The 114,667-nt window shown below is 59.4% G+C and carries 104 protein-coding genes and 2 pseudogenes (2 of these 106 only partly in view); 55 read left to right on the top strand and 51 right to left on the bottom strand.

The features are described from left to right. The 6 genes from LOY68_RS20805 to LOY68_RS20780 all read left to right on the top strand — a co-directional run. Positions 1-385, top strand: the 3' end of a protein-coding gene (locus LOY68_RS20805; RefSeq protein WP_265039504.1) for a phosphodiesterase. 449 nt of this gene lie to the left of the window's left edge; the window shows 385 of its 834 coding nt (coding positions 450-834); its start codon lies beyond the left edge, outside the window; its stop codon occupies positions 383-385. Positions 386-577: 192 nt separating this feature from the next. Beyond that, positions 578-1,897, top strand: coding sequence for an OprD family porin (locus tag LOY68_RS20800; protein WP_265045818.1), 1,320 nt, complete (start codon positions 578-580; stop codon positions 1,895-1,897). Positions 1,898-2,095: 198 nt separating this feature from the next. Beyond that, positions 2,096-2,569, top strand: coding sequence for a MarR family winged helix-turn-helix transcriptional regulator (locus tag LOY68_RS20795; RefSeq protein WP_265039502.1), 474 nt, complete (start codon positions 2,096-2,098; stop codon positions 2,567-2,569). Next, the gene (locus tag LOY68_RS20790; RefSeq protein WP_265039501.1) at positions 2,566-4,035 is read left to right on the top strand and encodes an efflux transporter outer membrane subunit; all 1,470 of its coding nucleotides are present in this window, start codon (positions 2,566-2,568) and stop codon (positions 4,033-4,035) included. Before LOY68_RS20795 ends, LOY68_RS20790 begins: the two co-directional genes overlap by 4 nt. A gap of 15 nt (positions 4,036-4,050) precedes the next feature. After that, the gene (locus tag LOY68_RS20785; RefSeq protein WP_265039499.1) at positions 4,051-5,265 is read left to right on the top strand and encodes an efflux RND transporter periplasmic adaptor subunit; all 1,215 of its coding nucleotides are present in this window, start codon (positions 4,051-4,053) and stop codon (positions 5,263-5,265) included. A gap of 148 nt (positions 5,266-5,413) precedes the next feature. Then, positions 5,414-6,943: a DHA2 family efflux MFS transporter permease subunit gene (locus LOY68_RS20780; RefSeq protein WP_265039498.1), complete on the top strand. Its 1,530-nt coding sequence runs from the start codon at positions 5,414-5,416 to the stop codon at positions 6,941-6,943. A gap of 155 nt (positions 6,944-7,098) precedes the next feature. Here the strand turns inward: LOY68_RS20780 and lpxH are convergent, their stop codons facing one another. Together lpxH and LOY68_RS20770 are read right to left on the bottom strand one after the other, a co-directional pair. Beyond that, on the bottom strand, positions 7,099-7,851 hold the full coding sequence (gene lpxH / locus LOY68_RS20775; protein ID WP_265039497.1) for a UDP-2,3-diacylglucosamine diphosphatase: 753 nt from the start codon (positions 7,849-7,851) through the stop codon (positions 7,099-7,101). After that, on the bottom strand, positions 7,848-8,351 hold the full coding sequence (locus LOY68_RS20770; protein ID WP_054053931.1) for a peptidylprolyl isomerase: 504 nt from the start codon (positions 8,349-8,351) through the stop codon (positions 7,848-7,850). The genes lpxH and LOY68_RS20770 overlap by 4 nt, the downstream gene beginning before the upstream one ends. Before the next feature lie 251 nt (positions 8,352-8,602). Between LOY68_RS20770 and LOY68_RS20765 the strand changes: the two genes are divergently transcribed. Together LOY68_RS20765 and cysS are read left to right on the top strand one after the other, a co-directional pair. Next, on the top strand, positions 8,603-10,303 hold the full coding sequence (locus tag LOY68_RS20765) for a glutamine--tRNA ligase/YqeY domain fusion protein (protein WP_054614113.1): 1,701 nt from the start codon (positions 8,603-8,605) through the stop codon (positions 10,301-10,303). 18 nt (positions 10,304-10,321) lie between these two features. Further along, positions 10,322-11,704, top strand: a complete 1,383-nt coding sequence (gene cysS / locus LOY68_RS20760) for a cysteine--tRNA ligase (protein WP_054053706.1) — start codon at positions 10,322-10,324, stop codon at positions 11,702-11,704. Positions 11,705-11,875: 171 nt separating this feature from the next. Here the strand turns inward: cysS and LOY68_RS20755 are convergent, their stop codons facing one another. Beyond that, positions 11,876-13,714, bottom strand: a complete 1,839-nt coding sequence (locus LOY68_RS20755; RefSeq protein ID WP_265039496.1) for a sigma-54-dependent Fis family transcriptional regulator — start codon at positions 13,712-13,714, stop codon at positions 11,876-11,878. 383 nt (positions 13,715-14,097) lie between these two features. Between LOY68_RS20755 and LOY68_RS20750 the strand changes: the two genes are divergently transcribed. From LOY68_RS20750 to LOY68_RS20725, 6 genes are read left to right on the top strand one after another with little or no spacing between them, the layout of a single operon-like run. Beyond that, positions 14,098-15,192 carry an ABC transporter ATP-binding protein gene (locus tag LOY68_RS20750; RefSeq protein WP_054053702.1) on the top strand — a complete coding sequence of 365 codons (1,095 nt, stop codon included), beginning with the start codon at positions 14,098-14,100 and terminating at the stop codon, positions 15,190-15,192. Continuing rightward, entirely contained in the window at positions 15,192-16,289 is a 1,098-nt protein-coding gene (locus LOY68_RS20745) for an ABC transporter ATP-binding protein (RefSeq protein WP_265039495.1), read from the top strand. Before LOY68_RS20750 ends, LOY68_RS20745 begins: the two co-directional genes overlap by 1 nt. After that, entirely contained in the window at positions 16,286-17,152 is an 867-nt protein-coding gene (locus LOY68_RS20740) for a carbohydrate ABC transporter permease (RefSeq protein WP_163913756.1), read from the top strand. The genes LOY68_RS20745 and LOY68_RS20740 overlap by 4 nt, the downstream gene beginning before the upstream one ends. Positions 17,153-17,160: 8 nt before the next feature. Then, on the top strand, positions 17,161-17,961 hold the full coding sequence (locus LOY68_RS20735; RefSeq protein WP_046047472.1) for a carbohydrate ABC transporter permease: 801 nt from the start codon (positions 17,161-17,163) through the stop codon (positions 17,959-17,961). Positions 17,962-17,971: 10 nt separating this feature from the next. Next, positions 17,972-18,244 carry a DUF2160 domain-containing protein gene (locus LOY68_RS20730; RefSeq protein ID WP_054053694.1) on the top strand — a complete coding sequence of 91 codons (273 nt, stop codon included), beginning with the start codon at positions 17,972-17,974 and terminating at the stop codon, positions 18,242-18,244. A gap of 46 nt (positions 18,245-18,290) precedes the next feature. Next, positions 18,291-20,033 carry an extracellular solute-binding protein gene (locus LOY68_RS20725; protein WP_265039494.1) on the top strand — a complete coding sequence of 581 codons (1,743 nt, stop codon included), beginning with the start codon at positions 18,291-18,293 and terminating at the stop codon, positions 20,031-20,033. Between the two features lie 734 nt (positions 20,034-20,767). Here the strand turns inward: LOY68_RS20725 and LOY68_RS20720 are convergent. From LOY68_RS20720 to LOY68_RS20610, 23 genes are all read right to left on the bottom strand, one after another. Continuing rightward, positions 20,768-20,956: a hypothetical protein gene (locus LOY68_RS20720; RefSeq protein WP_265039493.1), complete on the bottom strand. Its 189-nt coding sequence runs from the start codon at positions 20,954-20,956 to the stop codon at positions 20,768-20,770. 293 nt (positions 20,957-21,249) lie between these two features. Continuing rightward, a complete protein-coding gene (gene nuoN, locus LOY68_RS20715) occupies positions 21,250-22,713 on the bottom strand; it encodes an NADH-quinone oxidoreductase subunit NuoN (RefSeq protein ID WP_054053690.1) in 1,464 nt (487 codons plus the stop codon). A gap of 7 nt (positions 22,714-22,720) precedes the next feature. Continuing rightward, a complete protein-coding gene (gene nuoM / locus LOY68_RS20710; protein WP_163913764.1) occupies positions 22,721-24,253 on the bottom strand; it encodes an NADH-quinone oxidoreductase subunit M in 1,533 nt (510 codons plus the stop codon). 40 nt (positions 24,254-24,293) lie between these two features. After that, a complete protein-coding gene (gene nuoL, locus LOY68_RS20705; protein WP_054053686.1) occupies positions 24,294-26,147 on the bottom strand; it encodes an NADH-quinone oxidoreductase subunit L in 1,854 nt (617 codons plus the stop codon). Beyond that, positions 26,144-26,452: an NADH-quinone oxidoreductase subunit NuoK gene (gene nuoK, locus LOY68_RS20700; protein ID WP_007905077.1), complete on the bottom strand. Its 309-nt coding sequence runs from the start codon at positions 26,450-26,452 to the stop codon at positions 26,144-26,146. Before nuoK ends, nuoL begins: the two co-directional genes overlap by 4 nt. A gap of 2 nt (positions 26,453-26,454) precedes the next feature. Then, a complete protein-coding gene (gene nuoJ / locus LOY68_RS20695; protein ID WP_133838687.1) occupies positions 26,455-26,958 on the bottom strand; it encodes an NADH-quinone oxidoreductase subunit J in 504 nt (167 codons plus the stop codon). A gap of 9 nt (positions 26,959-26,967) precedes the next feature. After that, a complete protein-coding gene (gene nuoI, locus LOY68_RS20690) occupies positions 26,968-27,513 on the bottom strand; it encodes an NADH-quinone oxidoreductase subunit NuoI (RefSeq protein ID WP_007946418.1) in 546 nt (181 codons plus the stop codon). A 12-nt stretch (positions 27,514-27,525) separates the two neighbouring features. Beyond that, positions 27,526-28,533, bottom strand: a complete 1,008-nt coding sequence (nuoH, locus tag LOY68_RS20685; RefSeq protein WP_028623953.1) for an NADH-quinone oxidoreductase subunit NuoH — start codon at positions 28,531-28,533, stop codon at positions 27,526-27,528. Continuing rightward, positions 28,530-31,244 carry an NADH-quinone oxidoreductase subunit NuoG gene (nuoG, locus tag LOY68_RS20680; RefSeq protein WP_265039492.1) on the bottom strand — a complete coding sequence of 905 codons (2,715 nt, stop codon included), beginning with the start codon at positions 31,242-31,244 and terminating at the stop codon, positions 28,530-28,532. The genes nuoH and nuoG overlap by 4 nt, the downstream gene beginning before the upstream one ends. A gap of 137 nt (positions 31,245-31,381) precedes the next feature. Continuing rightward, positions 31,382-32,737, bottom strand: coding sequence for an NADH-quinone oxidoreductase subunit NuoF (gene nuoF, locus LOY68_RS20675; protein WP_054053675.1), 1,356 nt, complete (start codon positions 32,735-32,737; stop codon positions 31,382-31,384). Further along, positions 32,734-33,231, bottom strand: coding sequence for an NADH-quinone oxidoreductase subunit NuoE (nuoE, locus tag LOY68_RS20670; RefSeq protein WP_054053673.1), 498 nt, complete (start codon positions 33,229-33,231; stop codon positions 32,734-32,736). The genes nuoF and nuoE overlap by 4 nt, the downstream gene beginning before the upstream one ends. A 2-nt stretch (positions 33,232-33,233) precedes the next feature. Continuing rightward, the gene (gene nuoC / locus LOY68_RS20665) at positions 33,234-35,018 is read right to left on the bottom strand and encodes an NADH-quinone oxidoreductase subunit C/D (protein WP_054053672.1); all 1,785 of its coding nucleotides are present in this window, start codon (positions 35,016-35,018) and stop codon (positions 33,234-33,236) included. Positions 35,019-35,090: 72 nt separating this feature from the next. Beyond that, entirely contained in the window at positions 35,091-35,765 is a 675-nt protein-coding gene (locus tag LOY68_RS20660) for a NuoB/complex I 20 kDa subunit family protein (RefSeq protein WP_008146035.1), read from the bottom strand. A gap of 10 nt (positions 35,766-35,775) precedes the next feature. Further along, positions 35,776-36,189 (bottom strand): NADH-quinone oxidoreductase subunit A, encoded by a 414-nt coding sequence (locus LOY68_RS20655; RefSeq protein WP_003223812.1) that lies wholly within the window; start codon positions 36,187-36,189, stop codon positions 35,776-35,778. Positions 36,190-36,820: 631 nt separating this feature from the next. After that, positions 36,821-38,146 carry an isocitrate lyase gene (gene aceA / locus LOY68_RS20650; protein WP_008032724.1) on the bottom strand — a complete coding sequence of 442 codons (1,326 nt, stop codon included), beginning with the start codon at positions 38,144-38,146 and terminating at the stop codon, positions 36,821-36,823. A 500-nt stretch (positions 38,147-38,646) separates the two neighbouring features. Beyond that, entirely contained in the window at positions 38,647-39,408 is a 762-nt protein-coding gene (locus LOY68_RS20645) for a secretin N-terminal domain-containing protein (RefSeq protein ID WP_265039491.1), read from the bottom strand. Positions 39,409-39,621: 213 nt separating this feature from the next. Then, a complete protein-coding gene (locus tag LOY68_RS20640; protein WP_265039490.1) occupies positions 39,622-40,047 on the bottom strand; it encodes a GNAT family N-acetyltransferase in 426 nt (141 codons plus the stop codon). After that, positions 40,040-41,209, bottom strand: coding sequence for a cupin domain-containing protein (locus tag LOY68_RS20635; protein WP_163913771.1), 1,170 nt, complete (start codon positions 41,207-41,209; stop codon positions 40,040-40,042). Before LOY68_RS20635 ends, LOY68_RS20640 begins: the two co-directional genes overlap by 8 nt. A gap of 86 nt (positions 41,210-41,295) precedes the next feature. Next, on the bottom strand, positions 41,296-42,666 hold the full coding sequence (gene purB, locus LOY68_RS20630; protein ID WP_265039489.1) for an adenylosuccinate lyase: 1,371 nt from the start codon (positions 42,664-42,666) through the stop codon (positions 41,296-41,298). 126 nt (positions 42,667-42,792) lie between these two features. Then, a complete protein-coding gene (gene hflD, locus LOY68_RS20625; RefSeq protein WP_054053662.1) occupies positions 42,793-43,416 on the bottom strand; it encodes a high frequency lysogenization protein HflD in 624 nt (207 codons plus the stop codon). After that, the gene (gene mnmA, locus LOY68_RS20620) at positions 43,413-44,558 is read right to left on the bottom strand and encodes a tRNA 2-thiouridine(34) synthase MnmA (protein WP_265039488.1); all 1,146 of its coding nucleotides are present in this window, start codon (positions 44,556-44,558) and stop codon (positions 43,413-43,415) included. Before mnmA ends, hflD begins: the two co-directional genes overlap by 4 nt. A gap of 59 nt (positions 44,559-44,617) precedes the next feature. After that, complete coding sequence (locus LOY68_RS20615; RefSeq protein WP_265039487.1) at positions 44,618-45,064, bottom strand: NUDIX hydrolase; 447 nt, start codon at positions 45,062-45,064, stop codon at positions 44,618-44,620. Positions 45,065-45,262: 198 nt separating this feature from the next. Then, positions 45,263-47,488, bottom strand: a complete 2,226-nt coding sequence (locus LOY68_RS20610) for an NADP-dependent isocitrate dehydrogenase (protein WP_265039486.1) — start codon at positions 47,486-47,488, stop codon at positions 45,263-45,265. A gap of 494 nt (positions 47,489-47,982) precedes the next feature. On the opposite strand from LOY68_RS20610, the gene icd reads away from it, so the two are divergent. Continuing rightward, the gene (gene icd, locus LOY68_RS20605; RefSeq protein WP_017339594.1) at positions 47,983-49,239 is read left to right on the top strand and encodes an NADP-dependent isocitrate dehydrogenase; all 1,257 of its coding nucleotides are present in this window, start codon (positions 47,983-47,985) and stop codon (positions 49,237-49,239) included. Between the two features lie 62 nt (positions 49,240-49,301). On the opposite strand, the gene LOY68_RS20600 is transcribed toward icd, so the two are convergent. After that, positions 49,302-49,583: a cold shock domain-containing protein gene (locus LOY68_RS20600; RefSeq protein ID WP_265039485.1), complete on the bottom strand. Its 282-nt coding sequence runs from the start codon at positions 49,581-49,583 to the stop codon at positions 49,302-49,304. A 225-nt stretch (positions 49,584-49,808) separates the two neighbouring features. On the opposite strand from LOY68_RS20600, the gene clpS reads away from it, so the two are divergent. The 3 genes from clpS to LOY68_RS20585 all read left to right on the top strand — a co-directional run bounded on the left by clpS (position 49,809) and on the right by LOY68_RS20585 (position 53,224). Then, a complete protein-coding gene (gene clpS, locus LOY68_RS20595) occupies positions 49,809-50,192 on the top strand; it encodes an ATP-dependent Clp protease adapter ClpS (RefSeq protein WP_054053655.1) in 384 nt (127 codons plus the stop codon). A gap of 30 nt (positions 50,193-50,222) precedes the next feature. Beyond that, a complete protein-coding gene (gene clpA, locus LOY68_RS20590; RefSeq protein ID WP_054053653.1) occupies positions 50,223-52,493 on the top strand; it encodes an ATP-dependent Clp protease ATP-binding subunit ClpA in 2,271 nt (756 codons plus the stop codon). Between the two features lie 302 nt (positions 52,494-52,795). After that, positions 52,796-53,224, top strand: coding sequence for a hypothetical protein (locus tag LOY68_RS20585; protein ID WP_265039484.1), 429 nt, complete (start codon positions 52,796-52,798; stop codon positions 53,222-53,224). A 339-nt stretch (positions 53,225-53,563) separates the two neighbouring features. Here the strand turns inward: LOY68_RS20585 and infA are convergent, their stop codons facing one another. From infA to trxB, 4 genes are all read right to left on the bottom strand, one after another. Next, positions 53,564-53,782 (bottom strand): translation initiation factor IF-1, encoded by a 219-nt coding sequence (gene infA, locus LOY68_RS20580; RefSeq protein ID WP_002553999.1) that lies wholly within the window; start codon positions 53,780-53,782, stop codon positions 53,564-53,566. Positions 53,783-53,893: 111 nt separating this feature from the next. Then, positions 53,894-54,601, bottom strand: coding sequence for an arginyltransferase (locus tag LOY68_RS20575; protein ID WP_265039483.1), 708 nt, complete (start codon positions 54,599-54,601; stop codon positions 53,894-53,896). 55 nt (positions 54,602-54,656) lie between these two features. Beyond that, positions 54,657-55,337 (bottom strand): leucyl/phenylalanyl-tRNA--protein transferase, encoded by a 681-nt coding sequence (gene aat, locus LOY68_RS20570; protein ID WP_265039482.1) that lies wholly within the window; start codon positions 55,335-55,337, stop codon positions 54,657-54,659. A 64-nt stretch (positions 55,338-55,401) separates the two neighbouring features. After that, entirely contained in the window at positions 55,402-56,361 is a 960-nt protein-coding gene (gene trxB, locus LOY68_RS20565) for a thioredoxin-disulfide reductase (RefSeq protein ID WP_265039481.1), read from the bottom strand. A gap of 306 nt (positions 56,362-56,667) precedes the next feature. Here trxB and LOY68_RS20560 point away from each other — a divergent pair, with 306 nt between their 5' ends. From LOY68_RS20560 to cysG, 6 genes are all read left to right on the top strand, one after another. Beyond that, a complete protein-coding gene (locus LOY68_RS20560; RefSeq protein ID WP_083471288.1) occupies positions 56,668-59,073 on the top strand; it encodes a DNA translocase FtsK in 2,406 nt (801 codons plus the stop codon). Between the two features lie 65 nt (positions 59,074-59,138). Further along, positions 59,139-59,762 (top strand): outer membrane lipoprotein chaperone LolA, encoded by a 624-nt coding sequence (gene lolA / locus LOY68_RS20555; RefSeq protein ID WP_054053642.1) that lies wholly within the window; start codon positions 59,139-59,141, stop codon positions 59,760-59,762. 142 nt (positions 59,763-59,904) lie between these two features. Further along, positions 59,905-61,227, top strand: coding sequence for a replication-associated recombination protein A (locus tag LOY68_RS20545; RefSeq protein WP_054053640.1), 1,323 nt, complete (start codon positions 59,905-59,907; stop codon positions 61,225-61,227). Then, positions 61,227-61,601 carry a fluoride efflux transporter CrcB gene (gene crcB, locus LOY68_RS20540; protein ID WP_027614675.1) on the top strand — a complete coding sequence of 125 codons (375 nt, stop codon included), beginning with the start codon at positions 61,227-61,229 and terminating at the stop codon, positions 61,599-61,601. The genes LOY68_RS20545 and crcB overlap by 1 nt, the downstream gene beginning before the upstream one ends. Positions 61,602-61,617: 16 nt before the next feature. Further along, entirely contained in the window at positions 61,618-62,898 is a 1,281-nt protein-coding gene (gene serS, locus LOY68_RS20535) for a serine--tRNA ligase (protein ID WP_265039480.1), read from the top strand. Then, positions 62,899-64,293 carry a siroheme synthase CysG gene (gene cysG / locus LOY68_RS20530; RefSeq protein WP_265039479.1) on the top strand — a complete coding sequence of 465 codons (1,395 nt, stop codon included), beginning with the start codon at positions 62,899-62,901 and terminating at the stop codon, positions 64,291-64,293. Between the two features lie 100 nt (positions 64,294-64,393). Here cysG and LOY68_RS20525 read toward each other — a convergent pair whose 3' ends face one another. From LOY68_RS20525 to LOY68_RS20480, 9 genes are all read right to left on the bottom strand, one after another. After that, positions 64,394-65,395 (bottom strand): glutathione S-transferase family protein, encoded by a 1,002-nt coding sequence (locus LOY68_RS20525; protein ID WP_265039478.1) that lies wholly within the window; start codon positions 65,393-65,395, stop codon positions 64,394-64,396. An 89-nt stretch (positions 65,396-65,484) separates the two neighbouring features. Beyond that, positions 65,485-66,486 carry a glycosyl transferase family protein gene (locus LOY68_RS20520; RefSeq protein ID WP_265039477.1) on the bottom strand — a complete coding sequence of 334 codons (1,002 nt, stop codon included), beginning with the start codon at positions 66,484-66,486 and terminating at the stop codon, positions 65,485-65,487. Next, a complete protein-coding gene (locus LOY68_RS20515; protein ID WP_265039476.1) occupies positions 66,483-66,818 on the bottom strand; it encodes a TusE/DsrC/DsvC family sulfur relay protein in 336 nt (111 codons plus the stop codon). Before LOY68_RS20515 ends, LOY68_RS20520 begins: the two co-directional genes overlap by 4 nt. Next, positions 66,815-67,108 (bottom strand): sulfurtransferase complex subunit TusB, encoded by a 294-nt coding sequence (tusB, locus tag LOY68_RS20510; RefSeq protein WP_265039475.1) that lies wholly within the window; start codon positions 67,106-67,108, stop codon positions 66,815-66,817. The genes LOY68_RS20515 and tusB overlap by 4 nt, the downstream gene beginning before the upstream one ends. After that, entirely contained in the window at positions 67,108-67,470 is a 363-nt protein-coding gene (gene tusC / locus LOY68_RS20505; RefSeq protein WP_054614131.1) for a sulfurtransferase complex subunit TusC, read from the bottom strand. The genes tusB and tusC overlap by 1 nt, the downstream gene beginning before the upstream one ends. A 1-nt stretch (position 67,471) precedes the next feature. Then, entirely contained in the window at positions 67,472-67,864 is a 393-nt protein-coding gene (tusD, locus tag LOY68_RS20500; RefSeq protein WP_054614132.1) for a sulfurtransferase complex subunit TusD, read from the bottom strand. A gap of 230 nt (positions 67,865-68,094) precedes the next feature. Then, positions 68,095-68,799: a YoaK family protein gene (locus LOY68_RS20490; RefSeq protein ID WP_163913797.1), complete on the bottom strand. Its 705-nt coding sequence runs from the start codon at positions 68,797-68,799 to the stop codon at positions 68,095-68,097. 35 nt (positions 68,800-68,834) lie between these two features. Next, positions 68,835-69,164, bottom strand: a complete 330-nt coding sequence (locus LOY68_RS20485) for a DUF6388 family protein (protein ID WP_054053622.1) — start codon at positions 69,162-69,164, stop codon at positions 68,835-68,837. Between the two features lie 21 nt (positions 69,165-69,185). After that, the gene (locus tag LOY68_RS20480) at positions 69,186-69,431 is read right to left on the bottom strand and encodes a hypothetical protein (RefSeq protein WP_054053620.1); all 246 of its coding nucleotides are present in this window, start codon (positions 69,429-69,431) and stop codon (positions 69,186-69,188) included. A 149-nt stretch (positions 69,432-69,580) separates the two neighbouring features. Here LOY68_RS20480 and LOY68_RS20475 point away from each other — a divergent pair, with 149 nt between their 5' ends. Continuing rightward, the gene (locus LOY68_RS20475) at positions 69,581-69,931 is read left to right on the top strand and encodes a hypothetical protein (protein ID WP_054614135.1); all 351 of its coding nucleotides are present in this window, start codon (positions 69,581-69,583) and stop codon (positions 69,929-69,931) included. Between the two features lie 125 nt (positions 69,932-70,056). Here the strand turns inward: LOY68_RS20475 and LOY68_RS20470 are convergent, their stop codons facing one another. Beyond that, entirely contained in the window at positions 70,057-70,488 is a 432-nt protein-coding gene (locus LOY68_RS20470) for a GNAT family N-acetyltransferase (protein ID WP_265039474.1), read from the bottom strand. 143 nt (positions 70,489-70,631) lie between these two features. Here LOY68_RS20470 and LOY68_RS20465 point away from each other — a divergent pair, with 143 nt between their 5' ends. From LOY68_RS20465 to LOY68_RS20450, 4 genes and pseudogenes are all read left to right on the top strand, one after another. Beyond that, positions 70,632-71,069 carry a hemerythrin domain-containing protein gene (locus tag LOY68_RS20465; RefSeq protein ID WP_054614137.1) on the top strand — a complete coding sequence of 146 codons (438 nt, stop codon included), beginning with the start codon at positions 70,632-70,634 and terminating at the stop codon, positions 71,067-71,069. 222 nt (positions 71,070-71,291) lie between these two features. Beyond that, positions 71,292-71,927, top strand: a complete 636-nt coding sequence (locus LOY68_RS20460) for a lytic polysaccharide monooxygenase auxiliary activity family 9 protein (RefSeq protein ID WP_163913803.1) — start codon at positions 71,292-71,294, stop codon at positions 71,925-71,927. 41 nt (positions 71,928-71,968) lie between these two features. Then, positions 71,969-72,970 (top strand): annotated as a pseudogene (locus tag LOY68_RS20455) (chitinase); the annotation flags it as partial. Between the two features lie 144 nt (positions 72,971-73,114). Beyond that, complete coding sequence (locus LOY68_RS20450) at positions 73,115-73,708, top strand: NUDIX domain-containing protein (RefSeq protein ID WP_265039473.1); 594 nt, start codon at positions 73,115-73,117, stop codon at positions 73,706-73,708. 109 nt (positions 73,709-73,817) lie between these two features. Here the strand turns inward: LOY68_RS20450 and LOY68_RS20445 are convergent, their stop codons facing one another. After that, entirely contained in the window at positions 73,818-74,333 is a 516-nt protein-coding gene (locus tag LOY68_RS20445) for a methylated-DNA--[protein]-cysteine S-methyltransferase (protein WP_265045817.1), read from the bottom strand. Positions 74,334-74,481: 148 nt separating this feature from the next. Here LOY68_RS20445 and ggt point away from each other — a divergent pair, with 148 nt between their 5' ends. The 5 genes from ggt (at position 74,482) to LOY68_RS20420 (ending at position 79,468) form a co-directional block, all read left to right on the top strand. Next, positions 74,482-76,209, top strand: a complete 1,728-nt coding sequence (ggt, locus tag LOY68_RS20440) for a gamma-glutamyltransferase (RefSeq protein ID WP_163913808.1) — start codon at positions 74,482-74,484, stop codon at positions 76,207-76,209. A gap of 71 nt (positions 76,210-76,280) precedes the next feature. Continuing rightward, entirely contained in the window at positions 76,281-76,814 is a 534-nt protein-coding gene (locus tag LOY68_RS20435) for a cysteine hydrolase family protein (RefSeq protein WP_265039472.1), read from the top strand. 141 nt (positions 76,815-76,955) lie between these two features. Further along, positions 76,956-77,576, top strand: a complete 621-nt coding sequence (locus tag LOY68_RS20430; RefSeq protein WP_054614143.1) for a hypothetical protein — start codon at positions 76,956-76,958, stop codon at positions 77,574-77,576. Between the two features lie 81 nt (positions 77,577-77,657). Further along, complete coding sequence (locus LOY68_RS20425; RefSeq protein ID WP_265039471.1) at positions 77,658-78,677, top strand: lysozyme inhibitor LprI family protein; 1,020 nt, start codon at positions 77,658-77,660, stop codon at positions 78,675-78,677. Between the two features lie 422 nt (positions 78,678-79,099). Then, the gene (locus LOY68_RS20420; protein ID WP_054053597.1) at positions 79,100-79,468 is read left to right on the top strand and encodes a DUF6124 family protein; all 369 of its coding nucleotides are present in this window, start codon (positions 79,100-79,102) and stop codon (positions 79,466-79,468) included. 183 nt (positions 79,469-79,651) lie between these two features. On the opposite strand, the gene LOY68_RS20415 is transcribed toward LOY68_RS20420, so the two are convergent. Further along, positions 79,652-80,293 (bottom strand): TetR/AcrR family transcriptional regulator, encoded by a 642-nt coding sequence (locus tag LOY68_RS20415; protein WP_265039470.1) that lies wholly within the window; start codon positions 80,291-80,293, stop codon positions 79,652-79,654. A 219-nt stretch (positions 80,294-80,512) separates the two neighbouring features. On the opposite strand from LOY68_RS20415, the gene LOY68_RS20410 reads away from it, so the two are divergent. Then, positions 80,513-81,256: an SDR family oxidoreductase gene (locus tag LOY68_RS20410; protein WP_265039469.1), complete on the top strand. Its 744-nt coding sequence runs from the start codon at positions 80,513-80,515 to the stop codon at positions 81,254-81,256. A 75-nt stretch (positions 81,257-81,331) separates the two neighbouring features. Continuing rightward, positions 81,332-81,727 carry a cupin domain-containing protein gene (locus tag LOY68_RS20405; RefSeq protein ID WP_265039468.1) on the top strand — a complete coding sequence of 132 codons (396 nt, stop codon included), beginning with the start codon at positions 81,332-81,334 and terminating at the stop codon, positions 81,725-81,727. 17 nt (positions 81,728-81,744) lie between these two features. Here LOY68_RS20405 and LOY68_RS20400 read toward each other — a convergent pair whose 3' ends face one another. After that, a complete protein-coding gene (locus tag LOY68_RS20400) occupies positions 81,745-82,044 on the bottom strand; it encodes a hypothetical protein (protein ID WP_265039467.1) in 300 nt (99 codons plus the stop codon). A gap of 167 nt (positions 82,045-82,211) precedes the next feature. Between LOY68_RS20400 and LOY68_RS20395 the strand changes: the two genes are divergently transcribed. From LOY68_RS20395 to LOY68_RS20365, 7 genes and pseudogenes are all read left to right on the top strand, one after another. Continuing rightward, a complete protein-coding gene (locus LOY68_RS20395; protein ID WP_265039466.1) occupies positions 82,212-83,222 on the top strand; it encodes a helix-turn-helix transcriptional regulator in 1,011 nt (336 codons plus the stop codon). A gap of 129 nt (positions 83,223-83,351) precedes the next feature. Then, positions 83,352-85,187 carry an amidohydrolase gene (locus tag LOY68_RS20390; protein WP_265039465.1) on the top strand — a complete coding sequence of 612 codons (1,836 nt, stop codon included), beginning with the start codon at positions 83,352-83,354 and terminating at the stop codon, positions 85,185-85,187. A 258-nt stretch (positions 85,188-85,445) separates the two neighbouring features. Further along, positions 85,446-86,843, top strand: coding sequence for a purine-cytosine permease family protein (locus LOY68_RS20385; protein ID WP_265039464.1), 1,398 nt, complete (start codon positions 85,446-85,448; stop codon positions 86,841-86,843). A 264-nt stretch (positions 86,844-87,107) separates the two neighbouring features. After that, positions 87,108-87,566 (top strand): GNAT family N-acetyltransferase, encoded by a 459-nt coding sequence (locus tag LOY68_RS20380; RefSeq protein ID WP_265039463.1) that lies wholly within the window; start codon positions 87,108-87,110, stop codon positions 87,564-87,566. A 115-nt stretch (positions 87,567-87,681) separates the two neighbouring features. Then, entirely contained in the window at positions 87,682-88,326 is a 645-nt protein-coding gene (locus tag LOY68_RS20375) for a hypothetical protein (RefSeq protein ID WP_265039462.1), read from the top strand. A 60-nt stretch (positions 88,327-88,386) separates the two neighbouring features. After that, a pseudogene (locus tag LOY68_RS20370) lies at positions 88,387-88,558 on the top strand (diaminopimelate epimerase); the annotation flags it as partial. Between the two features lie 178 nt (positions 88,559-88,736). Further along, the gene (locus LOY68_RS20365) at positions 88,737-90,182 is read left to right on the top strand and encodes a SulP family inorganic anion transporter (RefSeq protein ID WP_265039461.1); all 1,446 of its coding nucleotides are present in this window, start codon (positions 88,737-88,739) and stop codon (positions 90,180-90,182) included. 6 nt (positions 90,183-90,188) lie between these two features. Here the strand turns inward: LOY68_RS20365 and LOY68_RS20360 are convergent, their stop codons facing one another. Next, positions 90,189-91,088, bottom strand: a complete 900-nt coding sequence (locus LOY68_RS20360; protein WP_265039460.1) for a LysR family transcriptional regulator — start codon at positions 91,086-91,088, stop codon at positions 90,189-90,191. Positions 91,089-91,183: 95 nt separating this feature from the next. Here LOY68_RS20360 and LOY68_RS20355 point away from each other — a divergent pair, with 95 nt between their 5' ends. From LOY68_RS20355 to aepX, 7 genes are all read left to right on the top strand, one after another. Then, a complete protein-coding gene (locus tag LOY68_RS20355; protein ID WP_265039459.1) occupies positions 91,184-92,380 on the top strand; it encodes an MFS transporter in 1,197 nt (398 codons plus the stop codon). Between the two features lie 34 nt (positions 92,381-92,414). Beyond that, complete coding sequence (locus LOY68_RS20350) at positions 92,415-93,239, top strand: hypothetical protein (protein WP_265039458.1); 825 nt, start codon at positions 92,415-92,417, stop codon at positions 93,237-93,239. Positions 93,240-93,318: 79 nt separating this feature from the next. Then, positions 93,319-94,557, top strand: coding sequence for an MFS transporter (locus LOY68_RS20345; RefSeq protein ID WP_265039457.1), 1,239 nt, complete (start codon positions 93,319-93,321; stop codon positions 94,555-94,557). A 319-nt stretch (positions 94,558-94,876) separates the two neighbouring features. Next, a complete protein-coding gene (locus LOY68_RS20340; protein WP_265039456.1) occupies positions 94,877-96,106 on the top strand; it encodes a pyridoxal phosphate-dependent aminotransferase in 1,230 nt (409 codons plus the stop codon). Between the two features lie 54 nt (positions 96,107-96,160). Continuing rightward, entirely contained in the window at positions 96,161-97,006 is an 846-nt protein-coding gene (locus LOY68_RS20335) for a hypothetical protein (protein WP_163913842.1), read from the top strand. 88 nt (positions 97,007-97,094) lie between these two features. Then, on the top strand, positions 97,095-98,480 hold the full coding sequence (fumC, locus tag LOY68_RS20330) for a class II fumarate hydratase (RefSeq protein ID WP_265039455.1): 1,386 nt from the start codon (positions 97,095-97,097) through the stop codon (positions 98,478-98,480). Positions 98,481-98,528: 48 nt separating this feature from the next. Further along, complete coding sequence (aepX, locus tag LOY68_RS20325; RefSeq protein WP_265039454.1) at positions 98,529-99,416, top strand: phosphoenolpyruvate mutase; 888 nt, start codon at positions 98,529-98,531, stop codon at positions 99,414-99,416. Between the two features lie 75 nt (positions 99,417-99,491). Here aepX and LOY68_RS20320 read toward each other — a convergent pair whose 3' ends face one another. Beyond that, positions 99,492-100,898, bottom strand: coding sequence for a M15 family metallopeptidase (locus tag LOY68_RS20320; RefSeq protein ID WP_265039453.1), 1,407 nt, complete (start codon positions 100,896-100,898; stop codon positions 99,492-99,494). 17 nt (positions 100,899-100,915) lie between these two features. Next, positions 100,916-101,431 (bottom strand): GNAT family N-acetyltransferase, encoded by a 516-nt coding sequence (locus LOY68_RS20315; protein WP_265039452.1) that lies wholly within the window; start codon positions 101,429-101,431, stop codon positions 100,916-100,918. 333 nt (positions 101,432-101,764) lie between these two features. Between LOY68_RS20315 and LOY68_RS20310 the strand changes: the two genes are divergently transcribed. Together LOY68_RS20310 and LOY68_RS20305 are read left to right on the top strand one after the other, a co-directional pair. After that, positions 101,765-102,805 (top strand): ABC transporter substrate-binding protein, encoded by a 1,041-nt coding sequence (locus tag LOY68_RS20310; RefSeq protein ID WP_265039451.1) that lies wholly within the window; start codon positions 101,765-101,767, stop codon positions 102,803-102,805. A gap of 531 nt (positions 102,806-103,336) precedes the next feature. Further along, positions 103,337-108,103: a DUF3320 domain-containing protein gene (locus tag LOY68_RS20305; protein WP_265039450.1), complete on the top strand. Its 4,767-nt coding sequence runs from the start codon at positions 103,337-103,339 to the stop codon at positions 108,101-108,103. 122 nt (positions 108,104-108,225) lie between these two features. Here LOY68_RS20305 and LOY68_RS20300 read toward each other — a convergent pair whose 3' ends face one another. The 4 genes from LOY68_RS20300 to LOY68_RS20285 all read right to left on the bottom strand — a co-directional run bounded on the left by LOY68_RS20300 (position 108,226) and on the right by LOY68_RS20285 (position 113,312). Continuing rightward, the gene (locus LOY68_RS20300) at positions 108,226-109,539 is read right to left on the bottom strand and encodes an MFS transporter (RefSeq protein ID WP_265045816.1); all 1,314 of its coding nucleotides are present in this window, start codon (positions 109,537-109,539) and stop codon (positions 108,226-108,228) included. A 184-nt stretch (positions 109,540-109,723) separates the two neighbouring features. Continuing rightward, the gene (locus LOY68_RS20295; protein ID WP_265039449.1) at positions 109,724-110,584 is read right to left on the bottom strand and encodes a CAP domain-containing protein; all 861 of its coding nucleotides are present in this window, start codon (positions 110,582-110,584) and stop codon (positions 109,724-109,726) included. Between the two features lie 686 nt (positions 110,585-111,270). Then, positions 111,271-112,575, bottom strand: coding sequence for an ATP-binding protein (locus LOY68_RS20290; protein ID WP_265039447.1), 1,305 nt, complete (start codon positions 112,573-112,575; stop codon positions 111,271-111,273). After that, positions 112,572-113,312 carry a response regulator gene (locus tag LOY68_RS20285; RefSeq protein WP_054055184.1) on the bottom strand — a complete coding sequence of 247 codons (741 nt, stop codon included), beginning with the start codon at positions 113,310-113,312 and terminating at the stop codon, positions 112,572-112,574. Before LOY68_RS20285 ends, LOY68_RS20290 begins: the two co-directional genes overlap by 4 nt. A gap of 297 nt (positions 113,313-113,609) precedes the next feature. Here LOY68_RS20285 and LOY68_RS20280 point away from each other — a divergent pair, with 297 nt between their 5' ends. The 3 genes from LOY68_RS20280 to LOY68_RS20270 all read left to right on the top strand — a co-directional run. Then, the gene (locus LOY68_RS20280; RefSeq protein ID WP_054055186.1) at positions 113,610-113,873 is read left to right on the top strand and encodes a DUF2790 domain-containing protein; all 264 of its coding nucleotides are present in this window, start codon (positions 113,610-113,612) and stop codon (positions 113,871-113,873) included. Positions 113,874-113,912: 39 nt separating this feature from the next. Further along, on the top strand, positions 113,913-114,167 hold the full coding sequence (locus tag LOY68_RS20275) for a hypothetical protein (protein WP_265039445.1): 255 nt from the start codon (positions 113,913-113,915) through the stop codon (positions 114,165-114,167). A 172-nt stretch (positions 114,168-114,339) separates the two neighbouring features. Continuing rightward, positions 114,340-114,667 carry the start of a cytochrome c biogenesis protein DipZ gene (locus LOY68_RS20270; protein WP_265039443.1) on the top strand. 884 nt of this gene lie beyond the right edge of the window, so only the first 328 of its 1,212 coding nucleotides appear in the window; the start codon lies at positions 114,340-114,342; the stop codon falls past the right edge of the window.

The following is a 114,667-nucleotide window of genomic DNA, read 5'->3' as shown; positions in this document are numbered from 1 at the left end:
GCCCAATGTACCGACGCTGTTGATTCTGCATCATCCGCCGTTTATCACCGGTATCGGCCACATGGACCGAGAGTCGTTTATTAATGCCGCCGCGCTGGAAGCGCTCGTCGCTCGCCATCCGCAGATAGAGCGCTTGCTCTGCGGGCATCTGCATCGGCCGATGCAGCGTCGCTTCGGCGGCTCACTGAGTTGTGTGTGCCCCGGCACTTCCCACCAGATCGTGCTGGATCTGGAGGCCTCCGCGCCGGCACATTTCAATCTGGAGCCGGCGGGGTACCTGGTGCATCGCTGGCATCCGCAACATGGTCTGGTTACCCACAACGCCGTGTTCGGTGAATACGCCGGGCCTTATCCGTTTTATGACGTTCATGGATTGATCGACTGATAACACCAGGACGATGACGATGCTGTCCTTATTGAACTTGGGGAGGTGTTAACGACGGCCACTTAAGTACGGTTACACGACGTTTATCTCAATGATGACTTAATGCACGGGCTGACCCCTTGGTGGGCCCGGCGCTTCCTGCTGTCTTTTTACTGCGCACAGAACATGGCTTCTGCGCTGGAGTTCGCCCTGATGAAAGCCTCGTTTCAAGTATTAAGTTTTTTGACCGGCGGTTTGGGCATGGCCCTGAGTCCCTTGGCGTCTGCTGATTTCATTAATGACAGTAAAGCCAACTTGAACTTGCGTAACTTCTATTTCAATAACGATAACCGCGACGGTGCCGCCGCGCCGTCGAAAACCGAAGAGAGGGGCCAAGGCTTCATGCTCAACTATCAGTCGGGGTTTACCGACGGTACGGTGGGCTTCGGTCTGGATGCGATCGGTTTGCTTGGGATCAAGCTCGATAGCGGTGAAGGACGGCATGTCGGCAGTTCAATGATCCCCAGCGATGGCGCCAAGGCCGCGGATCAGTGGAGCCGTGTCGGCGCGACGGCAAAGATGCGCTTCTCCAAGACCGAGTTGCGCTACGGCACCTTGCAGCCGAAGTTGCCGATCCTGGTGGCGAACGATGGCCGACTGCTGCCGCAAACCTTTGAAGGCGGCCAGATCACCAGTAATGAACTCGATAACCTGACCTTTACCGCCGGCCAACTTGAACATGCTACTGGCCGTGGTTCCAGCGACAGCGCCGGCCTTGCGGTGGCGGGTGCCACTCAGGAAAGCAATAAGTTCACCTTTGCCGGCGGTGATTACAAACTGACTAAAGACCTGACGGCCCAGTATTACTACGCCAATCTCGAAGACTATTACCAACAGCACTTTGCCGGTTTATTGCATGTGCTGCCGTTGGGTGAATACGGTTCGCTGAAAACCGACCTGCGTTATTTCAAGACCACCTCCGATGGCAAGAACAGCAGTGCCGCCGGTCGCGCCAATGGCTACAAGTTTGGTGGTTACACCAAGGGCGGGACGGGTGAAATCGACAACGATACCTGGAGTGCTGCGTTCATTTACTCGTTAGGCGGCCATGCCATCACCGCGGGTTATCAAAGCGTTTCCGATGACAGCAACTTTGCGCAACTCAATCAGGGTGGATTGGTGGGCAAAGGCGAGGGCGGCGCCAGTCTTTATCTGTACACCGACCGCACCATTCAGACCTTCATTCAGGCCGGCGAACGAACCGCCTTCACGCAATACGCCTACGACTTCGCTGCGCTGGGCGTTCCGGGCCTGAAGGCGTCAGTCATGTACCTCAAGGGCGACAACATTCAGACGGCCAGCGGTAAGGACGCAAGCGAATGGGAGCGAGATATCTCCCTGGATTATGTGATTCAAAGTGGCGCGTTGAAGAACGTCGGTTTCGGCTGGCGCAATGCGATGTCACGCAGCGATATCGCCCGCGACCAGGATCAGAATCGCCTGATCGTGAGCTATTCCATTCCTCTGATGTAAGCCCCCGGCTCAAAGCCTATCGGCGGACAGGTTCACTATGGCGTGCGTGAACCTGATCCAGTCGACGATTTGCCTCCCCGTTCTCCCCGCCATTTATCCGCTAAATACAAAGCATCCTAACTATTACGTTGACATTCTCTGCCTAGGCAGTAACATCTCGACATACATTCTCTGCCTAGGCAGCTAATTGGTGTTCAGATGAAGCATTTCACCCCGGAACAATTCAAGCATTGCCATCTCGGCCTTTTGCTCGGCCGTGCCGCGCTGCTCAAGGACCGGATCATCGACACGCACATGGAACCCCACGGCATCACCGCCGCGCAGTTCAAAGTGCTGATCATCATGGCCCAGTTCGGCGTCGACACTCCGGCTGAACTGTGCCGCCACTTGTCCCTGGACAGCGGTTCGATGACGCGCATGCTCGATCGTCTGGAACAGAAAGGTTTCCTCGCCCGCCAACGCTCCGAGGCCGACCGCCGACAGGTGCAACTGGTGCTGACCGAACAAGGCCAGCAGTTGACTGACCGTCTGCCGGAGATCGGCGCCGATGCCATGAATGAACTGGCCGGCGCCATCACGCCGGACGAGTTGAGCACCCTGGAACAGATCCTGAAGAAAATCTTGGTGGCAGCCGGTGACTCGATCACCCTGCTGCGGGTAGGTGACAAATGAGCAGTAAAACCTTGCGTACCAGCCTGAGCCTGGTGCTGTCGGCCATGATCCTGGCCGGTTGCGCCAGCTACAGTGGCTTGCACACCGAAGGCAAAAGTGTCGATGCGAAAAGCCTCAAGGCCGGGCAATCCCTCACTGGCGTGACCCTGTCGCCGGCCGCCTGGCCGAAAAGCGACTGGTGGAAAAGCCTCGGCGACCCACAACTCGACGGCCTGATCCGCGAAGCCCTGCACGACAGCCCCGACATGCAGATCGCCGAAGCCCGCGCCCATCAGGCCAGCGCCGCCGCGTATGCCGCCGACGCCGATCGGATGCCGACCCTCGATGCCAGCGCCGGCATCAGCCGTTCGCGCCTGGCCAAGGATCAGGACCCACGCGGGCAGGGCGATGCCTACGCGACCGTGCGTAATATCAGCGCCAGCTTCAATTACAACTTCGACCTCTGGGGCGGTCAGCGTGACGCCTGGGAAGCCGCGTTGGGCCAGGCCCGCGCCGCCGAAGTCGATCAGCAAGCCGCGCAACTGACCTTGTCCGCCGACGTCGCCCGCGCCTACAGCGATTTGGGGCAGGCGCACATCGTCTATGACCTGGCCAATGAAGACCTCAAGCGCACCAAGCAAATGCTTGATCTGAGCCAGCGTCGCTTGAGCTCCGGGATCGACAGCCAGTACCAGTTCCAGCAAACCGAAAGCCTGGAAGCCAGTTCCGAAGCCAGCCTGATCGATGCGGAAAAACGCCTGAACAGCGCGAAAATTGCCTTGGCCGTACTGCTCGGCAAAGGCCCGGATCGCGGCAACGAAATCGCCCGACCGAAGATTCTCCAGGCCAGCGCCGTGGCGTTGCCGTCGGTGTTGCCGGCGGAATTGCTCGGTCGTCGCCCGGATCTGGTGGCTGCGCGCTGGCGGGTTGAAGCCGCGAGCAAGGACATCGCCGCGAGCAAGACCCAGTTCTATCCCAACTTGAACCTGACGGCTGCCGCCGGTGCTGAATCCTTGTTGGGTGACGCGATGTTCGGTTCGGCCAGTCGCTTCTTCAATATCGCCCCGACCATTTCGGTGCCGATTTTCGACGGCGGCCGCTTGCGCGCCAACCTCGATGCCCGCGACGCCGACTATGACCTCGCAGTGGCGCAGTACAACAAGAGCCTGGTCAAGGCGCTGGGGGATGTCAGCGACACCATCAACCAGTTGCGCGATATCGGCCGGCAGATTGGTGCGCAACAGCACGCCACCGAGATTGCCCAGGATTCTTACAACACCGTGGTCCAGCGCTACGGTTCCGGCATCGGCAATTACCTGGACGTGCTCAGCATCGAACAGCAATTGCTCCAGGCCCAGCGTCAGTTGGCCAACCTGAATGCCGAGCAGATCGATCTGTCGATCCAATTGATGCAGGCGCTCGGCGGCGGCTTCCAGGCCGAAACCATCGCCTCGGCCAATCCAGCTCCAGCCAAGCTGAACAACTAATTCAAGGTAACTGTCATGGCCACCGAAACTACTTCTGCTCCAACCCAACAAGCGCCTGAAAACGCCCAAGACACCAGCAACCCGCGCAAACGCAAAATCATGCTGGTGCTGCTGGCGATTCTGGTGATCCTCGCCGGTGCCGGCGTCTGGGCTTATCACGAATTCTACGGTCGCTGGAACGAAAGCACCGACGACGCCTATGTGAACGGCAACGTGGTGGAAATCACGCCGCTGGTCACCGGCACTGTCGTCAGCATTGGCGCCGATGATGGCGATCTGGTCCATGAAGGCCAGGTGCTGGTCAACTTCGACCCGAACGACGCCGAAGTCGGGCTGCAAAGTGCCCAGGCCAACCTCGCTCGTACCGTGCGTCAGGTTCGCGGTTTGTACAGCAACGTCGATGGCATGCGCGCCCAGGTCAATGCCCAGCAGGCTAACGTGCAAAAAGCCCAGGACAACTTCAACCGCCGGAAAAACCTCGCCGCTGGCGGCGCGATTTCCCAGGAAGAACTGTCCCACGCTCGCGACGACCTGACCTCGGCGCAAAACGCCTTGGCCAATGCGCAACAACAGCTGAAAACCACCAGCGCGCTGGTGGATGACACCGTGGTGTCGTCGCACCCGGACGTGATGTCCGCCGCCGCGCAACTGCGTCAGGCTTATCTGAACAACTCCCGCAGCACCCTGATTGCGCCGGTTACCGGTTATGTGGCCAAACGCTCGGTGCAACTGGGCCAGCGGGTTCAGCCGGGTACCGCGCTGATGGCAGTGATTCCACTGGATCAGCTGTGGATCGACGCCAACTTCAAGGAAACCCAGCTGCGTGACATGCGCATCGGGCAACCGGTGGACATCGAGGCCGACCTGTACGGCAGCGACGTGAAATTCAGCGGCACCATCGACAGCCTCGGCGCCGGTACGGGCAGCGCGTTCGCCTTGCTGCCCGCACAGAACGCTACCGGTAACTGGATCAAGATTGTTCAGCGTGTGCCGGTACGGATTCACGTGAATGCCGAAGAACTGGCCAAGCACCCGTTGCGCGTCGGCCTGTCGACCCAGGTCGATGTGAACCTGCACGACCAGAGTGGCCCGGTGCTGGCGCAACAGCCGCCACAAAAGGCTTCGTTCAGCACCAACGTCTATGACCGTCAGTTGGCCGAGGCCGACGCGATGATCGCGCAGTTGATCCATGACAACAGCGCTGCGGTCAGCAAGACCGCGCAACGCTGACCCTGTGGGAGCGAGCCTGCTCGCGAAGGCGTCAGACCCGTCGGCATCACTGTTGAATGTGCCGGCCTCTTCGCGAGCAGGCTCGCTCCCACAAGGCTTGCTGCGTCTGTAACAGGCGTGGCGCCAATCAGGTTCCATAGGATTCGCGATGAGCAATAACGCCTCTTTCACGCCGCCCAGCCTGGTGCTCAGCACTATCGGCCTGTCGCTGGCGACCTTCATGCAAGTGCTCGACACCACCATCGCCAACGTGGCCTTGCCGACGATTTCCGGCAACCTGGGCGTGAGTTCGGAGCAGGGCACCTGGGTGATCACTTCGTTTGCCGTGAGCAACGCGATTGCGCTGCCGCTGACCGGCTGGCTGAGCCGGCGTTTCGGTGAAGTGAAGCTGTTTCTCTGGGCCACCATCCTGTTTGTGTTGGCCTCGTTTCTTTGCGGTATCTCGACCTCGATGCCGGAACTGATCGGCTTCCGTGTGCTGCAAGGTCTGGTGGCCGGGCCGTTGTACCCGATGACCCAAACGCTGCTGATTGCGGTGTATCCCCCGGCCAGGCGCGGCATGGCCCTGGCGTTGCTGGCGATGGTCACGGTGGTGGCGCCGATTGCCGGCCCGATCCTCGGTGGCTGGATTACCGATAGCTACAGCTGGCCGTGGATCTTCTTCATCAACGTGCCGATCGGGATTTTCGCGGTGATGGTGGTGCGCTCGCAGCTCAAGGCGCGTCCGGTGGAAACCAGCCGTCAGCCGATGGATTACGTCGGTTTGATCATGCTGATCATTGGCGTTGGCGCGTTGCAGATAATCCTCGATAAAGGCAACGACCTGGACTGGTTCGAATCGAACTTCATCATCATCGGCGCGGCGATTTCGGTGATTGCCCTGGCGGTGTTCGTGATCTGGGAAATGACCGACAAGCATCCGGTGGTCAACTTGCGGTTGTTCGCTTACCGCAACTTCCGCATCGGCACCATTGTGTTGGTGCTGGGTTATGCCGGTTTCTTCGGTATCAACCTGATCCTGCCGCAATGGCTGCAAACCCAAATGGGCTACACCGCCACTTGGGCCGGTCTGGCGGTGGCACCGATCGGGATTCTGCCGGTGCTGATGTCACCGTTTGTCGGCAAGTACGCGCACAAGTTCGACCTGCGCCTGCTGGCCGGGCTGGCGTTCCTGGCGATTGGCCTGAGCTGCTTCATGCGCGCCGGGTTCACCAACGAGGTCGACTTCCAGCACATCGCCCTGGTGCAACTGTTCATGGGCATCGGCGTGGCGCTGTTCTTTATGCCGACCCTGAGCATCCTGATGTCGGACCTGCCGCCGAGCCAAATCGCCGACGGCGCAGGCCTGGCGACCTTCTTGCGAACCTTGGGCGGTAGTTTCGCGGCGTCGTTGACGACGTGGATCTGGATTCGCCGGGCGGATCAACATCATGCGTACCTGAGCGAAAGCATCACCACGTACGACCAACCGACCCGGGATGCCTTGCACGCCTTGGGCGGGGCGGGTACCCCGGCGTATGCGCAACTCGACCAAGTACTGACCAGCCAGGCGTACATGCTCTCCACCGTGGATTACTTCACGTTGCTGGGGTGGGGGTTCATGGGGTTGATGCTGATCGTGTGGCTGGCCAAGCCGCCGTTTGCGGCAAAGGCGGGGCCGGCTGCTTCGGGCCACTAAGCCATACACAGTCCCCTGTGGGAGCGAGCCTGCACCGAAGATCCCCTTGTAGGAGCGAGGCTTGCCCGCGAAGGCGGTGTGTCAGTTGATGGAGATATTGACTGACACGACGCCTTCGCGGGCAAGCCTCGCTCCTACAGGGATTGCGCAAGTCTTTAGTGGGTTGGGGCGGCCAGTTGCGGCGGCGGGGCGAAGTCGAACGGGGCGAGGGCAAACCCTTGCTCATCCACTTGCAACGCCCAGCCCTGGCGATCCCAATCCCCCAGCACAATGCGCCGGGCGGCTTGCTCGCCAATCTGCAACTTGTGAATCGCCGGTCGATGGGTATGCCCATGGATCAGCGTCTTCACGCCATATTCCTGCATGATCCGCGGGACTTCTTCCGGCGTCACATCGACGATGTCATTGGCCTTCATCCGCGTCTGCGCACGGCTTTCGCTGCGCAGTTTGCGCGCCAGGTTATGGCGGGTGCGCAGGGGCAGGTGGCGCAGGATGAACAGGGTGATCGGGTTGCGCAGGTAACGACGCAGCTTCATATAGCCGACATCGCGGGTGCAGAGGCTGTCGCCGTGCATCAATAGCACCGGCTCGCCATAAAACTGCACGACACTCGGGTCTTTCAACAACGTGCAGCCGGCCTGTTTACAGAAGGCCTTGCCGAGCATGAAGTCGCGATTGCCGTGCATCAGAAAAATCGCCGTGCCGCTGTCGCTGAGATTGCGCAGGGCCTGGCAGATGGAACGCTGGAACGGCGTCATGGCATCGTCGCCAATCCACGCCTCGAAAAAGTCGCCCAAGATGTACAACGCACTCGCCGAACGGGCGCGTCCGGCGAGCAAATCCAGAAACGCCCGGGTAATGTCCGGGCGCTCCTCTTCCAGATGCAAGTCTGAAATCAGCAGTATCACTCAATGATCTCGGCTTTCTCGATGATCACATCTTCTGCAGGTACGTCCTGGTGGCCGGACTTGGAAGTGGTGCTCACGCCTTTGATCTTGTCGACGACTTCAGTGCCGGCAACCACTTTGGCGAATACTGCGTAGCCCCAGCCCTGGGTGGTCTTGGCGCTGTGGTTCAGGAAGCTGTTGTCAGCCACGTTGATGAAGAACTGGGCGGAAGCCGAATGCGGCTCCATGGTGCGAGCCATGGCCACGGTGTACTTCTCGTTCGGCAGGCCGTTGTCGGCTTCGTTCTGGATGCTTGGGCGCTTGTCTTTCTTTTCTTTCATGCCTGGCTCGAAACCGCCGCCCTGGATCATGAAGTTACCGATGACACGGTGGAAAACAGTGTTTTCGTAGTGGCCGGCTTTGACGTATTCGATGAAGTTGGCAACGGTAACCGGTGCTTTTTCAGCGTTCAGTTCCAGGACGATGTCGCCGTGGTTGGTGGTCAGTTTGACTTGGGTCATGATCGGCACTCTTTCAAGAAATTCGTGGGTTTCGGGGCGTTTCGGCCCGCAACCGGTCTGGTCTGTCTCGACCAAGGTGCGCAGTTTAGCGCGACAGGCGCGAATTTCGAGGCTGTTTTTCATTTGCAGGCGATTAAATGCCACCGTTTGCAGGCCCGCTCTGTCAGCGGCTTGACAGCATCGGCTATGATAGCGGCTTTGTTTTGTCAGGCCTTTCGTTCCGGCCACGCACTTGTACGTTCAAGGATCCTATGAGCAAGCCCACTGTCGACCCTACCTCGAATGCCAAGACCGGCCCTGCCGTGCCGGTCAATTTCCTGCGCCCGATCATCCAGGCGGACCTGGACTCGGGTAAGCACACGCAGATCGTCACCCGTTTCCCGCCTGAGCCCAACGGCTACCTGCACATTGGTCACGCCAAGTCGATTTGCGTGAACTTCGGCCTGGCCCAGGAATTTGGCGGCGTCACGCACCTGCGTTTCGACGACACCAACCCGGCCAAGGAAGACCAGGAATACATCGACGCGATCGAAAGCGACATCAAATGGCTGGGCTTCGAATGGTCCGGTGAAGTGCGCTATGCCTCGCAGTATTTCGACCAGTTGCACGACTGGGCCGTCGAGCTGATCAAGGCCGGCAAGGCCTACGTCGATGACTTGAGCCCGGAACAAGCCAAGGAATACCGTGGCACCCTGACCGAGCCGGGCAAGAACAGCCCGTTCCGTGACCGCTCCGTGGAAGAAAACCTCGACTGGTTCGCCCGCATGAAGGCCGGCGAATTCCAGGACGGCGCACGCGTGCTGCGGGCCAAGATCGACATGGCCTCGCCGAACATGAACCTGCGCGACCCGATCATGTATCGCATCCGTCACGCGCACCACCACCAGACCGGTGACAAGTGGTGCATCTACCCGAACTACGACTTCACCCACGGTCAGTCGGACGCCATCGAAGGCATCACCCACTCGATCTGCACCCTGGAGTTCGAAAGCCATCGTCCGCTGTACGACTGGTTCCTGGACGCGCTGCCAGTGCCGGCGCACCCGCGTCAGTACGAATTCAGCCGCCTGAACCTGAACTACACCATCACCAGCAAGCGCAAACTCAAGCAACTGGTCGATGAAAAGCACGTGTTTGGCTGGGACGACCCGCGCATGTCCACGCTGTCGGGCTTCCGCCGTCGTGGCTATACGCCAGCGTCGATCCGTAACTTCTGCGACATGGTCGGTACCAACCGTTCCGACGGCGTGGTGGATTTCGGCATGCTCGAGTTCAGCATCCGTCAGGACCTGGACCAGAACGCTCCGCGCGCCATGTGCGTGCTGCGTCCGCTGAAAGTTGTGATTACCAATTACCCGGAAGACAAGGTCGATCACCTCGAACTGCCACGTCATCCGCAGAAAGAAGAGCTGGGCGTGCGCAAGCTGCCGTTCTCCCGTGAAATCTACATCGACCACGATGACTTCATGGAAGAGCCGCCAAAAGGCTACAAGCGCCTGGAGCCGAACGGCGAAGTGCGTCTGCGCGGCAGCTACGTGATCCGCGCCGACGAAGCGATCAAGGACGCCGATGGCAACATCGTCGAACTGCGTTGCTCCTACGACCCGGAAACCCTCGGCAAGAACCCTGAAGGCCGCAAGGTCAAAGGCGTGGTGCACTGGGTGCCGGCAGCGGAAAGCGTCGAGTGCGAAGTGCGCCTGTACGATCGTCTGTTCCGTTCGCCGAACCCTGAAAAGGCTGAAGACAGCGCCAGTTTCCTGGACAACATCAACCCTGACTCGCTGCAAGTTCTCACTGGTTGTCGTGCTGAGCCTTCGCTGGGCAATGCACAGCCGGAAGACCGTTTCCAGTTCGAGCGCGAAGGTTACTTCTGCGCGGATATCAAGGACTCGAAACCGGGCGCTCCGGTATTCAACCGTACCGTGACCTTGCGTGATTCGTGGGGCCAGTGATTCAAGGAAACAATTAAAGTGTTAACGATCTACAACACGCTCACCAAGAGCAAAGAAGTCTTCAAGCCTCTGGATGGCAACAATGTGCGCATGTACGTCTGCGGGATGACCGTGTACGACTACTGCCACATTGGCCACGGCCGCAGCATGGTCGCGTTCGACCTGGTGACCCGCTGGTTGCGGTTCAGCGGTTATAACCTGACCTATGTGCGCAACATCACCGACATTGAAGACAAGATCATCAATCGGGCCAAGGAGAACGGCGAGCCGTTCGACGTGCTGACCGAGCGCATGATCACTGCGATGCACGAGGACGAGGCGCGCCTCAATATTCTCAAGCCGGACATGGAACCGCGGGCCACCGATCACATCGCGGGCATGCAGAGCATGATCCAGACCCTGATCGACAAGGGTTATGCCTACGCCCCGGGCAATGGCGACGTGTACTACCGCGTCGCCAAGTTCATGGGCTATGGCAAGCTGTCGCGCAAGAAAATCGAAGACCTGCGCATCGGCGCGCGGATCGAAGTCGACGAGTCGAAACAGGACCCGCTGGACTTCGTGCTGTGGAAAGGCGCCAAGCCGGGCGAGCCGAGCTGGCCTTCGCCGTGGGGCGACGGTCGTCCGGGCTGGCACATCGAGTGCTCGGTGATGTCGACCTGCTGCCTGGGCGAGACCTTCGACATTCATGGCGGCGGCAGTGACCTTGAGTTCCCGCACCATGAAAACGAAATCGCCCAGAGCGAAGCGGCCACCGGCAAGACCTACGCCAACGCGTGGATGCATTGCGGCATGATTCGCATCAATGGCGAGAAGATGTCCAAGTCCTTGAATAACTTCTTCACCATTCGCGACGTGCTGGAAAAGTACCACCCGGAAGTCGTGCGTTACCTACTGGTGTCGAGCCACTACCGCAGCGCGATCAACTATTCGGAAGACAACCTCAAGGACGCCAAGGGCGCACTCGAGCGTTTCTACCACGCGTTGAAAGGCCTGCCGAGCGTGGCGCCGGCTGGCGGCGAAGCGTTTGTCGAGCGTTTCACCCAGGTGATGAACGACGACTTCGGCACGCCGGAAGCTTGCGCGGTGCTGTTCGAGATGGTTCGTGAGATCAACCGTCTGCGCGAGAGCGATCTCGATGCAGCGGCGGGTCTGGCAGCGCGCTTGAAAGAACTGGCGAGTGTGCTGGGTGTGTTGCAGCTCGAAGCCGATGATTTCTTGCAGGCTGGCGCTGAAGGCCGGGTTGATGCGGCTGAAGTGGATGCGCTGATTGCTGCGCGTCTGGCAGCTCGTGCCAACAAGGACTGGGCCGAATCCGACCGCATCCGCGACCAGCTCACCGCCATGGGCGTAGTGCTGGAAGACGGCAAGGGCGGTACGACCTGGCGTTTGGCTGACTGATAGCTGCGCTTGTTACAAACAAAACCCGCCTAGTGCGGGTTTTTGTTTGCCTTAAGATCAAAAGATCGCAGCCTTCGGCAGCTCCTACAGGATTGGGTTCGTCCACAATTACACGGCGGGCACAAACCTGTGTAGGAGCTGCCGAAGGCTGCGATCTTTTGATCTTCGCCGTTAACCTTCCAACTGCCGCAACCGCTTGTAAAGGGTATTCCGGCTAACCCCCAACCGCCGCGCCAGATGCGAAATATTCCCCCCCGCCGCCTGCAACAGCCGATTCAAATCCTGCGCATCATTCAAATCCACCGCCAACGGCTCTGCGGGTTCCACCGGTTCCATCTCCAGATCGACAAAAAAATCATCCGGCAAATGCTCAGGCTTGACCGGTTGTTCCTCGGCCATGGCCAGCGCCACCTGCATCACGCTGCTGACCTGCCTTAGATTCCCCGGCCATGGATGTCGGCTGAACAACTCCATCACTTCACGGCTCAACCAGGCCCATTGCGACGGCTCGCGATGTTGCTCCCACAAACGCTTGAACAGCGCCTGTTTGTCGCTGCGTTCCCTTAACGGTGGCAGTTCCAGGGTCAAGCCGCCGATCCGGTAATACAAGTCTTCACGAAACCGCCCCAGTTGCACCTGTTCGCGCAACGAGCGGTTGGTCGCCGAAATAATGCGGATGTCCACCGGGAACAACTCGCTGCTGCCCACCGGTTGCACGCAGCGCTCCTGCAACACCCGCAACAGCCGTGCCTGGGTCGGCAGCGGCATGTCGCCGATTTCATCGAGGAAGAGCGTGCCTTTGTCAGCCTTGCGGATCAGCCCGATGCTGCCTTTCTGGTTGGCGCCGGTGAACGCGCCTTTCTCGTAGCCAAACAGCTCGGACTCGACCAGTTCGGCGGGGATCGCTGCACAGTTGACGGCGATAAACGGTTGTTTGCTGCGGGAGCTGGCCTGGTGCAGGGCTTTGACGAAGACTTCCTTGCCGACCCCGGTTTCGCCGTGGATCAGCAGCGGAATGTCTTTCTCCAGCAAGCGCTCGGCCTGACGCACGGCTTTTTCCACGCGGCTGTCGCCGAAATGCAGGGTGTTCAGGCTGATAGCGGTTGGCGGTGTTGCAACACTTGGCTCAGTAAACACTCTAGCCTGAATCGGCGCCTGTTTCGGCCGCTTCAACAGGCACTGGAAACGGTTGCGCCCGGACGCTTGCAGGGCAAACGGCAAACCATCCGGCTGGTTCAACAACTCCAGCAACGACACCTTGAACAGACTTTCCACGCTGACCCGCGACAAGCTGATGCCCAGCAGATTGTCAGCCCGGCGATTGGCCGACAGCACTTGCCCGGTCTCGTCGAAAATCAGCAACCCGGCCCATTGGCTGTCGAGGTTGTTCAATCCGGTGTTGAAGGTCAGTTGAAAATGCTGGCCATGGAACAGGTTGAGGATCAGCCGGTTCTCCACGGTCTGGCTCATCATCTTGACCATGCCCAGGGTGTGGGACGGCGGCAGGTAGCTGTCGCTGGACACGTCGAGCACCGCAATCACCTTGCGCTCGGCATCGAAAATCGGTGCGGCGGAGCCGGTCATGAAGCGGTTGGCTTTCAGGAAGTGTTCATCGTGCTCGATATGCACCGCTTGCTCGCAGGCCAAGGCAGTGCCGATCGCGTTGGTGCCGCTGCAACGTTCCATCCAGCTCGCCCCGACGCTGAAACCCCGGGTCAGGCTTGGCTCGATAAACCGTTGGGTGCCCCAGGACGTGAGCACTTGGCCTTGGTTGTCGGCGAGCATGATCAGGCAATTGGAGTTACTCAGGATGTTCTCGTAATACGGCAGGACTTCCTGATGGGTGGTCTGCACCAGGGAATGCTGGCTCTCCAGCAACTGCGCGATGCCGTCGGCCGGCAACTGATCGAAGGTCGGCACGCTGTGGTGATTGAGACCGAACGCGCGGCAGCGGGACCAGGAGTCCTGAATGATGGCGTCATGGGAGAGCGGCGAGGCGGGTACGGCCATGGCAGTCGATCTCTGAGCAGAGCTTTTATTGTTTTTATGGTTACTTCTGTTGCCCACGATCCCCCGTAGGAGCTGCCGAAGGCTGCGATCTTTTGATCTTGATCTTTGCAATCCTCACGGACGCCAGGATCAAAAGATCGCAGCCTTCGGCAGCTCCTACGGGGACCGTAAACGGTCTGTAGAGTGTTGTTCACTATTGTTCATTGTCAACCGCCGAAGTGTTCAGTTGTTCAGCCGCAACTGTTCATTTCTGTTCAGCAACGAACGCGGTTTTCCGCTATTTCCAAGGATTTTCAAACCAGATCAATCACTTGTGATTTCTGGCACGAATGTCGCTCTATCGCTACGGTCGCTTGACTCCAAATAATAAAAAAGGCCGAGCCATGTCATTAACCCTGGAGCACGTCAGCCGTACCGTCGAGGGCCAGATCTGGATCGACGATGCGTGCCTTGTTTTCGAACCTGGATCCTTCAACGTTTTGCTCGGGCGCACGCTGTCCGGCAAAACCAGCCTCATGCGCCTGATGGCCGGCCTGGACAAGCCCGACAGCGGGCGCATCCTGATGAACGGCGTCGACGTCACCCAGCGCCCAGTGCGTCTGCGCAATGTGTCGATGGTCTATCAGCAGTTCATCAACTACCCGACCATGACGGTGTTCGAGAATATCGCCTCGCCGTTGCGCCAGGGCGGTGTGTCGAACGAGGTGATCCAGAGCAAAGTGCTGGAAACCGCGAAGATGCTGCGCATCGAGAAATTCCTCCAGCGCCATCCGCTTGAATTGTCCGGCGGTCAGCAACAACGCACGGCGATGGCCCGGGCGCTGGTCAAGGATGCCGAGCTGATCCTGTTCGACGAACCGCTGGTCAACCTCGACTACAAACTGCGCGAAGAACTGCGTCAGGAAATGCGCGAGTTGTTCAAGGCGCGGCACACCATCGCTATCTACGCCACCACCGAACCCAACGAAGCCCTCGCGCTCGGCGGCACCACCACGATTCTGCATGAAGGTCGGGTGATCCAGAGTGGCAAGTCCTCCGAGGTCTATCACCAGCCGCAAACGGTGCTGGCGGCAGAGTTGTTCTCCGAGCCGCCGATCAACCTGATGCCGGGGCGCATTGCCGGCAACGAAGTCAGTTTCGCGAATTTCGTGCACTTCCCGCTGAACGTTGATCTGCGCCCGGTGGGCGAGGGCGAGTTCCGCTTCGGCGTACGTCCGAGCCACATCTCGCTGGTGCCGAGTAACGACGATGACCTGGAACTCGCGGTGACCGTTGAGGTGGCCGAGATCAGCGGTTCGGAAACTTTCCTGCATGTGCGCAACGAGCATTTCCTGTTGGTCCTGCACTTGCCGGGCGTCCACGAATACGACGTTGATGCGCCGATCCGCATCTATATCCCGACCCATAAACTGTTCGTCTTCGATATGCAGGGGCGGCTGGTCCAGGCGCCCGGTCGCCGTATCGCGAGGGTTGCCTGATGGCCGAAATTCGTTTGCAGAACCTCGCCCACAGCTACACCCGCACCCCGAGTGGGCCTGAGGACTACGCGATTCGCGAGATGGACCACATCTGGGAGCAGGGCGGTGCTTATGCGTTGCTCGGGCCGTCGGGATGCGGGAAGTCGACCTTGCTCAACATCATTTCCGGGTTGCTCAGCCCGTCCCAGGGGCAGGTGCTGTTCGACAGCAAAGTCGTCAACGACCTGACTCCGGAGAAACGCAACATCGCCCAGGTTTTCCAGTTTCCGGTGGTCTACGACACCATGACGGTGTTCGACAACCTGGCTTTCCCGCTGCGAAATCAGGGCATGGGCGAGGCGAAAATTCACAGCAAGGTGCAGGAAATTGCCGAGGTCCTCGACCTCCAGGCACTGCTGAGCAAAAAGGCGCGCAACCTCACCGCCGATGAAAAACAGAAAGTCTCTATGGGCCGCGGACTGGTGCGCGATGACGTCTCGGCGATCCTCTTCGATGAGCCGCTGACGGTGATCGACCCGCACCTGAAGTGGAAGCTGCGGCGCAAGCTCAAGCAGATCCATGAGCAGTTCAACATCACCATGGTCTACGTCACCCATGATCAGCTCGAAGCCTCGACCTTCGCCGACAAGATCGCAGTGATGTACGGCGGGCAGATCGTGCAGTTCGGCACGCCACGGGAATTGTTCGAACGGCCGAGCCACACCTTTGTCGGCTATTTCATCGGCAGCCCGGGGATGAACCTGATCGACGTGCAGCCGCAGCCCGGTGGTGTCGGTTTCGCCTCGACGCACTTGCCGCTGTCCGACGCGATGCAGAAACAAATCGCCGAGTCCGAGTGGAAAAGCCTGAAGGTCGGTATCCGTCCGGAATTCGTTCACGTGTGGGACGAACCGTTTGATGACGCGATGCAGGCACAGGTCGTACACATCGAAGACCTTGGCACCTACAAGATCATGACCCTGAACCTCGATGGCGTGCCGCTGAAAGTGCGCCTGGCGGAAGACAAACCGGTGCCCGAAGGCACGGCCTACATCAGCTTCCCGGCGCAATGGTTGATGGTGTATGCGGACGACTATCTGGTGGAGGTGCAGCCATGAACAAGGTGCAAAACAACAAGGCCTGGTGGCTGGTCCTGCCGGTGTTCCTGCTGGTGGCGTTCAGTGCGGTGATCCCGATGATGACCGTGGTCAACTACTCGGTGCAGGACATTTTCGACCAGTCCAGCCGCTACTTCGTCGGCGCCGACTGGTACAAGCAGGTGTTGCTCGATCCACGCTTGCATGACTCATTGCTGCGCCAGTTCATCTACTCCGGCTGCGTGTTGCTGATCGAAATCCCGCTGGGCATCGCCATCGCCCTGACCATGCCGACCAAGGGCCGCTGGTCGTCGCTGGTGTTGATCATCCTGGCGATTCCGCTGCTGATCCCGTGGAACGTGGTCGGCACCATCTGGCAGATTTTCGGTCGGGCGGACATCGGTTTGCTCGGTTCCAGCCTGAATGCCATGGGCATGAACTACAACTACGCGTCGAACACCATGGACGCCTGGGTCACGGTGCTGGTGATGGACGTCTGGCACTGGACTTCGTTGGTGGCGCTGTTGTGCTTCTCTGGGTTGCGGGCGATTCCGGACGTGTACTACCAGGCGGCGCGGATTGATCGGGCGTCGTCCTGGGCGGTCTTCCGACATATCCAGTTGCCCAAGCTCAAGAGCGTGCTGTTGATCGCGGTGATGTTGCGCTTCATGGACAGTTTCATGATCTACACCGAGCCGTTTGTGCTGACCGGCGGTGGACCGGGGAATGCCACGACCTTTCTGAGTCAGACCTTGACCCAGATGGCCGTAGGGCAATTCGATCTTGGCCCGGCGGCGGCTTTCTCGCTGGTGTACTTCCTGATCATCCTGTTGGTGTCCTGGCTGTTCTATACCGCCATGACTCACTCTGACGCCAACCGCTGAGGCCCATCATGAGCAAGAGAAAGCTGATTCCGTTGCTGATCTACATCCTGTTCCTGCTGGTGCCGATCTACTGGCTGCTGAACATGTCCTTCAAGAGCAACACCGAAATCCTCAGCGGCCTGACGCTGTTTCCGCAGGATTTCACCTTCGCCAACTACAAGGTGATCTTCACCGACCCGAGCTGGTACACCGGTTACCTCAACTCGTTGTACTACGTGAGCCTGAACACGGTGATTTCCCTGAGCGTGGCGCTACCGGCGGCCTATGCGTTCTCGCGGTATCGCTTCCTCGGCGACAAGCACCTGTTCTTCTGGCTGCTGACCAACCGCATGGCGCCACCGGCGGTGTTCCTGCTGCCGTTCTTCCAGCTGTATTCCTCGATCGGCTTGTTCGACACCCACATTGCGGTGGCGCTGGCGCACTGCCTGTTTAACGTGCCGTTGGCGGTGTGGATCCTCGAAGGCTTCATGTCCGGGGTGCCCAAGGAAATCGACGAAACCGCCTACATTGATGGCTACAGTTTTCCGAAGTTCTTCGTGAAGATCTTTGTGCCGTTGATTGGCTCGGGGATCGGGGTGACGGCGTTCTTCTGCTTCATGTTTTCCTGGGTCGAGTTGCTGCTGGCGCGGACGCTGACGTCGGTCAATGCCAAGCCCATCGCGGCGGTGATGACCCGCACGGTCTCGGCGTCCGGTATCGACTGGGGCGTGTTGGCAGCGGCGGGGGTGTTGACCATCCTGCCGGGCATGCTGGTGATCTGGTTTGTTCGCAACCACGTGGCCAAGGGCTTTGCCCTGGGTCGGGTCTGAGGAGCTGATGATGGAATGGATGAGTTGGACCACCCCCACCGCGGCGTTCTTCATCGCCATTGGCCTGATCCTGGTGGGCATGACCACCTGGGAATTGCGTTCGCCAAGCATTCTTCGCCGTGGTTTGTTACCGATTGCCACCACCCGTGGCGATCGCTTGTTTATCGGTCTTCTCGGCAGCGCCTACCTGCATTTGCTGGTAATCGGCGTCACCGACTGGAGCATCTGGGTCGCGTCCGCGTTGTCCCTGGTGTGGCTGTTGGCTGTGATGCGTTGGGGCTAGTCGAATCGCTCGGCAATGTTGCTCCGAAACTTTAACAGGAGGTCTTATGTTCGATAAAAACAATAAGCTGCGACATAGCATTTCATTGGCGGCCATGCTGGCACTCAGCGGTTTGAGCGCATCTGCCTGGGCCGATGCGTACGAAGACGCGGCGAAAAAGTGGATCGGCAGCGAATTCAAACCGTCCACCCTGACGGCCGATCAGCAGCTCGAGGAATTGAAGTGGTTCATCAAGGCTGCCCAACCGTTTCGCGGGATGGACATCAAGGTCGTTTCGGAAACCCTGACCACTCACGAATATGAGTCCAAGGTGCTGGCCAAGGCCTTTACCGAAATCACCGGGATCAAGGTAACCCACGATTTGCTGCAAGAAGGCGACGTGGTGGAAAAGCTGCAGACCGTGATGCAGTCGGACAAGAGCATTTATGACGGCTGGGTTAACGACTCGGACCTGATCGGTACGCACTTCCGTTACGGCAAGACCGAATCGATCACCGACCTGATGGCCAACGAAGGCAAGAACTTCACTTCGCCGACCCTGGACATCAAGGACTTCATCGGCATTTCCTTCACCACTGCGCCGGACGGCAAGATCTATCAACTGCCTGACCAGCAGTTCGCCAACCTCTACTGGTTCCGCGCCGACTGGTTTGAACGGCCGGAGCTGAAAGCCAAGTTCAAGGAAAAGTACGGTTACGAATTGGGCGTGCCGGTGAACTGGTCGGCCTATGAAGACATCGCCAAGTTCTTCAGCGAAGACGTCAAGGAAATCGACGGCAAGCGCATCTACGGGCACATGGACTACGGCAAGAAAGACCCGTCCCTGGGCTGGCGCTTCACCGATGCCTGGTTCTCCATGGCCGGTGCCGGTGACAAAGGCTTGCCTAACGGCTTGCCGGTGGACGAGTGGGGGATTCGCGTCGAGGACTGCCACCCGGTCGGTTCCAGTATCACCCGTGGCGGCGACACCAATGGCCCGGCGGCGGTCTATGCAACGCAGAAATACGTCGACTGGCTCAAGGCTTACGCGCCACCAGAAGCGGCGGGCATGACCTTCTCCGAATCCGGCCCGGTGCCGTCCCAAGGCAACATCGCGCAACAGATCTTCTGGTACACCGCGTTCACTGCCGACATGACCAAACCGGGCCTGCCGGTGGTGAATGCCGATGGCACGCCGAAATGGCGCATGGCGCCGTCCCCGCGCGGCCCGTATTGGGAGGAGGGCATGAAACTGGGGTATCAGGACGTGGGTTCCTGGACGTTCATGAAGTCCACGCCTGAGAAACAAAAACTCGCGGCTTGGTTGTACGCGCAGTTCGTGACCTCGAAAACTGTGTCGCTGAAGAAAACCATCGTTGGCCTGACACCGATTCGTGAGTCGGACATCAACTCGCAAGCCATGACCGACCTCGCACCGAAACTCGGTGGCCTGGTGGAGTTCTACCGCAGCCCGGCCCGCGTGCAATGGACCCCGACCGGGACCAACGTGCCGGACTACCCACGTTTGGCGCAACTGTGGTGGAGCCACATCGCCGAAGCGGCCAGCGGCGAGAAAACCCCGCAACAAGCGCTCGATGGTCTGGCCAAGGATCAGGATGCCATCATGACGCGGCTTGAACGCTCCAAGGTGCAACCGGTGTGCGGGCCGAAAATGAACCCGGAACGGGATGCGCAGTACTGGTTTGATCAGCCAGGTGCACCGAAGCCGAAACTGGCGAACGAGAAGCCTAAAGGTGAAACCGTGAGCTACACCGAACTGCTGAAATCGTGGGCGGATGCGCGTAAGTAAGCGGCTGTAATGTGAAAGGCGAACGGCACCGGAAGGTGCCGTTTTTATTGGTGTCTGATAGACCGCCATCGCGAGCAAGCCCGCTCCCACAGGGGATCTGTGGTGGACACGTTATGTGTGAACAACCCCGAACCCCCTGTGGGAGCGGGCTTGCTCGCGAAGAGGCCCTGGGAGTCGACAATGTTTTTGCAGTTGGAGTACATATCCATTCCTGCGGTAACGGCGACTTAGGGTTTCGCCCTTATGGCGACTCACTTTTTTTTCAAGCGCCAAAAAAAAGTAAGCAAAAAAAGGCTCGCCCCGAGCGTCCGGCCCCTCGCTTAGGCTCGGCGTTCCATCGTTCCGGTATTCATCTGGGGGCATCGCCTACGGTCGGCTTCGCTTCGACCTCCTCTCGATGTGTTCGACTGCGTCGAACGGCGCTGCGCGCCCCCCCCCAGATGAACACCTCCACTCAGCCTCCCGAAGGGGCGGGTAGAGCAAGATCAAGGGCAGGCGAGCTAACGCTCGGCCTTGAGTGGTGAGGTGCGGTGCGGTGCATGCTGCTCTGCTTTTGATTTTGTAGGAGCAAAGCTTGCTCGCGATGGCGGTCTGACAGCTGCCCGGTCTTTCGCAGATGTACATTGTCCGATTTTGGGAGGGCTTACTCGTGGGAAGGCGCTCTAGGCACCCGGTTTTTCCGCTGATGAACCTTGTGATATAGGCGCTGGATAGCTGGGTCTGGAGCAGGGGACTCATCCTTGAGTGCCTTCAAAAGCATTGAGTGTGTCGTCCGGCAGCGGTGCATCCAGGTCTTCAGGAAGAATCAGTTTGTCTTTCATTGCACCAATACGCGGACAACAAGGTTTACTCAAAGGTATCAGGCGCTTGGTAGCCCAAGCTTCTACGGCCTCTACCGATTCGGAGAAAATCTCACGCTTCATTTTTTGATCTCTCTCGATATTCAATCGCCGAACTTAACGGTAAATGCCTTGAGTTGGATGTCAGCCGTTTCCTACTGCCGCGCAGGCATTTTCCGAGAGAGGGGAGAGCAATAAGATCAAAAGATCGCAGCCTTCGGCAGCTCCTACAGACGGTGGTCAACACGCGATGTCCGGGTAGGCGTCGCTTGTGTAGGAGCTGCCGCAGGCTGCGATCTTTTGATCTTGAAACCCATAAACGCAAAAACGGCACCCGAAGGTGCCGTTTCTGTTTTCTACCTATTACCGCTACACAATCAACCCGCCAACCCGGCCTGCTGAACCAGCACCAGCAAAGGTTGCGGATACAGACCCAGGAAGAACGCGAGTGCGGCGATGGCCAGCAGCATCACGCCGCCTGCACGTTGTTCCCAGTGCAGTTGCGCATCGTGGCGACGCAGGTTTGGCTCGATCAGGTAGAGGGTGACCATGACGCGCAGGTAGTAGAAGACGCCGATGGCGCTGCCCAGTACCAGGGAGCCGACCAGCCACCATTGGTGCGACTCGACGCCGGTGGCGATGATGTAGAACTTGCCGATGAAGCCTGCGGTCAGCGGGATGCCGGCCAGGGACAGCATCATCACGGTCAATACGGCGGTCAGGTACGGACGGCGCCAGAACAGGCCGCGGTATTCGTACAGGGCATCCGCGTCACGGCCGTTGTACGGCGAGGACATCAGGGTGATCACGCCGAACGCGCCCAGGCTGGTGATCACGTAGGTGACCAGGTACACGCCGATGGCTTCCACGGCCAGACCCTTGCTCGCCACCAGGGCGATCAGCAGGTAGCCGAAGTGAGCGATGGACGAGTAACCCAGCAGACGCTTGAGGTTGCTCTGGGTCAGTGCCAGCAGGTTACCGAACAGGATCGACGCAATGGCGATGATGGTCAGTACGTCGCTCAGCACACCGCTGCTTGCCGCTGGGGAGATCTGGAACAGGCGCACCATCACCGCGAACACCGCGACTTTGGACGCGGTCGCCAGGAACGCTGCAACCGGTGCTGGAGCCCCTTCGTAAACGTCCGGGGTCCAGAGGTGGAACGGTACCAGCGACAGCTTGAACGCCAGGCCGATCAGCATCATGCCCAGGCCCATTTGCGCCAGCGAGCTTGGCAGGCCAGTCGCGGCCAGTGCTTGACCGATACCGACGAAGCTCAGGCTGCCGGAGTCGGCGTAGAGCAGGGCCATACCGAACAACAGGAACGCGGAACCGGCGGCCGACAGCACCATGTACTTGATACCGGCTTCCAGCGAGCGCTTGTTGAAGAAGGCATACGCCACCAGACCGTAGACCGGCACCGACAACAGTTCCAGACCGATGAACAACCCGGCCAGGTGTTGCGCGCTGACCAGAACCAGGCCACCAGCGGCGGCCATCAGGATCAGCAGGTACAGTTCTTCGCGGTTGCCCGGGTAACCCGAACCGCCATCGCCGAGGTAGGCGTGGGCGAGGGTCACACAAGCGAGGGTGGCGACCAGAATCAGCGCCATGTACAAGCAAGCGAAGTTATCGATCTGCAGCAGTGGGGTCACGGCCAGGGGCGCGACTTTCAAGGCTGGCAGGATCGACAGCAACGCCAGGTTCAAACCCGCCACGGAAATCAGGAAGGTCTGCGAGTGGTTGCGGCGCCAGGCGATGGCCAGCATCACCACGATGATCGTGGCGGTGGTGATCAACAACGGCGCGAGCGCGATAAAGTGTTGAGTCGTGAATTCCATAGCGCTCTTACCGGGCCGAAGCGAGTTGAGTGAAGGCGGTACCGAGCCACTGCTGCACGCCATGCATCGTCGCGGCAGAAGTGTCGAGGAACGGCTGCGGGTACACGCCGATGTAAATCAGCAGCGCCGCCAGGCCGAGCACCATGATCAGTTCGCGACCATCCATGCCATGCAACACCGCGTCCGACTTGGACGGGCCGAAGTAGGCACGGTGGATCATGATCAGCGAGTAGACCGAACCGAACACCAGGCCCGTCGTTGCGATCGAGGTGATCCACGGCGCAGCGGCGAAGGTGCCGATCAGGATCAGGAACTCACCGACGAAGTTACCGGTACCCGGCAAGCCCAGGGAAGCAGCTGCGAAGAACAGGCTGATGGCCGGCAGGTAAGCGATCTTCGACCACAGGCCACCCATTTCACGCATGTCGCGGGTGTGGGTGCGTTCGTACAACTGACCACTGAGGATAAACAGTGCCGCCGCCGACAGACCGTGCGCCAGCATCTGCATCACCGCGCCCTGCAGCGCCAGTTGGCTGCCGGAGTAGATGCCGATCAACACGAAGCCCATGTGGGACACGGAGGAGTAGGCGATCAGACGCTTGATGTCGGTTTGTGCGAAGGCCAGGAACGCACCGTAGAAGATCCCGATCAGACCGAGGGTCATGGCGATCGGCGCAAATTCGGCCGAAGCGTTCGGGAACAGCGGCAGGGCGAAACGCAGCAGACCGTAGGCCGCCGTCTTCAACAAGATACCGGCCAGGTCGACCGAACCCGCTGTAGGTGCCTGGGCGTGAGCGTCAGGCAACCAGGAGTGGAACGGCACGACCGGCAGTTTCACCGCGAAAGCGATGAAGAAGCCGAGCATCAGGATGTACTCGGTGGTGAGTGACATCTTGGTTTTCAGCAGGTCGGCGTAGTTGAACGTGATCACGCCGGTGCTGTTGAAGTTGACCAGCACCAGGCCCAGGATCGCCACCAACATGATCAGGCCGGAAGCCTGGGTGAAGATGAAGAACTTGGTCGCCGCGTAGATCCGGGTTTTCTTGCCGTCCGAAGAACTGTGACCCCAGAGCGCGATGAGGAAGTACATCGGCACCAGCATCATTTCCCAGAAGAAGAAGAACATGAACAGGTCGAGGGCGAGGAACACGCCGACGACACCGCCAAGGATCCACATCAGGTTCAAGTGGAAGAAACCGACGTGACGCTGGATCTCTTTCCACGAGCAGAGTACCGAGAGGATACCCAGCAAACCGGTCAGCAGGATCATCAGCAGCGACAGGCCGTCGAGGGCCAGGTGCACGCTGATGCCGAAGCGCTGGATCCAGATGTGCTTGAACTCAAGCGCCCAGACCGGATCGGCGCCAGGCGCCGGAGCAAATGAATAATTACCGTGGGCCCACAGCCAGAGGCCGAGTGCGAGTTCCAGGGTCATGGTCAACAGCGCAATCCAGCGGGGGAGGGTAGCGCCGAAGCGCTCACCCATCCAGCACAGCAGGCCGCCGATGAAGGGGATCAGGATTAGCCAAGGCAGAATCATGACGGGCTCAATTCCTTTCGCAAGTTCGCAAGGTTCATATTCAGACCGCTACCAGCACGATGGCGCCGATGACCAGCACGGAGCCGGCTGCCATCGAGGCCGCGTACCAACGCAGTTGACCGGTTTCGGTACGGCTCAGGGCGGTGTGGCCGCCTTTGGCCATACGCGGGATCAAACCAATGGTCTGATCGAGCGGGTCTCTGCGCAGTGCGTGGCTGATCGCAAGGTATGGCTTGACGAACAGTTTGTCGTAGATCCAGTCGAAGCCCCAGGCAGCGAACCACCAGGCCGAAAGGAAGCGGCCGATGCCGCTGTTGGCGATTGCAGTGACGAAACGACGCTTGCCGAGGAACAGCAGCGCGGCCAGCAGGATACCGGCCAGGGCGATGGCGCCCGACGCGATTTCCAGACTGTGCTTGGCTTCGCCGCCGGCATGCCCGACGCTTTCCGGCAGTACGCCGTGCAGCGGTGGCACGATCATCGCGCCGACGAAAGTCGACAACACGATCAGCACCGACAGTGGCAGCCAGTGAGCGATGCCGTGACCGGCGTGGGCTTCGGTCTTCGCTTCACCGTGGAACGCGATGAAGATCAGGCGGAAGGTGTACAGCGAAGTCATGAACGCGCCGACCAGACCTGCATACAGCAGACCGTGGTTGCCGCTGGCGAACGCTTCCCAGAGGATTTCGTCCTTGGAGTAGAAGCCTGCGGTCACCAGTGGCAGGGCAGACAATGCCGCGCCGCCGACGATGAAGCTGGTGTAGGCCAGCGGCAGTTTCTTCCACAGGCCGCCCATCTTGAAGATGTTCTGCTCGTGGTGGCAGGCAACGATCACCGCGCCGGAAGCAAGGAACAACAGCGCCTTGAAGAAGGCGTGGGTCATCAGGTGGAAGATCGCGCCTTCCCATGCGCCAACGCCCAGGGCCAGGAACATGTAGCCGATCTGGCTCATGGTCGAGTAGGCGAGGATACGTTTGATGTCGGTCTGAACCAGTGCCGCGAAACCCGCCAGAACCAGGGTCACGCCACCGACGATTCCTACTAGATGCAGGATATCCGGCGCCAGGGCGAACAGGCCGTGAGTACGGGCAATCAGGTAAACGCCTGCGGTCACCATGGTTGCGGCGTGGATCAGTGCCGAAACCGGGGTAGGACCGGCCATCGCATCCGCCAGCCAGGTTTGCAGCGGCAGTTGCGCGGATTTACCGACAGCGCCGCCCAGCAGCATCAGGGTCGCCAGGACAATCCAGAAGTCGCCGACCTGGAATTTCTGCGGTGCCAGCACCAGCAGTTCCTGGATGTTCAGCGTGCCCAGTTGCGCGAACAGGATGAACAGGCCGATGGCCATGAACACGTCGCCGATCCGGGTCACGATGAACGCCTTGAGTGCCGCGTTACCGTTGTTGCGGTTGCTGTAGTAGAAACCGATCAACAGGTACGAGCACAGGCCCACGCCTTCCCAGCCGAAGTACAGGAACAACAGGTTATCGCCCAGGATCAGGAACAGCATGCTGGCGATAAACAGGTTGGTGTAGGCGAAGAAGCGCGAGTAACCGTCTTCACCGCGCATGTACCAGGACGCGAACAGGTGGATCAGGAAGCCGACACCGACCACGACGCCGAGCATGGTGACCGACAGGCCATCCAGGTACAGCGCGAAGTTCGGTGTGAAGCCTTCAACCGCCATCCACTGCCACAACACCTGGGTGTAGTGACCGCCTTCCGGCGGGGCGACGTTGAATTGCCAGATCACGTAAGCGGCGACAATCGCCGACAGGCCGATGGAACCGACGCCAATCAGCGCCGACAGGTTTTCCGAGAAGCGGCCGCGTGAGAACGACAGCAGCAGGAAACCTATGAGAGGGAATACGAAAGTCAGATAGAGAAGATTCATCCGCGCATCTCGCTGGCAGCGTCGATATCGAGAGTGTGGAAGCGGCGATACAGCTGCAACAGAATCGCCAGGCCAATACTGGCCTCGGCGGCTGCCAGGCTGATCACCAGGATGAACATGATCTGTCCATCCGGCTGACCCCAGCGGCTACCGGCAACGATGAACGCCAAAGCGGAGGCATTCATCATGACCTCCAGGCTCATCAGCACGAAGAGAATGTTGCGGCGGACCATCAGGCCGACCAGACCGAGGCAGAACAAGATGCCGGCAACCGCCAGACCATGCTCCAAAGGGATAGCAGGCATCGTCATTGCTCCTTGGCTTCGTTGCGGCCCAAGTGGAACGCCGTGACGGCTGCAGCGAGCAGCAACATCGAGGCGAGTTCGACCACCAGCAGGTATGGACCGAACAGGCTGATGCCCACGGCCTTCGCGTCTACGGTGGTGTGGCCGACGGCCTGGCCGCTGGAGTGGCTGAACAGGACGTACAGCAGTTCAGCCAACAGCAGGGCGCCGAGAACCACCGGGCCGAGCCAGATGCCGGGCTTGAGCCAGACGCGCTCTTGCTGAACCGAGGCCGGGCCGAGGTTCAGCATCATCACCACGAACACGAACAGCACCATGATGGCGCCAGCGTAGGCGATCACTTCCAGCACACCGGCGAACGGCGCGCCAAGGGCGAAAAAGGTCATCGCCACGGCAATCAGCGAAATGATCAGGTAGAGCAGGGCGTGCACAGGGTTGGTGTTGGTGATCACGCGAAGCGTGGCCACAACCGCGATACCCGATGCGAAATAGAAAGCGAATTCCATCTTTCTTCCTTAAGGCAGCAAGCTCTTCACGTTGATCGGCTGGGCTTCGTTCTGCGCGGAGCCTTTCGGCTTCCCGGCAATCGCCATACCTGCAACACGATAGAAGTTGTAATCAGGGTTTTTGCCGGGGCCGGAGATCAGCAGATCTTCTTTCTCGTAAACCAGGTCCTGACGTTTGAACTCGGCCATCTCGAAATCCGGTGTCAGCTGGATCGCGGTGGTCGGGCAGGCTTCCTCGCAGAGGCCGCAAAAGATGCAGCGCGAGAAGTTGATGCGGAAGAAGTCCGGGTACCAGCGACCGTCTTCGGTTTCGGCTTTCTGCAGCGAGATGCAACCGACCGGGCACGCCACGGCGCACAGGTTGCAGGCTACACAACGCTCTTCGCCATCAGGGTCACGGGTCAGGACGATACGGCCACGGTAGCGCGGCGGCAGGTACACGGCTTCTTCCGGGTACTGCAGCGTGTCGCGCTTGCGGAAGGCATGGCCGAAGATCATCACCAGGCTGCGAAGCTGGGTGAAGAAGCCATGCACGATGTCAAATATGTACTTCATGATTCTCTATCCTCACTGAGCCGCGACGGCGGGCGTGTTGAGCAACACGATCGCAGCGGTCACCAGCATGTTGACGAGGGTCAGCGGCAGGCAGAACTTCCAGCTGAAATCCATCACTTGGTCATACCGTGGGCGCGGGATCGAGGCGCGCAGCAGGATGAAGATCATGATGAAGAACGCGGTCTTGAGCGCGAACCAGATGAACGGGATCTGCGGCAGAATACCGAACGGACCGTGCCAGCCACCGAAGAACAAGGTCACCAGCAACGCCGAAATCAACACGATGCCGATGTACTCACCGACGAAGAACATGCCCCATTTCATGCCGGCGTATTCAATGTGGTAACCGTCGGCCAGTTCCTGCTCCGCTTCCGGCTGGTCGAACGGGTGACGGTGAGTCACGGCGACGCCAGCGATGAAGAAGGTCAGGAAACCGAAGATCTGCGGAATGATGAACCACAGGTTCTGTGCTTGATATTCAACGATGTCGCGCATGTTGAACGAGCCGACCTGGATCACGATGCCCATCAGCGACAGGCCCATGAACACTTCGTACGACACGGTTTGCGCCGAGGCCCGCAAGCTGCCCAGCAGGGCGAACTTGTTGTTACTCGACCAACCGGCGAACAACACCGCGTAGACCGACAGACCGGCCATGGCGAAGAAGAACAGGATGCCGATGTTGATGTCCGCCACGCCCCAGGTCGGGGTGATCGGGATGATCGCGAAGGCAATCAGCAGGGCGCTCATGGCGACTACCGGTGCCAGGGTGAAGATCATCTTGTCGGCGAACGGCGGCGTCCAGTCTTCCTTGAAGAACATCTTGATCATGTCGGCCGCGATCTGGAACGCGCCGAACGGGCCGACGCGGTTCGGACCATAACGGTCCTGCCAGAGGGCGAGCAGACGACGCTCGACCCAGCTCAGCAACGCGCCGCACACCACCACGGCGAGCAGAATCACGATGGCCTTGAGGACCGCGATGATCACGTCAATCACTTCAGGCGTGAACCAGGTCATTGAGCTGCCTCCTGCAGTCCGTCAACGGTTTTGCCAAAGATCGCGGCTGGAATGCCGGCGATACCCGCAGGCAATGCCACCAGGCCAGCGCCCAGCTCTTCATTGATACGCAGTGGCAGACGCAGGGTCTGGCCGTCGACGTTCACGCTGAGCAGGGCACCGTCGTTGACGCCAAGGCGATCGGCTTCGGATTTGGCCAGGGCGACGTAGGCGGCCGGGATGCGTTCCTGAACCGGTGCGGCTTTCGAAGAGTTCTCTTCGCTGCCGAGCAGGTGGAAGAACGGCACGACCTGCCAGGTGCCCGGCGCCGGGTTGAAGGCGCGCGGAACACTGGCGAACCAGTTCAGCGCATCACCGGTGCTTTCGATCAGGCGGGTGCCCGGGTCGCCAGCGCGGATGTGACCACCGACTTCGTCCTGGAACTTGTTCCAGGCTTGCGGCGAGTTCCAGCCTGGCGACCAGGCGAATGGCACTTGCTGACGCGGTTCGACCGAGCCCGAGTAACCTTCCATCGAGAAGTTGAACGCGGTGTCGTTGTCTTGCGGGGTACGCGGTTCGTGCACGCTGATGTCAGCGCGCATGGCGGTACGACCGGAATAACGCAGCGGTTCGCGGGCCAGTTTCATGCCCTTGATGCGGAACGCGGCGGACGGTGCGGCATCAACGATACGCGCCAGTTGCGGCGTGCTCGAAGCCACGGCAGCGGTGACGTGGTCCAGTTGGGTCCAGTCGATCGGCTGGTTCAACAGGGTTGCGCGCAGGGCATGCAGCCAGCGCCAGCCTTCGTGAACCAGGATGCTCGCGTCCATGTATTTCGGGTCGAAGACCTGGAAGAAGCGCTGGGCGCGGCCTTCCTGGCTGACCAAGGTACCGTCGCCTTCAGCGAAGCTGGCGGCTGGCAGAACCAGGTGCGCGCGATCGCTGGTGGCGGTTTTCTGATGGTCCGCCACGATCACCACTTTCGCGGCGTTCAGGGCGGCATCGACCTTGGCTTTGTCGGTACGGGTGTACAGGTCGTTTTCCAGCACGACGATGGCGTCGGCCTTGCCGTCGATCACTGCTTGCAATGCGTCGTCGACCGAGTTGCCGCCGAGCATGGCCAGGCCGAGGCTGTTGGCCTCTGGCACGATCAGGCTGATGGAACCGTTCTTCTCGCGCAGCTTCAAGGCTTTGGCGATGTTCGCCGCCGCTTCGATCAGCGCTTTGGAACCCAGCGAAGTACCGGCAATGATCAGCGGGCGCTTGGCGGCCAGCAGGGCATTGGCGATGCGCTGAGCCAGTTCAACGGCTTCAGCGTCCAGGCCTTCAACGGCCGGTGCGCTGGCGTCGAGGGCGTGAGCCACGGCGAAACCGATGCGGGCCAGGTCGTCTGGAGCAGCGTGTACGCATTCTTCAGCGATATCGTCGAGCTTGGTTTCAGCCAGGCTGGCGATGAACAGCGGGTTCAGCTCGTGCTGGCCGATGTTCTTCACGGCGGCGTCGAGCCACGGTTGAACGCGCATCGCGTCGGCCATGTCTTCGGCTTTGCCCTTGACCGATTGACGCAGGGACAGGGCCATGCGCGCAGCGGTCTGGGTCAGGTCTTCACCGAGGACGAAAATCGCGTCGTGGTCTTCGATGTCGCGCATGTTCGGGATCGGCAGCGGGCTGTCTTTCAGAACTTGCATGACCAGGCGGATGCGCTCCAGCTCGGCGGCTTCGATGCCGGAGTAGAAGTGCTCGGCGCCAACCAGTTCGCGCAACGCGAAGTTGCTTTCGAGGCTGGCGCGTGGCGAACCGATACCGACGATGTTGCGACCGCGCAGCAGGTCAGCGGCTTTATCCAGCGCTTCGTCGAGGCTCAGCTTGGCGCCGTTGGCCAGCAATGGCTGACGCGGACGGTCTTCGCGGTTGACGTAGCCATAGCCGAAACGGCCACGGTCGCACAGGAAATACTGGTTTACCGAGCCGTTGAAACGGTTTTCGATACGACGCAGTTCACCGTAGCGTTCGCCCGGGGAGATGTTGCAACCGCTGGAGCAGCCATGGCAGATGCTCGGCGAGAACTGCATGTCCCACTTGCGGTTGTAGCGCTCGGAGTGAGTCTTGTCGGTGAACACACCGGTCGGGCAGACCTCGGTGAGGTTGCCGGAGAACTCGCTTTCCAGGGTGCCGTCTTCAACGCGACCGAAGTACACGTTGTCGTGGGCGCCGAATACACCGAGGTCGGTGCCGCCAGCGTAATCCTTATAGAAGCGCACGCAGCGGTAGCAAGCGATGCAGCGGTTCATCTCGTGACCGATGAACGGGCCGAGATCCTGGTTCTGGTGAGTACGCTTGGTGAAGCGGTAACGGCGCTCGTTGTGGCCGGTCATCACCGTCATGTCTTGCAGGTGGCAGTGACCGCCTTCCTCACAGACCGGGCAGTCGTGAGGGTGGTTGGTCATCAGCCATTCGACGACGCTGGCGCGAAACACTTTCGCTTCTTCGTCTTCGATGGAGATCCAGCTGCCGTCGGTGGCGGGGGTCATGCAGGACATGACGATCCGACCACGGGTGTCGTTGGCGTCGGTGTACTGCTTGACCGCGCACTGGCGGCAAGCGCCAACGCTGCCAAGGGCGGGGTGCCAGCAGAAATAAGGGATATCGAGGCCTAGCGACAGACATGCCTGTAACAGGTTGTCTGCCCCATCGACTTCGAGCTCTTTGCCGTCTACGTGGATAGTGGCCATGGTTCAAAGTTCTTCGTTGGCCCGGTGTCAGCGGGCGTGGCTAATGGAATCTTGTTATTCGTGCGAATCAAAACAGCCCATAAAGGCGTCATCGAACGAGAAGGCGAAGGGCACGGACCCTTCGCCTTTTTAAGCGTTTACGCGCCGACTACGATCGGCCTTGCCAGAGGCGGGACGACGGCGCTGGTGGGCGCGATGCCGGCTTCGAACTCTGGACGGAAGTATTTGATTGCGCTGCCCAATGGCTCCACGGCGCCCGGTGCGTGAGCACAGAAGGTCTTGCCAGGGCCGAGGAAACCGACCAGACCCAGCAGGGTCTCGATATCGCCGGCTTGCCCTTCACCGTTCTCGATCGCGCGCAGCAGCTTGACGCTCCACGGCAGACCGTCACGGCACGGGGTGCAGAAACCGCACGACTCGCGGGAGAAGAACTCTTCCATGTTGCGCAGCAGGGACACCATGTTGACGCTGTCGTCGACCGCCATGGCCAGGCCGGTACCCATCCGGGTGCCCACCTTGGCGATGCCGCCGGCGTACATTTGTGCGTCCAGGTGTTCCGGCAACAGGAAACCGGTACCGGCGCCGCCAGGCTGCCAGCACTTGAGCTTGAAGCCGTCGCGCATGCCGCCGGCGTAGTCTTCGAACAACTCACGACCGGTGACGCCGAACGGCAATTCCCACAGGCCCGGGTTCTTGACCTTGCCGGAGAAGCCCATGAGCTTGGTGCCCATGTCTTCGCTGCCTTCGCGGGCCAACGATTTGTACCAGTCCACGCCGTCGGCAATGATCGCCGGGACGTTGCACAGGGTTTCAACGTTGTTCACGCAAGTCGGCTTGCCCCACACGCCAACGGCGGCAGGGAAGGGCGGCTTGGAACGCGGGTTGGCGCGGCGGCCTTCGAGGGAGTTGATCAGTGCGGTTTCTTCACCGCAGATGTAACGCCCGGCGCCGGTGTGGACGAACAGCTCGAAATCGAAGCCGCTGCCCAGGATGTTTTTACCCAGCAGGCCTGCTGCCTTGGCTTCTTCCACGGCACGGTTGAGGTGCTTGGCGGCGGTGGTGTATTCGCCACGCAGGAAGATGTAGCCACGGTAGGTTTTCAGCGCGCGAGCACTGATCAGCATGCCTTCGATCAGCAGATGGGGCAGTTGCTCCATCAGCATGCGGTCTTTCCAGGTGTTCGGTTCCATCTCGTCCGCGTTGCACAGCAGGTAGCGGATGTTGATGGATTCGTCTTTGGGCATCAGGCCCCACTTCACGCCAGTGGGGAAGCCTGCACCGCCGCGACCTTTGAGGCCGGCGTCTTTCACGGTCTGGACGATGTCGTCTTGGGCCATGTCGGCGAAGGCTTTGCGCGCAGCCGCGTAACCGTTCTTGGCCTGGTACTCGTCGAGCCACACGGCCTCGCCGTCGTCACGCAGGCGCCAGGTCAGCGGGTGAGTCTCGGCCGAACGCTTGATGCGGTTGGCAGGACCGAAGGAAGTCAGGGTCATACGTAGCCCTCGAGCAATTGGGCGACGCCAGCAGGCTGAACATCACCGAATGTGTCGTCGTCGATCATCAACGCCGGCGCCTTGTCGCAGTTGCCGAGGCAGCAAACCGGCAGCAGGGTGAAACGACCGTCGGCGGTGGTCTGACCCAGGCCGATGCCAAGCTTGCTCTGGATTTCGCTGACCACCGATTCATGGCCGCCGATGTAGCAGACCATGCTGTCGCAGACGCGAATGATGTGGCGACCGACTGGCTGACGGAAGATCTGGCTATAGAAAGTAGCCACCCCTTCAACGTCGCTGGCCGGGATGCCGAGGATCTCGCCGATGGCGTAGAGCGCGCCGTCAGGCACCCAGCCACGTTCCTTCTGGACGATCTTCAGGGCTTCGATCGACGCCGCGCGCGGGTCTTCGTAGTGATGCAGCTCGTGCTCGATGGCCGAGCGCTCGGTTTCACTCAACGTGAAACGGTCTGTCTGGATAAGCGTGCTGTTCATGCTTAGCGGTCCACGTCGGCCATAACGAAATCGATACTACCCAGGTACGCGATCAAGTCCGCGACCATGCTGCCTTTGATCACCGAAGGGATCTGCTGCAGGTGCGGGAAGCTTGGGGTACGAATCCGGGTGCGGTAGCTCATGGTGCCGCCATCGCTCGTCAGGTAATAACTGTTGATGCCCTTGGTCGCTTCGATCATCTGGAAGGATTCGTTGGCCGGCATGACCGGGCCCCACGAAACTTGCAGGAAGTGCGTGATCAAGGTCTCGATGTGCTGCAGCGTGCGTTCTTTGGGTGGCGGCGTGGTCAGCGGGTGATCCGCCTTGTACGGGCCTTCCGGCATGTTGCGCATGCACTGCTCGATGATCTTCAGGCTCTGGCGCATTTCTTCGACGCGCACGATGCAACGGTCGTAGGCATCGCCATTGGCCGCCAGCGGGACTTCGAATTCGAAGTTCTCGTAGCCGGAGTATGGACGTGCTTTACGCAAGTCGAAGTCGCAACCGGTCGAACGCAGGCCGGCACCGGTGACGCCCCATTCCAGGGCCTCTTTGGTGTTGTAGGCGGCAACGCCGATGGTCCGGCCCTTGAGGATGCTGTTGTCCAGCGCGGCTTTCTGATATTCGTCCAGACGCTTTGGCATCCACTCGACGAAGTCTTTAACCAGTTTTTCCCAACCGCGCGGCAGGTCGTGGGCGACGCCACCGATGCGGTACCAGGCCGGGTGCAGACGGAAACCGGTGATGGCTTCGATCACCGTGTACGCCTTCTGGCGGTCGGTGAAGGTGAAGAACACCGGAGTCATTGCGCCAACGTCCTGGATGTAGGTACCCAGGAACAGCAGGTGGCTGGTGATCCGGAAGAACTCGGCCATCATGATGCGGATGACGTCGACCTTCTCGGGCACCTTGATGCCGGCCAGCTTCTCGACCGAGAGCACGTACGGCAGGTTGTTCATCACGCCGCCGAGGTAGTCGATACGGTCGGTGTAAGGGATGAAACTGTGCCAGGACTGACGCTCGGCCATCTTCTCGGCACCACGGTGGTGGTAGCCAACGTCCGGCACGCAATCGACGATCTCTTCACCGTCCAGCTGCAGGATGATGCGGAACGCACCGTGCGCGGAAGGGTGGTTCGGGCCGAGGTTGAGGAACATGTAGTCCTCGTTCGCTCCGGAACGCTTCATGCCCCAGTCTTCAGGCTTGAAGCGCGCGGCTTCTTCCTCAAGCTGTTGCTTGGCCAGGTTCAGGGTGAACGGATCGAATTCGGTGGCGCGGGCCGGGAAGTCTTTGCGCAGCGGGTGACCTTCCCAGGTCGGCGGCATCATGATGCGGGTCAGGTGCGGGTGACCTTTGAAGTCGATCCCGTACATGTCCCAGACTTCACGCTCGTACCAGTTGGCGTTCGGCCAGATGCTGGTGACGGTCGGCAGGCTGAGGTCGCTTTCGGACAAGGCGACCTTGATCATGACGTCACTATTACGTTCGATCGACATCAAGTGATAGAACACAGTGAAGTCGGCGCCGCTTGGCAGCCCTTGACGCTTGGTGCGCAGACGCTCGTCCACGCCGTGCAGGTCATAGAGCATGACGTACGGCTTGGGCAGGTTGCGCAGGAAGGTCAGGACTTCGACGAGTTTGGCGCGGGCAACCCAAAGCACCGGCATGCCGGTGCGGGTAGGCTGGGCGGTGAACGCCTCGGGGCCAAAACGGTTGTTCAGTTCGACGACCACATCCTGGTCGTCTGCCTTATAAGGCGGGATGTACAGAGCACTGCCTGTAGTCATGGTTATTTATCGCTTTCGGTCAACGTAAAGAATGAAGCCAGTGTCTCGTTCTATAAAAGAAGCAGAGCTGGATCAGACTTCGTCGGGGCTGCGCAGGTTGGTGACTGCGATTCGCTGTTCGCGGCGCTGTTCCTTTTGCGAAGGCATCTCGGCGCGATACACGCCTTGATCGCCAACGACCCAGGAAAGCGGACGACGCTCCTGTCCAATCGACTCTTGCAAGAGCATCAAGCCTTGCAGGAAAGCTTCAGGACGGGGCGGGCAGCCAGGCACGTAGACGTCCACGGGCAGGAACTTGTCCACCCCTTGAACGACGGAGTAGATGTCGTACATGCCACCGGAGTTGGCGCACGAACCCATGGAGATAACCCATTTAGGCTCGAGCATTTGCTCGTAGAGACGCTGAATGATCGGCGCCATCTTGATGAAGCAGGTACCGGCGATAACCATGAAATCCGCCTGACGCGGCGATGCCCGGATAACTTCGGCGCCAAAGCGCGCGATGTCGTGGGGCGCCGTGAAGGCGGTGGTCATTTCCACGTAGCAGCACGAAAGACCGAAGTTATACGGCCACAGGGAGTTCTTGCGCCCCCAGTTGATCGTGCCGTTAAGCACGTCTTCGAGCTTGCCCATGAAGATGTTTTTGTGGACTTGATCTTCTAACGGATCGGAAACGGTTTCCCGCTCGCCAATCGGATACTGCTCGTTAGGAGCATCGGGGTCGATCCTGGTGAGATTGTATTGCATTGCCAAAGCCTCATTGTTTCAGCTTCGCCTGCCGCTTGCGACGAGCTTCCGGAGCCCAGTCAAGGGCGCCCACTCGGAACAGGTAGACAAGACCTGCCAACAGAATTGCTATGAAAACGAGAGCTTCGACGAATCCGGTCCAGCCGCTTTCGCGGACGGACACAGACCAGGCAAAGAGAAAGAGGGCTTCGATATCGAAGATCACGAAGAGCATCGCGACCAGATAGAATTTGGCTGAGAGCCGCAAGCGGGCGCCACCTGTAGGTAGCATGCCGGACTCGAACGGTTCGTTTTTGCTGCGGCCCCAGGCTTTTGACCCGAGGAGGCTGGAGACGCCAAGCATGAAGGCACAGAGGCCGACAACGCCCAGAAGGAAAATGGCAAAGCCCCAGTTGTGGGCCATGAGTCCTGTCGCTTCGGGCATGCTGGTAATCCTTAACAGAGAGCAAAGGTCTCTGAGCTTGAAAAGAAACAAAGCAGTGACGATATGTCGCAGCAATCAATCGCGGTGATTTTATGGCACAACACCGTGCAAGTAAAATTCCTATAGCGAAATTATTTATAGGAATAAGGACATAGCGTACCTCCGGGAGCCTGCAGCCCATGCCGTGCGGGCATTAGGCGCCATTTCATCAATTATGTTTTGTAGGGAATGTAACGAACATAGTTGTCGCTAAATGATAATCAATATTGTTTGGGTTGGTTTTTAAACTGTTTAACGGGTGAGTGGGTGGGAAGTTGTCTTATATAGGCGTTACTGCAAGTAGCAGCTGTGCCCGTTTTACCGCATTTTTCTGATCGCAGCGCCGCTCTGGATCAATGTTTTTGCGCGGGCTGTCGCTGTTCCTCTGTAGGAGCTGTCGAGTGAAACGAGGCTGCGATCTTTTGATCTTGCGCACCTAAAAGATCGCAGCCTCGTTTCACTCGACAGCTCCCACAGGGCTTACGGTGATGGTGAAAACGCGGACAAAAAAACGCCCCGAACCAGTCGGGGCGTCAGATGTGCGACGTTGCGGTTAGCTTTTTATTCGGTCCGCAGCGGCCGTTTGCTCAGATCAGTGGAACTGTTCTTCTTCAGTCGAACCGGTCAGCGCGGTAACCGAAGACGAGCCACCTTGAATCACGGTGGTCATGTCGTCGAAGTAGCCGGTGCCCACTTCCTGCTGGTGAGCCACGAAGGTGTAACCCTTGGCGGCGTCAGCGAACTCTTGCTCTTGCAGTTTCACGTAGGCAGTCATGTCGTTGCGGGCGTAGTCGTGCGCCAGGTTGAACATGCTGTGCCACATGTTGTGAATGCCGGCCAGGGTGATGAACTGGTGCTTGTAACCCATGGCGGACAATTCGCGCTGGAACTTGGCGATGGTCGCGTCGTCCAGGTTTTTCTTCCAGTTGAAGGAAGGCGAGCAGTTGTACGACAGCAGTTGGTCCGGGTATTCCTTTTTGATCGCCTCAGCGAAGCGACGAGCCTCGTCCAGATCCGGCTTGGCGGTTTCGCACCAGATCAGATCGGCGTACGGCGCGTAGGCCAGGCCGCGAGCGATAGCCTGGTCGAGACCGGCGCGCACTTTGTAGAAGCCTTCCTGGGTGCGTTCACCAGTGACGAACGGCTGGTCGTACGGGTCGCAATCCGAAGTCAGCAGGTCAGCGGCGTTCGCATCGGTACGGGCCAGGATGATGGTCGGTGTACCGGCAACGTCAGCTGCCAGACGAGCAGCGGTCAGCTTCTGTACGGCTTCCTGGGTTGGAACCAGTACCTTGCCGCCCATGTGGCCGCATTTTTTCACGGAAGCCAGTTGGTCTTCGAAGTGAACGCCGGCGGCGCCTGCTTCGATCATGCTTTTCATCAGCTCGTAAGCGTTCAATACGCCGCCGAAACCGGCTTCAGCGTCAGCCACGATCGGAGCGAAGTAGTCGATGTAGCCTTCGTCGCCCGGACCTTTACCGGCTTTCCACTGGATCTGGTCAGCACGACGGAACGAGTTGTTGATGCGCTTGACCACGGTTGGAACCGAGTCCACCGGGTACAGCGACTGATCCGGGTACATCGATTCGGCGGAGTTGTTGTCCGCAGCAACCTGCCAGCCCGACAGGTAGATCGCCTGGATACCGGCTTTGACTTGTTGTACAGCCTGGCCGCCGGTCAGGGCGCCCATGCAGTTGACGAAATCTTTCTCAGGACGGAAGGACGGCTTGGCACCCTGGGTAACCAGGTTCCACAGCTTCTCGGCGCCCAGTTTTGCAAAGGTGTGCTCAGGTTGAACCGAGCCGCGCAGGCGGACGACGTCAGCAGCGGAGTAAGCGCGTGTCACGCCTTTCCAGCGTGGGTTTTCAGCCCAATCTTTTTCGAGGGCTGCAATTTGCTGTTCGCGTGTCAGTGCCATGGAGATAAACCTCGTCGCATAGGTCTTGGGTGGAAAATTCCTGCTCCTGCCGGTTACGCCTATCAAGGAAGCGTAAAAGGCTGCTCGCTGACCAGAAGCTTAGGTGGTCAAGTCGAATTTGGCGGGGATGGCGACGGGATGAACGATGGGCTCGAGGGGAAGTGAGCAGGTAAGGGCGAACTGGCGAGCGCATTCGGGCGTCGTGGGCCTTGGTACGAACTTCAGTGTGATGCCGGGTTTACCTAATTACGCTTCCGTCCCTCGGGACAACTTCGTTCCAGTCGGCAACCTCGTCAAACACACCTTGTGGGCGGTACAGACACGAATCGGCTTGCGGGGTAGATGCAGGCGGCGACTCGAAGGCCCTTGCCAGGGCCCCTGATTAGCGGGAGCGAGGCCATCATGCCTTTGCTTTTTTGGCTCGTCAAACGTTTTGTAGTGCTTTTTTTCAAGCACTACATCTTTAGTCTAATACGACTCATCAGTCAGTTTTTGGTGCTTTAGTCCAGCGTATCGACTTTCACCCGCAAGGTCATGTCATCCCGGCCCTGAGTAGAGTAGCTGCGGGTTACGCCCTGTTTATCGGCCTGAGTCTGGCGATTCACGCCGGCCAGGGTGATCCACTCGCCCAGACGCCCCGTGACAGTTGTGTCGGTACTTTGCACGTTCACTACATCGGGACGTTCCTGGCTCATGCGGTCACGATTGGTACTGATCGCCAGGTGAACGATTTCGCCGGTGATGCTGGCGGTGACGTAAAACCCCTGAGTGACATTGCGATATTCGGTTTGGCTTTGCAGGCGACCGTAGGTGTCGGTCTGCGTGCTGGTCAACGGCACGCTCTGGCCGACCTGGATCAGCGCCGGCGTGCCTTCGCTGGCCTGCACCTGCTGGATGCCGCCGTCACGGCTGTCGGTGCTGCGATTGATGATGCGGGTCTGGCTGGGTTTGGCACCGTTCACCGAGTAACCCTGGTCACCCTGAAAGTTGTTCTCGTTGGTGTAGACGGTGATCAGCAGGCGCTTGGCGGCCACATCGAGTTGGCTGATCAACGCCTTAAGTTCGTCGATCTTGCGTTGATCTGCGTTGACGATCAGCTGATTGCCATAGGCGCTGACCTGGCCGTCCTTGCCGATGAAATTCTGCGCCACCGGCAGCATGTCGGCGCTGGTGCGGTAGTTCAGGGGCACGATCTCGGTGGCGGCCATGACCGAAAAACTGCAGGTCAGCAGCAGCGTGGTGAGCAGGGTGCGTAGGGACATGTCCGTTATCTCCGCTTTCGAAAGGCTTGATATTGCCAGTTTGTCGGCCCGGGGTGGGGCAAGTTGAATCGTAGACAGCAAAACGCCCCGGCATCCGGGGATGGCGGGGCGTTTTGTGGTGTTCTTGTTGGCCTCTTCGCGGGCAAGCCTCGCTCCTACAGTACGCGAATATCCGTAGGAGCGAGGCTTGCCCGCGAAGGCCTCACCTCGGTATCAGGCCGAATGCCGAACCATGTCCGCATGCGGAATCCCGGCTTCCAGGAATTCCTCGCTGACCAGGCTGAAACCCAGGCGCTCATAGAACGCCGTGGCTTGCACCTGTGCGCTCAGCATCTGCTGCTTCAGCCCGCGTTTCTCGGCTTCACCGATCACCGCTTGCATCAGCGCATCGCCGACTTTCAAACCGCGCCAGTCCTTGAGCACCGACACCCGGCCGATGTGTCCATCAGGCAGCAGGCGTGCGGTGCCAATCGGGAAGTCGCCTTCAAAGGCCAGAAAATGCACCGCTGTCGCGTCATCGGCATCCCATTCCAGTTCAGGCGGAACGGATTGCTCGGCGATGAACACCGTCTCACGAATGCGCCGTATCTCGGCGATATCCTTCTGCCAGTCTGCGACACGAACGTGGATTTTATTCATCAGCAAACCCCAGGCTGCCTTGCTTGACCAGCTCGCACAGCAGGCCACGGCCGTCTTCGTCGTTCAGCCACTCACCGAGGTTGTCGGTGTGCAGGGCGTCGGCGGCGCAGATCAGCTTCAGCAGTTCGCGCAGTTTGCCCGGCAGGTAACGGCTCTGGCCGCTGGCGAACAGCAGCAGGTCGTCATCGACTTCGGACCAGGCCATGCGCGCGCTCGGGTTGCGGATCAGCACGGCGCCTTGTTCCAGGCTGGCAAGGAAGTCTTCTTCTTCGACTTCTTCCGGGCCGACCACCAGTTCCGGGTAGCGCGGCTCGGTCATGAACTGGCCGAACCAGGTCAGCAGCAGGCGTTCGTCGCTCATGTGCTCGGCCAGCAAGGCTTTCAGGCGATCAAGTGCGTCATGCTGAATCTGGTGCGGATCGACCGCCGGCAGTGCGTCGGCGTCGGTGTAGCGTTCTTCGTCGGTCAGGAACTGGCTGAGGAAGTCGGTGAAGTGAGTCAGCACTTCAGCGGCGCTCGGCGCACGGAAACCTACGGAATAGGTCATGCAGTCATCAATCGCCACACCACAATGGGCCAGGCGCGGCGGCAGGTAGAGCATGTCGCCCGGCTCCAGAACCCACTCATCGGTGGCTTCGAAGTCGGCGAGGATGCGCAGGTCCGCGTGTGGCAGCAGCTTGCTCTCGGAGTCGCACATCTGGCCGATTTTCCAATTGCGCTTGCCGTGACCTTGCAGCAGGAACACATCGTAGTTGTCGAAGTGCGGACCGACGCTGCCACCCGGGGCGGCGAAGCTGATCATCACGTCGTCGACGCGCCAGCTCGGCAGAAAGCGGAAATTTTCCAGCAGTTCGCTGACTTCCGGTACGAATTGGTCGACCGCTTGTACCAGCAGGGTCCATTCGGTTTCCGGCAACTTGCTGAATTCGTCTTCGGCGAACGGGCCGCGGCGCAATTCCCAAGGACGCTCGCCGTGTTCGATCACCAGGCGCGATTCAACTTCTTCTTCCAGCGCGAGGCCGGCCAGTTCGTCGGGATCGATCGGGCTTTCGAAATCAGGGATCGCCTGGCGGATCAGCAGCGGTTTTTTCTGCCAGTAATCGCGCATGAATTCGCGCGCCGTGATGCCGCCCAGAAGTTGAAGAGGAATATCAGGATTCATGTGTAACCTATTGAAAAAATGCACTTTTCAGACGGGAATAAAAACGCCCGGCGCTGCCGGGCGTCTCAAAAGGGTCAAACGGTCGATCAGATGCGTTTGGCTTGCTCTACAGCGTTGCCGATGTAGTTCGCCGGGGTGAGTAATTTCAGCTCGGCCTTGGCGGCGGCTGGCATGTCCAGGCCGTCGATGAAAGTTTGCAGCGCTTCAGGGCTGATGCCCTTGCCACGCGTCAACTCTTTCAGCTTCTCGTACGGGTTTTCGATGTTGTAACGGCGCATCACGGTCTGGATCGGCTCGGCCAGGACTTCCCAGCAAGCGTCCAGGTCAGCGGCGATTTTCTGCGCGTTGAGCTCCAGCTTGCTGATGCCTTTGAGGCTGGCTTCGTACGCGATCACGCTGTGGGCGAAGCCGACACCGAGGTTGCGCAATACGGTGGAGTCGGTCAGGTCGCGCTGCCAGCGGGAGATCGGCAGTTTGCTCGCCAGGTGCTGGAACAGTGCGTTGGCGATGCCCAGGTTGCCTTCGGAGTTTTCGAAGTCGATCGGGTTGACCTTGTGCGGCATGGTCGACGAACCGATTTCGCCAGCGATGGTGCGCTGTTTGAAATAACCCAGGGAAATGTAGCCCCAGATGTCACGGTCGAAGTCGATCAGAATGGTGTTGAAGCGCGCAATCGCGTCGAACAGCTCGGCGATGTAGTCGTGCGGTTCGATCTGCGTGGTGTACGGGTTGAAGCCCAGGCCCAGCTCGTCTTCGATGAAGGCACGGGCGTTTTCTTCCCAGTCGATTTCCGGGTAGGCGGAGATGTGTGCGTTGTAGTTGCCGACAGCGCCGTTGATCTTGCCCAGCAGCGGAACGGCAGCGACTTGAGCGATTTGACGCTCCAGACGGTAAACCACGTTCGCCAGTTCTTTGCCCAGGGTGGTCGGCGAAGCCGGTTGACCGTGGGTGCGCGACAGCATCGGCACGTCAGCGAAACGGATCGCCAGTTCGCGGATGGCTTCGGCGGTCTGGCGCATCAGTGGCAGCATTACATCATCACGGCCTTCACGCAGCATCAGGGCGTGGGACAGGTTGTTGATGTCCTCGCTGGTGCAGGCAAAGTGGATGAATTCGCTGACCTTGGACAGTTCCGGCAGCTTGGCCGCTTGCTCTTTGAGCAGGTATTCGATGGCTTTTACGTCGTGGTTGGTGGTGCGCTCGATCTCTTTGACACGCTCGGCGTGCTCCAGAGCGAAGTTGTCCGCCAGGGTGTTCAGCACCGCGTTGGCTTCGGCGGAGAACGCCGGCACTTCGCTGATGCCTGGGTGAGCGGCCAGGCGCTGGAGCCAACGCACTTCAACCAGAACGCGAGCACGGATCAGACCGTATTCGCTGAAAATTGGGCGCAGGGCCTGGGTTTTGCCGGCGTAGCGGCCGTCAACAGGGGAAACCGCAGTGAGCGAAGAGAGCTGCATGGGGTGTTCTCGGACAGTCGGGCAACGAAATGGGGCGCGTATCATACATGAAAATATCCGCCGGTCCGTTGCCAACTGACCGGCGTATTACGCGTTACAGATCTAAAGCAGTGTTGCGGGCGCGGTTCAGCTGCTGCGCATCAGCGGGTAAAGCTCTTTAAGCAACTTGCGACGACTGATCACCAACTGCCAGCGATGACCGCCCAACTGCCGCCACAGGCGCGCCGAACGAATCCCGGCCAGCAACAGGGCGCGGATCTTCGAGGCGTTGCTCGGTTGCTGCAGGTTGCGCATGTCGCCGTGGACCTGAATCCGTTGGCGCAACGTACTCAGGGTGTCCTGGTACAGCGCGCCGCAGGCTGCGATCACGTTTTCGTGGGCCGGGCCGAAATGCTCGACCTGGGACTGAATCTGCGGCAGACGCTTGCCGATCACGCCGAGCATGTCGTCGCGCTTGGCCAGTTGACGCTCAAGACCCAGCATCGCCAAGGCATAACGCAGCGGTTCGCGCTGCAGGGTGCTCGGGTCGCGCTCCAGGGCGCCGATCAACGCGCGATAACCTTCGCGCAGATTGATATCGTCGCCGCCGTAGACTTCCAGGGTGTCCTTGGGGTCGCGGATCAGCAGGCTGCCAAGCATGCAGGTCAGGCCGGCTTCGCTGGTCTGGCCGCTCTTGGCGATCTTGTCCACCAGCACCGCGGCGAGAAACACGCCGCCCAGTGCCGTCAGTTGCTCCTGAGTCGGGCTCATTGTGGCTCGCCTTGAGGAGTGCCTTTGCTGGTCCAGGGTTCGGCGATTTCGATCACGCCGCCGCCGAGGCAGATTTCACCGTCATAGAACACCACGGATTGACCTGGGGTGACCGCGCGTTGCGGGTCATCGAAGGTCGCGCGGTAGCCGGTGGCGGTTTTTTCCAGCGTGCATGGCTGGTCGCTTTGGCGATAACGGACTTTGGCGGTCAGCTTGCGTGGCTCGGTCAAATCAATCGGGTTGACCCAATAGATGTCCGAGGCGAGCAGGGCGCGGGAGAACAGGTACGGGTGATCATTGCCCTGGCCAACGATCAGCTCGTTGTGTTCCAGGTCCTTGATCAGCACGTACCACGGCTCGTCACCGGCGTCTTTCAAGCCGCCAATGCCCAGGCCCTGACGTTGACCGATGGTGTGGTACATCAAGCCGTGGTGACGGCCGATGACTTCGCCTTCGGTGGTCTTGATCTCGCCCGGCTGCGCCGGCAGGTATTGCTTGAGGAAGTCGCTGAAGCGGCGTTCGCCGATAAAGCAGATCCCGGTGGAATCCTTTTTCTTCGCGGTGGCCAGTTCGTGTTTCTCGGCAATCGCTCGCACTTCGGGTTTTTCCAGCTCGCCGACCGGGAACAGGGTCTTGGCGATCTGTTCACCGCCCACGGCGTGCAGGAAGTAGCTCTGGTCCTTGTTCGGGTCCAGGCCCTTGAGCAGCTCGGTGCGGCCATCGATGTCGCGGCGACGCACGTAGTGACCGGTGGCGATCAGGTCGGCGCCGAGCATCATGGCGTAGTCGAGGAACGCCTTGAACTTGATCTCGCGGTTACACAGGATGTCCGGGTTCGGCGTGCGACCGGCCTTGTATTCGGCCAGGAAGTGCTCGAACACGTTGTCCCAGTACTCGGCGGCGAAGTTGGCGGTGTGCAGCTTGATGCCGATTTTGTCGCACACAGCCTGTGCATCCGCCAGGTCGTCCATGGCGGTGCAGTATTCCGTTCCATCGTCTTCTTCCCAGTTCTTCATGAACAGGCCTTCCACCTCATAACCCTGCTCGATCAGCAGGAGAGCGGAAACGGAAGAGTCCACGCCGCCGGACATGCCGACAATGACGCGCTTCTTTTGTATGTCAGAAGGGGCTGGATCACGCATAGGGATTCAATGAGTGTCTTGAAAAAGGACGCGATTCTAACAGGCCGAAGCCCGCAAGGCTAAAGAGAAGGGCGGATCAGTTCGAGACCGAAGTGAAAGCCTCCCAGATAATCATCGATACAGCGGATGATCAGCTCACTGCGCCAGTTTGCGCGCTGTGCCATGAGTTCGTCACGGGTTAGCCATTTGGCGCCGACGATACCGTCGTCCAGTTGATAGTCGGGGTGGTGTTTCAGCGCCTTGGCGATGAAGCAGACCCGCTGATAAGTCACGCCGTTGCTCGGGGCGGTGTAGAGGTAAATCCCCACGATGCCGGTCGGTTCGACGTCCCAGCCGGTTTCCTCAAGGGTTTCGCGTACGGCGGCTTCGATCAGGGTTTCGTCCGGGTCCAGGTGACCGGCGGGCTGGTTGAGCACCGTTCGTCCACCTTTGGATTCTTCGACCATCAGGAAGCGGCCGTTGTCTTCGACGATGGTGGCGACGGTGATGTGGGGTAGCCAATCCATAGTGCTTCCTCAAATTCTGAATAATGAAATACGGACCCTGTGGGAGCGGGCTTGCTCGCGAAAGCGGTGGGTCAGTCAATAAGAGTGCTGAATGATAAACCGCATTCGCGAGCAAGCCCGCTCCCACATGGGGTCTGTGGTGGGTCCACAAACAGAAACCCCGGCACTGGGCCGGGGCTTCTTTGCATCCTTACAACCTTAAACCAACGCAGCGATCGCAGCGTTGAAGGTGTTGCTCGGGCGCATCGCCTTGCTGATCAGCTCGGCATTGGCGTGGTAGTAACCGCCGATGTCCACTGGCTTGCCCTGAACGGCGTTGAGCTCGGCAACGATGGTTGCTTCGTTCTCGGTCAGGGTTTTTGCCAACTGGCCAAACTGTGCTTGCAGTGCAGTGTCTTCGGACTGGGCGGCCAGGGCTTGAGCCCAGTACAGCGCCAGGTAGAAGTGGCTGCCGCGGTTGTCGATGTTGCCGACTTTGCGCGATGGCGACTTGTTGTTGTCCAGGAACTGGCCAGTGGCCTGGTCCAGGGTCTTGGCCAGAACCAGCGCCTTAGGGTTGTTGTAAGTCACACCCAGGTGCTCAAGGGAAGCGGCCAGGGCCAGGAACTCGCCCAGGGAATCCCAGCGCAGGAAGTTTTCTTCCAGCAGCTGTTGAACGTGCTTCGGTGCCGAACCGCCAGCGCCGGTTTCGAACAGGCCGCCGCCATTCATCAGCGGGACGATCGACAGCATCTTGGCGCTGGTGCCCAGTTCCATGATCGGGAACAGGTCAGTCAGGTAGTCGCGCAGTACGTTGCCGGTCACCGAGATGGTGTCCTTGCCTTCGCGAGTGCGTTCCAGGGTGAACTTCATCGCGTCGACAGGCGACATGATGCGGATGTCCAGGCCGGAGGTGTCGTGATCCTTCAGGTAAGCCTGAACTTTCTCGATCACAACGCCGTCGTGAGCGCGCATCGGGTCCAGCCAGAAAATGGCCGGGGTTGCGCTTGCGCGGGCACGGTTGACGGCCAGTTTGACCCAATCCTGGATCGGCGCGTCTTTGGTCTGGCACATGCGGAAGATGTCGCCGGCTTCAACCGACTGTTCCAGCAGCAGGGCGCCTTTGCTGTCGGTGACGCGAACGACACCGTTGGCCTTGATCTGGAAAGTCTTGTCGTGGGAGCCGTACTCTTCGGCTTTTTTCGCCATCAGGCCAACGTTTGGCACGCTGCCCATGGTGGTTGGATCGAAAGCGCCGTTTACCTTGCAGTCTTCGATGACAGCCTGGTAGATGGTGGCGTAGCAGCGATCCGGGATCACAGCCTTGGTGTCGTGCAGCTGACCATCAGTGCCCCACATCTTGCCGGAGTCACGGATCATCGCCGGCATCGAGGCGTCGACGATAACGTCGCTCGGCACGTGCAGGTTGGTGATGCCTTTGTCGGAGTTGACCATGGCCAACGACGGACGAACGGCGTAGACCGCCTGGATGTCCGCTTCGATCTGCGCTTGTTGCTCAGCCGGCAAAGCCTTGATGCGAGCGTACAGGTCGCCGATGCCGTTGTTCAGGTTGAAGCCGATCTGCGCCAGCACGTCAGCGTGCTTGGCCAGTGCGTCTTTATAGAACTCGGCAACGATCTGGCCGAACATGATCGGGTCGGAGACCTTCATCATGGTGGCTTTCAAGTGAACCGACAGCAGCACGCCTTTTTGCTTGGCGTCTTCGATCTCGGCAGCGATGAAGCTGCGCAGGGCGTTTTTGCTCAGTACCGCGCAATCGAGGATCTCACCGGCTTGCACGGTGGTTTTTTCTTTCAGGACGGTGGTGGTGCCGTCTTGAGCGATCAGTTCGATTTTAACGGCGTCAGCGGCGTCGATCAGGGCGGCTTTTTCGCTGCCGTAGAAATCACCGGTGCTCATGTGCGCGACGTGGGACTTGGAGTCCGCAGCCCAGGCGCCCATTTTGTGCGGGTGCTTGCGCGCGTAGTTCTTGACCGACAGCGGTGCGCGACGATCGGAGTTGCCTTCGCGCAGGACCGGGTTAACGGCGCTGCCCTTGATCTTGTCGTAACGCGACTTGGCTTCTTTGTCGGCCTCTGTAGTCACGGTTTCCGGGTAGTCCGGCAGTGCAAAGCCCTGGGCTTGCAGCTCGGTGATCGCGGCTTGCAGTTGTGGAACCGAGGCGCTGATGTTCGGCAGCTTGATGATGTTGGCTTCAGGCGTAACGGCCAGGTCGCCCAGTTCGGCGAGGTGGTCGGCTACGGCTTTGTCACCCAATTGCTCGGGGAAGCTGGCCAGGATGCGCCCTGCAAGAGAGATATCGCGGGTTTCCACGGCGATATCAGCGGAGGCGGTGAAGGCCTCTACGATAGGCAACAGTGAATAGGTGGCGAGGGCTGGGGCTTCGTCGGTGAAGGTATAGATGATCTTCGAGCGGGTGGGCATATTCGGATTAACTCTCTCTTCTTTGCTAAAGCGTGCGCCGAAACTCGAGGGGCGCCGGGTAAGCGCGTTCGTTCAAAGTCATCCATGAGCCGAATGTCGAGATTTCTTCGCGGTGATGTTGGGTGCATCAGTCGAGCGTCAAGCGGGTGGACTGCGGTAACAGTCCGGCTTCAATCTGGCTGAAAGTCTCGTAATAGAGAGCTTGGCCTTTGTGACCCTTCGGTCAGCGGCGGCATTATACATAGGTAGCTGGCAATCTGCCGATGGTTCATATGCAACGATTCTCGTCCATTGGTCTAAAGGTCGCAGGGCAGTGGGCGGCGTAGAGTCTTGCACCGTGCTTGAGTTTGGCGCTTTTCCCTTTGCTTTCAGGCTTGTAGATCATGAACTGCACAGCTTTGCGGCAGATGGGTGGAACATAGGGTTTGCGCGCCGATTTAACTGGGGTACGCTCGAACGAAGCCAGATGTTCAATCCAAACAATGGAGTTCAGCATGGGATACAAGAAGATTCAGGTTCCAGCAGTCGGCGACAAAATCACCGTCAACGCGGACCATTCTCTCAATGTTCCTAACAACCCGATCATCCCCTTCATTGAAGGCGATGGCATCGGCGTTGATATCAGCCCGGTCATGATCAAGGTTGTCGATGCTGCTGTTAAGAAGGCTTACGGCGGCGAGCGCAAAATTTCCTGGATGGAAGTCTACGCCGGGGAAAAAGCGACTCAGGTTTACGATCAGGACACCTGGCTGCCTCAGGAAACCCTGGACGCAGTCAAGGATTACGTGGTTTCCATCAAGGGCCCTCTGACCACCCCGGTCGGTGGCGGCATCCGTTCGCTGAACGTGGCCCTGCGTCAACAACTCGACCTTTACGTCTGCCTGCGTCCGGTACGCTGGTTCGAAGGCGTGCCAAGCCCGGTCAAGAAGCCAGGCGACGTCGACATGACAATCTTTCGCGAGAACTCGGAAGACATTTACGCCGGTATCGAATGGAAGGCCGGTTCGCCGGAAGCGACCAAAGTCATCAAGTTCCTGAAAGATGAAATGGGCGTCACCAAGATCCGTTTCGACGAAAACTGTGGCATCGGCATCAAGCCGGTTTCGCTGCAAGGCACCAAGCGCCTGGCGCGCAAGGCCCTGCAATACGTGGTCGACAACGACCGCGATTCGCTGACCATCGTGCACAAAGGCAACATCATGAAGTTCACCGAAGGTGCCTTCAAGGAGTGGGCCTACGAAGTGGCGGCTGAAGAGTTCGGCGCGACCCTGCTCGACGGCGGTCCGTGGATGCAGTTCAAGAACCCGAAAACCGGCAAGAACGTCATCGTCAAGGACGCCATCGCCGACGCCATGCTCCAGCAGATCCTGCTGCGCCCGGCCGAATACGATGTCATCGCGACCCTGAACCTGAACGGCGACTACCTCTCCGACGCCCTGGCGGCTGAAGTGGGCGGTATCGGTATCGCGCCAGGTGCCAACCTGTCCGACACCATCGCAATGTTCGAAGCGACCCACGGTACTGCGCCGAAGTACGCCGGCAAGGACCAGGTCAACCCGGGTTCGCTGATCCTGTCCGCCGAAATGATGCTGCGGCATATGGGCTGGACCGAAGCAGCCGATCTGATCATCAAGGGCACCAACGGCGCGATTTCCGCCAAGACCGTGACCTATGACTTCGAACGTCTGATGGAAGGCGCCAAACTGGTATCTTCTTCCGGCTTCGGCGACGCGCTGATCTCGCACATGTAAGACTTTCGCAGCAAAAAAAACCGCCTTCGGGCGGTTTTTTTATGACTGGATGATCGCGTGCGTCAGTTCGATACCTTTTCATGATGAGGCAAGGGCGTGACGTGTTCATGCTCAACAGACGCTGCCGTGATCTTCACCGCGTGCAGGCCTTTGGGGCCCTGGACGATCTCGAAATTGACGGCTTGTCCGGCCTTGAGGGTTTTATACCCGTCCATGTCAATGGCCGAATAATGGGCGAAGAAATCAATGGTATGACCGTCCTCGTCCTTGCCTTCCCGGGCGTCGGTATTTATGAAACCGAACCCCTTGGCATTGTTGAACCACTTGACCTTGCCGACTGCCATGCTCATATCCCTCTGCAACAGACTCCATCACTGGAGTATCATCCAGTACATCCGCAGTCGAATCTCATAAATAAGATTGACTCCGCGGACCTTTTTTACCCACTGTGGGCTCTATTGGTTGTAACACCGTTTTCCCGATAGTCAAGGTGACTGGGCAGTCGGAGTTGAAATCGTTGATAGCCGCCCCCACCACTGTATTTGCACAACTGACGAACCTTTCTTTCCATGCATGCAATCAGCCAGATTCGACTAACATTCAATCAGGATCGCCCGACTCTCCAGAAAGATCTCCCGGAGGAACACGACGACGATTCCGCAGGCATTGCTGTTCAGGAGGCTAAGCCTGCTTTACAGGCGCCGCCGATGTACAAGGTGGTTTTGTTTAATGATGACTACACACCGATGGATTTCGTCGTCGAAGTGCTCGAGGTGTTTTTTAACCTGAATCGCGAGCTGGCGACCAAGGTCATGCTGGCCGTCCATACAGAAGGACGGGCAGTATGTGGAGTGTTTACCCGCGACATCGCCGAGACTAAGGCCATGCAGGTCAACCAGTACGCCAGGGAAAGCCAGCATCCGCTACTCTGTGAAATCGAGAAGGACGGTTAATCGCCGACCACTTGGGTATGAGGTGAAGCTATGTTAAACCGCGAGCTCGAAGTCACCCTCAATTTAGCCTTCAAGGAGGCTCGTTCGAAACGTCATGAATTCATGACCGTCGAACATCTCCTGTTGGCCCTATTGGATAATGAGGCTGCCGCCACCGTTTTGCGTGCCTGCGGCGCAAACCTCGACAAACTCAAGCATGACCTGCAGGAGTTCATCGACTCCACCACGCCGCTGATCCCCGTACACGACGAGGATCGCGAGACCCAACCCACCCTGGGCTTCCAGCGTGTTCTGCAGCGTGCTGTCTTTCACGTACAGAGCTCGGGCAAACGCGAAGTGACTGGCGCTAACGTGCTGGTCGCAATCTTCAGTGAGCAAGAAAGCCAGGCAGTGTTCCTGCTGAAACAGCAGAGCGTTGCGCGCATTGATGTCGTCAACTACATCGCCCATGGCATTTCCAAAGTACCGGGGCACGGCGATCACTCTGAAGGTGAGCAAGATATGCAGGACGACGAGGGCGGTGAGTCTTCTTCTTCAGGCAATCCTCTGGATGCTTATGCCAGCAACCTCAACGAACTCGCGCGCCAGGGTCGCATCGATCCACTGGTAGGCCGTGAGATGGAAGTCGAGCGTGTCGCGCAGATCCTGGCGCGTCGTCGCAAAAACAATCCGCTGCTGGTGGGCGAGGCAGGCGTGGGTAAAACCGCGATTGCCGAAGGCCTGGCCAAGCGCATTGTCGACAACCAGGTACCGGACCTGCTGGCCAACAGCGTGGTGTACTCCCTTGATCTCGGCGCCTTGCTGGCCGGGACCAAATACCGCGGTGATTTCGAGAAGCGCTTCAAGGCGTTGCTCAATGAGCTGAAAAAACGTCCGCAGGCCATCCTGTTCATCGACGAGATCCACACCATCATTGGTGCGGGTGCCGCGTCCGGTGGCGTCATGGATGCCTCGAACCTGCTCAAACCGCTGCTGTCGTCCGGCGATATCCGCTGCATCGGTTCGACCACGTTCCAGGAATTCCGCGGGATCTTCGAGAAGGACCGTGCTTTGGCTCGGCGCTTCCAGAAGGTCGATGTGTCCGAGCCTTCGGTCGAAGACACCATCAGCATCCTGCGCGGCCTGAAAGGGCGTTTCGAAACGCACCACGGCATCGAATACAGCGATGAAGCGTTGCGTGCGGCGGCTGAACTGGCCTCGCGCTACATCAATGACCGGCACATGCCGGACAAGGCCATCGACGTTATCGACGAAGCCGGTGCCTACCAGCGCCTGCAACCAATCGAGAAGCGCGTGAAACGCATCGAAGTGCCTCAGGTCGAGGACATCGTGGCGAAGATCGCGCGGATTCCGCCTAAGCACGTCACCAGCTCCGACAAAGAGCTGCTGCGTAACCTTGAGCGTGACCTGAAGCTGACCGTATTTGGCCAGGATGCCGCAATCGACTCGTTGTCGACTGCGATCAAACTGTCCCGTGCCGGCCTTAAGTCGCCTGACAAGCCAGTCGGTTCGTTCCTGTTCGCCGGTCCAACCGGTGTCGGTAAAACCGAAGCGGCGCGTCAGTTGGCCAAGGCGCTGGGCATCGAACTGGTTCGCTTCGACATGTCCGAGTACATGGAGCGCCACACCGTATCGCGTCTGATCGGTGCGCCTCCAGGCTATGTCGGGTTCGACCAGGGCGGTCTGCTGACCGAGGCCATCACCAAGCAGCCTCACTGCGTGTTGTTGCTCGATGAAATCGAGAAGGCGCATCCGGAAGTCTTCAACTTGCTGTTGCAAGTCATGGACCACGGTACGCTGACCGATAACAACGGGCGCAAGGCGGATTTCCGTAACGTGATCGTCATTATGACGACTAACGCCGGCGCCGAAACTGCAGCTCGCGCTTCGATCGGTTTCACTCATCAGGACCACTCGTCCGATGCGATGGAAGTAATCAAGAAGAGCTTCACGCCAGAGTTCCGCAACCGTCTGGACACCATTATTCAGTTTGGTCGCCTCAGTCATGAGGTTATCAAAAGTGTGGTGGACAAGTTCCTTACCGAGCTTCAGGCGCAACTGGAAGACAAGCGCGTGCAGTTGGAGGTGACCGATGCGGCGCGCAGTTGGCTGGCGGCGGGAGGCTATGATTCGGCGATGGGTGCTCGACCAATGGCGCGTTTGATTCAGGATAAGATCAAGCGTCCGCTGGCGGAGGAGATTCTGTTTGGCGAACTGGCTGACCATGGTGGTGTGGTTCATATCGATCTCAAGGATGGCGAGCTGACCTTTGAGTTTGAGACCACGGCAGAAATGGCCTGACGGTTGTTGCTGTAAAGCTGAAGGCGCCGAAAGGCGCCTTTTTGCTGTGTGGGGTTTAGTGTTTGTGTACATATCCGTTGCTGCGGTAACGGCTGATTAGGGTTTCGCCCTTACGGCGAGTCCCTTTTGGCAAACGCCCCAAAAGGAACCAAAAGGTCTCGCCCCGGCGTCCGGCCCCTCGCTTAGGCTCGGCGTTCCTTCGTTCCGGTATTCATCTGGGGGCATCGCCTACGGTCGGCTTCGCTTCGACCTCCTCTCGATGTGTGCGGCTGCGCCGCACGGCGCTACGCGCCCACCCCCAGATGAACACCTCCACTCAGCCTCCCGAAGGGGCGGGCACAGCAAGATCAAAAGCTGCAGGCGAGCTAACGCTCGGCCTGTTGAGTGGTGAGGGGCGGGCGGTGCACGCAGAACCCTGTAGGAGCTGCCGAAGGCTGCGATCTTTTGATCTGGATCTGGATCTGGATCTGGATCTGGATCTGGATTTCGACCTAACTGTGGCTGTGGCTGTGGCTGTGGCTGTGGCTGTGGCTGTGGCTGTGGCTGTGGCTGTGGCTGTGGCTGTGGCTGTGGCTGTGGCTGTGGCTGTGGCTGTGGCTGTGGCTGTGGCTGTGGCTGTGGCTGTGGCTGTGGCTGTGGCTGTGGCTTTTGACGTTGATTTTGATGTCGATCTTGACCTTGATCTCTCGCCCCTTCGGCAGGCCGAGCGTAGGTGTTCATCAGGGGGTTAGGCGCGTAGCGCCGTGCGGCGAAGCCGCACACATCGAGAGGAGGTCGAAGCGAAGCCGACCGTAGGCGATGCCCCCTGATGGACACCGTAGCGAGGGTACATCGAGCGAAGCGAGATGCCGTACGTCGGGGCGAAGCCTTTTGCTTACTTTTCGGCGTCTGGAAAAGTGAGTCGCTGTAAGAGCGAAACCATAATCAGCCCTCACCGCAGCAACGGATATACACGCAAATCCCCAAACCAGCCATCACCACAGCAACGGATATACACCCAAAACCCCAGAGCCCCAAAAAACGCACACACAAAAACGCCCGGCATAACCGGGCGTTTTGTATTGACTTGATTAACGAGCGCGGTAAGTAATGCGCCCTTTGCTCAAGTCATAGGGCGTCAGCTCGACGCGCACTTTGTCACCGGTAAGAATACGAATGTAGTTCTTGCGCATCTTGCCGGAAATATGCGCGGTTACGACGTGCCCATTTTCCAACTCCACACGAAACATGGTGTTGGGCAGGGTGTCGACGACAGTGCCTTCCATTTCGAAGCTGTCTTCTTTCGACATGCAGTAAAGCCCTCGGTATCCAATGAATGGCCCGGTGCAACTGCGCCAGGCAAAAGCGGCGTGCATTGTGCCCGAAAAATGGGGTTTACGCCAAGCGGTTTACGGATTGCCTTAGTTCAAGACAACCCAGCGCTGATTAATCAGCAGTTCGATGGGGCGATACTGGGTCTTGTAGTTCATCTTTTTGCAGTTCTTGATCCAGTAGCCGAGGTAGACCGCTTCCAGCCCCAGCCGCTGGGCTTCGCCGATTTGCCAGAGGATGGCGTAGCGTCCGAGGCTGCGATGGTCCTCGGCGGGCTCATAGAAGGTGTAGACCGCCGACAGGCCGTTGGGCAGCAAATCGGTCACCGCTACCGCGACCAACCGTCCGTCGAGACGAAACTCGTAGAACCGGGAAAACGGCAGATCACGCACCAGGAACGTCGAAAACTGATCGCGGCTTGGCGGGTACATGTCGCCGTCGGCGTGACGCTGTTCGATATAGCGTTGATAAAGATCGAAATACTCTTCGCTGAACTTGGGCCTGGCCGGGCGCACCTGCAGGCCGGCGTTGCGCTTGAAAATGCGTTTCTGCTGACGGTTGGGTGAAAACTGAGCCACAGGAATGCGCGCCGGTACGCACGCATTGCAATTCTGGCAATGAGGCCGATAGAGATGATCGCCGCTGCGACGAAAGCCCATTTCCGACAGGTCTGCGTAGACATGCACATCCATGGGCTGGCTAGGGTCGAGAAACAGGGTCGTGGCCTGCTCCTCGGGCAGATAGCTGCAAGAGTGGGGCTGAGTGGCATAGAACTTCAAACGCGCCAACTCGGTCATGATCAACCCTCGGGATAAACTTTAAATAAGTGTAAGCCACCCGCGCAAAAGTCGCTCAGCAAACCCAAGTGGCGCGATTGGGTTGATCCAGGTGTTGCGCTAGATATCTGGCAAACTCGTTGCGCGGTATCGCCCGTGCGCCGAGGCTGTGCAAGTGGTCGGTGGGCATCTGGCAATCGATCAGCACAAAGCCTGAGTCTTTCAGATGTCGCACCAATGTGGCAAAGCCATATTTGGACGCGTTGTCGGCGCGGCTGAACATCGACTCGCCAAAAAACAGCTGACCCATGGCCAGGCCGTACAGCCCGCCGACCAGTTCGCCTTGGTCCCAGACTTCCACCGAATGGGCGTAGCCGCGCCGGTGCAGTTCCAGATAGGCGTCCTGCATGGCTTCGGTGATCCAGGTGCCGTCGGCGTATTCCCGTGGTGCGGCGCAGGCGCTGATGACTGCGGCAAAATCCTGATCGAAGGTCACTTGATATCGTTGCTGGCGCAGCAATTTGCCCAGGCTGCGAGAGACGTGCAGTTCGTCGGGAAACAGAACCGTGCGCGGATCCGGTGACCACCAGAGGATCGGCTGACCTTCGGAAAACCACGGGAAGCAGCCGTGGCGATACGCCTGGACCAGCCGATCGGCGGACAGATCACCGCCCGCCGCCAACAACCCGTTGGGATCGCGCATGGCTTTTTCCAGAGGCGGAAAAGTCAGGGTGTTGCGTTGTAACCAAGTCAGCATGGCATCCGGGCTTGCAGTAGGGGAGGGCGGTGGCGGGCAGCGGGGCCCGCCGTGAAGTGGGGCGTCAAACGGTCGGAATATCGTCGAGGTATTTCTCGGCGTCCAGTGCGGCCATGCAACCGGCCCCGGCGGAGGTCACGGCCTGGCGGTAAACATGATCGGCTACGTCGCCGGCGGCGAACACGCCCGGGATTTCAGTGGCGGTGGCGTCGCCTTCATTGCCGCCCCTGATCAGCAGATAGCCGTCACGCATGGGCAATTGGCCCTGGAACAGGTCGGTGTTTGGCTTGTGGCCGATGGCGATGAACACGCCGGCCAGCGGCAGCTCACTGGTTTCGCCGCTATGGCTGTCGCGCAGGCGAGCGCCCGTCACGCCGCTGGCATCGCCCAGCACCTCGTCGAGGTTCTGGTTCCAGTGCAGGCGGATATTGCCATTGGCGGCTTTCTCGAACAGTTTGTCCTGGAGAATCTTCTCCGAGCGCAGCTTGTCCCGTCGGTGCACCAGATGCACTTCCTTGGCGATGTTCGACAGGTACAGCGCTTCCTCAACGGCCGTGTTGCCGCCACCGACCACGGCGACCACCTGATTGCGGTAGAAGAAGCCGTCGCACGTCGCGCAGGCCGAAACCCCTTTACCGGCAAAGGCTTCTTCCGAAGGCAGCCCCAGGTACTGCGCCGAGGCGCCGGTGGCGATAATCAGCGCGTCGCAGGTGTAGGTGCCGCTGTCGCCGATGAGTTCGAAAGGGCGTTGCTGCAACTTGGCGGTGTGGATGTGGTCGTAAACGATCTCTGTGTCAAAGCGCTCGGCGTGTTTTTGCATGCGTTCCATCAATACCGGGCCAGTGAGGCCTTCGACGTCGCCGGGCCAGTTGTCGACTTCGACGGTGGTGGTGAGCTGGCCACCTGCCTGTATGCCGGTAATGACCACGGGTTTGAGGTTGGCGCGGGCGGCATAAACGGCGGCGCTGTAACCGGCAGGGCCGGAACCCAGAATGATCAGGCGTGAATGCTTAGCTTCGCTCATAAAAACACCTCATAAGCCTTTGTCACAAAAGAGAATGCGTGCTCAAATTGAACCGTGTGTCATGTGCTTTTGGCTATGCTACACCCAAGGGCCGCAAGCATGGCATCGGGCGAACAAACCCGTACAATGCCTGCTTGTAACAGCGCTTGTAATAAAAAAGCAGTGCTTGCCCTGTTTTGAAACACCGGGGTGCAGTGTTAAAAGTAGTCCCAGTTGCACCTGTTAACTTTTTTACCTGCCTGGATTGGGCAGTTTTTATAGTCATTCAACAGATGGACGCGCCATAGGCGCAGGAAAAGTAGCGTTTTGAAGAAATCCACCGCAGCACCTAAACCAGCCGTCGTTCCGCTCTGGCGCCAGCATTTGCACTACCGACTCAAGGAAGGTGCATTGATCGCCATCGGCGCCTTGTGCCTGTTCCTGATGATGGCCTTGCTGACCTATGGCAAGGACGATCCGGGCTGGAGCCATAACAGCAAGATCGACGACGTGCAGAACTTCGGCGGTCCGGTGGGCTCCTACAGCGCCGATATCCTGTTCATGGTGCTGGGTTACTTCGCCTACATCTTCCCGCTGCTGCTGGCGGTCAAAATCTACCAGATCTTCCGTCAACGCCACGAACCGTGGCAGTGGAGCGGCTGGCTGTTCTCCTGGCGCCTGATCGGCCTGGTGTTCCTGGTGCTGTCGGGCGCGGCGCTGGCGCATATCCATTTCCATGCAGCGACCGGTCTGCCGGCCGGCGCAGGTGGCGCGTTGGGCGAAAGTCTCGGCGACCTGGCCCGCAACGCCCTGAACATCCAGGGCAGCACGCTGTTGTTCATCGCCCTGTTCCTGTTCGGCCTGACGGTGTTCACCGACCTGTCGTGGTTCAAGGTGATGGACCTCACTGGCAAGATCACCCTCGACTTGTTCGAACTGTTCCAGGGCGCCGCCAATCGCTGGTGGGCCGCCCGTGTCGAACGCAAGCAATTGGTCGCCCAGTTGCGTGAAGTCGACGACCGCGTCCACGACGTAGTGGCGCCGACCGTGACCGACAAACGCGAACAGGCCAAGGTCAAGGAGCGCCTGATCGAGCGCGAACAAGCCCTGAGCAAGCACATGTCGGACCGCGAGAAGCAGGTTCCGCCCGTGATTGCCCCAGCGCCTTCCAAACCGGCCGCACCGAGCAAGCGTGTGGAGAAAGAGAAGCAGGCGCCGTTGTTCGTCGACAGCGCCGTGGAAGGCACCTTGCCGCCGATCTCGATTCTCGATCCTGCGGAAAAGAAACAACTCAATTACTCGCCCGAATCCCTGGCTGCGGTTGGCCATTTGCTGGAAATCAAGCTCAAGGAATTCGGCGTCGAAGTCACCGTGGATTCGATTCACCCCGGCCCGGTAATTACCCGTTACGAAATACAGCCAGCTGCTGGCGTCAAGGTCAGCCGCATCTCCAACCTGGCGAAAGACCTGGCGCGTTCCCTGGCCGTGACCAGCGTGCGGGTGGTAGAAGTGATTCCGGGCAAGACCACTGTGGGTATCGAGATTCCCAACGAAGACCGGCAGATCGTGCGTTTCTCCGAGGTGCTGTCATCGCCCGAGTACGACAACTTCAAATCGCCGGTCACCCTGGCCCTGGGCCACGACATCGGTGGCAAGCCGGTCATCACCGACCTGGCGAAAATGCCCCACTTGCTGGTGGCCGGTACGACCGGTTCCGGTAAGTCGGTGGGTGTGAACGCGATGATCCTGTCGATCCTGTTCAAGTCCGGCCCGGAAGACGCCAAGCTGATCATGATCGACCCGAAAATGCTTGAGCTGTCGATCTACGAAGGCATTCCGCACTTGCTCTGCCCGGTGGTCACCGACATGAAGGACGCGGCCAACGCCCTGCGCTGGAGCGTGGCGGAGATGGAGCGTCGCTACAAACTGATGGCGAAGATGGGCGTGCGTAATCTGTCGGGCTTCAACCAGAAGGTCAAGGATGCGGAGGAGGCGGGTACGCCGCTGTCCGATCCGCTGTACAAGCGCGAAAGCATCCACGACGAAGCACCGCTGCTGCACAAGCTGCCGACCATCGTGGTGGTCGTCGACGAATTTGCCGACATGATGATGATCGTCGGCAAGAAGGTTGAAGAACTGATCGCACGTATCGCCCAGAAGGCCCGTGCGGCCGGTATCCACTTGATCCTCGCGACCCAGCGTCCGTCGGTTGACGTGATCACCGGTCTGATCAAGGCCAACATTCCGACGCGCATGGCGTTCCAGGTATCGAGCAAGATCGACTCCCGGACCATCATCGACCAGGGTGGCGCCGAGCAACTGCTGGGCCACGGTGACATGCTCTACATGCCGCCGGGCACCAGTCTGCCGATCCGGGTTCACGGCGCGTTCGTGTCCGATGACGAAGTTCACCGGGTGGTTGAAGCCTGGAAACTGCGCGGTGCACCAGAATACAACGACGAGATCCTGGCCGGTGTCGAAGAGCCAGGTAGCGGTTTTGAAGGCGGCAGCGGCGGCGATGAAGACAGCGAATCCGACGCGCTCTACGACGAAGCCGTGCAGTTCGTGCTGGAAAGCCGTCGGGCTTCCATCTCGGCGGTTCAGCGCAAGCTGAAAATCGGCTACAACCGCGCCGCACGCATGATCGAAGCCATGGAAATGGCCGGGGTCGTGACGTCCATGAACACCAACGGTTCGCGCGAAGTCCTGGCCCCTGGCCCGGTGCGCGACTGATTGAACTGAAAAGCGGTGGAGCAATGACGCACCGCCGCATCCCCACGCATATCAAGAGGACTCCCATGCGTCTTATCCGCATGCTGTTGCTGCCGGTACTGGCTTTGACCACACTCTCGGCCCACGCCGATGACAAGGACGTGGCGCGCCTGACCCAATTGCTGGAAACATCCAAGACCCTGACTGCGCGTTTCTCGCAGCTGACCCTGGATGGCAGCGGCACCCAATTGCAGGAAACCGCTGGCGACATGTCGCTGCAGCGTCCGGGACTGTTCTACTGGCACACCAATGCGCCGGCTGAACAAACCATGGTTTCCGACGGCAAGAAAGTCACCCTGTGGGACCCGGATCTGGAACAGGTCACCATCAAGACCCTCGACCTGCGCCTGACCCAGACCCCGGCCTTGCTGCTGTCCGGTGACGTGTCCAAGATCAGCCAGAGCTTCGACATCAGCGCCAAGGAAGCCGGCGGCGTGATCGACTTCACCTTGAAGCCGAAAACCAAGGACACCCTGTTCGACAGCCTGCGCCTGTCGTTCCGCAATGGTCTGGTCAATGACATGCAACTGATCGACAGCGTCGGTCAGCGCACCAACATCCTGTTCACCGGCGTGAAAGCCAACGAACCGATCCCGGCGTCCAAGTTCAAGTTCGACATCCCCAAGGGTGCGGACGTGATCCAGGAATAAACCGCCGCCCCTGTGGGAGCGGGCTTGCTCGCGAAGAGGGCGTGTCAGTCGCCATCATTGTTGCCTGACACACCGCATTCGCGAGCAAGCCCGCTCCCACAGGGGGCAGCACCAGGACTCAGTGAGGTTTCAGAAAGTTGTGATGGACCTGTTTCGCAGTGCCCCGATTGCTCAACCCTTGGCCGCCCGCCTGCGCGCAGCCAATCTGGATGAGTACGTCGGTCAGGAACACCTGCTCGCTCGCGGCAAGCCTTTGCGCGAAGCGCTGGAGCAGGGTGCCCTGCACTCGATGATCTTCTGGGGGCCGCCGGGCGTGGGCAAAACCACCCTGGCGCGGTTGCTGGCGGAAGTCTCGGATGCGCATTTCGAAACGGTCTCGGCGGTGTTGGCCGGAGTGAAGGAAATCCGTCAGGCGGTGGAAATCGCCAAGCAGCAGGCCGGCCAGTACGGCAAGCGCACCATCCTGTTTGTCGACGAAGTGCACCGCTTCAACAAGTCCCAGCAGGACGCGTTCCTGCCGTACGTGGAAGACGGCACGCTGATTTTCATCGGCGCGACCACCGAAAACCCATCCTTCGAACTCAACAACGCCTTGCTCTCACGGGCGCGCGTCTACGTGCTCAAAAGCCTCGACGAAGCGGCCCTGCGCAAATTGGTGCACCGCGCGCTGACCGAAGAGCGTGGCCTGGGCAAGCGGCAACTGACCCTCAGCGACGAAGGCTTCCAGATGCTGCTGTCCGCCGCCGATGGCGATGGCCGGCGTTTGCTCAACCTGTTGGAAAACGCTTCCGACCTGGCCGAAGACGACAGCGAAATCGGCATCGATCTGCTGCAAAGTCTGCTCGGCGATACGCGTCGGCGTTTCGACAAGGGCGGCGAAGCGTTCTACGACCAGATTTCCGCACTGCATAAATCCGTGCGCGGCTCCAACCCCGACGGCGCGTTGTACTGGTTCGCGCGCATGATCGATGGCGGTTGCGATCCGCTGTACCTGGCCCGACGCGTGGTGCGCATGGCCAGCGAAGACATCGGCAATGCCGACCCACGTGCCCTGAGCCTGTGCCTGGCGGCGTGGGAAGTGCAGGAGCGCCTCGGCAGTCCCGAAGGCGAGTTGGCGGTAGCCCAGGCCATCACCTACCTGGCTTGCGCGCCGAAAAGCAACGCGGTGTACATGGGTTTCAAAGCCGCGATGCGCAGCGCCACCGAGCACGGTTCGCTGGAAGTGCCGCTGCACTTGCGCAATGCGCCGACCAAGCTGATGAAGCAATTGGGTTACGGCGATGAATATCGCTATGCGCACGATGAGCCGGACGCTTATGCCGCCGGCGAAGACTACTTCCCGGAAGAGCTTGAACCACAACCGTTCTATCAACCGGTGCCGCGCGGCCTGGAATTGAAGATCGGCGAGAAGCTCAACCACCTCGCACAACTTGATCGTCTGAGCCCCCGGCAGCGGAGAAAATAGTGCTTCCATTGATCGTTGCGGTTTCCGTCGGCGGGATCGCCGGCACGCTGTTGCGCTTTGCCACCGGCAACTGGGTCAACGCTAATTGGCCGCGGCACTTCTATACCGCGACGTTGGCCGTTAATATCGTCGGCTGTTTGCTGATCGGCGTTCTATACGGTCTGTTTTTGATACGCCCGGAGGTGCCGATCGAGGTGCGCGCCGGGTTGATGGTCGGCTTCCTCGGGGGGCTGACGACTTTTTCATCCTTTTCACTGGATACGGTGCGCCTGCTTGAAAGCGGGCAAGTGCCGCTGGCCCTGGGCTATGCTGCCATCAGCGTATTCGGCGGGCTGCTCGCCACCTGGGCTGGCCTGTCCTTGACCAAACTTTGATAAACGAGAGACCGACATGCTCGATTCCAAACTGTTACGTAGCAACCTTCAGGACGTAGCGGACCGCCTGGCATCCCGTGGCTACACGCTGGATGTTGCGCGCATCGAAGCGCTGGAAGAACAGCGCAAGACCGTCCAGACCCGCACCGAAGCACTGCAGGCTGAACGTAATGCGCGCTCCAAATCCATCGGTCAGGCCAAGCAGCGCGGCGAAGACATCGCGCCGTTGATGGCAGACGTCGAGCGCATGGCGAACGAATTGAGCGCCGGCAAGGTTGAACTGGACCAGATCCAGACCGACCTGGACTCGATCCTGCTCGGCATCCCGAACCTGCCACATGAATCCGTACCTGTCGGCGCAGACGAAGACGGCAACGTCGAAGTGCGCCGCTGGGGCACCCCGACTGCTTTCGATTTCCCGATTCAGGACCACGTGGCCCTGGGCGAGAAGTTCGGTTGGCTGGACTTTGAAACCGCCGCCAAGCTGTCCGGCGCACGCTTTGCCTTGCTGCGTGGCCCGATCGCCCGTCTGCACCGCGCTCTGGCGCAGTTCATGATCAATCTGCACACCAGCGAACACGGTTACGAAGAGGCCTACACGCCTTATCTGGTCCAGGCGCCGGCTTTGCAAGGCACTGGCCAGTTGCCGAAATTCGAAGAAGACCTGTTCAAGATCAGCCGCGAAGGCGAAGCCGATCTGTACCTGATCCCGACCGCCGAAGTGTCGCTGACCAACATCGTTGCCGGCGAAATCGTCGATTCGAAACTGCTGCCGATCAAGTTCGTTGCCCACACCCCGTGCTTCCGCAGTGAAGCCGGCGCGTCGGGTCGCGATACGCGCGGCATGATCCGCCAACACCAGTTCGACAAAGTCGAGATGGTCCAGATCGTTGAACCATCGACTTCGATGGAAGCGCTGGAAAGCCTGACCGCCAACGCCGAGAAAGTCCTGCAACTGCTGGAACTGCCTTATCGCACCCTGGCGCTGTGCACCGGCGACATGGGCTTCAGCGCGGTCAAGACGTACGACCTGGAAGTGTGGATTCCGAGCCAGGACAAGTACCGCGAAATCTCGTCGTGCTCCAACTGCGGCGATTTCCAGGCCCGTCGTATGCAAGCGCGTTTCCGTAACCCGGAAACCGGCAAGCCTGAATTGGTTCACACCCTGAACGGTTCCGGCCTGGCGGTCGGTCGTACGCTGGTGGCGGTGCTGGAAAACTACCAGCAGGCCGACGGTTCGATCCGTGTGCCAGCCGTACTGAAGCCGTACATGGGTGGCCTTGAGGTCATCGGCTAAATGGACTATCTGCCGCTGTTTCATAACCTGCGCGGCAGTCGTGTGTTGGTCGTCGGCGGTGGGGAGATTGCCTTGCGCAAGTCCCGCCTGCTGGCCGAAGCCGGTGCGCTGCTGCGGGTGGTCGCACCTGAAATCGAACCGCAATTGCGCGAACTGGTGACCGGCAGCGGTGGCGAGTGCCTGTTGCGTGGCTACCTCGAAACGGATCTGGACGGTTGCGGGCTGATCATCGCCGCTACCGACGACGAACCGTTGAACGCGCAAGTGTCCGCCGACGCCCATCGGCGTTGCGTGCCGGTCAACGTGGTGGATGCGCCAGCCCTGTGCAGCGTGATCTTCCCGGCGATTGTCGACCGTTCGCCGCTGATTGTTGCCATCTCCAGCGGCGGCGATGCGCCGGTGCTGGCGCGGCTGATCCGCGCGAAAATCGAAACCTGGATTCCTTCCACCTACGGTCAACTGGCCGGTCTGGCGGCGCGTTTCCGCAATCAGGTCAAAGGCCTGCTGCCGGATGTGCAGCAGCGTCGGGCGTTCTGGGAAGATGTTTTCCAGGGCCCGATTGCCGACCGACAACTGGCCGGGCAGGGCGCGGAAGCCGAGCGCTTGCTGCTGGCGAAAATCGCTGGTGAGCCGCCGACAAAAACCGGTGAAGTGTATTTGGTCGGTGCCGGCCCGGGTGATCCGGACCTGCTGACCTTCCGCGCTTTACGCCTGATGCAACAAGCCGACGTGGTGCTCTACGACCGCTTGGTGGCTCCGGCGATTCTGGATTTGTGCCGTCGCGATGCCGAGCGGGTCTACGTCGGCAAACGTCGCGCCGATCACGCCGTGCCGCAGGATCAGATCAACAAGCAATTGGTGGATCTGGCCAAGGCCGGTAAACGCGTGGTGCGGTTGAAGGGCGGTGATCCGTTCATCTTCGGCCGTGGCGGTGAAGAGATCGAAGAACTGGCGGCCCATGGCATTCCGTTCCAGGTCGTGCCGGGCATCACGGCGGCCAGTGGTTGCGCGGCGTATGCGGGGATTCCGCTGACGCATCGTGATTACGCGCAATCGGTGCGGTTCGTCACCGGGCATCTGAAGGACGGCTCCACCGATCTGCCTTGGGCTGACTTGGTTGCCCCGGCGCAAACCCTGGTGTTTTACATGGGGCTGGTGGGCTTGCCGATCATCTGCGAGCAGTTGATCAAGCATGGTCGCGCCTCGGATACCCCGGCGGCGTTGATTCAGCAGGGCACCACGGTCAATCAGCGGGTGTTTACCGGGACGTTGGCCGATCTCCCGCAGATGGTGGCGGAGCACGAAGTGCATGCGCCGACGCTGGTGATCGTTGGGGAAGTCGTGCAACTGCGCGAGAAACTGGCGTGGTTTGAAGGCGCTCAGGCGCAGGTCTGATTTCTGCGTCGCCTGTTGGAAAAAGATCGCAGCCTTCGGCAGCTCCTACAGGGTTACGCAATCCCATGTAGGAGCTGCCGAAGGCTGCGATCTTTTGATCTTAACGCTTCTGCCAAACCCCTTTCCCACTCAACCGCGCCCGATCATGGGCCGCTGTGAAATCCTGCGCCGGACCTTTCGGCACGACACCCGTCGGGTTGATGGTCTTGTGGCTGCCGTAATAGTGATTCTTGATGTGTTCAAAATCCACCGTCTCGGCAATCCCCGGCCACTGATACAACTCCCGCAGCCAGTTCGACAGATTCGGATAATCGGCAATCCGCCGCAGGTTGCACTTGAAGTGCCCGTAATACACCGCGTCAAAGCGAATCAGCGTGGTAAACAACCGAATGTCCGCTTCCGTCAGGTATTCGCCAACCAAATAGCGGTTCTCGCCCAGTAACAATTCCAGTCGATCCAGCTCGGCAAACACATCATCGAAGGCTTCTTCATAAGCCTGCTGCGACGTGGCAAACCCGGCGCGGTACACGCCGTTGTTCACGGCCGGATAAATCCGATCATTCAAAGCATCAATCTCGCCCCGCAACGGCGCCGGGTAGAAATCCAGGTCATTGCCGGTCAGGTCGTCGAACGCGCTGTTGAACATGCGGATGATCTCCGCCGATTCATTGCTGACGATGCGCTGCTTCTGTTTGTCCCACAGCACCGGCACGGTGACGCGGCCGGTGTAGTCGGCGGTGTCGGCGGTGTAGCGCTGGTGCATGAAGTTGAAGTGATCGAGCTTGTCGCCGGTGGAGCCGAGGTTCTTGTCGAAGGTCCAGCCGTTTTCCAGCATCAACCAACTGACCACGGACACATCAATCAGGGATTCGAGGCCTTTGAGTTTGCGCAGGATCAGCGTGCGGTGCGCCCACGGGCAGGCGAGGGACACGTAGAGGTGATAGCGACCGGCCTCGGCGGCGAAACCACCGATACCGCTCGGGCCGGGTTGGCCATCGGCGGTCACCCAGTTGCGACGCTGCGCCTGCTCGCGCTGGAACGCGCCGTCCTTGCTGCTTTCATACCACTGGTCGTGCCAGCGGCCTTCAACTAACAAACCCATTTCAAGACTCCTCAACCAATAAGCGTTGGAGAGGAGTCTATGCGCATAGGTTCGATAAAATAGCGCAAAGGTTGGGCGGTTATGATCGGTTAAATCGATCTGTCCCGCGCATCCCAGTAGTGTTGGGCGGTTTCGAAGGCTTGTTCGCGGGTCTGACCGAGGCCGCGCATGGCCAGGGCCATGGTCGAAATCAGCGCCATTTGCGGGTAGCTGTCGACCACATCACCACGCCATACGGCTTTCAGATGCTCAGGATCAAGGCTCGCCGGTTTGACGTGGCGCTGCGCCGACAATTGCGGCCATTCCTCGTCCCAGCTCTCGCCGCCGGTGGTGCCGTACAAATGACTGTCGGCGTCCGGGTTGATCTCGATTTCGCCGCCATCGCCCTTGACCACAATTGCAGTGTCGCCGAGCAAGCCGCTGGCATCGCGATGCACGGCTTGATAGCCCGGATGGAAAATACTCTGCAGGCCACAGCGCGCGCCCAACGGATTGAGGATGCGCGTGAGGGAGTGGATCGGCGAACGCAGGCCCAAGGTATTGCGCAGGTCGATCATGCGCTGAAGCTGCGGCGCCCAATCCACCAGCGGCATAAATGCCAGACCGCCGTTATCCAGCGCTTCACCCACCTGTTGCCAGTCGCGACACAGCGGGATCTTCAATTCTTCCAGCAGTTGCTCGCTGTACAGCCGACCCGCCGTGTGCGCGCCGCCGCCGTGCATGAAAATCCGCACACCGTTTTGCGCCAGGCACTTGGCGGCCAGCAGATACCACGGCAGATGACGCTTCTTGCCGGCATACGTCGGCCAATCCAGGTCGACCTGCAAGGCCGGGGGCTGCAACCGTTCACGCAAGGCTTCGGTAAACCCGGCCATCTCCTCGGCGCTTTCTTCTTTGTGCCGCAACAGCATCAGGAAGGCGCCGAGTTGAGTGTCCTCGACCTTGTCGTCCAGCACGAAGCCCATGGCTTCCCGGGCTTCGTCGCGAGTCAGGTCACGGGCGCCGCGCTTGCCTTTGCCGAGGATGCGCACGAACTGGGCGAACGGGTGCTCGGCGGGCGTTTCGAGGGTCAGTGCAGGAAAGTCGGTCATAAGCAATTCGTCGGTTTGGGCAGGCCCGCCAGTTTTGCGGCGAGTTTGGCAGGGGTGCCTTTGAACAGTCGGTTCAGGTGCAGGCTGTTGCCTTTTTCCGGGCCGAGCTTCAACGCGGTGTATTTGATCAGCGGCCGGGTCGCCGGGGACAACTGGAATTCGTCGTAGAAGCTGCGCAGCAGTTCAAGGATTTCCCAGTGCTCGGGGCTCAACTCGATGTCTTCGGCCGCAGCGAGGGCGCTGGCCACGTCGTTGGACCAGTCGCTCAGTTCGACCAGAAAGCCATCCTTGTCCAGCTCGATGGCGCGGGCGCCGACGGTCAGGGAATTCATAGCCAGCTGTTGACCTTGTCGTAGTGGATCGACAACTCGACGAAGGCCGGGTAATCGATGGCTTCGGCCCAGTCCGGAACATTCAACGCCCGGGCCTGGGCGTCTTCCGCCAGTACGAACAGTTTCAGGTTGCGAGCGATCAGCGCATTGAACGGCACAGTGCCCGATTGCAAGGCATACGCCGCGTCGCCGGACAGCAGCAGCGCGTCGTTGGCGCCAATCACGCGCAGGCAACTGGTCAGGCGATCATCGCCGAACGGGGAATGAGACAACACATGCAAAGTCGACATCAGAGGGTGATCACCTGGTCGTAACGGTCGATAAGGGCGGTGATTTCGGCGGCGGCCAGCACCTGGGCTTCTTCCAGCGCCAGTGCGCTCGGGTCCAGGCCACGTTCGGCGGCGCTGTCGGCGCAGACAAACAGGTCCTCGACACCAAACATCGGCAGCGCTTGCAGGTTAGCGCTCAGGTCTTTCTGTTGCAGGGCTTTTGCATCCTGTTTCGCGGCGAGCTGGAACACCCCGTCATCAAGAAACAGCAGGCCAATCGGCAGATCGAATGCGCCGCCGGCCAACACAATGTCCAGTGCTTCCCGCGCGCTCGGCCCGGACCATGGCGCCTGACGGCTGATAATCAACAGGGATTTAGCCATCTCACGCGCCTCCGAAACAGATCAGGCGATCGGCGTCTTGCACCGCGTCGTGTAACTGACCGAGACCCGACAATTCCCACGGCGCACCGACGGCTACCGCTTCGCGCTGATAGCGCTTGGCTTCTTCATCGTTCAACACACCACGACGCAGCGCGGCGGCGATGCACACCACGCCGTCCAGTTGATGCTCGGCGACAAATGCGCGCCATTGCTTGGGCAAGTCCTGTTCATCCTGAGGCGTAACCACGCTGCCGGATGCGTTGTAGACACCGTCCTGATAGAAAAACAGCCGGACAATCTCATGCCCGCCGGCCAGCGCGGCCTGGGCGAACAGCAAGGCACGGCGCGAGGAGGGCGCATGGGCGGCGGAAAACAGCGCGATGGCGAACTTCATGACGGACTCGATCAGCAAAACTGCGGCCATGATAAAGCTTTATCGCTGAGGCGGCGAAGGGCGTTTGCTCGTGGACCCAGGCTGACGGTGAAACTGGCCGGCATGGACACCACCGGCTCAATGTGGGAGCGGGCTTGCTCGCGAAGAGGGAGTGTCAGTCGCCATCATTGTTGCCTGACACACCGCATTCGCGAGCAAGCCCGCTCCCACAGTGGATCGGTGTTTGATCATTAGCGCGGCATATACCCCAACTGCCACCGCCGCGGAATCTTCAACGACAGCAACCCCACCACCCCGGCCAACAACCCGCTGACAAACAACGCCTTGAGCCCAAGATGATGTTCCAGCACCGCACCGAGGATTGCGCCGGCGAACATGCCGGTCCAGGGAATCAACTGCACCCGCCAGCCATTGCGCCGTTCGCCCAGCATCCAGCGCCCCAGGCCCCGGCCAAACCGCGACAGGGCGCCGGTGACGTAGGTCAGGCCGACCGGCAGGCCGTTCACTTCTTCCACGGCCGCATTGAGCATGCCCATGGCGATGATCGCCGCCAGCAGCGCCGGCAGTTGCTCGTCATACGGCCACGCGGCGGCGCCGCAGAGCAGGGTGGCGATACACAACAGCAATGGCAGCGCCCGACGTCCGCCGAGGCGGCTGACGACAATGCCCAGCGCGTTACCGACAATGAACGTTGCCACAAGAATCAACAGCCGCAGCGTCAGCCCAAAGTCGCCATCACTGATCGCCACGGCGAGGCGGGTGGTGTTGCCGCTCATGAAGGACACGAAGTCGCCGCTGGCCATGAAGCCAATGGCGTCGGTCATTCCGGCGAGCACCGACAGCGTGGCCACCAGCGTCATGCCGATGCGCCCACGCCATTTCTGGATATGCAGATGACCCGGGCTGGCCCGGTGAGTCGAGGCGGATGGCAGCATCGGTGCAGGTCGTCCTCAGATAGTGACCGTAATGGTCACTTACTCAATCCATATAACTCGCAATACTCCAGCCAGTCCATGCCAGCCATTTCTGCCACTTCCTTGTGCACTTCCATGCGCTGCGCCTGATAGTCCTCGGCGGTGGCGGCGGTCAGTTGCAACGTCAGCTCCCAGGCAAACAAGTCCAGGCGCTCGGCCTCGGCTTCGAAGGCTTCGTGCAAGCGCTCGTCGCGGTATTGGGCCGGGGTTTCACCCTTGGCCTGGGCGAGCAGGGGGTTGAGATTATCGAGCTCGTGGCGCAATTCCGGGCGCTCATCGAGAAACTTTTTCAGTGCCTGCTCGTGTTGCTGTTCGGTGGCTGCCATGGTCGCTCCTTGCAGGTCAGGTTACGAAGACTGCTTCTTGGCCTTGGCCGCTGCGGCCAGGCATTCGAGGGCGAACTGCTCCGGGTAGGTCATCTGGATCGGCGTGGTTTCGCCCTTGACGGTCCGTTCGCCGTCGAGGATGTAGCGGATCCGCTTGTCGGTGACGCCGATGCGCTTGGCGATCCAGGAAGGGGTCTGACCGATCTGGCTGATCAGCTTGTCCGCGTATTCGGCGGTTGGTTTGTAAAATTCGGCGTTGGGTGTCATGTGGCTTTCCAGAAAAAGAGGTGATGCGCTATTAATTGCGCGACAGGGTGCGCGAATCGTCACGCGGTGTCGCGGTATAAATGAAGTAAAGCAGAACGATACGCCGCGCCACGGTGATACAGTCCGCTTTTTCTTGATGAGCGAACACAATGCGAATTCTGATGGTGGCGCTGGCCGCAACCCTGCTGGCGGGCTGCGCGGGCTCGGTAATGGAAGACTCCCGCACCAAATCCCCGACCAAGGTCCTGAACTCGGACAAACCGGAAAAAGTCGTCGCCCAGTGCGTGCAATTCGCCTGGCAGGACGAAGCTGTATTCGGGGTGGACGCCGGGGCTTATCTGCAGCCGGGCAAGAAGGGTGGTTCGACGGTGTACACCCGGTCGGCGGAAGTGTTTGTGGACTTGAGCAGCGATGCTTCCGGGACGCAGTTGAGTTTCTACTCGCAGCACGACGATTTTGTGAGCAAGCGTCGGTTGGCGGCGTTGGCGACTTGTTTGTAATTGATGGCAGATGAAGATCCCCTGTGGGAGCGGGCTTGCTCGCGAAAGCGGTGTGTCAGTCGACATCAATGTTGAATGTTAAATCGCCTTCGCGAGCAAGCCCGCTCCCACAGGGGGATTTGTGTTTAAAGGGTATGAATCAGGCGCTTCTGGAAAAAGTGGCGCTTATGCCCAGGCGGGTAATCAACAATCTGCCCAAACTCGCTATACCCCAGCTTCTTGTAAAACTCCGGCGCCTGGAAACTGAAGGTGTCGAGCCAGATCCCTACGCATTCATTCTCCTGCGCCAGTTCTTCGGCCATCTGCATCAGTTTCGAGCCCAGCCCCAGTCCCCGGCCTTCTTCCGGCACCGACAACAGCTCGATAAACAGCCATTGGTAAAACACCCGGCCATAAAGTCCGCCGAGAATCTCGCCGTTGTCGTCGCGCACCAGCAACGCAACCGGCTCTGGTTTGGCGAGCCCCGCTTGCGCCGCGTTATAGGCGCGCAGCGGTGCAAGGATGGCCTCGCGCTCTTCGTTGGTGGGATCTTGCGAGCGTTCGATACGCAATCTCATGGCTATGTCCTTATGGCGGTGACCCCGGAGATTATCTGGCTCGCCGACTTTGTTCCATCCCCGAACGCCAGTGGAACCGTCGCTCGCGCGCAGATGTCTAGCCTCTAGAGCGTCAATTCAGAACGCGGCCATGAGGATAGCCAATGAACATTTTCGAAGCCTTGCGCGAAAGCCACGACCGCCAGCGCAGCTATGCGGACGCGCTGATCAAGACCAGCGGCGACACCCCGGAACGGGTCGAAGCCTACAAGCAGCTCAAAGCTGAACTCCAGGCCCACGAGACTGCGGAGGAACGGCATTTCTACATCCCGCTGATGGAGTTCGACAACGGCGTCGACCTGAGCCGGCACGCCATCTCCGAACACCACGAGATGGACGAAATGATGGAGACCCTGGACGAGACCGAGATGTCGGATCCGACGTGGCTGGTGACGGCGAAAAAACTCTCCGAGAAGGTCCATCACCACCTGAAGGAAGAAGAGCAGAAGTTCTTCCAGATGGCCGGCAAGTTGCTCGACGACAAGCAGAAAGAGTCCCTCGCCGGCAAATACGAAAAGGAATACAAGGAACAACTTTCTTGAGCTGAGAAGGGTTCCGATTGCTGCCTCGCACTGTAGGTCTTCGCCTACAAGGGCTGTAGGAGTTGGCTCAAAGTACTGGCTGTATATCCAGTATTTTCGGGGGATTACCCAAGCAGGCAGCAGCGGCAACGAGAATCCGCTCGGTGGACAAAAAAAGCAGCTCCGTTAGGTTGAAGGCCTCTCCTCAGGAAGGAGAGTTCATCAATCAACGGAGTGAAAAAAATGAACAAACCACAGACTCAACCCGAACTGCGACACGGTCGTGTCACATCCCCTTCCAGCCGCGGCGCGGTCGCTGTCGAGCTGGGACTGCTGGGTAACTGGCAGGTCAACGAGATGGAAGGCGGCAAGAACTTCCCGTCGCTGACTGCCGGCCCGTTCCCGGCGCCGTATCAAACCGACAGTGACAGCGTTACGCCTCCGGCCGATGGTTTCATCCTCAGCGGCGGCAAGACCGATGCCCGTGACTGCATCAACTTCACCAACGAAGAACTGAGCAAAAAACTCAACCGACCGTTTGCCTGGCCGCTGCTGAACGTCGACCCTGGCCAGACTTTCAAGGTCACCTGGGAATACACCGCGCCGCACGTCACACGTGGTTATCGCTGGCTGATCACCAAGGATGGCTGGGATTCGAAGCAGCGCATCTCCCGCGCACAGCTTGAAGCCAAGCCGTTCGCCGAGGATTTCTACACCCAGGTCCCGTACTACAGCCATTCCGCCGAAATGAAGGCCAAGGTCAACCACGAAGTGACACTGCCGGCCAACAAAAAAGGCCATCACGTGATCGTGTTGATGTGGATCGTCGCCAACACCGGCAACGCCTTCTATCAAGCGTTCGACGTGGACTTCAAGTAAGTCCGCAGCGTTAACCCACCCCCGTTCTGAAGGAATAGAACATGTCTAAATTCGACTTTACGTTATTGAAATCTGCCGTCAGCGACGCTGCGTCGTTGATGCCGAGCATCGCCGGCAAGAAGATCCTCATGGGCTTCTGGCACAACTGGCCTGCGGGGCCGAGCGACGGTTACCAGCGCGGCCAGTTCGCCAACATCGCGCTGCAGGATGTGCCGAAGGATTACAACGTGGTGGCCGTGGCCTTCATGAAAGGCAACGGCATCCCGACCTTCAAACCGTACAACCTGTCCGATGCCGAGTTCCGACGCCAGGTCGGCGTGCTGAACAGCCAAGGCCGCGCGGTGCTGATTTCCCTCGGTGGCGCCGATGCGCACATCGAATTGCACAAAGGCAACGAGCAGCCACTGGCTAACGAAATCATCCGCCTGGTGGAAACCTATGGTTTCGATGGCCTGGACATCGATCTTGAACAGAGCGCGATTGATTTCGCCGACAACAAGACCGTCCTGCCTGCCGCGCTGAAACTGGTCAAGGACCACTACGCCGGTGAAGGCAAACACTTCATCATCAGCATGGCGCCGGAATTCCCATACCTGACCACCGCTGGCAAATACGTCGGTTACCTCCAGGCCCTGGAAGGTTATTACGACTTCATCGCCCCGCAGTATTACAACCAGGGCGGTGACGGGATCTGGGTGCAAGAAGCCAACAACGGCAACGGTGCGTGGATCGCCCAGAACAATGACGCGATGAAAGAAGATTTCCTGTTCTACCTGACCGAAAGTCTGGTGAGCGGGACTCGCGGGTTCACCAGGATCCCGGCGGACAAGTTTGTCATCGGCCTGCCGGCCAACGTCGACGCGGCGGCCACCGGTTACGTGATCAACCCGGCGGCAGTGGTGAATGCCTTCAAGCGTCTGGACGCCAAAGGGCTCTCGATCAAAGGCCTGATGACCTGGTCGGTGAACTGGGACAATGGCGTCAACAAGGACCACGTGCCGTACAACTGGGAATTCAGTCGTCGCTACGGGCCGTTGATCAACGGCAAGCGGTTGTCTTCCCATGAGGAAGCCTTCGCGGCAACCGAAGTCGCCAACCCGCTGTAAAAAAGAAGCCCGGCAGAGATGCCGGGCTTTTTGGTTTTCGCCTACCATGGGGATCCTCTCACGAAAAAAGGATGCGTTGTGATGGCGAATACAGCCGACCGGGTCAACCTCGTTGACTCCCAGGTGTTGTCCCACGACTGGTACCTGCTGAAGAAAATCACCTTCGACTATCAGCGTAACAACGGCGAATGGCAGCGCCAGACTCGCGAGGTCTATGACCGTGGCAATGGTGCGGCGATTCTGCTGTTCAACCGTGAGAAGCGGACCGTGGTGCTGACGCGTCAGTTTCGGCTGCCGGTGTTCGTCAACGGTCACGATGGTTTGCTGATCGAAGTGGCCGCCGGACTGCTGGAGGGCGCCGATCCCGAAGAACGCATCCGCGCTGAAGCCGAAGAAGAAACCGGCTATCGCGTTCATCACGTGCAGAAAGTCTTCGAGTCCTACATGAGCCCCGGTTCGGTGACCGAGAAACTGCATTTCTTCATCGCCGAATACGACGCTGCGTCGAAAGTCAGTGATGGCGGCGGGCTGGAGGAAGAGACCGAAGAGATGGAAGTGCTGGAGTGGAAATTCGACGAGGCACTTGAGGCGTTTTATCGCGGAGAGATCTGCGATGCGAAGACGATTATGTTGCTGCAATATGCGGCGATGAAGAACCTCTTCGCCCCCGCTTAAGGCCAGGGTAGGAGCTGCCGAAGGCTGCGATCTTTTGATCTTTTAATGCAGAGGCAAGATCAAAAGATCGCAGCCTTCTGCAGCTCCTACAGGGTGGTGTCTGGGTCAGTCAGAACAGGTCGCCCGTCCGGCCCACCCCCGACCACTCGCAACCTTCCAGCGTCAGCAATCTCTCCTTCGCCTCAAGCCCTCCCGCAAACCCGGTCAACTTCCCCGACGCCCCGATCACCCGGTGGCATGGCGCCACAATTGAAATCGGGTTCTTGCCATTCGCCGCGCCCACCGCCCGAACCGCGCTGGGATTACCGATCTGCTCGGCAATCTGGCTGTAGCTGCGGGTCTCGCCAAACGGAATGGTCAGCAGCGCCTGCCAGACCTTTTTCTGAAAATCGGTCCCGGCAAAGTCCAGCTCCAGGTCGAAGCGGTTTCGTGTGCCGGCAAAGTATTCCTGCAACTGTTGAACGGTGCGCAACAGGATCGGGTTGTCCGGCGCTTCATCCATCGGCCCGAGTCGTACCCGGTTCGGTTTGTCGTTTTCCCAGAGGATGGCCGCCAGTCTCGAACCGTTCGCGACCAGCTTCAACTCGCCAACCGGGGAGGTCATGGTGGTGAAGGTGTAGCGCATGCCGGCGAACTCCGAAAACGGCTGAATAGAGCGCAAGCATACTGCCTGATCGGGGAGGCGCAATACGTAATCCCAGCCATACTGGCTACTGCTCTTGAAGCGTTCCCTCTGTTATTGCAGAGCCTAAAAACAAAAAAGAGACCGAATCATGAAGTTCGAACCTTTTGCCAAATCGCTGATTGCGACCACATTGGCGCTCAGTTGCCTCAGTGCTTACGCAGCCTCCGTGGCCCCGGTTGCGGCTGAAAACGGCATGGTGGTCACGGCCCAGCATCTGGCCAGCCACGTCGGCGTGGATGAACTGAAGAACGGCGGCAACGCGGTAGATGCCGCAGTCGCGGTTGCTTATGCGCTGGCGGTGGTCTATCCCGCAGCGGGCAACCTGGGTGGCGGCGGTTTCATGACCATTCAACTGGCGGACGGGCGCAAGACCTTCCTCGATTTCCGCGAAAAAGCCCCGCTGGCCGCTACCGCCAACATGTACCTGGACAAGGACGGCAACGTCGTTCCGGACCTGAGCACCCGTGGCCACTTGGCCGTGGGCGTGCCGGGCACCGTGTCCGGCATGGAACTGGCCCTGAGCAAATACGGGACCAAACCGCGCAAGGAAGTGATAGCGCCAGCCATCAAGCTGGCTGAAGACGGTTTTGAGCTGGAGCAGGGCGATGTTGATCTGCTGGAGTACGCCACCGATGTCTTCAAAAAAGACATGCGCGACTCGGGCTCGATCTTCCTGAGCAACGGCGAGCCGATGCAGGTCGGGCAGAAGCTGGTGCAAAAAGACCTCGCGAAGACCCTGCGGGAAATTTCCGAGAAGGGCGCCGACGGTTTCTATAAAGGTTGGGTGGCCGACGCCATCGTCACCTCCAGCCAGGCCAACAAAGGCATCATCACCCAGGCCGACCTCGACAAATACAAAACCCGCGAACTGGCCCCGGTGGAGTGCGATTACCGTGGCTACCACGTGGTCTCGGCGCCACCGCCAAGCTCCGGCGGTGTAGTGATCTGCGAGATCATGAACATCCTCGACGGCTACCCGATGAAAGACTTGGGCTACCACTCGGCCCAAGGCATGCACTATCAGATTGAAGCGATGCGCCACGCCTATGTGGACCGCAACAGCTACCTCGGCGACCCGGATTTCGTGAAGAACCCGATCGCCCATCTGCTGGACAAAAACTACGCGACCAAACTGCGCACCGCGATTCAACCGCAGAAGGCCGGCGTGTCCCGCGAGATCAAACCCGGCGTAGCGCCGCATGAAGGCAGCAATACCACGCACTTCTCCATCGTCGACAAATGGGGCAACGCGGTCTCGATGACCTACACCCTCAACGACTGGTTCGGCGCCGGGGTCATGGCGAGTAAAACCGGGGTCATCCTCAACGATGAAATGGACGACTTCACCTCGAAAATCGGCGTGCCGAACATGTACGGCCTGGTGCAAGGGGAGGCCAACGCCATCGCGCCCGGCAAGGCGCCGCTGTCGTCCATGAGCCCGACCATCGTGACCAAGGACGGCAAAGTGGTGATGGTGGTCGGCACGCCGGGTGGCAGCCGCATCATCACCGCGACCTTGTTAACCATACTCAACGTGATCGACTACGGCATGAACATCCAGGAAGCCGTGGATGCGCCGCGTTTCCATCAGCAGTGGCTGCCGGAAGAAACCAATCTGGAGACCTTCACCACCAGCCCGGACACGGTGAAGCTGCTCGAAAGTTGGGGGCATAAGTTCGCCGGGCCGCAGGATGCCAACCATGTGGCGGCGATCCTGGTCGGCGCGCCTTCACTGGGCGGCAAACCGGTGGGCAAGAACCGCTACTACGGGGCGAATGATCCGCGCCGCAATACGGGGCTGTCGCTCGGTTATTGAAGGTTGTCATCAGAGGGGGACGGAGGTATTTTCCGTCCCCTGGCTCACTGATTAATCGAGGAAGGAACCCCATGACCACCGCATTACTCATCATCGACGTCCAACAAGCCCTGTGCAGCGGCGAGTACGAGTGCTTTGAGGTCAAGCGCGTCATCGAGAACATCAATGGCCTGAGCGCCAAGGCCAGGGAAACCGGGGTTCCTGTCGTGTTGATCCAGCACGAAGAAAAGGGCGACCTGCTGCAACACGGCTCCAAGGGCTGGCAGTTGGCCGATGGCCTGGAGACTTCATCGCAAGATTTGCGTGTGCGTAAAACCACCCGGGATTCGTTCTACCAGACCCACCTGCAAGCATTGCTGCAAGACCAGGGCACTGATCGCCTGATTATCTGCGGCCTGCAAACCGACTATTGCGTCAACGCCACCGTGCGCCAGGCCCTGAACCTGGGCTACGACGTGGTGCTCGCCGCCGACGCGCATTCCACCGTCGACAACGGTAACGTCGCGGCCGAAGAAATCATCGCCGAACACAATGCCGACCTGGCCCATTTGACGGGGCCTGTGGCGCGGATCGACGTCCTGCCGACCGCGCAAATACGCGTCTAAACCGCAGCTCTCCAACAGAAAAACACCCGAGGCGACTCATGGTTGTCGCCCCGCGGCCGATCTTTAGTGATCGCGCGGGTGCGCGATTGCGCCTGCCTTCCAGAAACGAATAGTGGACTGATCACAATGACCGGAGTTGTCATGAAACACCTCAAGCTCGCCTGCCTGTTACTGGCAACCACTGCGCTGTTCGGCTGCGCAACCAGCCGCTCGGTGGTCGACATCAATACGCCGCCTGCGGCAAACGGCAATGGCCAGAAAGTGTTTATCAGCGTGTTGGACGAACGCCGTTTCGAACTCAAGCCTGAACTCCCCGAGATCCCGTCCCTCAAGGAAGGCGAAATCACCGATAAATCCATCACCGAACGCGCCATCGCCCGTAAACGCAACGGCTACGGCAAAGGGCTGGGCGACGTGTTGCTGCCAGAAGGCACCAAGCTCAGCGATCTGATCGCCAAGAGCATCGCCGCAGCCTACGGTCAGGCGGGATATCGGGTAGTGCCGAGCAGCGAAAAAACCGTCGATACCCAAGCGGTGACCGTGCACGTCATCGAATTCTGGTCGTGGATGTCGCCAGGTTTCCTGACGGTCGGCGTGAACAACAAAGTGCACTTGAAAGTGGATACCGGCACCTCGAAGCCAATGGTCGAAATCTTCGGGCAGAATCGCGAAGGCGTTCAGGCCGTAACCGACAACGACTGGAAGGAAAGCACTGAACAGGCGCTGAAAACCGTCACTGACACCATGGCCAAGAATCTGTAAGCCTTGGAGTCAACGAAACGGGCGCCATGAGGCGCCCGTTTTCATTAACGTCTGTGCTCAAATCAAGAATGGAATCTGCCCATGCCCCTCACGTTCTCTCCCGTCATCGTCACAACGTTGCTTTTAGCCGCCTCCGGCGTCGCCCACGCCAGCAGCTTCGACTGCACCAGCGCCACCAGCCCCACTGAAAAAGCCATCTGCGCTGACGCCTACACCTCGAATCTCGACCAGAAGCTGGGTGAACTGTGGAGCGCCACGCTGCCCAAAGTCGCTGATCCCAAGGCGCTGAAGACCGACCAGCGTCAGTGGCTGAAACAGCGTAATCAGTGCTCGGATAACCTCAGTTGTTTGCGGCAGAAGTACCAGATGCGCATCACCGAACTCGGGCACATGACCACGCCGTTCTCGTGGGACGCCACTTGGCAGATGATTGCGTGGGGTGTATCGACCGGTGGCGAGTTGAAGACCAAGCGTAAGGATTCGACTCACATAACGTTCGATGTCTTGGGTGCGAGTGGCGCCAACATGGGCAATCTGGACGGTATAGCCACGCTCAACGGTACGACGGCGCATTATTCCGAGGGCGATTGTGCGCTGACCTTCATCGCCATGAACGGCGTGCTTGATGTCAGTCAGGAGGGCAGTGATGCCGATTGCGGGGCGGGGATGGGCGTATTTTATGCCGGACGATACGTGGCATCGGAGCAATCCCTGGCGGCGGAAAACGACTTGCTCAGCGTAGGATTAGTGCGTACTCGGCAGGAAGACGATGTACTGCACAACTTGCTCAAGGACGACTATCAACGGTTGGTCGAGAGCAGCAGTTCGAGAACCATTGGCGACGCATCCAGCGATGTGCCTGGCGCTGAAGTCGATGAAATGTGGGTACGCGGGCTCGGCGGTATCAACGCTTCCATTTTCATGCACACCACAGACTCACGCTTCTGGCTGGTGTTGATAGTCAGCGACTCGCGGGGCAACCTCCGGGCCCGTTACTACACCAATGTCCCGAGCTGGAAAGGGCGCCTGCCCGAAACACTCAAGCGTTGGTATGACAAACGGGCGGCGGCCGGGTCTCTGCCGCTGGACATCATGCCTTAGACCGGTTGATTCGTATCAATGGCGTGACCGAGGTGGGATTTTGTTCGGTTTTTGCCGTGTTTAAACATGTATTTGAGTGAGTGTTTAAGGACACCCGGTGTTACGTCATAAACGGCTACAACGCCTTGCGCCTTTACCTACGCGTACGCCAGAATCCGCTGGCTTGTGCGCTTTGACCCCGGCCTCTATCGTTTACCTGCCACTGCTTATCAGTGGTCGGGTTTAGTAGCCCGGTGGTTACCGGTAAGGTGCATGAGCGCCATTCAGTCAGGTCATTCGATGCCTGCACTTGATGGTGGTTGTGCGTAGGGCGCCCTTGGGCGCGCCGGGCTTGCTGGTTCCACCGGTCTACTAACCTGCGTACAGCCGCCACCCTTCTTTTAGTAGAGAACGGTTGCGGCCCCAATTTTGGAATCTGATCTATGTTCAAAGTAACGCCGAATCCCCCGCATACACGTCCAGTACCCTACGACGCCTCTCTCGATCTTGACCCCAAGAAAATGAAAGAGGCCGCCGATCGCGCACTCAACTTCTACCTGAACCCCGGGGCGACGAAAACGCAGATACCGCCCCGCAGCCCCAACACCATCTTCACCATCGAGGCCGCGGTGGATGACGAAGCGTTGCTGGTCCAGGCCTACGACTCGTTTTCATTGGCCAGCGTCATGGCCAGCGATTTCGCCGAGCAGATGGAAGGCCCGCAACGCAAGAGGATGCTGCTGTTGCTGCAGGTGATCACAATGGGTGAGCTCGCGGTCAATCGCGTACTGGATAACCACAAACCTGGGTAGCAGCCAGGCACATCCCTGTAGGAGCGAAGCTTGCTCGCGAAGGCGTCGGACCTGACCCACGCGTCATCGTTCTTCGCGGGCAAGCCTCGCTCCTACACATAGATCCAAATCATGCCCAGGAGCGACGCTCACCTGTGGCGAGGGGGCTTGCCCCCGTTGGACTGCGCAGCAGCCCCCAAAAACTCAAGTAGCAAACAAAACCCCACCAATCGCCCCGACCCGCTCCGGCACCACACCCCCCAACACCAACCGGGTAATCGTCGCCGCTGCTTGCTGATAATCCCCATCCTCCGGCACTTGCCGCCCGGTGATATGCGCCATCTGCCAACCGAGGTTGGTATAGGTGCGCGTCGCCGACCAGATAAACAGCATCAAGTGCTCCGGATCCACCGGCGCCAGCAACCCGCGTTCGATCCAGCTGCGCAGGCAGTCGACATTGCGCTGCGCCTCGGCATACAACAAATCCCGACACTCCTCAGGCAACTGCCGTCCCCCCAGCAACAACTCGCCACTGAACACCTTGGCAATGTGCGGATGTTCCCGCGCAATGCGGATCCGCGCCGCGATGTACGCCTGCAATCCCACCACCGGATCATCGCTCTCGCGCAGCACTGCCGACGCTTCCAGCAACGGCTCGACAAACCCGAGCAGCACCTTGGCGTAAAGGTTTTCCTTGCTCTTGAAGTAGTAATACAGATTCGCCTTCGGCACCCCCGCACGCGCCGCGATGTCCCGGGTCTGAGTGGCGTCGAAACCTTTGGCGGCAAATTCCTCGCTGGCGGCGGCCAGGATCAGGTGCTGATTGCGTTGGCGAATACTGGTCATGAGGCAGGAACAAAAGAGGAGGGCATGAGGGCGTCTTGAAAAATCGGTTTCGTAATATACAAAACTATACAGCGAATGAGCCAGAAGCGAGTCGTCGGATTGCAGGTGCGGTCGCCCAAATCAAAAGGGCAGCCCGGCATCCGTGTCCTACACTGAATGGGGCTTCGGCCCTGCATAGTCAAACGCCGACAGATGCACCATCCAACTGGAGGCATTCCCATGAAAATTGTCGTCATCGGCGGAACTGGCCTGATTGGCACCCAGCTCTGCAATAACCTTCGCCAGCGCGGACACGACGTCCTCGCTGGCTCACCCAGCACCGGCATCAACGCCCTGACCGGCGAAGGCCTCGACGCGGCGCTGAGCGGCGCCGAAGTGGTGGTCGACGTCGCAAACTCGCCGTCCTTCGAAGACGCCGCCGTATTGGAATTCTTCGAAACCTCCGGCCGCAACCTGTTCGCCGCCGAGAAAGCCGCCGGCGTGAAACACCACGTGGCGCTGTCCGTCGTCGGCACGGAACGCATGCTCGACAGCGGTTACTTCCGCGCCAAAATGGCCCAGGAAAAACTGATCAAGGATTCGGGCATTCCCTACTCGATCCTGCGCGCCACGCAGTTCTTCGAATTCATCGGCGCCATCGCCCAATCCGGCGAGCAGGGCAACAGCACGCGTTTGCCCGCCGCCGACCTGCAACCGATCGCTTCGGCGGATGTTGCGGCGGCACTGGCCAACATTGCCGAGCAACCGCCGACGAACCAGACGCAAGAAGTGGCCGGTCCTGATCGGCTGCCGATCGCCTCGTTCGTCCAAGCCTACCTGAAACACAACGATGATCCGCGAGAGGTGATTTCGGACGCCGAAGCCACCTATTTCGGCGCGCCCATCGACGACCGCTCACTGACCCCCGGCGCCAATCCGATCATTGGCGCGACTCACTTCGATGCATGGCTCAAAGGTAATTAGCGGATAGACGGGTGGCGGTCGCCCGTACGGGATCGCCACCGATCTGCTGTTGGCCACCCAGATGAGGAAACCCTCATGCACCTCCATTCTTTCTTCGCCTTACTGCCGTTGTTGTGCACCGGACTGGCAATGGCTGCCCCCGAGCCACCGGTCGTCAAACCCGTAATGGAACAGGCGCTGCCCGACTACCCCGGAAAAGAAGTGCTGATGATCACCGTCGAATACCCGCCCGGCGGCGCCGATCCAGTGCATCGCCACGACGCGCATGGCTTTATCTACGTGCTCGAAGGCTCCATCGTCATGGGCGTGAAGGGCGGCAAGGAGGTCACGTTGCTGCCGGGGCAAAGTTTCCATGAAGGGCCGGACGACGTGCACACGGTGGGACGAAATGCCAGTCAGGACAAACCGGCGAAGTTTTTGGTTTTTCTTTTGAAGGAGAAGGGCAAGCCAGCGGTGATTCCGGTGGATTGATCGCAAGTACTGCCAGGTCAATGCTTGCACTCCGCCAACACCACCTGGCAAGTATCCGGCGTGCCGCCGGAGCGGCCGGCATAACGCATGCAATTATCCAGGGATTTCTTGCGCGCCATGCTCAAGGTGTCGCCCCAGGCCAGTCCGCCCTCGCCAGCAGTCGGCAGCGCTTTCGCATAACAGCTGGAGCCTACGCTTGAAGCCGAATAACGCGCCTTGGCCGATTTGCCGGCACATCCCGACATCTGCGCCAGGCTGATCGCGAGCAGGGAAAGCAGGATCCATGACGAGCATTGGCGTGCTGTGTGTCCGGTCATCCCGATTCCCCTGTGGCAAGAGGCTGAGGCAGGTTGGTGCGTGTGTTCTCTTAATATTAGACGGTGTACGGGGAGTGCCTTTCCTTTAATAGACCTGAGCTGGACGCGATTCCTGCGTCTATGGCATGGTCGGATGAATACGCCATGTCGCCAACAGGATAAGAACAATGGGGGAGGGTAACGACGTTACTTCCATGGCCACGCTCAACGCCTTCAACCGCTGCGTGTTGCACCTCGGTCGCCTGGCCCGGGAGCGCGGCGCCTCGCAATTCATCGAAGAGGGCCTGCTGGCCTTCAGCGAACTGGTGCCGTTCGCTTCGGCGTGGTGGGGCGAGATGTCCGCCTCCGCCGCCGATGCGCCGCCCAAGAGCTGGATGCACGGGCGCATCAATCTGCCGGAGTCGTTTGCCGTCGAATGGCACAAAGGGGCCGACAGTGACAGCTTCTCCCATGACACCTTGAGTCAGCCCGGCGAGGTCGTGCGCGAAAGCGGATTCGACAATCTGAACGATGTGGTGGACGCGTTTGCGCGGCGCCACGATCTGTACCACGCAATGTGCATCACCTTCGAATTGCCCGAAAGCGGCTTGATGTTTTTCGTCTGTCTCTACCGTGGGGAACACGCGCCAGTGTTCAACGACAGCGAAGCCGATTTGTTTTCGGCGTTCTGCGATCACTTGCTGCAACTGTGGCGATTCCAGGTGCAGGACATGATTCGCTTCAACACCGGCAGCGGGGCGACCGATTTTGGCATCGCGCGACTGGACGGCAGTCTGCTGTATGTCGGCGCCAGTCTGTGCGCCGCCATCCAGCGTGAGTTGCCTGGGTGGAGCGGTTCGACGCTGCCGTCTGAGGTGATCGCGCAACTGCCGAAAGCGCCGTGCGTGATCCGTCTCGGTCGCTGCGCGTTGACGCTGAGTCCGAACGCCGAGCACGTGATTCTGTCTCTCGAAACGCAAGCGCGCGGGGCAGTGCTGGCGCCACGGGAACGCACGGCGGCGATGCTGTTCGCCGCCGGCCATTCCTACAAAGAGATTGCCAAAACCCTCGGACTGAGCCCGGCCACCGTGCGCACTTACCTGCGCAACTGCTATTTGCAACTCGGCGTGAAGAGCAAGGTGGAACTGGGTTCTGTCCTGCGTTCGCCGTCGCACGACACCCGCCGTACTCCCCATTAATTGCCTGACCCTCCTCATTTGTGGAGGTCCGGATTTCGACTGCGCGCTATAGGGTAGGCCCTGCCTGCCACAGGCTGGCGCGACAGTCTGTTCGGGCACTTCAAAACTATAAAAACAGAGGTGAGGCAGTTGAAACTTTCCAGGCTATTTATCGCGGTTGCCGCGACGACAGCATTCGCCAGTGTGGGGTTGGTGGGGTGTCAGACCCAAGGTTCGAGCGGCGCCGACATGGTGATGCGCAACGGCTATGTCTACACCGTCGACGGTAAGAATTCGGTGCAACAGGCGATTGCCGTAACCGGCGGCAAGATCGTGTATGTCGGCAGCGATGCAGGCGTTGCTGCCTACATTGGCAAGCAGACGCAACTGATCGACCTGGCCGGGCGCATGCTGATGCCGGGCTTTATCGATGGGCACATGCATCCCGGTGATGGCGGCCGCGCGATGACCTTGTGCGACCTGAAATACCAGACCATGACCCGCAAAGTCTTTCAGGAAACCATTCAGGCCTGCCTCGATGCAGACAAGGACAAGGGGCCTGATGTGTGGCTCGAAGTCGGCAGTTGGGATCGCATGGGCATGGACGGCCTCGACGGCGACCCGGACAAATCGACTCTGGACGCGCTCAAGACCAAACGACCGATTCAGGTGCGTTCCACCGATTTCCACACCGTGCTGACCAACTCTCGTGGCCTGGAAGTGGCCGGCATTACCAAACAAACGCCTAACCCGAGTGACGGCAAGTACGTGCGTGACAAGGCCGGCAACCCGACTGGCATTTGTGAAGACGGCGCCGCCGACACCATGGCCGCCGTGGTGCCGCCCGCCACCGATGCCGAGAAACTGACCCAGACCCGCGCCGCCCTCGACGCCATGCGCCAGCAAGGCATCACCAGTTTCTTCGACGCCTTGTCCGGCCCGGAAAATGGCAAGGCCTTCACCACGTTGCAGCAGTCCGGCGAACTGACCGCACGGGCCTTGCTGGCGATCAAGCTCGACCCGGCCGCCGCAGCGGCAGACCCGACGAAAACCATCGCCGACGCCAAGGCCCTCGCCAACACTTACGACCAGGGCGAAACCAAGGTCGCGCCGGGCGTGAGCATGCGCCACGTCAAATTGTTCATGGACGGCATCATCAACGCGCCGGCGGATACCGGGGCAATGTTGACGCCGTACCTGCACAACGCCGGCACCGACAAGGCACCGAAGTGGGCGCCGGGCAAAAACGTCGGCGAGCTGTACTTCCCGCCGCAAGTGCTCAATCCGCTGCTGCTGAAAGCGGTCGAGGCCGGTTTTGATCCGCACCTTCACGCCACGGGCGACCGGGCGGTGCGCGATTCCTTGGACAGCATCGAATACGTGCGTCATCAGCTGCCGGGCAACGCATTTCGCCCGACCATTACCCACAACGAGTCCGTGGACCCGGCCGACTATCCGCGCTTCAAGGCGCTGGACGTGACCGCCAACATGTCGTTCCAGTGGGCCCAGCAGGCGCCGTCTACCGTCGATGGCACCAGTGATCACCTCGGGGCTGCGCGTTTTGCGCGGATGGAACCGTCGGGCAGCATCGCCCGTGCGGGTGGTCGCATCGCCTATGGCAGCGATTGGCCGGTGGACCCGCTCGACGAATTTCTCGCGCTGAAAATCGGCGTCACCCGCTCGGGCGATCCGCTGAACCCGCACAGCTACGGCCCAAAATACGCTGGCAAGGTGAATGGCGACCCGGGACTGTCGCGCTCGGAAGTCCTGCGTGCCATCACCCAAAACGCTGCCGAGCAGTTGAAACTGGATGCGGTGGTCGGTTCGGTCGAGGTCGGCAAGTTCGCGGACTTGATCGTGCTGGACAAGAATTTCATGCAGGTGCCCGAGGATGAACTGGCGCGCAACAACGTGCTGTTGACCATGGTCGGCGGCAAAGTGGTGTGGGCCAAGGCGCCGTTCGTGGGCGTTGTACAACAACAATAAAAAAATACCACCCGCCATTAATACCGATCAGTGCGAATCGTGGTGGCAGCCGAACGCATCGCTCCCTGTAGCAGCTGGCGTAGCCTGCGTTCGGCTGCGAAGCAGTCGTCAATTCGGCTCACGCGGTTTGCCTGATGTACCGCGTGCCCTGGTTTCACGACTGCTTCGCAGCCGAACGCAGGCTTCGCCAGCTGCTACGCCGGACGCAGCTTCGCTTGCTCGGTATTGGCGTCTACCTTTTCTGAAGAGCACGTCGCAATGACTCAACAACGAAATCCCTTGATCGAGACCCGTTCGATCGATTACATCCCCGAGGCCGAGCGCCATGGCAGCCTCTACAGCCAGTTCACCTTGTGGCTTGGCGCCAACCTGCAAATCACCGCCATCGTCACCGGCGCACTGGCGGTGGTGCTCGGCGGTGATGTGTTCTGGTCGCTGATTGGCTTGCTGATCGGCCAGTTGCTCGGCGGCGCGGTGGTCGCCCTGCATGCCGCGCAAGGGCCCAAGCTCGGGCTGCCGCAGATGATCTCCAGCCGGGTGCAGTTCGGCGTCTACGGCGCGGCGATTCCAATAGTGCTGGTGTGCCTGATGTACCTCGGTTTCAGCGCAACGGGCGCGGTGTTGTCGGGGCAGGCGATTGCGCAGTTGATCAGTGTCAGCGACAGCACCGGCATCCTGATCTTCGCCGCGTGCATCGCGTTCCTGACGATCTTCGGCTATCGCGTGATCCACTGGGTGGGCAGGGCGGCGAGCGTGCTGGGCATCATTGCCTTTGCCTATCTGTTTACCCGGCTGATGACCGTCAACGACATCGGCCTGTTGCTGGAAAACCGCCACTTCGGCTGGAGCACTTTCCTGCTGGCGGTATCGCTGTCGGCGTCCTGGCAGATCGCGTTTGGGCCTTATGTGGCGGACTACTCGCGCTACCTGCCGAGCAAGACGTCTTCGTGGAAAACTTTTGCCGCCGTCGGCCTCGGTACGGTGCTGGGCGCGCAGGCTTCCATGGTGCTCGGGGTGTTCGCGGCGGCATTGGCCGGTGCGAACTTTCGCGGTCATGAGGTGGCGACTATCGTCGGATTGGGCAGCACCGGCGTGATGGCGTCGCTGCTGTATTTGAGCGTGGTGTTCGGCAAGGTCACGGTGTCGACGCTCAACGCCTATGGCAGCTTCATGTGCGTGGCGACGATCATCAGCGGCTTTCGCAGTCGCCTGGAAATCACCGCCCGCCAGCGCATGGTGTTTGTGCTGCTGATTGTCGCCGCGTCCACCACGCTGGCGCTGCTGGGGCAGTACTCGTTCCTGAACTCGTTCAAGTACTTCATCCTGTTTCTGCTGACGTTCTTCACGCCGTGGAGCGCGATCAACCTGGTGGATTATTACTTCATCAACAAGGAGCGTTATGACATCCCGGCACTGTCCGACCCGGCGGGGCGATATGGTCGGTGGAATGGACGCGGGATCGGCGTGTATGTGATCGGGGTGTTGATCCAGTTGCCGTTTGTGGACACGCATTTCTACTCAGGACCGATGGTGGCGCAGCTCGGTGGCGTGGACATTTCGTGGATCGTAGGGCTGGTGGTGCCGGGGGGGCTTTACTACGGGTTGGCGAGGAATTCAGTGATGGCGGTGTCTTCGGAGCAGCAATCGAAGGCTTGAAACAAGCGAAACGGCGATGAACGCTTACACTCGTTGCTGGGTGTTTGCGTTTTCTTGGAATCAAGCCAAACACACTCCCTGTTGTAGCAGCTGGCGAAGCCTGCGTTCGGCTGCGAAGCAGTCGTCATACCTGGACGCGAGGTCTTCCTGATGCACCGCGCTGCCTGATATTACGACTGCTTCGCAGCCGAACGCAGGCTTCGCCAGCTGCTACAGGGGCGCGTTGTGACTTAAGTTTGTTCAACCCGTACGGAGACGATCACCATGGCCATCCACGCCCAACGCGCCGACGTCAGCCACCTCGACCAAGTCGCCAACCTGTTCGACGCCTACCGAGGCTTCTACAAGCAACCCTCCAACCTGCCGCAATCCCGAGCCTTCATCGCCGAACGCATCGCCCAGGATGAATCCGCGATCTTCCTCGCCCTGGACGACAACGGCGACGCGCTGGGCTTCGTCCAGCTCTACCCGACGTTTTCCTCCATCGACGCCCATCGCACCTGGCTGCTCAGCGACCTCTTCACCACACCTACTGCTCGGGGGCGCGGGGTAGGGACGTTACTGATGAACACCGCCCGCGCGTTTGCGCTATCGACGGGCGCGAAGGGGTTGGTGCTGGAAACGGCGACGGACAACTTTGGTGCGCAGCGGTTGTATGAGTCGTTGGGGTACGTGCGGGATACGGGGTATTACACGTATTGCCTGGATTTGAAGCAGGGGTGATAGCGTAATCCTGTCAGTTTAATGAGAGAGGCAAACTTCCCTATTAGCCCGTAGCCCTCAGGAGAATCATTAGGCAGAATGCCGACAAGACAATTACCTCGAAAAAATGGATTTTATGAGACGAGTATTTTTGCTGTTGCCCCTTTTCCTGTCACTGTCGGGCTGTGAAAAAATCGCCAATGCTCCAGGCGCAAACCAGGGAAATGCCACCTCTTCAGCTGCGACTCCGTCAGCACCAGCGCCAGCCCCGACTGAGAAGTTTGTCTATAAATTTGAAATCAACACAGGCTCACCTGAGCAAGCGCTCGAGACATGGTGGCGCTATCTTGGTGCCATGGCTGCTGTCGCGGACGCTAACTGCAAAACAATCATCAAAGAACGCACAGACGAATTTGATGTGAGCAGAGTTGCGACAGGAGAAGTGGTGCAGTCCTTCAAAAGTCGCGGGCGACTGTGCAAAAAGACCGTTTACAAGCGAGAGATTATCGAGGTAAAGCAGGAGACTGAGGTGCGGGCTATCGCGACTGTCAAAGTCACTAATGTGACCCCATCTTCTGTGAGCCACACTGAAGATGATGAGGAAATCCGAAATACGGGTGAAACACTCAGATACCTCGTCGAAAAGACAGCAAATGACTGGAAGGTATCGCAGGTTTACAAGTATCGCGCCTCCAATACGTTGATCGATAAGGACGAGTGGGCAGCCGAGTACAATCCCTACGTTGAAAGCTATCCGATCTACATTTTGGACGATCAGTAATTTCATGACCGCCCTGCGTTAAACATCAACTCACCACACGTCTCGTCGCCAGGGCCCATTTGTGGCGCCGTGGTTAACGGAATTCGTCGGGGCTTGTTAGACAATTGCGTCGAGGTTGAATGTGATGGCGGCACCGTAACGGTCCAGTGGGATGGAACCTGTCTTTCTCATCGGACCGATAGAGGCCGTTTTTTCAGGCACTATCACGGACAGCTTATTACAGGTTTCATGACTCCCTTGTCCGTGACGAACAGAAGGCTCGGGCTCAAGCAATCAAGCAAGGTGTCTTCGTCGGGCCTATCAGTCACTTCCAACCACTGGCCCCCCAAGCCCCAATTCCGTAACATCCCCACCCCTCATTCCCCGCAACTCCCGTGGCCAGTTCCATCGGTCCGCTTTTCAGGTAAGTCATGAAACCACAACGTCTGCGCGCCGATGCCCTGGCCGGGCTCACTACATCCTTTGCGTTGCTGCCCGAATGCATCGCCTTTGCCCTGGTCGCTCATCTCAACCCACTGATGGGCCTGTACGGCGCGTTCATCATTTGCACGTTGACCGCGCTGTTCGGCGGGCGGCCGGGGATGGTGTCCGGTGCTGCCGGGTCGATGGCGGTGGTGATTGTGGCGTTGGTGGTGCAGCACGGCGTGCAGTACTTGCTGGCCACGGTTTTGCTCGGTGGGTTGATCATGATGGCGTTCGGGCTGTTGCGGCTTGGCAAACTGGTGCGCATGGTGCCGCACCCGGTGATGCTCGGTTTCGTGAATGGCCTGGCGATCATCATTGCGCTGGCGCAACTGGAGCATTTCAAGAGTGGCGAGACTTGGCTCAGTGGCACGCCGCTGTATGTGATGAGTGGGTTGGTGGCGCTGACGATGGCGATTGTCTACTTGCTGCCACGGCTGACTCGCGCGGTGCCGCCGGCATTGGTGGCGATTCTGGGTGTCGGGTTGGCGGTGTATCTGTTGGGCTTGCCGACGCGCACCTTGGGCGACATGGCGCACATTGCCGGTGGCTTGCCGAGCTTCGCGTTGCCGGACATTCCGTGGAACCTGGACACCCTGCGCATCATCGCGCCCTATGCGATTCTGATGGCGCTGGTCGGCCTGCTGGAAACCCTGCTGACCCTGAACCTCACTGACGAAATCACTGAGAGCCGTGGCTACCCGGATCGCGAGTGCGTGGCGCTGGGCGCGGCGAATATGGTGTCGGGTGCGTTCGGCGGCATGGGCGGTTGCGCGATGATCGGCCAGACCGTGATCAACCTCAGTTCCGGTGGCCGTGGCCGACTTTCAGGCGTGGTCGCCGGGGTGATGATTCTGCTGTTCGTGCTGTTTCTGTCGCCGCTGATTGAGCGTATTCCGCTGGCGGCGCTGGTCGGCGTGATGTTCGTGGTGTCGCAGCAGACATTCGCCTGGGCCTCGTTGCGGGTGATCAACAAAGTGCCGCTCAATGATGTGCTGGTGATCATCGCCGTGACAACCATCACCGTGTTCACCGACCTGGCGACTGCCGTGCTCTGCGGGATCATCATCGCCGCGCTCAACTTCGCCTGGCAGCAGGCCCGCGAGCTGTACGCAGACACCTATCTGGAAACTGACGGTAGCAAACTCTATCGCTTGCACGGCACGTTGTTCTTTGCCTCGACCACGCCTTTTCTCGACCAGTTCGACCCTGCCAACGATCCTGCCCAAGTGACCCTCGATTGCCGTCACCTGAGCTTCGTCGACTACTCGGCCATCGCCGCGTTGAAGACGTTGCGTGAACGCTACGACAAGGCGGGCAAGCACCTGCGGGTGTTTCACTTGTCGGAGCGCTGCAAGCAAATGCTCAAACGCGCGGGCGGGGATTACCACTGATGAGCTTCAGCGCTCCCGCAGAAGCTCATCGACCACGCCCATAAAGGCCTCGACCAGCAGCGAGCGTCCTTGGGTTCGCGTGAGTATCAGCAATTGTGCGCACGCTTCGGGATCGGCCAGTGGCCGGTAGGTCACACCCTTTTTGGCCAGGGTCTTGGTGCACTGGGGCACCAGCGCGACGCCTCTGCCAGCGGCCACAAGGGCGATGATCGAGGTGATCTGGCGCCCGGACGGGCCGGGTCGCATGGGCAACCCGTTACGTCGGTACAGATGCTCGATGGACTCATTGAGCCCTGAGCCATAATCCGCCGGAAACTGAATCAACGGGTGCGCGCTGAGCTCGGCCAGGGTGACTTCGTCCTGGCTGGCCAGCGGATTGTCGCTGGACAGGGCGGCCACCAAAGGTTCTCCGCCCAGCGACAAGACCTGCACCTCGGTCTGTCCGTTTTCAGGCAGCAGTCGGCTCATGCCGATGTCGATGCGGCCATCGATCACTTGCGAATACAGACTGCTGGACGCACTTTCCACCAGGGTCAACTGGACATCCGGGAAGCGCTGGGCGAAGGCCTGGATGGTCTGGCTGAACAGATCCGACAGCGCAATCGAACTGGCGTACCCCAGCGCCAATTGCCCGGCCGTTCCGGCGGCCAGCTTGCCGGCGATGACTTCGGTCAGGCTGGCCTGGTCGAGTACGGCGCGGGCGTACGGCAGGAAATGCCGGCCCTGTGCAGTGAGCGTGACCGTGCGGCTGGTGCGATCGAACAGGCGAAAGCCCAGCTCGGATTCCAGGGCCGAAATCTGTCGGGTCAGGGGTGGCTGGGCGAGGTGCAGGCGCAACGCTGCGCGGCCAAAGTGCAGCTCTTCGGCGACCGTCAAAAAGTAACGTAACTTGCGTAGGTCAAGCATCCTGTTCCTTGGGTATTGATCGGTCCGAATTCGGTATTGGTGTTCGGCAGGCTGCGTATTCTATAAAGACCTCCGAGGAGAAAACGAGAGGTCTCATGAATTCGCGCCTGCACAGTGCTCGCGTCGCCCTGTTCCTGTGTGGCTGTGCGGCTTTTCTCAACCTCTATTCAACCCAGAGCATCCTTCAGGAGTTTGCCCTGAGTTTTCAGGTGAGCGCCCGCCAGGCGGGATGGAGCATCACGGTCACCACACTGGCAGTCGCCATCACCGCCCCCTTTATCAGTCGCCTGACCGGTCGCTTCGAGCAACGCTCGGTGATTGTCATCGCGTCGCTGCTGTTGGCGGTGCCCGCACTGCTGACCGCGCATGCGGGCAGCTTCGCCGAATTACTGGTCTGGCGCTTCGTTGAAGGCATGCTGATCCCGGTGGTTTTCGCCACCAGCGTAGCCTACATCGGCGACCGCTGGAGCGGTGGCACCGTCACCGAAATCACCAGCCTTTATGTCGCGGGCACAGTGCTGGGCGGTTTTGCCGGGCGCTTCGTGTCGGGGATCATGACCGAGTACGTGGGCTGGCGGGAAGCCTTTGAGCTGCTGACGGCGATAAGTTTGCTGGTGGGCGTGGCCATCTATTTCCTGTTGCCGGCCAATCCAGTGTTGGTGGCCAAGGCCTCGCCTGTTCGCCTGCGAGGGTTTCGCGAGCTGTGCAGCAAACCCTTGCTGGCCGCGTATGGCGTCGGTTTTTGTGTGTTGTTCTCCCAAGTGGCGACCTTTACTTACGCGGGGCTGTACCTCAGTCAGGCGCCGTTCAACCTGGGTGCGGCGGCGCTGGGGACGATTTATGCGGTGTTCCTGTTGGCGCTGGTGGTCATCCCGATTGCCGGACGCCTGAGCAAAGCCCGGCCGCAAGCCGAATTGCTGACCGGTGCGGTTTTGCTCGGCGTCTGTGGCTCGGTCCTGACCTTGCTGCCGTCGCTGTGGCTGATCGTGCTGGGCCTGGCCCTGAGTTCGACCGGGGTGTTTCTCGCCCAGGCGTCCGCGAATGCCTTCATCACTGCAACGACCCCACACAACAAGGGCGGGGCAGTGGGGCTGTACCTGACGGGTTATTACCTGGGCGGCAGTTTCGGCGCGGTCGTCCCCGCGATGATCTGGAGTCGTTGGGGCTGGCAAGGCTGTGTGGCGCTGATTATCGGCTTCCAGTTGTTGTCGTTGCTGATCGCCTTGACTGGCTGGAAACCCCTCAAACCCGATACACCGGTCGCGCGCGGCCGCAGCGGTGAACCTGCCTGATTCATCATCCAATAATGGAATATAAGAGGTGACCATGAGTAACGTAATAGCCCGGCACAGCCAGTTGTTGAAGATCGTCGAGCCGGTGTTGAACGACATGCCGGCCAGTGTCTTGAAGCATGCGTTGTTCGAGGCGTTCTGGAGTGAAGAAGAGGCCTTGGTGGACATCGAAGAGGCTTTCGAGCAACTCACCTCGCGTCGTCATTCACCGGTGGCATTGCGCAAGTTTTTCGCCAGTTGGTCCAAGACCAACAATTCGGCGACCAGTGTGTCCGGCCTGGCCAATCGGATTACCTTGCTGGCGCGTTCCGAACAGGGTTCGGAGGCGGCCGAGCAGCTCTATCGTGCCTGCGGCAGCCTGCAACGGATTACCGATGAAGACCTCGGCGCGTTGGGCAATACGCTGCACTCGGACCTGTTCTACAACATGGCGACGCCGTTGTGCGGCGATGACCAGTGGCTGTTGAAGGAAAATTGCCTGCCGTCCGCCCAGGCGTTCAAGGACTGGACTGACACCCGCCGCCTGCGCGATCGCGATTTGTTGCAAGGCCTGCTGACCACCTTGATCCATGAGGTCTACACCCACGGTGAAGTGGAGTTTATCCACCCGTTGTACAAGCAGTGGTTCGTCCGCGACATGGGCGTGCCAGAGTCCAAGGCCCGCGCCACGGTGGCCTGGGTAACCGTGCACACCGGCGGCACTGAGAGCAATCATTTCGCGCATGCCGTGGCGGCGGTCAGTGAGTTCGTCGATGCGATGCAGATTGCCGTCGACCACAACACCGCGCGGGAGATTTTCGCTGAGTACCTGCGCCGCAAGGCCAGCGTGATGAGGGATTGCGCGCAGGTATTGCAGTGATCGGGGACTCAGCCGACCGGTGCAACCCCGGTGCGATCCTGCTTAACTATCCACGTCAACTTCGCAACTGCTCAAGCCAATGAACGATCTGAAACACGCATCAGCTTCCTTGCCGACGGTGAAATCTGCCGACGCTTCTGTACGTCGCCGATCCCTGGTGGCGGGTTGCGGCGCCCACGCCGTTCACGACGGGCTGACCGACGTGATTTATGTGCTGCTGCCAATCTGGCAGGCGCAGTTCGGCTTGAGTTTCGCCCAGATCGGCCTGTTGCGCGGTGCCTATGCCGGGATGATGGCCGGGTTTCAACTGTTGGCGAGCCGGGCCGCCAAACGCTGGGGGCGCGAGCGCATGCTGGTGGGCGGCACGGCACTCGCCGGCCTGGCCTATTTGCTGGCGGGGCAGGCGGGCGGGCTGACGGTGTTGTTGCTGGCGTTACTGTTGGGCGGATTGGGCGCGAGTACCCAGCACCCGCTGGCCTCTTCGTTGATCACCGACACTCACGAGGCCGGCGGCGGGGTCAAGCAAGCGTTGTCGCAGTACAACTTCTCGGGTGACATCGGCAAAACCCTGATTCCGGGGTTGATCGGCTTGCTGCTGACGGTCATCAGTTGGCGCGCCAGTGTCACGCTGCTGGGCCTGCTCGGGCTGGCTGCGGCAGGTGTGTTGTGGTGGCTGATTCCGGCGCGTTCGGAGTCTTTGTCCAGCCAGGGCAAAGCCTCCAAGGCGATCACGGGCAGCGGTTCTGCCAGTGGATTGCGCGCGCTGATCCTGACCGGAACCCTGGACAGCGCGGTGCGCATGGGTTTTCTCACGTTCTTGCCGTTTCTGTTGAAAGACAAGGGCGCCGGGACGGCAGGTATTGGCCTGGCGCTGACGATGCTGTTTGTCGGCGGCGCGTTCGGCAAGTTGTTGTGCGGCTATCTGGGCGCGCGCATCGGCATGGTCAAAACCGTGTGGCTGACCGAGTTCACCACGGCGGTGTTGATTGTCATGGCGGTGTACCTGCCGTTTCTCGGCCTGATGGTGATGTTGCCGCTGCTGGGCCTGGCGCTTAATGGTACTTCGTCGGTGTTGTACGGGGCCGTGCCGGATCTGGCGGGGCCGGGCAAGCGCGAGCAGGCATTTGCGGTGTTTTACACCGGCACCATTGGCGGTGGCGCGCTGGCGCCGGTGCTGTTTGGCAGCCTCGGCGACGTCACCGGCGTTCCCATCGCGGTGATCCTGTTGGCGGCCACGCTGTTGCTGACACTGCCGCTGTCCTGGTTGGTGCAACGAGGCCTCGACGCGGATGCGCGGCTTTATCAGGGCGCGAGTTGATCGCCGGGGTTTTCACCCCGTGATGCATCCCTGAATACCTATTCCATTCTGGCAAGTTGCGGCTGCTGATTTCGCAGGCGCAATGCTGCGTGGCCGAAGTGCAACTCATCGGTGAAGCTCCCGAAATAACCCAAGTGATGCAGGCCCGGCATTTGTTGTTTTTCCAGTATCAATAACGACGTAAACGGTATTGGCCGGTGTTTAAACCGGTGGTCAGAATGTGAGAAGACCCGTTCGGTAAGGTGCCCGGTTTTGCACTTGCAGGAAACTGCATGTCACCCGGTCGCCTGGTTTTCAAATCGTTTTCGCAGGTAAAACAATGAATAACAGCAAGACCTCTGCAATCCGATTGTCGTTATCCCATCGTGCGTTGAATCTCAGTGCACCGGGCACTTCCAGCATGCGCAGTAAAGCCAATGCGTTGAAGGAACAGGGCATCAAAGTCATCAACTTTGCGGCCGGCGAATTATCATTCGACGCTTGCCAGGAAATGAAAGCAGGCGCCATCCAAGCCATTGAAGGCGCGCGCAATCGATATACTCCGCCGATTGGCTTGCCCCAACTTCGGGAGAAACTGGCGCAACAGGTCAGTCAGCGTTGCGGTGTCTCTTACGCCGCCAATGAAGTGGCTGTAACCGCGGGCGCCAAACAGGCGCTGTATAACGCTGCAATGGTGCTGCTCAATCCCGGTGACGAGGTCATTGTCGCGACGCCTTATTGGGAAACCTTTCCAACGCAAATCCTGCTGGCCGGTGGCATTCCGGTGCTGGTCGATACCAGGGCCGATGACTACCGGCTGACCTGCAAGGCCGTCGAAAGAGCCTTGACCCCGCGCACTAAAATGATCGTGATCAACACGCCCAATAACCCGACGGGCACGGTCTATCAACGGGAACAGCTACTGGGGATTGCCCAACTCGCGTTCGATCATCAACTCTGGGTGGTGTTCGACGAGTGTTATCGCAAACTGGTGCGCGAGCCCCACGAACATCACAACATCGTGTCGCTGTTCCCAGCGCTGAAACAGCAGACCATCCTGGTTGATTCCTTCTCCAAGAGCCAGGCCGTCACCGGGTGGCGCATAGGTTATGCCTGCGCCCCGGCGCATGTGATCGCGGCCATGCATAACTTGCAAGGGCACACGACGTCCAACCCCAGCAGTCTTTCGCAATATGCCGCACTGAATACATTGACCGCTGATTCGCCAGACTTTGCCCGCAAGGTAAACACCTTTCTCGATCAACAACTGGTGGCGGCGTGTACGTGTCTTGGTTATGTCGACGGCATTACCTGCGCGCCACCGGAAGGTGCGTTTTATCTGTTTGTCGATGTCTCGCGTTATCTGGGTCGCTATTACCTCGGAACAAAGATTCGCGACGTCGATCATCTCGCCGATTTGTTATTGACCGAAGCGCATATCGCCGTGGTTCCCGGCTCGGGTTGTGGTGATCCCAACAGCATTCGTATTTCGTACGCCGTCGAGCGTGCAGAGTTGATCGAAGGGCTGACGCGCTTCGGGCAATTCATGTCGGAAGTCGTCGCGGATTGACGGCAGTTATTCATCTTGTTGTAGCGCAGTGACCCACTAAACAAGGAGAACAATGTGGAGAAGTTAAGCCGGAATTTCATCGAGTACGTCAATCAGGCCCTGGTTGATGTCGAGGACAGGAATCTTGTTGAAGCACTGCTGAGTGGTTTTCACAGCCACCCCGACAAGTTGGATAAATACTGCGAGACCTATGTCGAGATGACGTCCAACAACTGGACCGAGTCTTCTCTGTGCACGTTCTTTTGTGGCTGGCGCAGCCCCGACGGTGCAGCCCATGCGGTCTCCAGCATTATCGTGCGAATCCTTCAGGAGTCCGAGTCGCTGACCGACGATGCCAAGTTAAAGATGCTGGAAGCGGCGCGGCACTGTGGCGAGATCATCATTGAGGATGTGGGCCTGGGTGAAATGCACGGGCATCCGCATCATTCGAAGTTGTATTACCGCATGGCGTCGGCCATTTGCGGCTCCGATGACTGGCGCCTCCAGGACCGGTACCTGGACCCGATCACCAAAGAGTTTTCCAGTTGGGTCGGGGAAACCAGGCCACTGGCACCAAACCTCATCGAAGCCCTTGAAATGATGGCCATGACCGAGCTGTTCAACACCGGGGAATACAACTTGATGACCCCGATGTGGAAGCAATGGCTGCGCGAGGTTCGCGGTTATCCGTCGGGTGAAGCCAACCGGGTCGCCGCTTTCCTCAGCGTGCATTGCGGCAGCGTCGAGGCGCGTCATTTCAAGCACGCGGCAGAGGCGCTGAAACTCTACGCCAGCGCGACTCGGCAACCGATCAACTATTCCCGTATCGAGCGTCTGTCCAAGGACTACGTGGCCAGGGCCTGCGTGCACCTCGGCAAAATGGCGTCGGTGTTGAAGAGTGAAGTACCTGCCTGGGACTGACAGCGGCGTCAGGCAACACGGGCCTCGGGCCATACCTTTCCATGCTGACGGATCCCGCCGTCAGCGGTTTTCTACAGGTTGAATAAACATGCGTGTCGAGTCTGATTCAATGGGGTCCATCGAGGTGCCTTCCGACAAGTATTGGGGTGCCCAAACCGAACGCTCCATCCACAATTTCCCGATTGGCCGGGCGCGTTTTCAATGGGGCACGCCGATGATCAAGGCGATGGGGATCCTGAAGAAATCCGCAGCACTGGCCAATCTCAAACTGGGTGAATTGCCCGAGTCCATCGCGTTGCCGATTGTCGCGGCAGCGGATGAAGTGATTGCCGGGCAGCTCGACGATCACTTTCCCCTGGTGGTGTTCCAGACCGGCTCCGGCACCCAGTCCAACATGAATGCCAACGAAGTCATCTCCAACCGCGCCATCGAGATGGCCGGCGGTGTGATGGGCAGCAAGGCACCGGTGCATCCCAATGACCATGTGAATCGCGGGCAATCCTCTAACGATACTTTTCCGACCGCGATGTACATGGCGGTGGTTAGCGAGGTCTTCGAAACGCTGCTGCCAGACGTCTCTTTGCTGCGCGATACCCTGGCGGACAAATCGCTGCAGTTTTGCGAAGTGGTGAAAGTCGGGCGCACCCATTTGCAAGACGCGACGCCGATTACCCTCGGGCAAGAGATCGGCGGGTGGGTCGAGCAGATTGATTATGCGTTGGCGTCGATCCAGCACAATTTGACCGGCCTCTATGACCTGGCGATTGGCGGCACGGCAGTCGGCACGGGTTTGAACGCCCACCCGTTGTTTGGTGACGAGTGTGCCAAGGTGATTGCCGAGTTGACCGGTTATCCGTTCAAGTCCTGCGCGAACAAGTTCTTTGCCCTGTCGGCCCACGATGCTCTGGTAAACACCTCGGCCGCGATCCGCACGCTGGCCATGGCGTTGCTCAAGATCGCCAACGATGTGCGCTGGCTGGCCAGCGGACCTCGATGCGGCATCGGCGAAATCGATATTCCGGAGAACGAACCGGGCTCCTCCATCATGCCGGGCAAGGTCAACCCGACCCAGTGCGAGGCGCTGACGATGGTCTGCACTCAAGTCTTCGGCAACGATGCGACCGTGGCTTTCGCCGGCAGCCAGGGCAATTTCCAGCTCAATGTCTATAAGCCGGTGATGGTTCATAACGTGCTGGAGAGCATCACGTTACTGGCGGACGCGTGCCGGGCCTTCAACGATAACTGCGCGGTTGGCATCGAGCCGAACCTGGGGAAAATCCACGAAAACCTCGAAAAAAACCTGATGTTGGTCACCGCGCTCAATCGGCATATCGGCTACGACAAGGCTGCCGTCATCGCCAAGACCGCTCATCACAATGGCAAGTCATTGCGGGAAGTGGCAGCGGAGTTGGGCCTGGTTTCTACGCAGGATTTCGACCGATACGTGGTGCCGCTGGACATGACTCATCCTTGATGACTGCGCCGTTGCTCGCCTAATTATAAAAATGGAGCCTGGATTTGTATGGATACTGAAACCCGCCGAACCCACCTGGCAACACTGTTCAACAGCAAGCGTTGCCTGCGTGTCCTCGAAGCCCACAGTCCGATATCTGCGTTACTGGCACAGCGGGCCAAACTTGAAGTGGCTCCGGGGCAAAGCGTGTCGTACGACGCCATTTGGTCGAGTTCGTTGACGGACTCGACCCAGCGCGGCTTGCCGGACATTGAAATTCTCTCGCCGAGTAACCGGTTGCACGGTATTCGCGAGATTTTTGATGTCTGTTCGATGCCGTTGATTTTCGATGCCGATACCGGCGGCAAATCCGAGCATTTTGCGATTCATATCAAAATGCTCGAGCGAGCCGGCGTCTCGGCGGTGGTCATCGAAGATAAATGCGGGCTGAAGAAGAACTCGCTGTTCGGCACGGCGGTCAGCCAGGAGCAAGAGTCGATCGAAGAGTTCTGCGAAAAGATTCGGGCCGGCTGTGCCAGTCGCGACAGCCAGGGGCTGATGATCATTGCGCGGTGTGAAAGCCTGATTCTCGACAAGGGCATGCAAGACGCCCTTGAGCGTTGTATGGCGTACGTCGGCGCGGGTGCCGACGGCATCATGATTCACAGCCGCAAAAAGGACGGGTTGGAAATCCTCGAATTTGCCCGGTTGTTCCGTCTGCAATGCCCGCAGGTGCCGCTGATTTGCGTGCCGACCAGCTACTCCCATCTGCGATTTGAGGTCTTGGAGAAAGCCGGATTCAACGCGGTGATTTACGCCAATCACATGTTGCGCAGCGCGTACCTGGCGATGCGGGATATTGCCGATGGCATCCTGGCTAACGGGCGGACTCTGGAAATGGAACCGCGTTGCCTGGGGATCGATGAAATACTCGACCTGGTTCCTGGCACCCGGTAAGTCGTTTGGACAGCGCTTCATCCTGTGGCGAGGGAGCAAGCTCCCTCGCCACAGGTTCAGTGTCCGGCTGTGGATTTACCGTTCGGGAAGTCCCCAACGCTCACGCAGCTGCGCATATTCCGACTCCGGCAACTGCACCAGCAGCGGCCCCTGACGCGGGTCCAGCCAGCTCAATAGCCGATTGATATCCGCCGGCTCCATCGCCGTACACCCCAACGTCCCCGACGTCGGTCCTCGCCAGATATGCAGGAAAATGCACGAACCTGCGCCAGCCACCGCCGGTGTGTTGTGCTCGATGAAAATACCGTTGCGGTACATGTCATCGTCGCGGCGCATGCGTTCGGAGCTGTTCCAGTCCTTGGTCACGGTGGCCCCATCGACCAGTTCGTTGTAGCGCCTGGACTGGCTGTCATCCACGCATTCAATGGTCGGGCCCCGCGACTGGTAGGGCAGCTTGGTGTCGGCACTGTTGGCGTAGCCGAAGGCTGTGCCCAGCTTGAACATCCCGGCCGGTGCCTTGCCATCGCCTTCACGTTTGACCGGTCCTACACGTTGCTCGACAACGGTCAGGCCTTTACCCCAGGCCAGTCCGCTTTTACCGACCACCACCGCAAACGGCTCGCCGACTTTTTCAAAGGTTTGCTCGTGGCGCTCATAGCGTTGGGCGGTGCCCTGGATGTCGGTCCAGTTTTTAGTGGTGACGATGATCAACTGATGACTGTTGCTGAGTTCCATCGGGGTAATGGGAAAATCCATCACTTGATTCAACGCCGGATTGCCGGTGTAGGTGAAGTGCCACCACTCTTTCGAATAACCGACAAACCCTTCTTTTTGCATGGCGCTGGTGAGCCGTTGGCGATTGGCTTTGGCGGTCGCGTTGATCGCCGTGCTGTCGGCGTGTGCCGGTTCGTCGAAGCAGTCGAAACCGGTGCCCATGTCCAGCGCGCCATCCTGCCAGCGCTGGCCATACGGGGCGGTGCAATCGACTTGCTTGGCCGAAGCTGATCCAGTGGAAGCGGGCAGGGCATTCGGGCCGGTCAGGGTCAGGTCCATCGTGCTGCCTTTGGAATGTCCCGAAACTCGGGCCACATACCCCAGGCGCCAGAAGTCTTGCTTGTCCACGCGTGGATAGAATTCGGCTTTGGTCGGATCGCCCGGCACCTTGGCGAAGTTGCCCATGTCGGCGACCGCACGGGCCGGTCGATAGCAGTCGAATACCTTCAATCCGTAGCCTTGCGCGTGCAGTGCGGTTTGCACTCGGGCCAGGGCTTTGGCCGCGTCCACTGACAACAGGCACTCGGGCGCCTCGTAACCGTCGAGCGGGTGGCCGGTGAAGTTGTGGGCCGTGGCGTAGCGGATGTCTTGCTGAATGCTCGGGTCGATCGAGCGCAGGTAGACCATGTGCTCGGGCCGTGGCTCGGCGCTCGCCATGCATGGCACGACGAGGCACAGGGTGGACAGGATTTTGCTCAGGGTGCCCATGGCAGGTCTCCAAAAAGTCAGGTGCGACGGGCGATGTAAACGAGGCTTTGCGGCTGCCCCGGTACGTCATCGAGCTCACTGAAACGCTGCATGCCGATTTTCTCCAGCACGCCGATGGAAGCCAGATGACTCGGCCGGACCAGTGCAAACACCTGCTTGGCCTCCAGTTCTTTGAAGGCATGCGCTAGGGCAGTGGTGCCCAATTCCGTGGCAAAACCCTTGCCCCACGCTGCGGCATCAAACCGATAGCCGAGGTTGAGGCGCTCGACGTCGAGGTAGTTGTACAACGCAATGCCGCCGAATCCGATGACATGTTCCGGCGCCTCCCGGGTGGCAATCGCCCATTGTCCGTAGGCGTTTTCGTCCCAGTGGCGGAGCCAGCCTTCGAGCAGGTTTTCAGCTTGATGGATGTCGGCCAGCGGCCCGGCGGGGTTGAACTGATTGGTCGCGGGGTCGCCGTAGATGGCAAACAGGCGAGCCAGGTCTTCGGCCATCGGTGGCCTTAATATCAATCGCGCGGTGGTTTGTTGCATGGTCCGGTCAGTCCTTGGTCGGCACAGAAAGCGCCTGATGGGCGAGGCGCCAGGTCAGGGCATCGGTTGGCCCCGAGTGTATCGCCAACACGGATTTGAAGCGCCCGGGCTAACGAGCTTTTTTATCGCTCCCAAGCATATTTTTAATATTTTTCCTCTGCAGAGGGATGTCGCACTATCGAGCCATACCCCGCGTGGTTCGGCTTTCCCGGATGAAGGCCTGTTACACAACGATGTCGGCCCAAGAGCCCGTCACGATGGAACTGTTATTGGTCTCTGGCCAGCACTGCCCGGCTTTACCCTAATTTTAAAAAACAGCTGTGGGAGCGTTCCATGTCTTTATCTTTGCGTACCTGTGTCCCGTTTACCCTGGCCCTGTTGTGCACCAGCGTGTTCGCTGCGCCTCAGGATCTGACCGTCATATCGTTTGGCGGCGTCACCAAGCAGGCTCAGGACAAAGCCTACTTCCAACCCTTCAACGCCAGCGGCGCCGGGCGCATCGTCGCCGGTGAATACAATGGCGAGTTGTCGAAAATCAAGGCGATGGTCGATGTCGGCCATACCAGTTGGGACGTGGTCGAGGTCGAGAGCCCGGAATTGCTGCGCGGCTGTGATGCCGGGTTGTTCGAGAAACTCGACCCGGCCAGTTTTGGCGACCAGAGCCAGTTCGTGCCGGGGACGTTTACCGAGTGCGGCGTGGCTACTTACGTCTGGTCGATGGTCATGGCGTTCGACCAGAAAAAACTGACCAAGACTCCGTCCTCGTGGGCGGATTTCTGGAACGTCAACGACTTCCCGGGCAAACGAGGATTGCGCAAAGGCGCCAAGTACACCCTGGAAATCGCGCTGCTGGCTGACGGCGTCGCGCCGGATCAACTCTACAAAGTGCTGAACACCCCAGAGGGTGTGAGCCGCGCGTTTGCCAAGCTCGACAAGATCAAGTCGAACATCCAGTGGTGGGAGGCCGGCGCGCAACCGGCGCAGTGGTTGATTGCCGGTGACGTGGTGATGAGCGCCGCCTACAACGGCCGGATTGCCTCGGCGCAGAAAGAGGGTATGAACCTGAGCATCGTCTGGCCGCAAAGCCTCTACGACCCGGAATACTGGGCCGTGGTCAAAGGCACGCCGAACAAGGCCCTGGCCGAGCGCTTCATCGCGTTCGCCAGCCAGCCGCAGACCCAGAAAGTGTTCTCGGAAAACATCCCTTACGGCCCGGTTCACCGCCAGGCGCTGGCACTCTTGCCGCCGCAAGTGCAGCAGCAACTGCCGACCGCCGACGCCAACATGGCCAAGGCCCGCGCGGTGGATGCGGAGTTCTGGGTGGATCATGGCGAGGAGCTGGAAGAACGCTTTAATGCGTGGGCGGCTCGTTAAATCAGCCACGCGAACCTTTGGCGAGAGGGCTTTTGTGGCGAGGGAGCTTGCTGTGGCGAGGGGGGGGTTACCCCTGTTGGGTCGCGAAGCGGCCCTCGCTTTTCCCAATAAAGAAGGGGACTGCTGCGCAGTCCAACGGGGGCAAGCCCCCTCGCCACAAGTTCGGTGTCACGGGTTATAACTGGTATCAGGAGGTGCTGCCGTTTCCCTGCAGGCTAAATCAGGCGACACCCGGTCACCTGCTCTAACATTTGTACGACCTCTCTCGGTTCTGCTCGAACCACATTGTCCTCACCCCCTCAACGCTGTGCCTCTCGACGTTAAATGCTGTGCCTCTTTCAGTGAATTAGGGCCGGCAGCGATGTTCTCGCCGATTTAGCATCAATAGCCCTCGCGGAAAATAGTTTTTACAGACGCCATTAGTTCGTTGTGGTAGCGATGATCGTCGGTCATGATCCTAGGCTTTGCCGTTGAGAGATGGCCATCTGGCCTCATCGTTTCCAGCCGCGACCACGCTTCAAGAGAACCTTCATGAGCTTAGGGATTAGTCAAAAACTGCAAGGCAGCCGCAAGGAACTGCTTGATATAGGCCTTCGCAACACTATGTTGAATTTCCGCTCGTCAGCCAGAACATTGGCGGTGGTTGATGAACTGTCTGAATCGGTGTTCCACCTGCTCTATCGGCAGGAGAAGGCAATGACTTTTTTGCCGAAGGCGCGCCAAACCATGGTGACTTTGGCAAGGTTCGAGGAGCCAGACGAAGACGACGCTCAGGACGCCGCGACTGATGAGTTGCTGTTGAATGAACTCGATGGTTTGGGCGAGTCGTATGCTGTCAACGATGAAGTGGATGAAGCAGGGCGAGCGCGGCGGCATACCGATACGCGATTGCAGACGACTCTGGATGAGGAACGACTATTCCTGCAACTTCTGAGAATTCACTCTGAGGCGCGTGCTTTTATCGAGGAACAGGGAGTTAACACGCTTTTTCTGGCTCTCGGCTTCCTTCATTGGTACGAAGCGGACAGTTCAGAGAACCTGAGGAAGGCTCCCTTGATGTTGTTGCCGGTAACCTTGGAGCGCGGTGGTGCCAAGGACGCGTTCAAACTCAAGTACTCCGGCGATGAGTTAATGCCAAACTTATCGTTGATCGCCAAGCTGAAGACCGATTTTGGTTTGGACCTCTCGGCCTGTGAGTTCAGCGAAGATCAATTTGAAGCGACGGAGGGTAGTCTCAACAGTTTTTATGCCGAAGTGGGAGACTTGGTTAGCAAACAACCCCGCTGGAAAGTGTCAATTAATGAGGCCGCCCTCGGTTTCTTCTCCTTTGGCAAGTTTCTAATGTTCAAGGATCTGGACCCTAAGAGTTGGCCGCAAGACCAACAGCCAGATGCGCACCCGGTAATTAATCGTCTACTGGGGTCTGGCTTTGGTGATCAACGGCCTGCCTATGCCGAGGATGTGAACATTGACTCGGTCCTACAGCCAGGGGAAGTGCGATTCGTCAAAGATGCAGACAGCAGCCAGACCGAAGCGATTCTTGAAGTACGCGATGGCGCCAACCTGGTGATCCAGGGGCCGCCGGGCACGGGTAAGTCGCAAACCATCACTAACATCATCGCGGAACTGATTGCACAGAACAAAACAGTATTGTTCGTCGCCGAAAAAATGGCAGCACTGGAAGTGGTTAAACGCCGACTCGACGAGTGCCATTTAGGCGATGCGGTGCTTGAGTTGCACAGCCACAAATCTACCAAGACATCAGTGCTCAAAGAGCTGGGACGCACCCTTGAACAGGGCCGGCCACTGACTAAGGTGGGTGAGGATGACCTGGTCAACCTCGCGCAACTGCAACGCAATTTGAACCAATACTGCGCTGCAGTTAGCGCGCATGTTGGCACCTGTGGGCTGGATTTTGTCGAGGTCTTGGGTCGTTACCTCCAACTCAAGCGAAGTTACGGCGTGTTGCCAACAATTGCCTTCGCACCCATGGCTTCGTGGACTCAGACAGACCAACAAAAACGTCGCGAGCAGGTTGAAGAACTGACGCTTCATCTCAAGGAAATGGGTCGTCCAGACCTGAATCCGTTCTGGGGAAGCAAGCGAACTTATTTTTCTCCCATTGAACAGAACAATGCTAACGATGCGTTGCAAGAAGCAGGGGCTCATTTAACCGCTCTTGACGCAGCTGCCAAGGCGTTGTCGATACGATTGATGTTGACTCAGCCCGCCACCCTCGCAGACGTTGCTGTCATTTGCCGTGCTGCAAGGCGGGCAGCCGAAGCGCCGCGTTTACAGGGTGTAGAGCTGAGTACCGGTGATTGGCAACTGCGCCGCGACGCCATTCGCGAATTGCTCGACGCCGGTCAGCGCATGAGCACATGCAAGGCTAATCATGGCAGCCAATTGATTGAAGCCGCCTGGGAGCAGGACTTGCTGGAAGTTCGCCAGAATTTGCTGGCTTACGGTGACAAATGGTGGAAGGTATTTTCGGGGCGTTATCGCGGGGCGAAAGCACGTTTGCAAGGGCTCGCGCAGGGTGCACTGCCTGGTAGCAATGCTGAGCAACTCACCTTGATTGATTCTGTGCTGACCTATCAGCAGAGCCTGAAGGTCTATCACCAACACGAGGGCCTGGGCGGTGCCCTTTTCGGAGCTCAATGGCAGCGTCAGCAGTCCGACTGGGCGGTGCTCGAGCGAGTCAGTGCCTGGGTGGTCCAGCTTTACGAAGACCTCGGAAATGGCCATGTACCACAAGGTATCATCGCTTTCCTCTCCGGGCACACGGATGCCAGTGGACTTGGGGAAACGGTTAGTGACATCGAGGGGCACCTTGCTGGACTTGATAAGTCACTGCAAACGAGCCTGGACGTCATCGGCATGCAAGATGGCACCGCACAAACCCTTCAAAGCCTGGACCTTTCTGCCTTAAGTGCACGATTGCAGGTTTGGCAGGAAAGCTTGAGCGCGCTTTACCAGATTGCTCGTCTCAACGTGCTGTCGGACGAAATGCGCCAAGTACAATTGGACGAGTTGTTGAACGTCGCCCTGCGAAGTGACAAGCCCGAACAGATACCCGCCATTCTCGACTTTTCCTGGTACTCGGGCCTTGTGCAGAAGGCGTACGCTGAAAAACCCGCGCTACAGCAATTTGATCGCATCAAGCACGAACATCAGATCGCCAGGTTCAAAGCGCTTGATGCTGCATCGTTGAATCATGCTCAAACGTATCTGGCGCGTCAGGTATGGGAGGCCATGCCTAACGTGAACCAGCCAGGTGAAATGGCAATATTGCGCGCAGAGTTGAACAAGAAGCGTCGGCATATTCCCATTCGCCAATTGATCGACAAAGCTGGGCGAGCCATTCAGCAAATCAAACCCGTGTTCATGATGAGCCCGATGTCCATCGCTAACTTTCTTCCTCCAGGCAAGCTGGCATTCGATGTGGTCGTGTTCGACGAAGCCTCACAGGTGAAGGCCGTCGACGCATTTGGCGCAATTCTACGCGGCAAGCAAGTAGTGGTGGTCGGTGACACCAAGCAGATGCCACCTAGCGATTTGTTCAGCCGGGACATCGCACCCGATGACGAAAACGACGTCACTGCGGACATCGAAAGTATCCTCAGTATGTTCAAGGCGGCGGGTAGTCAGGAACGCTATTTACGCTGGCACTATCGCAGCCGCCACGAATCACTTATTGCAGTCTCCAACGTGGAGTTCTACGAGAGCAAGCTGGTGGTATTCCCCTCGGCAGGCCAGCATATTCACGCCAAAGGTGTGAGCTTCGATTATTTGCCTGAGGCTCTGTATGACCGTGGCCGTACACGGACCAACAAAGATGAAGCCAAAGCGGTAGCTCAAGCTGTGATGAAACATGCACTTGAGACGCCGGAGCTTTCCTTGGGGGTGGCAGCATTCAGCGTTCCGCAGCGTGACCTGATCAATGTTGAGGTTGAGTTGTTGCGGCGTAAGACACCTCAGGCGGAAGTGTTTTTTACCGCACAAGGCGGCGAGCCGTTTTTCGTTAAGAACCTTGAAAACATTCAGGGAGATGAGCGCGACGTCATCTTCATCAGCATTGGTTATGGCCGCAATGAGTCCGGTCGTATCGCCCGTGATTTTGGCCTCCTCAATAAAGATGGCGGGCATCGTCGACTCAACGTTTTAATCACGCGGGCCAAATTGGCAATGCGCGTGTTCTGCAATTTTCGTGGCGACGAATTGGATATTGATGCCACCGCAAAGCACGGCGTGCGGGCATTGAAAAACTTCCTGAAATACGCAGAGACCGGGGAGTTAGAAGTCGCCAAGGAAACCGGAAAAGACACAGACTCGCCCTTTGAGGATGAGGTCATTCGGTCTTTACGTGATCTTGGCTATCAGGTAGAGCCGCAAGTTGGAACTGCTGGCTACTTCATCGACCTTGCTGTGAGAGACCCAGAGTTCCCAGGCAGATATGTACTTGCCGTTGAATGCGACGGCGCGGCCTATCACAGCTCGCGCTCCGCGCGAGACCGTGATCGTTTGCGTCAAGGTGTACTTGAGGGCTTGGGTTGGAATTTTCATCGCATCTGGAGTACTGATTGGTTTCGCAATCCTCAGCAAGAAACTATTCGTGTGGTAGCGGCTATTGAGGCTGCACGTGAGCGATTAACCAAACATCGTAGTGCCTCGGTCAAAGAAGTTGTGATCGAGCCTCTGCATGAAATTCTCCGTGACGAAGCCGTTGCAGAAGTCGATCCCGTCGCTAGCCCGCGTTATGAAAAGGCTCGGCTCTCTGCAGCGACTAATCAAGCGGAACTGCATCAACACCAGCCCGAATATCTACTGCAACTGATACGGATAGTGGTCGATGTTGAATCTCCAGTGCATTCAGTGGAGGTAACCCGAAGACTCATGGAAGCTTTTGGGGTCACTCGTCAAGGCTCCAGAATCACTGCTGCCGTGGAGCAGGCCATTGGTTTGGGGGTTAGGCAGAGGCACTTCACGCGCCGGGGTGAGTTTCTGCACCCGGTTGAGAATCGCCCCGTTCTAATTCGTAGTCGGGCGCATTGGGACTCCGCTGAACGCAAACTTGAGTGGGTTGCGCCAGAAGAGCTCGACCAGGCTCTTGTAGAAATCATCACCTCGGGATTTTCCATGAGTCGTGACGACGCGATCTCTGGCGCCCTTAAACTTCTCGGTTTTGGCCGCGCTACGGCTAAGGTGGCAGCGCTGTTGGAAGAAAGAATTGACCAACTGACACTTAACAGGAGGTTGGAACTGCGGGAAGGTCGCCTGACAGTTCCTAATGGCTGATGAGGGACGTTGACATCTGAAGGTAAGTCTCAAAGAGAATAGCTTTAGAGTTGGGGGGTAAGGGTGGTTGCGACCACCCATTGTTTGTATCCCTAATTTTGCCGGTGACGCTCTAGCTCATCTTATGACGAGTTACGCGCCACCAACCGCAACGCACTCGCCACACTCCCCACCGCCGCAAACCCCGCACCAATGCTCAGCGCCAGCACCGGGCCGTGGGTGCCCGACATCCCGAAACTCAACGCGACCAACGCAGCGCCGGTTGCCTGGCCGATCAGCCGGGCCATGGCGATGGTGCCGCTGGCGCCGCTGCTGCGTTCGCGTGGGGCGCTGGTCATCAGGGCTTTCTGGTTCGGGGCCTGGAAGAAGCCGAACCCAATCCCGCAGATGATCATCCGAATCACGATCCCGGTGGCACTGAGATCTGCCGGCATGATTGCCAGGGAGACCATCCCTGCGCTGAGAATCGCCAGGCCAATACCACCCAGTAAACCCGGCGGATAGGTATCGGAAAGTCGCCCGGCCATCGGGGCGATCAGCGCCACGACGATGGACCATGGGGTCATCAGGAAGCCGGTCTGGATCGGATCGCGGCCCAGGGTGGTTTCGAAGAAGAAGGGCAGCGAGACGAACGCCAGCCCCTGAGTCGCGAAGGAGCAGAACGCGGTCAGCGTCGACAGGGCAAACATCGGGCGCTTGAGCAAATCCAGCGGAAACATCGGTGCCGGATGCCCGGCTTCGCGGCGCAACATCAGCGCGCCGGCGATCAGGAACACTGCCAGGGCGATCACCACGCTGCTCATCGAGCCCAGTTGCGCAGCCTGACTCAGCGCGAAAATCAACGCACCGAAAGTGATGACGTTGAGCACAGCGGTCAGCCGGTCAAACACCACGGCTTTGGGCTGGCTGGTCGGCAAGGAACTCCAGGCGAAGCTCAGGGCAAACAACCCAAGGGGCAGGTTGATCGCAAACAGCCAGGGCCAATTGGCCACCGACAGCACCAGCGAGGCGATGGTCGGGCCGGCGGCGAAGCAGGTGCCGACCACCAGCGCGTTCAACCCCAGGCCACGCCCCATGCGTTCCGGCGGGAAGATCAAACCGATCAGCGCGGCATTCACGCTCATGATCGCACTGGCCCCGACGCCCTGGAGTACGCGGGCCACGGTCAGGGTCGGCAACGACCACGCGAGCGCACACAACCCCGACGCCACCACGAACAGGATGATGCCGCCGAGGAACACTTTGCGGTGCCCGATGATCCCGCCCAGCGCGGCGAACGGCAGTAATGTGGCCACGGCCGCCAGTTGGTAGGCGTTGATGATCCACACCGACGCGGCGGGGGAGGCGTTGAGGTCTGCGGCAATGGTCGGCAACGCGGTGTTGGCGATGGCGGTGTCGAGTACCGCCAGGGCAATCGACACCAGAATCGCCACCAGCCCACGCAGTTCACGGGAGGTGAGTTTGCCGGGGGCGGCGGTCGGGAGTTGCGAGGCAGGCTGAGTCATACGTTGCGACCGCCCAAGGCAAGGAGTGAAAGACGGATCATGCTGATTCCCCGTGTGCAGGCGTTGCGCAAGGGCCTCACTCTACCTAAATCTGTGGACGGTCTGCGAGCCTGACTTATTTCGCGCCGAACAGCATCGTCCAGTACACGCCCTCGTCGCTGCGTGCATCGGTGGCGAAGGCTGCGCCGACCTGGGTGAACATCGGGTTCATCAGGTTGGCGCAGTGCCCGGGGCTGGCGAGCCATCCGGCCATCGCCTTGCTCGGTGAACTCTGGCCAGCGGCGATGTTTTCGCCGATCTGCCGACCACGGAAACCCGCAGCCCTGGCGCGGTCCGCCGGCATTTCACCGTCGGGGTCCTGATGCGCGAAGTAGTTACCGTAGGCCATGTCCTTGCTGTGACCTTGCGCAGCGGCGCCCAACGCGGCGTTCCAGCTCAATGGCCGGGCGGCGGCGAAGCGTCGGCCGCCGCACATCCGCGACTTTGCCCGTGCTGCGTTGACTTCGGCGAGCAACGTTTTGCTGGCTGATCGGACGTCGCTGACCTGATTGTCGAGCACCGGCCGCGCCAGCACGATTTGCCATTCGCTGCGGGCGCGACTGATACCGATGTCGGCGTACTGTGCGTCGAGCAGCGCGCCGCAATAGTTGTCCTGCAACTCATCGAAGGCGTCCTCGGCATCCCGCGCGCCGACCAGGCGGATCGTGCGCACAGTCACCGCTTGATAACCGTTCTGCTTCAACCCCTCGCGCAAGGCACCGCCATAACCGAGCGGCAGCGCGAGGTTCGACTTCAGCACTAACGGCTTCAAGCCCTGGACCGCGCGTGTCGAACATCCCCGAGGGTGGGCGCGGTAATTGTTGATCTCCGACACCAGTTGTCGTTCCTCGCTGGCGTGGGCGGGCGTGGCGAACAGGGGAAATAGCGGAGCAAGACAGAGCGAAACAACGCGAAAAGACAAGGCGATCTGGCGCATGAGGCGAACGGCTCTGATGAGATGACGACGGTACTGACGACCATGGGGCCGAGGGTGCGCAAGTCGTTTAGGTGGACGAGCGCATTTCAGGGCAGGTCTAAGACTGCGGGTTTCAAATCTGGTTCATGGGAGGGGAAGGCAAATTTTGGGTGGGGTTGGCCCGCCGCAGATCCCCTGTGGGAGCGGGCTTGCTCGCGAAGGCGGTGTGTCAGCCGACATCAATGCTGGATGTGCCGGCCTCTTCGCGGGCAAGCCTCGCTCCTACAGTAGATCAGGGTCGATCAGGAGTGTTGTGCTCGCCGCAGAGCCCCGGTGGGAGCGGGCTTGCTCGCGAAGGCGGAGTGTCAGCCGGCATCAATTTTGAATGTGCCGGCCTCATCGCGAGCAAGCCCGCTCCCACAGTAGATCAGGGGCGATCAGGAGTGTTGTGCTCGCCGCAGATCCCTTGTGGGAGCGGGCTTGTTCGCGATAGCGGAGTGTCAGTCGACATCCATTTTGGATGTGCTGGCCTCTTCGCGGGCAAGCCTCGCTCCTACAGGGGTGAGTGTCGATCAGGAATGTTGTGTCTGCCGCAGATCCCCTGTGGGAGCGGGCTTGCTCGCGAAGGCGGTGTGTCAGTCGACATCCATTTTGAATGTGCCGGCCTCTTCGCGAGCAAGCTCGCTCCCACAGGGGATCTGCGGGGTTTATTTGTTCGCGGGTAATTTGAGTTCTGCGCACAAGCCGCCGCCTTCGCGGTTGCTCAGGGTCAGTGAGCCGCCAATCGCCAGGGCCAGTTGCTGGGCGATGGCCAACCCTAACCCGGTGCCGCCAGTGCTGCGGTTGCGTGAGTTTTCCACGCGGTAGAACGGCTCCATCACCTGCGCCAGTTCGTCCTCGGCAATTCCCGGCCCACGGTCCATGACTTTCATGGACAAGCTGCCATCGGCCTTTTTTTCCACCTGCAACTCCGCAGCCCCGGCGAATTTCAGGGCGTTGTCCGTCAGGTTCACCAGCACCCGGCGCAACGCGTGAGGGCGGGTGTCGATGACGGCGGCGGTCTTGCCACTCAGTTGCACGTCTTTGCCCATGTCCTGATAGTCGAACACCAGGCTGTCGAGAAACGAATCCACATCCGTGCGCCGGCTCTCTTCAGTCGCGCCATGCACGCTGCGGGCATACGCCACGCCTTCGCGCACCAGATGTTCCATCTCGCCGAGGTCATTCCACAGTTTGTCTTTCTCGCTGGAATCGTCCATGAATTCAGCCCGCAGTTTCATGCGCGTGATCGGTGTTTGCAGGTCATGGGAAATCGCCGCCAGCAGTTGCATGCGTTCCTTGAGATACGCCGCGATCCGCGCCTGCATGGCATTGAACGCCATGGCGGCATGGGCGACTTCGGTCGGGCCTTTTTCGTCCAGCAGCACCGCGTGGGTGTTGGGGTCGAGGGTTTCCACGGCCACGGCGAGGCGGGTGAGGGGACGGATGGCGATGCGCACGGCCAGCCAGGTGCAGGCGAGCATCAGCGCCAATTGGCCCAACAGTACGATCGGCAACCACGGCGACAACGGCACCATCGCCGGCCGCACATCGATGGTCACCGGGCTGCCGTCCGCCAATTTCAGGTGCACCTGAAAGTGTTTCTGCTGCCCCGGGATGTCGGTCACGGTCATCGGATAATCCATGCCGATGGCGTCTTTGATCGAGGTCACGGCGATCGGCGTATCACGCATGGCCGTACCCGGTGAACCTTCGTCCAGCAGATAGCGATAATTGCGTCGTTCCAGCTGTTTCAGCCAACCCGCACGCTCTTGCGCCGGCAAGCGGTCAAGAATGGCAATCGACGTCGAGACGTCGGTTTCCAGATTACCCAGCATGGTGTTTTTCGAACTTTCGTAGCGCTCGTAATACTGCGCGCCAAAGGACAATGCCTGGGCGAGGATCAGGCCCACCAGAAAGATCAGCGACAGCCGTGACGCCAGGGTGCGCGGCCAACGCATCGAGAGGTTCATGACGACGCCCCGATCACTTCCACCGGCAGGGAAAACACATAACCTTCGCTGCGCACGGTCTTGATATAGGCCGGCTCGCGGGCATCGTCGAGCAAGCGCTGGCGCAAACGGCTCACCAGCAAATCGATGGAACGGTCGAACAGATCGGCATCGCGGCCCTGGGTCAGGTTCAGCAACTGATCGCGGTTGAGCACCCGTTGCGGATGATCGAGAAACACCCGCAGCAAGCGGTATTCCGCGCCACTCAGGGCGACCATGGTGCCGTCGCTGTCGAGCAGGTGCCGGGCCGAAGTGTCCAGGCGCCAGCGCCCGAAGGCCAGCAGCCGACCGCTTTCGGTGACCACCAGGTTCGGCGGCAGCATGCGGGTACGGCGCAGCACGGCGTTGATCCGCGCCAGCAATTCACGGGCGGCGAACGGTTTGACCAGGTAATCGTCGGCGCCCATTTCCAGGCCGATGATGCGGTCGGTTTCGTCGTTGCGTGCGGTGAGCATCAGCACTGGCGTGGCTTTGTGTTTTCCGGCGCGCAACTCGCGGCAAAGCATCAGCCCATCGTCGCCGGGCATCATGATGTCGAGCACGATCAGGTCAACCGGCGTCGACTCCAGGAACGAGCGCATCTGCCGCCCATCCGCCACGACCGTGGTGCGCAGGCCATTCTTCTTCAAGTAGTTGCCTACCAGCTCTCGAATCTCGCGGTCATCGTCCACGATGAGAATGTGATCGACGTGTTCCATGGGGCCAAGCCTCTATCAATAGGGAATGTTGCGCAGTCTATCGAGCCTTTGCCCGTTCGCCTGCTGCCCTTTGTATTCCAGTGTATCTGGCGTATCGACGGATACACGCAGACGCAAAAACGTGAAATTTTCGGGGATTTGTATCGCTTTGTATCGGACGGCGGCTTTGATACGTAACGATTTACTCAGGCCTTTTCCCGACACAGACGGGATACCTCGCGAGCTTCTAATGGGTCCCATCGAGGCAAACCAACCCGCCTCGGCCCAACCAATCATTGAAGCCTTGAGGGAACCACCATGAACACCAAAGCCGTCTACGCCGCTTGCCTGTTTGCCGCCCTGAACATCTGCACCTTGTCGGCCCGTGCCGAAGCCGACGTCACCCCGAAAACCTACACCTACGGCACGCATTTGGACATCCAGAAAGTCGTGTCGCTGAAAGAGGACACCGGTCCTTCCTGCGGGATCGTGAATGCCCGGCTGACTTACCTGGACTCCCAGGGCAAAACCCAGGCCCTGGACTACAGCAAATTTTCCGATGACTGCCACGAAGGCAACTGAGCCTTTCTCCCGATCCCCATTTGAAACAGGAAGAACACCATGATCAACGTGACTCGCTATTTGACCGCCATTGCCTTCTCCGTTGCCGGCGCGGCTGCGCATGCCAACGCTGCGGTTGAACAGGATAGCTGTGGCAGTGCCACCTGCTTTCAACTCACGCCGGTGGCGCACAAGGACAGCAACGCGTTCCTGGCCGAGGATGGTTCCAGCCGCACGCCGCAGGGGCAGATGGTGGCGGAGAACGGCTCTGACCGGACGCCACAAGGGCAGTTGCTGGATAACCAGATGGCCTGATGCCAGGCCCCGATTCCGTGAACACCCATTTCCCCCTGTGGGAGCGAGCCTGCTCGCGAAGGCGGAGTGTCAGCTGACATTGATGCCGGATGTGCCGGCCTCTTCGCGAGCAAGCCCGCTCCCACAGGGGATGTGTGGTGGCCGCCCAATCCAATTTTTCCAAGGTGATCCCATGTTCCTCATCGCATTCCTCGGCGGCATTTTGACCGTCCTCAGCCCCTGCATCCTCCCGGTCGTGCCGTTCCTGTTCGCCGGCGTCGAGCGCACCCGTTCTTCGATCCTGCTCACCCTCGGCGGCATGGTCCTGACCTTCGCCCTGATCTCCAGCCTGGCCGTGGTCAGCAGCGAATGGGTGGTGCAGGCCAACAACACCGGTCGGCATGTGGCGCTGATCGTCATGGCGCTGTTCGCCCTGTCGCTGATCTCCGCCCGTGTCGGCGGCTGGCTGGCGCGTCCGTTCGTGCTGCTGGGCAATCGCCTTGACCCCAACACCCGCAAAA

This window comes from Pseudomonas sp. B21-053, assembly GCF_026016365.1.
In the GTDB taxonomy this organism is placed as follows: domain Bacteria; phylum Pseudomonadota; class Gammaproteobacteria; order Pseudomonadales; family Pseudomonadaceae; genus Aquipseudomonas; species Aquipseudomonas nunensis.
This window is presented reverse-complemented; position numbering and strand designations above follow the sequence as displayed.

What these genes read in the sequence shown, in the direction of transcription:
- LOY68_RS20800 (WP_265045818.1), top strand. Translation starts at nt 578, where the DNA reads ATGAAAGCCTCGTTTCAAGTATTAAGTTTTTTGACCGGCGGTTTGGGC.
- LOY68_RS20795 (WP_265039502.1), top strand. Translation starts at nt 2,096, where the DNA reads ATGAAGCATTTCACCCCGGAACAATTCAAGCATTGCCATCTCGGCCTT.
- LOY68_RS20790 (WP_265039501.1), top strand. Translation starts at nt 2,566, where the DNA reads ATGAGCAGTAAAACCTTGCGTACCAGCCTGAGCCTGGTGCTGTCGGCC.
- LOY68_RS20785 (WP_265039499.1), top strand. Translation starts at nt 4,051, where the DNA reads ATGGCCACCGAAACTACTTCTGCTCCAACCCAACAAGCGCCTGAAAAC.
- LOY68_RS20780 (WP_265039498.1), top strand. Translation starts at nt 5,414, where the DNA reads ATGAGCAATAACGCCTCTTTCACGCCGCCCAGCCTGGTGCTCAGCACT.
- LOY68_RS20770 (WP_054053931.1), bottom strand. Translation starts at nt 8,351, where the DNA reads ATGACCCAAGTCAAACTGACCACCAACCACGGCGACATCGTCCTGGAA.
- LOY68_RS20765 (WP_054614113.1), top strand. Translation starts at nt 8,603, where the DNA reads ATGAGCAAGCCCACTGTCGACCCTACCTCGAATGCCAAGACCGGCCCT.
- LOY68_RS20755 (WP_265039496.1), bottom strand. Translation starts at nt 13,714, where the DNA reads ATGGCCGTACCCGCCTCGCCGCTCTCCCATGACGCCATCATTCAGGAC.
- LOY68_RS20750 (WP_054053702.1), top strand. Translation starts at nt 14,098, where the DNA reads ATGTCATTAACCCTGGAGCACGTCAGCCGTACCGTCGAGGGCCAGATC.
- LOY68_RS20745 (WP_265039495.1), top strand. Translation starts at nt 15,192, where the DNA reads ATGGCCGAAATTCGTTTGCAGAACCTCGCCCACAGCTACACCCGCACC.
- LOY68_RS20740 (WP_163913756.1), top strand. Translation starts at nt 16,286, where the DNA reads ATGAACAAGGTGCAAAACAACAAGGCCTGGTGGCTGGTCCTGCCGGTG.
- LOY68_RS20735 (WP_046047472.1), top strand. Translation starts at nt 17,161, where the DNA reads ATGAGCAAGAGAAAGCTGATTCCGTTGCTGATCTACATCCTGTTCCTG.
- LOY68_RS20730 (WP_054053694.1), top strand. Translation starts at nt 17,972, where the DNA reads ATGGAATGGATGAGTTGGACCACCCCCACCGCGGCGTTCTTCATCGCC.
- LOY68_RS20725 (WP_265039494.1), top strand. Translation starts at nt 18,291, where the DNA reads ATGTTCGATAAAAACAATAAGCTGCGACATAGCATTTCATTGGCGGCC.
- LOY68_RS20720 (WP_265039493.1), bottom strand. Translation starts at nt 20,956, where the DNA reads ATGAAGCGTGAGATTTTCTCCGAATCGGTAGAGGCCGTAGAAGCTTGG.
- nuoN (WP_054053690.1), bottom strand. Translation starts at nt 22,713, where the DNA reads ATGGAATTCACGACTCAACACTTTATCGCGCTCGCGCCGTTGTTGATC.
- nuoM (WP_163913764.1), bottom strand. Translation starts at nt 24,253, where the DNA reads ATGATTCTGCCTTGGCTAATCCTGATCCCCTTCATCGGCGGCCTGCTG.
- nuoL (WP_054053686.1), bottom strand. Translation starts at nt 26,147, where the DNA reads ATGAATCTTCTCTATCTGACTTTCGTATTCCCTCTCATAGGTTTCCTG.
- nuoK (WP_007905077.1), bottom strand. Translation starts at nt 26,452, where the DNA reads ATGCCTGCTATCCCTTTGGAGCATGGTCTGGCGGTTGCCGGCATCTTG.
- nuoJ (WP_133838687.1), bottom strand. Translation starts at nt 26,958, where the DNA reads ATGGAATTCGCTTTCTATTTCGCATCGGGTATCGCGGTTGTGGCCACG.
- nuoI (WP_007946418.1), bottom strand. Translation starts at nt 27,513, where the DNA reads ATGAAGTACATATTTGACATCGTGCATGGCTTCTTCACCCAGCTTCGC.
- nuoH (WP_028623953.1), bottom strand. Translation starts at nt 28,533, where the DNA reads ATGACCTGGTTCACGCCTGAAGTGATTGACGTGATCATCGCGGTCCTC.
- nuoG (WP_265039492.1), bottom strand. Translation starts at nt 31,244, where the DNA reads ATGGCCACTATCCACGTAGACGGCAAAGAGCTCGAAGTCGATGGGGCA.
- nuoF (WP_054053675.1), bottom strand. Translation starts at nt 32,737, where the DNA reads ATGACCCTGACTTCCTTCGGTCCTGCCAACCGCATCAAGCGTTCGGCC.
- nuoE (WP_054053673.1), bottom strand. Translation starts at nt 33,231, where the DNA reads ATGAACAGCACGCTTATCCAGACAGACCGTTTCACGTTGAGTGAAACC.
- nuoC (WP_054053672.1), bottom strand. Translation starts at nt 35,018, where the DNA reads ATGACTACAGGCAGTGCTCTGTACATCCCGCCTTATAAGGCAGACGAC.
- LOY68_RS20660 (WP_008146035.1), bottom strand. Translation starts at nt 35,765, where the DNA reads ATGCAATACAATCTCACCAGGATCGACCCCGATGCTCCTAACGAGCAG.
- LOY68_RS20655 (WP_003223812.1), bottom strand. Translation starts at nt 36,189, where the DNA reads ATGCCCGAAGCGACAGGACTCATGGCCCACAACTGGGGCTTTGCCATT.
- aceA (WP_008032724.1), bottom strand. Translation starts at nt 38,146, where the DNA reads ATGGCACTGACACGCGAACAGCAAATTGCAGCCCTCGAAAAAGATTGG.
- LOY68_RS20645 (WP_265039491.1), bottom strand. Translation starts at nt 39,408, where the DNA reads ATGTCCCTACGCACCCTGCTCACCACGCTGCTGCTGACCTGCAGTTTT.
- LOY68_RS20640 (WP_265039490.1), bottom strand. Translation starts at nt 40,047, where the DNA reads ATGAATAAAATCCACGTTCGTGTCGCAGACTGGCAGAAGGATATCGCC.
- LOY68_RS20635 (WP_163913771.1), bottom strand. Translation starts at nt 41,209, where the DNA reads ATGAATCCTGATATTCCTCTTCAACTTCTGGGCGGCATCACGGCGCGC.
- purB (WP_265039489.1), bottom strand. Translation starts at nt 42,666, where the DNA reads ATGCAGCTCTCTTCGCTCACTGCGGTTTCCCCTGTTGACGGCCGCTAC.
- hflD (WP_054053662.1), bottom strand. Translation starts at nt 43,416, where the DNA reads ATGAGCCCGACTCAGGAGCAACTGACGGCACTGGGCGGCGTGTTTCTC.
- mnmA (WP_265039488.1), bottom strand. Translation starts at nt 44,558, where the DNA reads ATGCGTGATCCAGCCCCTTCTGACATACAAAAGAAGCGCGTCATTGTC.
- LOY68_RS20615 (WP_265039487.1), bottom strand. Translation starts at nt 45,064, where the DNA reads ATGGATTGGCTACCCCACATCACCGTCGCCACCATCGTCGAAGACAAC.
- LOY68_RS20610 (WP_265039486.1), bottom strand. Translation starts at nt 47,488, where the DNA reads ATGCCCACCCGCTCGAAGATCATCTATACCTTCACCGACGAAGCCCCA.
- icd (WP_017339594.1), top strand. Translation starts at nt 47,983, where the DNA reads ATGGGATACAAGAAGATTCAGGTTCCAGCAGTCGGCGACAAAATCACC.
- LOY68_RS20600 (WP_265039485.1), bottom strand. Translation starts at nt 49,583, where the DNA reads ATGGCAGTCGGCAAGGTCAAGTGGTTCAACAATGCCAAGGGGTTCGGT.
- clpS (WP_054053655.1), top strand. Translation starts at nt 49,809, where the DNA reads ATGCATGCAATCAGCCAGATTCGACTAACATTCAATCAGGATCGCCCG.
- clpA (WP_054053653.1), top strand. Translation starts at nt 50,223, where the DNA reads ATGTTAAACCGCGAGCTCGAAGTCACCCTCAATTTAGCCTTCAAGGAG.
- LOY68_RS20585 (WP_265039484.1), top strand. Translation starts at nt 52,796, where the DNA reads ATGAACACCTCCACTCAGCCTCCCGAAGGGGCGGGCACAGCAAGATCA.
- infA (WP_002553999.1), bottom strand. Translation starts at nt 53,782, where the DNA reads ATGTCGAAAGAAGACAGCTTCGAAATGGAAGGCACTGTCGTCGACACC.
- LOY68_RS20575 (WP_265039483.1), bottom strand. Translation starts at nt 54,601, where the DNA reads ATGACCGAGTTGGCGCGTTTGAAGTTCTATGCCACTCAGCCCCACTCT.
- aat (WP_265039482.1), bottom strand. Translation starts at nt 55,337, where the DNA reads ATGCTGACTTGGTTACAACGCAACACCCTGACTTTTCCGCCTCTGGAA.
- trxB (WP_265039481.1), bottom strand. Translation starts at nt 56,361, where the DNA reads ATGAGCGAAGCTAAGCATTCACGCCTGATCATTCTGGGTTCCGGCCCT.
- lolA (WP_054053642.1), top strand. Translation starts at nt 59,139, where the DNA reads ATGCGTCTTATCCGCATGCTGTTGCTGCCGGTACTGGCTTTGACCACA.
- LOY68_RS20545 (WP_054053640.1), top strand. Translation starts at nt 59,905, where the DNA reads ATGGACCTGTTTCGCAGTGCCCCGATTGCTCAACCCTTGGCCGCCCGC.
- serS (WP_265039480.1), top strand. Translation starts at nt 61,618, where the DNA reads ATGCTCGATTCCAAACTGTTACGTAGCAACCTTCAGGACGTAGCGGAC.
- cysG (WP_265039479.1), top strand. Translation starts at nt 62,899, where the DNA reads ATGGACTATCTGCCGCTGTTTCATAACCTGCGCGGCAGTCGTGTGTTG.
- LOY68_RS20525 (WP_265039478.1), bottom strand. Translation starts at nt 65,395, where the DNA reads ATGGGTTTGTTAGTTGAAGGCCGCTGGCACGACCAGTGGTATGAAAGC.
- LOY68_RS20520 (WP_265039477.1), bottom strand. Translation starts at nt 66,486, where the DNA reads ATGACCGACTTTCCTGCACTGACCCTCGAAACGCCCGCCGAGCACCCG.
- LOY68_RS20515 (WP_265039476.1), bottom strand. Translation starts at nt 66,818, where the DNA reads ATGAATTCCCTGACCGTCGGCGCCCGCGCCATCGAGCTGGACAAGGAT.
- tusB (WP_265039475.1), bottom strand. Translation starts at nt 67,108, where the DNA reads ATGTCGACTTTGCATGTGTTGTCTCATTCCCCGTTCGGCGATGATCGC.
- tusC (WP_054614131.1), bottom strand. Translation starts at nt 67,470, where the DNA reads ATGGCTAAATCCCTGTTGATTATCAGCCGTCAGGCGCCATGGTCCGGG.
- tusD (WP_054614132.1), bottom strand. Translation starts at nt 67,864, where the DNA reads ATGAAGTTCGCCATCGCGCTGTTTTCCGCCGCCCATGCGCCCTCCTCG.
- LOY68_RS20490 (WP_163913797.1), bottom strand. Translation starts at nt 68,799, where the DNA reads ATGCTGCCATCCGCCTCGACTCACCGGGCCAGCCCGGGTCATCTGCAT.
- LOY68_RS20485 (WP_054053622.1), bottom strand. Translation starts at nt 69,164, where the DNA reads ATGGCAGCCACCGAACAGCAACACGAGCAGGCACTGAAAAAGTTTCTC.
- LOY68_RS20480 (WP_054053620.1), bottom strand. Translation starts at nt 69,431, where the DNA reads ATGACACCCAACGCCGAATTTTACAAACCAACCGCCGAATACGCGGAC.
- LOY68_RS20475 (WP_054614135.1), top strand. Translation starts at nt 69,581, where the DNA reads ATGCGAATTCTGATGGTGGCGCTGGCCGCAACCCTGCTGGCGGGCTGC.
- LOY68_RS20470 (WP_265039474.1), bottom strand. Translation starts at nt 70,488, where the DNA reads ATGAGATTGCGTATCGAACGCTCGCAAGATCCCACCAACGAAGAGCGC.
- LOY68_RS20465 (WP_054614137.1), top strand. Translation starts at nt 70,632, where the DNA reads ATGAACATTTTCGAAGCCTTGCGCGAAAGCCACGACCGCCAGCGCAGC.
- LOY68_RS20460 (WP_163913803.1), top strand. Translation starts at nt 71,292, where the DNA reads ATGAACAAACCACAGACTCAACCCGAACTGCGACACGGTCGTGTCACA.
- LOY68_RS20450 (WP_265039473.1), top strand. Translation starts at nt 73,115, where the DNA reads ATGGCGAATACAGCCGACCGGGTCAACCTCGTTGACTCCCAGGTGTTG.
- LOY68_RS20445 (WP_265045817.1), bottom strand. Translation starts at nt 74,333, where the DNA reads ATGCGCTACACCTTCACCACCATGACCTCCCCGGTTGGCGAGTTGAAG.
- ggt (WP_163913808.1), top strand. Translation starts at nt 74,482, where the DNA reads ATGAAGTTCGAACCTTTTGCCAAATCGCTGATTGCGACCACATTGGCG.
- LOY68_RS20435 (WP_265039472.1), top strand. Translation starts at nt 76,281, where the DNA reads ATGACCACCGCATTACTCATCATCGACGTCCAACAAGCCCTGTGCAGC.
- LOY68_RS20430 (WP_054614143.1), top strand. Translation starts at nt 76,956, where the DNA reads ATGAAACACCTCAAGCTCGCCTGCCTGTTACTGGCAACCACTGCGCTG.
- LOY68_RS20425 (WP_265039471.1), top strand. Translation starts at nt 77,658, where the DNA reads ATGCCCCTCACGTTCTCTCCCGTCATCGTCACAACGTTGCTTTTAGCC.
- LOY68_RS20420 (WP_054053597.1), top strand. Translation starts at nt 79,100, where the DNA reads ATGTTCAAAGTAACGCCGAATCCCCCGCATACACGTCCAGTACCCTAC.
- LOY68_RS20415 (WP_265039470.1), bottom strand. Translation starts at nt 80,293, where the DNA reads ATGACCAGTATTCGCCAACGCAATCAGCACCTGATCCTGGCCGCCGCC.
- LOY68_RS20410 (WP_265039469.1), top strand. Translation starts at nt 80,513, where the DNA reads ATGAAAATTGTCGTCATCGGCGGAACTGGCCTGATTGGCACCCAGCTC.
- LOY68_RS20405 (WP_265039468.1), top strand. Translation starts at nt 81,332, where the DNA reads ATGCACCTCCATTCTTTCTTCGCCTTACTGCCGTTGTTGTGCACCGGA.
- LOY68_RS20400 (WP_265039467.1), bottom strand. Translation starts at nt 82,044, where the DNA reads ATGACCGGACACACAGCACGCCAATGCTCGTCATGGATCCTGCTTTCC.
- LOY68_RS20395 (WP_265039466.1), top strand. Translation starts at nt 82,212, where the DNA reads ATGGGGGAGGGTAACGACGTTACTTCCATGGCCACGCTCAACGCCTTC.
- LOY68_RS20385 (WP_265039464.1), top strand. Translation starts at nt 85,446, where the DNA reads ATGACTCAACAACGAAATCCCTTGATCGAGACCCGTTCGATCGATTAC.
- LOY68_RS20380 (WP_265039463.1), top strand. Translation starts at nt 87,108, where the DNA reads ATGGCCATCCACGCCCAACGCGCCGACGTCAGCCACCTCGACCAAGTC.
- LOY68_RS20375 (WP_265039462.1), top strand. Translation starts at nt 87,682, where the DNA reads ATGAGACGAGTATTTTTGCTGTTGCCCCTTTTCCTGTCACTGTCGGGC.
- LOY68_RS20365 (WP_265039461.1), top strand. Translation starts at nt 88,737, where the DNA reads ATGAAACCACAACGTCTGCGCGCCGATGCCCTGGCCGGGCTCACTACA.
- LOY68_RS20360 (WP_265039460.1), bottom strand. Translation starts at nt 91,088, where the DNA reads ATGCTTGACCTACGCAAGTTACGTTACTTTTTGACGGTCGCCGAAGAG.
- LOY68_RS20355 (WP_265039459.1), top strand. Translation starts at nt 91,184, where the DNA reads ATGAATTCGCGCCTGCACAGTGCTCGCGTCGCCCTGTTCCTGTGTGGC.
- LOY68_RS20350 (WP_265039458.1), top strand. Translation starts at nt 92,415, where the DNA reads ATGAGTAACGTAATAGCCCGGCACAGCCAGTTGTTGAAGATCGTCGAG.
- LOY68_RS20345 (WP_265039457.1), top strand. Translation starts at nt 93,319, where the DNA reads ATGAACGATCTGAAACACGCATCAGCTTCCTTGCCGACGGTGAAATCT.
- LOY68_RS20340 (WP_265039456.1), top strand. Translation starts at nt 94,877, where the DNA reads ATGAATAACAGCAAGACCTCTGCAATCCGATTGTCGTTATCCCATCGT.
- fumC (WP_265039455.1), top strand. Translation starts at nt 97,095, where the DNA reads ATGCGTGTCGAGTCTGATTCAATGGGGTCCATCGAGGTGCCTTCCGAC.
- aepX (WP_265039454.1), top strand. Translation starts at nt 98,529, where the DNA reads ATGGATACTGAAACCCGCCGAACCCACCTGGCAACACTGTTCAACAGC.
- LOY68_RS20320 (WP_265039453.1), bottom strand. Translation starts at nt 100,898, where the DNA reads ATGGGCACCCTGAGCAAAATCCTGTCCACCCTGTGCCTCGTCGTGCCA.
- LOY68_RS20315 (WP_265039452.1), bottom strand. Translation starts at nt 101,431, where the DNA reads ATGCAACAAACCACCGCGCGATTGATATTAAGGCCACCGATGGCCGAA.
- LOY68_RS20310 (WP_265039451.1), top strand. Translation starts at nt 101,765, where the DNA reads ATGTCTTTATCTTTGCGTACCTGTGTCCCGTTTACCCTGGCCCTGTTG.
- LOY68_RS20305 (WP_265039450.1), top strand. Translation starts at nt 103,337, where the DNA reads ATGAGCTTAGGGATTAGTCAAAAACTGCAAGGCAGCCGCAAGGAACTG.
- LOY68_RS20295 (WP_265039449.1), bottom strand. Translation starts at nt 110,584, where the DNA reads ATGCGCCAGATCGCCTTGTCTTTTCGCGTTGTTTCGCTCTGTCTTGCT.
- LOY68_RS20290 (WP_265039447.1), bottom strand. Translation starts at nt 112,575, where the DNA reads ATGAACCTCTCGATGCGTTGGCCGCGCACCCTGGCGTCACGGCTGTCG.
- LOY68_RS20285 (WP_054055184.1), bottom strand. Translation starts at nt 113,312, where the DNA reads ATGGAACACGTCGATCACATTCTCATCGTGGACGATGACCGCGAGATT.
- LOY68_RS20280 (WP_054055186.1), top strand. Translation starts at nt 113,610, where the DNA reads ATGAACACCAAAGCCGTCTACGCCGCTTGCCTGTTTGCCGCCCTGAAC.
- LOY68_RS20275 (WP_265039445.1), top strand. Translation starts at nt 113,913, where the DNA reads ATGATCAACGTGACTCGCTATTTGACCGCCATTGCCTTCTCCGTTGCC.